The organism is Aureibaculum sp. 2308TA14-22, assembly GCF_040538665.1.
Taxonomy (GTDB): Bacteria; Bacteroidota; Bacteroidia; order Flavobacteriales; family Flavobacteriaceae; genus Aureibaculum.
The window spans coordinates 832,501-947,843 of record NZ_JBEWXT010000001.1; the positions used below are offsets into that span (position 1 = coordinate 832,501).

Consider the following 115,343-nt stretch of genomic DNA (forward strand, 5'->3'; position numbering starts at 1 on the left):
GTGGCATAAAGGTTTCCTGGAGAAATATTAACATTAAAGAATTATAAATATACTTTTCTCTTTTAAGGATTAAAATTGGATTTTATACTTTTCAAGTATCTTAGTTGAGTTTAATTTGGTTATTTCTTTTTTCATACTGTAGGGTGTTGTTTTAAACTCTTCTTTGAAACGTTTTGTAAAATATTTTGCATCTTTAAAACCTACGGTAAAAGCAGCTTCAGAGATGTTGTATCCTTTTTTTACAATTAATACAGCTGCTTTTTTAAGCCTTAACGATCTAACAAACTCAACTAATGATTTTCCTGTTATATCTTGGCATTTTCTGTAGATTACAGAGTAACTCATGTTTAGACAATCAGAAAGATCTTCTAATTTAAAATCTGAATTCTCTAATTGAATATCCAACTGTTTAACTAAATCTTCCATAAAAATATCATCTTTGGATTTAGAATTGTTTTCCTTAGGTTTACTTATAAGATCTGTTTTATATCTAGCTACTACTTTTTCTTGATTTTTAATTGTATTTTCAATTTTCAACTGAAGTTCATGAAAATTAAATGGTTTTCTTAAGTATTCAACTGCACCGGTTTTAAGCCCTAAGAGCTTAAATTTGCTAGAGTTCTTAGCTGTTAGTAAAATTATGGGAATATGACCCGTAGATTTTTTTTTCTGAAGCACTTTACACATTTCTATACCATCCATAACTGGCATCATAATATCACTTATTATTAAATCAGGTTTATTTTTTTTGGCCAGTACAATTCCTTGTTTCCCATTTTCTGCAAATAGCAAGTTATATGTTGTTTCTAAAACATCTTTTAAAAACATTTGCATTTCAATATTATCCTCTACGATTAAAAGTGTATGTAATCTATTTTTATTTACATCTGTATTTAAATTTAAATCCAATTCTTTTGTGTATTCACTGGCTAGCTTTATTGGTTCTTTTTTAGATTCGACCGTAACTTTTTCATTTTCAGAAAATTTATTTTCATTTTTACTTAATAAAACAGAAAAACAAGTTCCTTTTTCGGGTGAAGATTCTACATCAATTTTTCCGTGGTGTAGTGATACCATTTCTTTTGTTAGGGCAAGTCCAATACCTAGACCTCTTTTATGTTTGCCTAGCTCAGATCGATAAAAAATCTTAAAGATGTCTTCGAGTTCTTGTTTAGGTATTCCTGGTCCGGAATCTGAAACACAAATTTTAACTGTGTCTGTGTTCTTATTGTCAATTTTTATAGCAATAGAGCCTTCTCTGGGAGTAAATTTAAAAGCATTTGAAAGTAGATTATATATTACATGTTCAATTTTATCTACATCATACCATAAAGTAATTTCTTCATTTGGAAAATCTTTAATTAAATCTATATTTTTAAAACTTGCTTGTTCAGAAAAAGATAGAACTATATCACTTAAGTGGTTTTTCAAATTGTTTTTAGATGCATAAATTCTCAATTTTCCCAATTCTTTATTTCTTACCGTCATCAACTCATTTGCAACTCTAGACAATCTGTTGGTATTGTTTTTTAGAATTGACAATCGCTTTCTTAATAAGCTATTACCATTGGCTTTTGCCCTAGATAGCATATCATCAATAGGGCCTAAAATTAGGGTTAACGGTGTTTGAATTTCATGCGACATTTTTGCGAAAAAATTCATTTTTAAAGCATACAATTCTTTTTCTTTATAATTTTGCCATTCTTCTTTTGCTAGTTTATTTTTTAGTTTTACCCATTTATAAATACCAAATAGCAGTGAAGATAAAAGGATTAAATAAAACACATATGCCCAAGGGTGCAACCACCATTGGGGTTTAATATTAATATCTATAGATTTTGTGGCAATGTTCCATTCTCCTTTTTTTGAGCCTGACCTGACTTCAAAAGTGTAATTGCCCGACGGGATATTCGTATAAGTTGCAATGCGTTCTTTTCTTGGGGTAATCCAATCTTTATCAAAGCCCTTTAATCTATAAGCATAGTAATAATTTGAGTTTAACAAATTATCAATAGCCGAAAATTGAAATGAAAATGAAGATTGGTTGGCATTCAACTTTAAAGTGTTAATATTCTCAATTTTGTCATTCAATTGATTTGGAATAATTAGACTAGCTGGTTTATTCAAAATTTCAATTGAATTAATAAATAACTTGGCTACCGATTCTTTTTTAACTAAATCCTTTGGAAGAAAGGAATTTACACCATCGTTTCCTCCAAAATAAAACATACCATTATTGTCTTTATGAGATGCCCTAAAGTTGTTTTGGAGTAGCCCATCAGTTTGATAATAAGATTTTATGTTGTCATTTTTTACATTGTAATGATGTACACCATTAATACTTCCCAACCAAATATTATAAGGATTGTCAATCAGCAATGTAGTAAATTGGATATCCTTTAAATTGTCATTATTTTGAAAAGGCACATAACTGTCTTTATTAATATCATATTTTATTAAAAATCCAGATGTACTTAAAATCCATAAGTTTCCATTATAATCTGGTTTTATAATTCTTAAATTGTTATTTGTATTAATTGTGTTGTTTTTTGGGAAATAGTCATAATTAAGAAAAAAAGATTGACTAAAATCTTCTTTATTTTCACTCAGTTTAAATAACCCTCTACCAAATCCAATCCAAATATTACCAAACTCATCTTCACAGATATTGTTAGAGATTTCGCCAAAAAGGCCTTTGTCATTATTATTAAATGTATGTAACAGGTTGCCGTTTTCAGAAAAAGCATTAATGGCGACACCAGATGTTGCCCAAATTCTATTTTTTGAATCTTTAAAAAGTTCTCGGATATCTGGAGAATGGTTTCCAAAAGTATCATGAGTTTTTATTTTAGAAAAAGTTTCTTTTTTAGTGTCAAAAACCCAAAGCCCATTTTGATAGGTGGCAATCCAAATATTCCCATTTACACTTTCAACTAATTTTTGAATGTACCTGCCCTTAAAAAAATACTTATCTTTTTCTGTATTGCTGTAATGTACTTTTTCATTTGAAGGTAATACTCTATTCAACCCTTTGCCATCTGTTCCAATCCATAAAGATCCGTCAGATGACTTTAAGATTGTTAAAATACGATTGGGCTGACTATTTTTTGATCCGCTATAAAATTTTATGTTATTATCATTATTTGGTAATATATTTATTTGTCCATTCTTTGTAACTATCCATTTATTAGAATGTTTATCTTCGGTAATATAAGTAATGGTATTACTGCTAATTGAGAATTTGTTGGTTTCATCATGTTTAAAAATAGTGATTTTGTCATTTGAAGGATTTATTTTGTACAGCCCATCTCCATCTGTACCAGCCCAAATAATTCCATCTTTACTGCAAAATAAAGAAATAAACATACTGAATTTTGAATCTTGAATTTTGAAATGGTCATATTGCTTAAACGACCCCTCTTTTATATTATATTTAAATAACCCCTGTAATTCTGTAGCAATCCATAAATTTTCTTCTCTATCCGTAGTTATTCGAATACTCCCTATATGATTATCAACAGGTAGTTTAAACTCTTTTAATTTTTTTGAATGTGTATCGAAATAATACAATTTGTCTTTAGAGGTACTTGTCCAAACTTTATCAGTTGTATATGCAATACTTTTTATAACTTGATTAACCTTTTTTATGCTCGGAAGTTTGGTTATGCTATCCATTCCCGTAGTTTCGTTATAAGAATACAGGACACCGTTATCAGAACCAAACCACATATTTTGTTTAATATTTTTTATCGTGGAAATTGTTGTATTTCTATTGATTGAGTTTAAACTGTCTTTATATTTGGTATTTAGGCCACTGTTATTAATTTTTTTAAAAGACCCATTTAAGGAAGAAAGCCAGAAATTCCCATTTATATCTTTAGAAAACTGAAGGCCCAAATTTGTTCCAGAATTCTCACCAAATATTTCGTTAAATGAAGTAAAAGAAAAATCGTAACCGTCATATTTATACAAACCATCTCTTGTAGAAATCCATACATAGCCTAAGTCATCTTCCATAATTTTTGAATTACCTGCAAAAGTTTTTGATAGTCGAATAAAGTTTGATTGTTCTTGAGCAGTTGTATAATTATGCCCAAAAACTATAATTAATAGAATTATTAATTTTAAAAAAAACTTCAATTGCATAAAGCGTTAATTTCAACTATAGGTTTTCTCAAATTTACAAGTTTTAGGTAAGATAAAAAATAATATTTGCTCATAATACATTTTATATTTATAGGTTAATCTGTTGTAAATGAGTATTAACATTGCTTAAAGCATACTAAATTGAATAATATACCACCTACATTAGCAAAAAAAACCTACCCTAATTACTGAGTTATGTTATTAGTTTTATACATTGATTTATTAACTCAAATTCATTATTTATGAAAAAACTAATTTTTAAAGTATTTCTAGTTTTGTTTTTTGGATTTTCGTATATTACGTATGCCCAAGACATAACAATAACTGGAACTGTACTTGATGAAACAAATGCACCCTTGCCTGGTGCCAGTATTTTGGTAAAAGGTACAACTAATGGTGTAACAACAGATTTTGATGGCAAATATAGCATTGTAGCAAATCCAACCGCTACATTGGTATTTAGTTTTGTAGGCTACAAATCTGTTGAAAGAGCGATTGATAACCGAACCGTTATTAATTTGGTAATGGAGGAAGATGCCTCCCAACTTGATGAAGTTGTGGTGGTAGGTTTTGGTACTCAGAAAAAGGCCAATGTTACTGGAGCAACCGGTTTTGTGGAAATGGAAGATATTTTGGCAAATAGACCTGTAACCAATGCCATGCAGGCCATTCAAGGTACAATTCCAGGTCTCCAGATTTTAACGAATTCAGGTCAACCAGGCTCATCCGGTTTAGATATTAATATTAGAGGGATTACTTCTATAAATGGAGGTTCTCCTTTAATTTTAATGAACAATGTTCCTGTATCTATTGAAGATATCAATCCACAAGATGTAGCATCAATAACAGTGCTAAAAGATGCATCAGCAACATCAATTTATGGTGCAAGAGCTGCATTTGGTGTTGTATTGATAACAACTAAAAGCACAGCAAGAGACCAACCCGTAAAGTTCAATTACTCTTCTACTTTTAGTTTTATGGAGCCGGAAGATATTCCAGACAAGGCATCTACTTACGACTTTGTAAATGCGTTGAACGATTGGGGAACAAACCCATTTTGGACAGGACAAGATATCCCTACATGGGTAGGTTTTTTAGAGGAATATAAAACGAATCCGTCTACATACCCAGAGGGGTATGCCGAATTTAATGGATTAAGATACCCACTTGCTGATACAGATCTAATTGGCGAATGGATTAATGATCCAGGATTTACACAAATACATAATTTTAGTTTTAGTGGTGGTGGCTCTAAAACAAGCTACAGAATATCTGCTGGTTATAGTGATGAAGACGGTATCATCATTACAAGAAATGATAGTTACAAAAAGTATAATGTAAATGCTTCTTTAACTACGGACCTTACTTCTAAACTCACTTCAACTACAAATATTATTTACAGAAATAGTATAAGAAGAACACCGTTGGGAAGTTATAGCAATTCAATAAGTTTTAACCCTTACACACCAGCTGGTGGTAATTTTGTATTAGATGATGGTACAGAAGTGCCTTATGATACTCCGGCCAATAGGGAACGAATTAAAGTGGCACCAAAAATACTAAATGATAATATCCGCTTTTTTCAAAAATTGGATTATAATTTAGTTGAAGGCTTACATTTAATTGGTGAGTATACATTTGAAAAATTAAATTTAACTAGAACTACTAGTGATAATCAAATATTGACAGCAAATCCGGAAAGATTTGTATTGAATGCCGTGGACCCAGTTAATACCTTTTTTAGAAAAGAAAATACACAGACCAACTATAATGCATTTAATATTTATGGTAAGTATGAAATTAGTTTAAATGATCAACACAATTTTAGCTTACTTGCTGGTATGAATAGTGAGGAAAATAGCTTCGAATCTTTTGATGCTAAAAGAAACAACCTTATTAATGTTGATTTGCCTTCCTTGTCTGGTGCAACTGGAAATCAAACTACAGATGATTCTTACGGAGAATGGGCAGTATTGGGTTATTTTGGAAGGTTAAATTATAATTTCAATGAAAAATATTTCTTGGAATTAAGTGGTCGTTATGATGGATCCTCAAGATTTCCAAAAGATGATCGATTTGGTTTCTTTCCGTCATTTTCTGCAGGATGGCATTTAGGTAAGGAGTCTTTTATGGAATCTGTTGACTTTTTAACAAGTCTTAAATTAAGAGGCTCATGGGGTGAAATTGGTAACCAACAAACAAACTCTTTATACCCAGCAATACCAGGTCTCGGAATTACAGATTATAGCGATAGAAGTGCTTTTAACTGGTTAAATGAAGAGACAGGAACCCGTTATTCTACTTTAAGATTGCCTAATTTAGTAAGTTCATCTTTTACATGGGAAACCGTGCAAACATTAAACTTAGGTTTTGATGCATCCTTTTTTAACAACAGGTTAAGTACTTCTTTTGACTGGTTTAAAAGAAAAACTTTAGATATGTTGGCTCCTGGTGCTGAGCTTCCAGCTGTATTAGGTGCTAATGCTCCATTAGAGAATGTGGCCGATTTAGAATCTAAAGGTTGGGAACTGGGTATTTCATGGAAAGATAAAATCAATGAGTTTACTTATAATCTTGGTTTTTCACTTTCAGATAATCAAGCTGAAATTACCAAATTTGATAATCCGGCTGGATTACTGAGCCAGTATTATGTTGGTAGGGAATTTGGTGAAATTTGGGGTTATACAACAGATGGTTATTACACGGAAGATGATTTTGTAGAAGGAACTTTAAATGCAGACTTAACTGGAGGAACCCTAAAAGATGGTATACCAAGATGGGAAGGCCGTAATCAAAATCCTGGTGATATAAAGTTTGTTGATCGAAATGGCGATGGAATTATTAATGATGGTAATAATACATTGGACGATCCAGGTGATAGAACCATAATAGGTAATTCAACAAGAAGGTATCAATATGGTGTTTTTGGAAATTTTGATTATAAGAACTTTGATTTTTCATTTTTATTGAATGGAGTGGGTAAAAGAGATTTATATTTGAACAACCGAGTGCGTTTTCCATATCCTGATGAATTTTCTGTAGTCTATCAATCACAATTAGATTATTGGACACCAGAAAATAGAGATGCTTTTTTTCCAAGGAACTACCCTCTTGGTGGAGTTAATTATGGAGTTAGTAGAAGTACTCAAACTAAATACATGCTAAACGGAGCTTATTTAAGGATGAAAAACATAACATTGGGTTATACCATACCTCAAAAAATACTAGATAAAATTAAGGTGGACAAACTACGTATTTATGTAGCTGGTGAAAACCTTTTCGGTATTAATGATTACCCAGATGGGATTAATACGGAATTACGAGTTGTTGGTAGTGGAGGAATTTATCCCTACCTAAGAAGTTATTCTGTAGGTTTAAACTTAACTTTTTAATTGTATAAAGATGAAAAAAATAAATTTTATAATAATTGCCTCTTTATTACTACTAATAAGTGGTTGTAATGAAGATTTTCTTGACAAACTACCAAAAGATCAGTTAACGGTAGAAACGACATTTACTACTAATTCTAATTTTGAAACCTATGCATGGTCAATGTATGCAGAAGCCTTACCCGGGTATTATGATTTATCACCTATTAATAGGGAAAGAGGAAGTGATTTGATGGTAAATAATTCAGGTACAGTTGGAGAAGCTTTGTTATGGCAACGTAAAACTGTTCCCTCTTCTTCTAATACTTGGTCAAGTGCATTTGTAAATATTAGACGTGCAAATTTAATGTTAGATAACATTGAAAATAGCCAGTTAACTGATGCTGAAAAAGATCATTGGAGAGGCGTTGGGCTATTTTTTAGAGCTTATGAATATGTTGAATTAATAGCTAATTATGGCGAAGTACCATGGGTTAACAAGGCTTTAACCGAAGCAGATGAAGATATATTATTTGGCCCAAAAATGGCTAGAGATGAATTGGCACAAAATGTGTTAAACGACTTAAAAGAGGCTGAGGCAAAAATAAGCCCTAATGGTAGCGGATCTAATACAATTAATACTGACGTAGTTAGGGCTTTAATTTCAAGGTTTGGGCTATATGAAGGTACATGGAGAAAATACCATGGTTTGGGCGGTGAAGCTACTTATTTACAGGCAAGTGCGGATGCAAGTGCTCAATTGATTGCTGATCATCCCAATTTACACCCTAGTTATGACGAAGTATTTAATAGTGAAACGTTAAAAGGTGTACAAGGTATTTTATTATATAAAGCCTATGAATTTGGTATTCTAAATGGTAGATGGTCACATTACAACAGAAGCTCCATTGGGCATGAAGATTTAACTAAAAAAGCCGTTGACCAGTATTTGTGCTTGGATGGGGAAACCATTTTTACCAGCCCACTTTTTGATGGAGAACAAGATGCTTATGACGAGTTTAGAAACAGAGACCATAGACTGTATTTTAATACACCACCACCTTTTAGAGTAGATACTGGAGGTAAAAACCAATTAACTTGGGAATATGATTCAGATCCAAAGCATAGGGAATACATAGATTTGATGGAAACCCTCAGTGACGATCAACATAAAACGTTACCTACGATTAATTGGAGGGGACTTGTGGTAAGAACTTCGCCACATTTTAGAAAGTTTAACGAGGGTCATGGGTTTAATGTGACCTACTCAGGTTATGCCTTTTATAAATTTTCGAATAAGATTAGTAGGTTGCAGAATAGAGATTCGCATGATGCACCAATTTTTAGAATGGGAGAAGTATTTTTGAACTACGCCGAAGCAATGTTTGAACTGGGTCAGTTTACCCAAGAAATTGCCGATCAGACCATTAACAAATTGAGAGCTCGTGGTGCGGTAGCTCCTTTAGATATTGGTGCTGTGCCTGATGACCCAACACGGGATGCTGATGTTGATGTTGTGTTATGGGAAATTAGAAGAGAACGCGGTGTCGAGTTTTTAGCTGAAGGTTTAGGAAGGGTTTTTGATATAAAGCGTTGGAAAAAATTAGTTGAATATGGTGATGATGAAAAATTAGGCAGATGGGTAAATAATGCAGATTATAATAATAAACTACCAGTTCAAGGTGGTGGTGCACAGGGTTACGTATCGCCTTTTGGTGTTCCGCCAGGTGTGCCAGAATATTATTACTTAGAACCGATACCTTCAGATCAGATTGTGTTAAACCCACAATTGATTCAAAATACAGGTTGGGAATAATAGAACGAATTATTTGAGTTAGTTTTATTAAGGGTGTCTTAATATATTAAGACACCCTTATTTAATAGAAAATAAGGTATTTTTACAATTGACTTTTTGCTTATTAACATTGTTAAATATTATATAGTTCATTAAACAATGAAAATTTTCATTTCTTTTTTGATTTTGGTTTGCCTAGGGAGTGTTAACGCTCAAAATAGAAATCAAAATGATAGACCAAATTTTATTCTTATTGTAGCCGATGATTTGGGATATGGAGATCTTGGTATTACTGGGAGCAAACAAATAAAAACACCAAATATTGATAGGCTGGCAAAAACAGGAATGTTTTTTACAGAGGGTTATGTTTCTTCAGCTGTTTGTAGTCCTTCAAGAGCAGGGCTTTTAACGGGTATAAATCAAGTGGAGTTTGGATATGATAATAATCTTGGTGGAAATCAACCTGGATTCGACCCTAATTTTTTAGGCCTTCCAATAGAACAAAAAACAATTGCGAACCATTTGAAACCTCTGGGATATGTAAATGGTTTAATTGGCAAATGGCATTTAGGATATGAAGATCAGTTCCACCCGTTGAAAAGGGGATTTGATGAATTTTGGGGATATAGAGGTGGTGGTCATGATTATTTTAAGGCAAATGATTCTAAAAGAGGATATAAAGCAGCAATAGAATGCAATTATAAAACGCCACAAAAAATAACTTACATTACCGATGATAAAGGAGATGAATGTGTAGATTTTATAAAAAGGAATCATGATAAACCGTTCTTTTTATATGCTTCGTTTAATGCTCCGCATACGCCAATGCAGGCTACAAAAGAAGATTTAGAACTGTATTCAAATATAAAAGACAAAAAGCGAAGAACCTATGCGGCTATGGTACATCGGCTTGATGTGAATATTGGGAAAATTATTGTCACCTTAAAAGAACAACAGTTGAGTAAAAATACATTGATCGTTTTTATAAGTGATAACGGTGGACCAGTATTTACGAATGGATCTATTAATGCACCGTTTAATGGAAAAAAGGGAATTTTACTTGAAGGTGGAATACATGTTCCATTTATTATGAACTGGCAAGGAAAGATTGCAGCCGGTAATAATTATAGTAATGCGGTTTCATCTCTGGACTTAGCACCTACTTTTGTAGAATTGGCAGGAGGAAAAATTAATGAAGAAATAAATTTTAGTGGCGTAAATTTAATGCCATTTGTTTTGGGAGAAAATATTGACATACCACATAAAGACTTAAAATGGCGGTTTACTATAAGTGCCGCCATAAGAGAAGGAGACTGGAAATTAATTAGACTTCCAGACAGATTACCCTCATTGTATCATCTTCCCACGGATGTTTCTGAGCAAAATAATGTTTCGTTGAAAAATTTAGATATTACTAAGCGGTTATTAAAAAAATTAGGGATTTGGGACGTCAAATTACCACATCCTGTATTTTTAGAAGGAGCTGTATGGAAAAAAAGACAACTGAAACATTACGACGATGAATATTTTTTACACCAACCTGAATAATAAAACAATAAACTAACAATGAAGAAATTAGTTGTACTATTGGCATTTTTACTGTTTTTTAGCTGTAATAAGAACAAGGATGAAAAGAAAGAAGAAACCGTAAAACCAAACATTGTCCTTATAAATATTGATGACCTTGGTTGGAAAGACCTTAGTTTTATGGGTAATGATTATTTTGAAACACCTAATTTGGACGCATTGTCAAAAGAAGGTATGGTATTTACCAACGGTTATGCTTCTGCAGCAAATTGTGCACCAAGTAGAGCTAATTTAATGACAGGTCAATGGCCACAACGTCACGGAATTTATACCGTAGGCAACTCGGATAGAGGGAAATCTAAATTTAGAAAATTAATTCCCACTAAAAATACAACTACGCTTGTCGATAGTTTTTTAACGCTGCCAGAGGTGTTAAAAAACAACGGATATGCCACTGCTCATGCAGGTAAATGGCATTTGACAGATAATCCATTAGACAATAGTTTTGATATAAATATCGGCGGTAGCCATGCTGGACACCCTTCGGGTTATTATCCACCCTTTAAAAATATTGATTTAGAAGCTGAGGATGGGAAAAGACTAACCGATTTAATTATGGATAAAACCATTGATTTTGTAAAATCCTCAAGCGAACCTTTTTTTCTTAACTATTCCCCATATGCAGTACATACGCCAATACAACCTGTAAAAGAGTTGGTGGGCAAATACAAAACGAAAACATCTAAGCAAGGTCATAATAATGCCAATTATGCTACCATGATAGAAAACATGGATGACAATATTGGCCGTTTGATAACAACGTTAAAGGAAAGTGGAAAATTTAAAAACACATTTATTGTTTTTACGTCTGATAATGGTGGATTATTTGCTGTGAGCAAACAGCATCCATTACGATCTGGTAAAGGAAGTTATTATGAAGGTGGAATTAGGGTTCCCTTCTTTTTTGTTTGGCCCGACAATATCAAAAATAACCAGCAATCAGAAGAGTCAATTACCAATCTTGATTTATTCCCTACGATTTTAGAGGTTGCGGACATAGCAACACCAAAAGACAAAATTTTAGATGGTCAAAATCTGCTTCCGGTTTTATTACAAAATGAAAGAACTCTAGATAGGTCTATTTACTGGCATTTTCCAGTTTATTTGCAGGCAGTTGCGAAAGTGAACGAAAACAGAGATGCTAAATTTAGAACCCGTCCAGGTTCTGTTATTCGAAACGGAGACTGGAAATTACACCATTATTTTGAAGATAATGGAATAGAATTATATAACCTGAAGAATGATTTAGGTGAAAGAAACAATCTAGTAGAAAAAGAACCGGAAAAAGTAGAAGAATTATTAAATTTATTAAACACTTGGAGGAAAGAAACTAATGCACCTATTCCAACAGAATTGAATTTAAAATATGAAAGCGAGACACGATGAAAAGAGTACTTATTTTGACATTTTTTTTAGCTTTTCTCCATTCTTGTTCTGATGATGATGTTTCTTCTGTAGAAATAGATGAACCGGATATTTGGTCAGTAAACAAGCCCAATCAATATGCCTTAAATGTTGTTATTTTTAAACCTACGGATGGAACTGCTGAGAAGGAAATGATTGACAAAGTATCAACAATGATGCTTTATATTCAAAAATGGTTTGAAAAACAAATGGATATGCAGGGATATGGAAGAAAAACTTTTGGACTTATGACTAATCAGCATGGTAAAGTCAAAATAACAGTCGTGTCGGGGTCTGAGTCCAGTGTGTATTATAAAAATAACAATAGGGATGTAAATAAAGAGGTTAAAAAATATTTTGAAAATCATCCGAATGAAAGACTTAGCAATCATATTTTTGTTTTGGGAAAAGATGATAGTGGTGTACCATTCTATGGCTTAGGGAAAAATGCTTTTGCAACCTCAAAGGATTTTTCATTGACTTCCACAGGAAAATTTCTAGACGATTTGGAATTGATGTTATGCGATAAATTAGGTGGAATTATGCATGAATTAGGACATGGATTAAATTTACCGCATTGTGCACATAAAGCCTCTGATTTACCAAATATATCATTAATGTCTTTTGGTAATCATACTTATCAGAATAAAGGGAAATCAGATTTGGTATTTTTAACGGCATCAGATTGTGCAATTTTAAATGCCAGCGAAACATTTAATACCAAGGAGAAACAGTATTACCAAGAAGGTCCTTCACCAAAGCTTGTATCCTATACCGTTGTAAAAGACAACACTATACAAGCTACAATTGTTGAAGGGCTATTAACATCTTCAGTAAAATCAAACCATTTATATGTAGGGCATAACGGTTACCCTATTGAAGGCGGTTATGACGATATTACTTTCACTACTGACTTGACACCTACTTCTAATACCAATGAATATTCTTTTAGGTTAGAAATGCCATATTCCGATATATTTAACGGTTACAAAGCAAAAGATTTACTCCAAATGACTTTGGTGGTGATTACTGATGATGGTATTAGAAAAACATTAGACAAATACGATTATACAATAAGGACAAATACTCTTGAACCTAATGATGATATACTTAGGGATTATACACCTTTTGTTTTTTCAGATAGGTCCAATTGGACGGTAACCACCAATAGTAGTAGTGCAGGTACATCTGCTTCATTACTCTTGGATGGAAATATAGAAACCTATTGGCATTCTATATGGCCTTATGCTATAACCGAAAAAGGATCTCATGTTGTAACAGTTAATATGAATAAAACGGATAGTATAAAAGGTGTCTATTTTAAATCAGATAGGCAAGGGAAGCAATATCGACCAAAAGAAATTATCATAGATACAAGTAATGATGGCACTACTTGGAGAAAAAGAAAAGACGTTTCAATTTCATCAATAGGAAATGCCCGAGAATTAGAGGTCTATTTTGATTCACCTGTAAATACAAAATATATTAGGATGACAGTAGATGAAGTTTATGCTTCATCAGGCAATGAAGAAAATTTACTGTTTAATGAAATAGATATTGTTCAATAACCATTAAATATATATAAACCAATGAAGACTATAATTAAAATCTGTGTTTTATCAATTAGCGTATTGTTCTTTTCGTGCAAAGAAAAACCCGAAGCAAAGAAAGAAGATGTAAAAAAGAATTATCCCAATATTATTTATATTTTGGCAGATGATTTGGGTTATGGAGAGTTGGGAGCTTATGGTCAAGAAAAAATAGAAACTCCAAATATTGACGGTTTAGCCAAAAGCGGAATGTTATTTACCCAGCACTATTCTAGTGCCCCAGTCTGTGCTCCGGCAAGGTATATGCTGTTAACTGGAAAGCATTCAGGTCGTGCTTACATACGTGGTAATGATGAGTGGCGAGAACGTGGCAAAGTATGGGATTATAAAGAAATGATTAAAGATTCTACATTAGAAGGTCAAAGACCTATCCCTAGTAACACATCATTGTTTCCTAAAAAGTTAAAGGAAATTGGATATACCACAGGCATTGTAGGCAAATGGGGACTGGGAGCTCCACATACTGACGCCATACCAACCAAAATGGGCTTCGACTATTTTTACGGTTATAACTGCCAACGTCAGGCTCATACTTATTATCCGGTACATTTATATGAAAATGAAAATCGTGTGTATTTAAATAACGATACTATTGCCCCGAATACTAAATTGGCTAAAGGTGCCAACCCCAATGATCCAGAAAGTTATGCTAATTACAATTTAAACGATTACGCACCGGATTTGATGTTTGATAAGATTACTAAGTTTGTAGATGAAAATAAAGAGAAACCGTTTTTCCTCTATTGGGCAAGTCCCATACCGCATAACCCAATACAAGCACCGCAACGTTGGGTAGATTATTACAAGGAAAAATTTGGAAAAGAAGAACCTTATTTAGGCAATAGAGGTTATTTTCCGCATCCAAATCCAAGAGCGGGCTATGCTGCTCAGATTTCATACCTAGATGAGAACGTGGGCAAATTAATTGACCAATTAAAGGCTGAGGGAATTTATGATAATACCCTAATTATATTTACGTCTGACAATGGTGTTACGTTTTCTGGTGGTACGGACGGTCCATATTTTAACAGTTCGGGGCAATTTGGTGAAGAATACGGTAGAGGAAAAGGATTTGTTTACGAAGGAGGTATAAGAGTGCCTATGATTGCCAGTTGGAAAGGTCACATAAAAGAGGGAACTCAAACGAATTTAATTTCTGCTCATTATGACGTAATGGCAACAGTTGCAGAGCTTACAGGGCAAAAGAGGCCTGAAGATACAGATGGTATTAGCTTTTTACCCACCCTCTTAGGAGAAAATGATAAACAGAAAAAACATGAATTTTTATTCTGGGAATTTCCTGAATACGGCGGTCAAGTAGCGATCAGAATGGGAGATTGGAAAGTAATCCGCCAAAATTTAAAGAACAAGAAAAAAGAACCCACATTAGAATTGTATAATTTAAAAGAAGACCCTCAGGAACTAAACAATATTGCAGAAAAACATCCAGAAATATTGGAAAAAGCGGCAAAAATATTTTCTGAAGAGCATGAAGATAGCGAGATCGAAAGGTTTAGGATACCTTTGATAGAGAACGGTCTTGTTGCGGAAGAAGAATAGTGAATCTTTGGAATTTAATTGTTGTTTATGTCCGCAAAATTAGGAAAGATTAAATCTATGGAATGGCTATTGAGAATAGCCGTTAGTATGACATTTTTAGGACATGGCATTTTTGCTATACAAAGCAACCCTAGCTGGATAAAGTATTTAGAGTTTGTTGGGTTTTCGATAGAAACCGCTGAAAAAGTGATTGTAATAATTGGAGTGTTGGATGTGCTAGTAGCGATAACAATACTTATAAAACCTTATAAATATGTGGTTTTATGGGCTTTTTTATGGACATTTTCTACTGCGTTGATAAGACCATTGGCTGGTGAATCAATATGGCAATTTGTAGAAAGAGCGTCAAATTGGTCAGTGCCACTTGCATTGTTTTGTTTAATACATATTAAGTTTAAAAAATAATTATAATGAATAGATTTTTTCTTCAATACCTTCTTTTAGTGTTGATAATTTTTGTAGCTAGTTGTAGAAAGGACTCAACTGAAGATATTGTTTTTAAAAGCAATTTCAACTCTTCAGAAGCGAGAACTTTTATAGGTCCTGAATATTGGTCTAATCCATTGCAAGATTGGCAAATAGAAAACGGAGAGCTCATATGTTTGGTAAGTAAGCCTAATAGAAATGTACATGTTTTGACTAAAAAAATAGATACCGTAGCTGGTAATTTAAAAATGAGTGTTCAGCTAAAGGCTTTGAATTTAAAAGATGAAGACAACAAGAATTGGATAGGGTTTAGCATAGGGTCTAAGGGAGAGTTTAATGATTATCGAGATAATGCCATTTTTGGTAAGGGGTTAAATTTAGGAGTAACTACCAATGGTAATTTATTTATTGATAAAATTAAAGACAATCAGGTTAAAAAAGACATTCAAAATATTTTAAGCAATGGTGCCAGATTGAATGTTAATTTGGTTTTTGAAAAAGACACATATATATTACAGCTTTCACTTTACAAAAGTGATTCAGATGACGCTATCTCTCAAATTGAATTAATAGGCGTTGATTCCAATAAACTAAATGGGAATTTAGTTTTAGTCAGTGATTATAAAGGCAAGCGTAAAGCTGATGAAACCAATAAAGCAAGTGTATCTTTTAAAAATTGGAAAATTTTAGGTTCGAAAGTTAAAACAAATAACGAATATAAGTTTGGACCCATTTTATTCTCACAATATACTTTGTCTAAAAACACGTTAAAGCTTACTGTCCAAATGGCACCAGTTATTATTAAAGAGGAAAAAGTTAAACTTCAAATAAAAAAAGCTGTTAATTGGAAAACCATAAGAGAATCAGCAATTGATAATGATGCTAGAACCTCCACATTTAAAATTGAAAATTGGGATACTACTATTGATAAACAATATAGGTTAGTGTATGACCTGGATAGAGGGGAGGAACCTAAAGAAACATTTTATTGGGAAGGTATTATCCGTAAAGACCCGATTGAAAAGGATGAAATTGTAATTGCGGGCTTTACAGGAAATGACCAACAAGGTTTTCCAAATACTGATATTTTTGAGCAAGTTAAATATCATGATCCTGATGTTTTGTTTTTTTCTGGAGATCAAATTTATGAGCCTAATGGTGGTTTTGGTGTACAACGCTCGCCAATTGATAAAGCCATGTTGGATTATCTACGTAAGTGGTACATGTATGGTTGGGCGTATAGAGATTTGTTAAAGGACAGGCCTACCGTTGCAATTACCGATGACCATGATGTATATCATGGGAATATTTGGGGAGCTGGGGGTATAGCCACACCAACTGATTATGGGCAGGGAGCAAAAGCTCAGGATGCTGGTGGTTACAAAATGCCACCTGAATGGGTAAATATGGTGCAAAGAACACAGACTAGTCATTTGCCAGATCCTTTTGACCCTACACCAGTTGCTCAAAATATAGGTACTTATTACACAGATATGGTATATGGAGATATTAGCTTTGCCATTTTAGAGGATAGAAAATTCAAATCGGCACCTAAAGGTTTACTGCCAAAAGCAGAAATTCAAAACGGTTGGGCACAGAACAAGTCATTTAACATGAAAAAAGATGGAGATGTTTCCGGGGCAAAGTTATTAGGTGATAGACAATTATTGTTTTTAGATAAATGGTCAACAGATTGGAGCTATCGAGCTGAAATGAAAGTATTGCTATCACAAACCATTTTTGCAAATGTAGCTACCTTACCCAAAGAAGCCATGTCCGGTGCAATTATTCCAACATTGAGGATTATGAAAGAGGGAGATTATCCCCCAGATGATAGGCCAGTATCAGATTTAGATTCTAATGGTTGGCCACAAACGGGTCGGAATAAAGCAGTGGAAACTGTTAGGAAAGGATTTGCATTTCATTTGGCCGGAGATCAACATTTAGGAAGCACTATTCAATATGGTGTGGATAATTGGAGCGATAGTGGTTTTGCATTTTGTGTACCTTCTATCACCAATCATTGGCCCAGAAGATGGTATCCCGCAGAAGGTGGTAAGAACCGTAAACCTGATATGCCAAAATATACAGGACAGATAGAAGATGGTTTTGGTAATAAAATGACGGTTTATGCAGTTTCTAACCCATTATTTACAGGCCTAAAGCCTGAAAGAATTTATGATAGGGCAGCGGGATACGGTATTGTCAGATTAAATAAAAAAGAACGGAAAATAACCTTGGAATGTTGGCCAAGGCAAGCTAAGCCTCAAAATGGTGAAGTAGAGCAATATCCAGGTTGGCCCATTTCCATAACTCAAGAACAAAATTTTGGTAAGAAAGCTGTAGCATTTTTGCCCGAAATTAAAATCAATGGGTTAAAAAATCCTGTAGTTAAAATCATCAATGAATCGAATAACAAGACTGTCTATTCTTTAAGAATAAAGGGCAGTTCTTATACCCCTAAAATATTTGATAAATCAACAAAATATACTATTAAAATTGGTGAGCCTGATACCAATAGTTGGCAGACTAAAATGAATGTTTCTCCAGGTAATAATCCAATAAATTTTAATTTTAATAAATAATATTACATTATGAATTCAAGAAGAAATTTTATAAAAAAGACCGCAATAGTAGGAGCGGGAATTTCCGTGATGCCTAATATAACTTATGGTTTTAGCGGTAAAAGAGAAAAACTAAAAGTAGGTTTAATTGGGGTTGGTCTCAGAGGCACCAACCATCTTAATAATTTATTACAGCGTGATGATGTTTTGATTACAGCTATTTGCGATATTGACCCAGCAAGAATAAAAATTGCCGAAAAACGCATTAAAAAGCATAAACATCCAAAGGCACAGGTTTTTGGCAAAAATGATTATGATTATAGAAATTTATTGGAGTTAAAAGAATTGGATGCGGTAATAATTGCTACACCTTGGCTTTGGCACACACGTATGGCTGTTGATGCTATGAAAGCAGGGAAATATACGGGTCTGGAAGTTTCTGCTGCCAATACGCTAGAAGAATGTTGGGATTTGGTAAATACGCATGAACAAACCGGCTCGCATTTAATGATTTTAGAAAATGTGAATTATCGCAGAGATGTGTTGGCAGTACTGAATATGGTAAAACAAAATGTGTTTGGAGAAATGATACATTTTAGGTGCGGTTATCAGCACGATTTACGTTTTGTAACATTAAATGACGGAAAAACAGCCTATGGGAAAGGTGTGGAGTTTGGAGAAAAAGGTATTTCTGAATCTAAATGGCGTACACAACATTCGGTATTAAGAAATGCAGATGTATATCCTACACATGGTGTTGGTCCGATTGCGGCAATGTGCGATGTTAATAGAGGTAACCGATTTGTTTCAATGACCTCGCACGCCACAAAAAGCCGAGGGATGCACAACTATATTGTGGAGCATGGAGGTAAAGACCATCCCAATGCAAAGGTGAACTTTAAAATGGGAGATGTAATTACATCAACCATAGAGACTGCCAATGGAGAAACTATTATTGTAACACACGATGTACACTTACCAAGACCGTATTCGTTAGGTTTTAGAGTACAAGGTACTAAAGGGCTTTGGGAAAAAGACGGTGATAGAATTTACATAGAAGGTCAATCTAAAAAACCACATGCTTGGGACAATTCTAAAGAATGGTTAAAAAAATATGACCATCCTTTATGGAAAAAATATGGAGAACATGCTTTGGGTGCTGGGCATGGAGGTATGGACTTTTTTGTAATTAATTCGTTTGTAAAATCCGCTTTGGAGAATATCGCTCCTCCTATGGATGCTTATGATGCTGCGGCATGGAGTGCTATTACACCACTTTCTGAGTTATCTATCGAAAATAATGGAGAACCACAAGATTTTCCGGATTTTACTAGAGGTAATTGGATTAAAAGACAACCTTATAATTGGATGAAAGATACGTATTAATTTGTATTTTAGTATTTTATTAAATACAAACATAAATGCATAAAAATAAACCCATGCTAGTAATTTTAGCGGCTGGTATAGGTAGTCGTTACGGAGGATTAAAACAACTGGATACATTCTCGCCAGAAGGCGATACAATATTAGATTTTTCAATTTATGATGCTTTACGAGCAGGTTTTGGAAAATTTGTATTCATTATCCGCAAGAATATTGAGACAGAATTTAAGAAAACATTTGATGAAAAATTAAATGGTAAAGCTGAAGTTGAATATGTATTTCAAGAAATTGAAAATGTACCCGAAGCCTATCAAAATATAGGTAGAAAAAAACCTTGGGGAACGGCTCATGCCTTACAAATGGCAAAAGGTGCTGTTACAGAAAATTTTGCCGTTATTAATGCCGATGATTTTTATGGAAAAGAGGCATTTGAAGTTATGGCCGAGTATTTGACCAAAACGGATAAAAATTCTTATGAGTTCAGTATGATGGGTTACTTATTAAAAAATACAGTTTCTGATTACGGCTTTGTGTCTAGAGGCGAGTGTCAAGTTAATACAGATGGTTATCTAACTTCGGTTGTAGAGCGTACACATATCGAAAAAATTGACGGTAGCTTGAAGCGAAAGAACGATTCTGAAAAATTTATTCCTATTGATGAAAATACTGTAGTTTCTATGAATTTTTGGGGATTTACTCCTAAGTATTTTGAATTTGGAGATGCCCTTTTTAATGAATTTCTAGAAGAAAATAAAACCAATCTAAAAGCAGAATTTTTTATTCCGCTTGTGGTTAACCATATTATAGAATCTAAAAAAGCAAAGGTGAGAGTTTTAAAGTCTGATGCTGAATGGTTTGGTGTAACCTATAAAGAAGATAAAGAATTAGTGCAAAAAGCGATTGCTAAATTAAAGGCTGCTACAGTATACCCAATTCAATTATTTTAAAATGGAACATAGAGAATTAATCTCGATATTTGACCAGTTTGAACATGGAGCCAAATTTGAATCTTATTCAGAATTGAACTCAGGACACATCAATGATACTTACCTTGTAAAAACAACTCAAAAACCGTATTACGTGTTGCAGCGTATTAACCATATTGTTTTTAAAGATGTTCCTGGGCTTATTTCTAACAAAGTAAATGTCAGTAGGCATATTTCCAATAAACTAACACATGTTTCTGATGCGGAAATCGAGCGTAGTGTACTGTCATTTGTAAATGCAAAAGATGGCAAATTTTATCATATTGATGAAGATGGAAATTATTGGAACATGATGGTTTTTATTGACGAGAGTCAAACTTTTGAAACAGTAAAAGAAAAAGAAATAGCTTATGAAGGCGGAAAATTATTCGGTAATTTTTTAAACTTGGCGAGTGATTTTGATGCTGCAAAATTAACAGAAGTCATTCCTAACTTCCATAATATGTTGTTCCGGTTTAGACAATTTGAAGATGCTTTAAAAGTAGCTTCTTCAGAGCGATTGGAGAAGGCTAAAAGTTTATTAAAAAGAGTTGAAGAGTTAAAAGAGGAAATGCTCATTTTGCAGCATCTAAAAGACAAAGGTAAAATTAAATTAAGAGTTACACATAACGATACTAAAATATCAAATGCTTTGTTTGATATGGATAATAAAGGGCTCTGTGTAATTGATACGGATACGGTAATGCCCGGCATAATTCACTATGATTTTGGTGATGCGATAAGAACAATTTGTAACACGGCTGCGGAAGATGAAAAAAAATTAGAATTGGTAAATTTTAATTTGGAATATTATAACGCTTATGCTAAAGGCTTTTTAGAAGAAATTGGGTCTTCACTCACGGCTTTAGAAAAGAAGTATTTACCATTAGGGGCAAAAACCATGATTTTTATTATGGCTTTACGTTTTCTAACCGATTATTTGAATAACGACATTTATTACAAAACAGAGTACCCTGAGCATAATCTAAATCGTTCGAAAAATCAATTTAAACTGATTGAAAGTTTTGAAAAATACTTTGAACCTGAAAAGGTATAATTAAGATTTTAACGGATTTTTTTGCTATAGAAAACAAACGGTCAATTTCCTTATTCTGCCCTGTTACAAACAATAAAAAGAATAATGGTAAATTGGTTAGGTGAATTAGTAATAGCCCGAATGCATTAGAAATTTTTTTCATGATTTTGTTGTTTGGTTATATAACAATTATCTACCCAGCTTTCCTACCTGGATTTTAAAAATTTCGTTGAAAAAGTTTAACTTTATCCAATTCTTTAAAACTAAATCTTTTCCAATGAAAAAATTACTAATTCTTTTTATCACATTTTCTTTAATTTGTACTGCTTCTGTTGCCCAGAAATCCCCAAAAGTAAATCTTAAAAAACTAGATCAATATTATGCAAAAATGGTAAAAGACTGGGATGTGCCAAGTGCTGTTATCGGAATTGTAAAAGACGGCAAACTGGTTTTTACCGGAAGTTATGGAGTCAAGAAAATAGGTAAATCAGATACCCCTGATGCCAATACCAACTATGCTATTGCTTCCAATTCCAAAGCGTTTACAAGTGCAATTTTAGGAATGTTAGTAGAAGAAGGTAAACTCAGTTGGAACGATAAAGTAAAAGACCACCTGCCTTATTTTGCCGTTTACGACCCGTGGGTTAGTGCCAATGTGACCATTAGAGATTTGTTAAGTCATCGTGTGGGTTTAGGTACTTTTAGTGGAGATGTAATTTGGTACAAGTCTGATTTAAGTGCTGAGGAAATTGTAGAAAGAGTAAAGTTTGTGCCCAAAGCTTTTGATTTTAGAGCCGGTTATGGCTATTCTAATGTAATGTACATCACCGCTGGAGAGGTAATCCGGAAAATTACGGGCAAATCTTGGGCAGAAAATGTTAAAGAACGAATCTTTAATCCATTAGGTATGGATAAAACAGTTACTAACCCAAATAAATTAGAAAGTGTTGGTGATTTTGCAACTCCACACGGGAGGGAGGACGATATAAATATTCCCATTGATTGGGTAAATTGGGAAGAAATTGGTGCTTTGGGAGGCATAATTTCCAATGTAAATGATCTTTCTAAATGGATGATTTTAAACTTAAATCACGGTGTTAATGGTACAGACACGTTATTCTCAAAAAATACCAGAAATATGGTATGGAGACCTCACAATAATCATTACATAGACCATACCAAAAAGAACGATTTTAACCGTCATTTTAATGGTTATGGGTTAGGTTGGGGCCTGAGCGATTACCATGGCAATTTACGGGTAGGGCATACTGGCGGTTACGATGGAATGATTACGGCAATAACGTTGATTCCCGATAAGAACCTTGGTGTCGTAGTGTTAACCAATGGTATGAAAAGCCCGATTATGGCAGCAACCTATTATGGCTTGGATCAATTTTTGGGCGTTGAAATCGTTGATTGGTCTGCCAAGATGTTAGAGGCCCGAAATAAAAATCAAAAAGAAGATACACGTATAAGTGATAGAAAAGCGAAACGAAAAACGAATACCGTACCGTCTTTGGAACTCAATGGCTATACGGGCACTTATAAAAGCGATATTTACGGCAACATCACCATTTCCAAAAAAGGAGATGAGCTACAAATGGATTTTGAACATTCGCCCGATCTTTCCGCTACCTTGACCCATTGGCATTTTGATGTTTTTGAAATCAACTGGAACCAAAAGCACGCTTGGTTTAATTTTGGAACTGTAAAATTTAATCTGGATAACAATTTAAAAGTTTTGAGAATTGATTTTGATGTACCCAATGATGATATTTTCTTTGAAGAGCTGAAACCATATAAGGTAAAATGAAAGGTTTCAACAGAAAAACACATTGGGAAACCATTTATCGGACCAAAAACTTGGATGAAGTAAGTTGGTACCAACCAAACCCTGAAACTTCGTTGTCGTTTTTCAAAAAATACAACATCCCTAAAAATGCCAATATAATTGACATTGGCGGCGGCGATAGTTTTTTGGTGGACTATTTGCTGCAGTTGGGCTATGAACATATTACGGTATTGGATATTTCGGAAAAAGCCATTAACAAAGCCAAAAAGAGATTGGGCGAAAAGGCAAAAGCGGTGAAATGGATCGTTACCGATATTATTCATTTTAAACCGACCAAAAAATACGATGTTTGGCACGACAGAGCCGCATTTCATTTTTTAACAAGCGAAAATGATATTAGCCATTACACAACAATTGCCAATAAAAATATAATAAAAAATGGTTTGCTGATTCTTGGAACATTTTCCGAAAAAGGACCTAAAAAATGTAGCGGAATTGAAATCAAACAGTATTCAGAACAAGAATTGTCAAATCAATTCAAAACGTCTTTTAAAAATCTAGAATGTTTTACCTCAAACCATCAAACACCGTTTGACACTACCCAGAATTTTGTTTTTTGTGTGTTTGAAAAAATAGCATAAAAAAGTCCCACCGAAGCGGGACTAAAGATTTTCATCTACGGCATATAGCCTTATTGTGATAAGATTAAAGATTAGAAATTTTAATCTGTTTCAAATATATAAAAACTCTTGTAAATTTCAATTAATTCTTCTAAATTTATTGCTTTAACCCAAGTTTTATTAAAAGCTAAACACAATGTCAAAAATTTTAGGATTAGATTTAGGTACCAACAGTATTGGTTGGGCTATTGTTGAAAAAGAAAAGAGTGAAAAAGATTACACTCTAATTGATAAAGGCGTAAGAATATTTACCGAAGGTGTAAATATTGAAGCAAAAACAAGTAGTGAAAGTTCTAAAGCAGCACAGCGAACAGATTATAGAAGTGGCAGAAAATTAAAATATAGAAGAAAACTAAGAAAGCTTGAGTTGTTAAAAATTTTATCTGATAATAATTTGTGCCCAAATGTATCAGACGAAGAATTAAAACTTTGGAGGTATAAGAAAATATATCCTAAAAATAACGAATTTAGATTGTGGTTAAGCACAGATAATCAAGATGATAAAATTGAACGAAAAAAACAAATCAAAAACCCTTATGTATTTCGTTTTAAAGCTGCAACTCAAAAGCTTGATTTAAGTAAGGCAAGTGATAGACATGAATTAGGCAGGGCCTTTTATCATATAGCCCAAAGACGAGGTTTTTTAAGCAATAGGTTAGATACTTCAGATAATTCTATTGTCGAGGAAAAAAACAGTGAAATTGAAGAGATTATTCAGCAATCCAATACTTCGGAAGAACTATTAAAAACGTATGATATTTTTTTGGAAACTTATGATAAAACAGAAGCCAACAGTAAAGCTTTGTTTACTTTAGGTAGAGCATTTAAATCTATTTTAAAAGAAAACTCAAATAAAGAATTCGACACTGTAAAAGAGAAATTACTAGAACGCTTAAATCGTAAAGAATTTTTAGGCAAAGTTAAAAGTGCTATTAGTGATTTGTCTGCAAAAATAGAAGGGGCAAATTGTAACACATTAGGAGAATATTTTTATGGTTTACATAAGGAGGGAAAAAGAATCAGAAATAATTATACGCATCGTGAAGAACATTATTTGCATGAATTTCATGCTATTTGCGATCAACAAAATTTACCAATTGCACTAAAGGCAGCTATTGAAAACGCTATCTTTTACCAAAGACCACTAAAGTCTCAAAAAGGATTAGTTGCAAAATGTCCATTGGAAAATGATAAGGCTTGTGTACCTATTTCGCATCCAGATTTTGAACTGTTTAGAATGTACGGTTTTATTAATTCAATAAAAATAAAGTCGGCGGAAGAAGACAAATTAAGATTTTTGAATACCGACGAAAAGCTAATTATAGAACCTCTTTTTTATAGAAAATCTAAACCAAATTTTGATTTCGACGAGATAACAAAAAAGTTAACACCAAAATATGTAACATCTGGTTATTATAAAGACAAAAACGCAAAAGAGTTTGATGTGTTATTCAACTTCGGAAATTATACAAATGTGAGTGGTTGTCCAACAATTTCAAATCTGATGTCTGTTTTCGGAAACGATTGGAAAATCTATTTAATTCAGAATTTTAACAAAAAGAATAAGGACAATTCTAGTAAAACAGAACATCAAATAATTGATGCTATTTGGCATGTGCTTTTCAGATTCGATAAAACCGAAAAATTGAAACAATTTGTTATCGATTATTTAGGATGTGATGAAAAAGTGGCTACAAAATTTTCGAAAATAAAACTGAAACAAGATTATGGCTCGCTAAGTTTGAAAGCTATTCGTAACATTTTACCATATTTAGAAAAAGGCTTGCTGTATTCGCATGCAGTGTTTTTAGCAAATATGAAAACAGTTTTACCACAAGATGTTTGGAAAAATGAAGATGATAGAAAAGTTATAAATAATGAAGTGTTTTCAATAATAGAGAATTATAATGCCTATAGAAGCACAGTTGACATAGTAAATGGAGTAATAGCTAATAAAAATAAAAAAGAAACTTGGAACAATAAGAACGGTTTTGTTATTGAAGCTTATAGAAAAGACATTGATAAAAATGTTAAAGACTATTATGGTTTACAACGTTGGGATTCCTTTTCAGAAGAAGAAAAAGTAACTATTTTAAAAGATAGTTTTGAACTCTTCTCTACTCAAATGGAATTAAATTCAGGTCGAGGTCAATTCTTAAAAAAAGAAACATTAGATGAACGTGTAAAAGAATTTTTAAGAGACAACTTTAATATTAGTGAAGATAGTTTGAAAAAACTCTACCACCCATCTGCCATAGAAGTTTATAAAAAAGCAAAACGCAGCGATACAGATGGTAAACTATATTTAGGAAGTCCGCTTATATCTTCTATTAAAAACCCGATGGCAATGCGTACACTTCATCAATTGCGTAAAGTGATTAACCAATTAATAAAGGATGATGCCATTGACGAAAACACGATTGTGCGTATTGAAATGGCAAGAGAGCTAAAAAGTGCCAACGAAAGAGTGGCTATAAAACAATGGCAAAACGACCTTCAAAATAATAAAAAGGAATATATAGAAGCCATAAAAAAACTCTATAAAGAAGATTGCGGATTGGACATTGAACCGTCTCAAGATGAGGTTTTAAAATACCAACTTTGGCTTGAGCAAAATAGAATTTGCCTTTACACAGGTAAAACAATAAGTATTTGCGATTTTATTGGCTCAAATCCAAAATTCGATATAGAACACACCATTCCAAGAAGTAAAAGTTTAGATAATTCGCAAACTAATAAAACGCTGTGTTGTTCAATATATAATAGAGATGTTAAAAAAGATAAAATACCAACAGAATGTAAAAACCATGAAGACATCATGCCAAGAATTAACCATTGGTATGCACAATATAAAAATTTAGAAAATCAAATTATAAGTATTACTAAAAAAGTAAGAGCAGCAACCACAAAAGAGAATCGAGACAGTTACATCCAAAAAAGAACAAAACTTCGTTTTGAATATAACGACTTAAAGCATAAGTATAAAACTTTTACAATGACTGAAATCCCTAGAGGATTTAAGAATAGTCAGTCTGTAGATATTGGTATTATTAGCAAATACGGAAATTTGTTTTTAAAATCATTGTTTACAAAAGTATATCCTGTAAAGGGGAAAACAACGTCTAATTTAAGAGATATTTGGGGATTAGATAAAAAAGAACGGATTAACCATGCACATCATGCAAAAGATGCTGTAGTTGTGGCGTGCTGCTCTAAAGATATTAACGATGCATTAGCAGAATATTATCATAATTACGAAGATTATAAGTTTTACGGAAAGCCAAAGCCATCATTTAAACATCGAATACCATGGAAGGGTTTTAACTACGATGTTAAAAATTTTGATGATAATACATTAATAAGTCATCATACACCAGATGTATTACCTATACAAAGTAAAAAAGCCATTCGTAAACGTGGCATTATTCAAAGAAACAAAAAAGGAAAAATTAAATACCAACAAGGCGATACTGTTAGAGGTGCTTTACATAAGGAAAGTTTTTATGGTGCAATAAAAAGAGAAGAAACTAATAAAAAAGGGGAAACAGAAGACGTTATTAAGTACGTATTACGAAAACCTTTGGATAGTTTTTCGGATACAGACTTAAAAAACATTGTTGACGACAGAATAAGAGAAATTGTTACTAATGGTCGAAAACAAGAAAAAACAATAAAGAAAGAAATTGAAAGATTAAAAAAGCAAATTAATAAAGTAGATGACACTGAAGAAGAGATAATAAGAGATCAAATAAAAGTACTATCAAGTAAGATTGAGAATGGACTTTATGTATTACCAAACAAAAACGGCAATCCAATACCAATAAAAAAGATTCGATACTTTACAAAAGATGTAAAAGTGCCATTAGAAATAAAAAGGCATCGTGATATATCAAGACATGAACACAAGCAATATTTTTTTGCTAAAAACGACAGTAATTATTGCATGGCAATTTATGAAGGGATTGATGCAAATGGAAAAGTAAAACGATCCAATCTATTAATTAATAATTTAGATGCTGGCAGTTATTTTAAAAGAAGTAATGAAAACAATGAAATATATCCAATTGCACCAGAAAAAGATGAAAATAATAATCCTTTAAAGTATGTTTTAACAAAAGGAAAAATGGTTTTAGGTTATGACAAGTCCCCTGATGAATTGTACGAAATGGATGAGACGCAATTGCTCGAACGTTTATTTCAAATTACGCAAATGGATGTTGAAAAATCTGCTGAAATAAAATTATTGCATCATTCTGAAGCAAGAGAAAAGAAGGTATTAACGAAATTTATGGGTTTAAAAAGTGGAATGAAAGGTGGAAAAAACATAGGCGAGTATAAAAAATATCCTTGGATAAAAATTGGTGTTAATAGTTTTGATTGTCTTGTAGAAGGTTATGATTTTTACATATCACCTACTGGAAAGATAAAGTTTTTAGATTTGTAGGAATTAAGTAAGTTCATTGACATAAAGTATTCTAGTTATTAAACGACTAAAACCACAACGCGAGGAACGAGCGTTGTGGTTTGATTAAAGATTAGAATTCACGATATTTTTAATCCTGATACTGATGGCGTAGGTATTGTTGTGGTTTGATTAAAGATTAGAATTCACGATATTCTTTCAATTGAACATACCCAGTCAATTAGAGTTGTGGTTTGATTAAAGATTAGAATTCACGATATTATCTTTTATTGTTTATATAAACAGACCTTCGTTGTGGTTTGATTAAAGATTAGAATTCACGATATTCAACACGCACATTTTATAAATGGATAGATGTTGTGGTTTGATTAAAGATTAGAATTCACGATATTCAGGCTTACAATGTTTATAATGCACTCCCTGTTGTGGTTTGATTAAAGATTAGAATTCACGATATTAAAAAAAGAGCAGAACAAATAAAGCAAGCTGTTGTGGTTTGATTAAAGATTAGAATTCACGATATTTTGTCCACAGTACAAAAGGAGAAAGATTCCGTTGTGGTTTGATTAAAGATTAGAATTCACGATATTGGCTGTGCCGTTAGCCTCTGATATTGATGTGTTTAGTAAGAATATCGTTTAAAAAAAATGCTTCTTTTTTGTAGTGATAAGACAAGATTGGGGCATTTTTTTGTTTTAAATGTGGTTTACAAACACCGCATATAAATTTTAAAGCGGTGTGTTTGTGAATCTCCCTTTGATCGATTTGATTAAAGATTAGAATTCACGATATTAGCTGTGCCGTTAGTGGTTGATATTTAAGGTTTTATTGAAGAATATCGTTTAAAAAAATGCTTCTTTTTTGCAGTGATAAGGCAAGATTGGGGCATTTTTGTTTTTAAAACAATTCCAACTGCATGGGCGGAGGGTCTTTGGGGGCTTCGGCTCTGCCCCAAAAATTCATGATATTTCCGTATTGTTTATCGGTAATCCGTAAAATACTCACTTTGCCCAAAGGGGGCAATAATTGTTTTATCCGTTTTTCGTGCACATCGGTACTTTCGCTACTGGCACAATGTCGCATATAAACGGAAAACTGCATCATGGTAAATCCGTCCTTGAGCAGGTTTTTTCTAAATTGCTGTGCGTTCCGCCTGTCTTTTTTGGTATCGGTCGGTAAATCAAAAAATACAAATAGCCACATAATTCTATATCCGTTTAATTCCATAACTTAGGATAAATAATTTTTTTCGCCTTTCCTGAAAAGCATTGTTGTAACGAACTTGTGGTAGTGGATAACCCTACCATTAATGGGCTTTTTTTATCCTTAAAATAAACTGTTTGGGTCAATATATTTAAAAGCTCGGCCTTTATTGGCGTTATCAACGCTTCTTCATCATAGTTTTCCATAATTTCAATTACTTTGGCATCTACTAAGGGGCGAAATGGTTCCATAATATCATCTGCCAAACAAAAAGCATTGTATTTATTGCGGTGATTTATACCCAAAGTGTTTAACAGTCCACTACCCGATAAAGCTCTGGCAACGGCTGCTCTTAAAATAATATAGCCGTAGTTTAAAAACAGATTGGGGTAAACACCATAGCGTTCTCTTTTAAAATCGAAGTCAAAAATATGTTTCCAGTAATAGGCTGCGGCCGCTCCTTCACGATTATCACTATCACCGCTTAAAACCTTTGAGGCATAATATTCTAAAGGGTTTGAATTTCTGTCCTGTGCATTTAAAAGTTGAGCCTGATTTTTTATTTTAGCCCTAATTACTTGTTTCCACAATTGTTTTTTTAATGGTTCGGTCGCATTTACCTGATTTTTAAAATGTTCCTGCTGAATATAGTGGCCGTCCAAATTCAAGAGCATGCTTTTGGGCATGTGTTTTTCATCACAAAAAATAACACTTACATTATTTGCCGTGAGTTTGGATAGTGCCGGAACGGAAATATAGGTTTCTTGATTTTCGATAACAACATACCCAATATCTTCAATGGGTACGGTTGTTTCTTTTTCGGAATTTTTGATGACGAGCTGTTCGTATTTTGTGGTAAGCGAACATTTGTTGCCAAAGAATAAGGTTCGTTTTAGCATGATTGGGTTGTTTGAACCTTAAATATAAAGGATTTCTGTGATTTTATAAAAATCTATTGGGCATACCTATAATTTAAACCCAACAAACCTTAAACTTAAAAACCTGAAATCTGTAACTTTTTCTCGTACTTTGCACCTCTAACCTCGTACCTTCTTAAGCCGTTAATAAATCCCCTTGTCCCTTCGTTGCTAAATTTGTTTTTCCCATTAAATAAAGATCAACTTCTCTAGCAGCCTCTCTACCTTCTGAAATTGCCCAAACAATTAAGGATTGTCCACGACGCATATCTCCAGCGGCAAAGATGTTGGGTACATTGGTTTGGTATTTTGGTGCTTTGTAGTTGCTTCTGGCATCCGTTTCTAAGCCCAATTTTTCGCTTAAGGTAGCTTCTGGACCTGTAAAGCCAAGTGCAAGCAGAGCCAAATCGCAGGGCCAAGTTTTTTCAGTACCCTCAATTTCAATTAGTTCAGGTCGTTGACCAGGCACCATTTTCCACTCAACATTTATAGTTTTTAATGCGGTAAGTTTTCCTTTTTTGTCTCTTATAAACTCTTTCGTGTTGATAAGCCAATTGCGTTCCACACCTTCTTCATGCGAAGAAGAAGTTTTCAATTGCAATGGCCAAAAAGGCCAAGGTGTTGTTGGTGAACGATGCCCTGGTGGTTTGGGCATAATTTCAAAATTTACAACAGACTTCGCTCCTTGGCGATTGGAAGTCCCGACACAATCAGAACCCGTATCTCCACCACCAATTACGATTACGTTTTTATCGGTAGCCTTTACTTGGTTTTTTATTTTTTGACCAAATAATACCTTGGTCTGTTGCGTTAAAAAATCCATAGCCTGAACTACCCCATTCGCATCTATTCCAGGTGTTGGTAAACTTCGTCTTACGGTTGCACCACCGCATAAAACTACGGCATCAAATGCTTTTAAATCTTCCACACTATAATTTATACCAACATTTACATTGGTTTTAAAAGTAATACCTTCTGCTTCAAGAATTGCCAGACGGCGGTCTATAATTCCTTTTTCCATTTTAAAATTCGGTATGCCGTAACGCAACAACCCGCCAATGGCATCATCGCGTTCAAAAACAGTTACGGTATGTCCTGCTCTATTGAGTTGTTGAGCGGCTGCTAATCCCGCTGGGCCCGAACCTACAACGGCTATAGTTTTACCCGTTCTGGTTTTTGGCGGTTGTGGTTTTATCCATCCTTCTTTAAAAGCACGTTCTACAATATTTTTTTCAATATTCTCAATGGAAACAGGATCTTCAATAATACCTAATACACAGGCTTGTTCACAAGGTGCTGGGCATAATCGTCCTGTGAATTCAGGAAAGTTATTGGTAGCATGTAATATCCATGATGCTTTTTTCCATTCGCCTTGATGTACCATATGGTTAAAATCGGGAATTAGATTACCCAACGGACAGCCACTATGGCAAAACGGAATACCACAATCCATACAACGTGAACCTTGTTTTTTGGAATCAGATTCACTTAACGGAACTGTAAATTCTTTATAATGTGTTATACGCTCTTTTACGGGTGTGTATTTTTCATCTTGTCTTTCAAACTCTTTAAATCCTGTTATTTTTCCCATGACATTATGCTATTGTTAATTCTTCTACTAATTGCTCTTCTGTTTCCAAGCGTTTTAAGGCACGCTTGTATTCAGTTGGCATTACTTTTACAAAATTAGTTAGGCTGGTTTCCCAATTTGCAAGTAACTCTTGACCTTTTTTACTATCGGTATATAGTACGTGTTTTTCTATCAATACTTTTAAATTAGAAGCATCTTCTGCTAAAATTTCTTCAAATTCAATAGTTTCTGTATTGCATAACCCATTAACAAATTTGTTTTCAGGATCATAAACATATGCAATACCACCACTCATGCCTGCGGCAAAATTCCGTCCGGTTTTACCCAGTACAATTACTTTTCCACCGGTCATATATTCACAACAATGATCCCCAACTCCTTCTACAACGGAAGTTGCACCAGAATTACGAACGGCAAAACGTTCCCCTGCAATTCCGTTAATATACGCTTCGCCTTGTACGGCTCCGAACAAGCAAACATTACCTACAATGATATTTTCTTCAGCTATAAAATCTGCTTTTGTAGGTTTCTTTACAATTAATTTTGCTCCAGAAAGTCCTTTTCCTAAATAATCATTTGTATTTCCTTCAAGGGTAAATGTTAAACCATATGCTCCAAATGCCCCAAAGCTTTGTCCGGCAGATCCAGTAAAATTGATATTTAATGTATCTTCTGGTAAACCTAAATGTCCATATATTTTTGAAATTTCATTGCTCACAATAGCCCCAACTGTACGGTTAATATTGTTGATGGGGTAACGCAAGGTCATTTTTTCTTTTCTGTACAATGCTCTATGAGAGTCTTTTAAAATTTCAAAATCCAATACGTTATCCAAATTGTGAACTTGTTGTTCAGTGTTTTTAACGGTCATTTGGCTATATTCAGCAGGTCTGTGTAAAATGCTAGATAAATCTAATCCTTTGGCTTTGTAATGTTTTATGGCCTTATTGGCATTTATTTTATGTGTTTGACCTACCATTTCTGCTAAGGTTCTAAAACCTAATTGAGCCATAATCCCTCTTAATTCTTCTGCGATGTAGTAGAAGAAATTGATGACATGCTCAGGTGTGCCTCTAAAGTTTTTTCGGAGCTCTTTATCTTGTGTGGCTATACCAACTGGGCACGTATTTAAATGACATTTACGCATCATAATACAACCCGAAGCTACTAATGGTGCAGTCGCAAATCCGAATTCTTCAGCACCCAATAAAGCAGCAATGGCAACATCTCGTCCTGTTTTTAACTGACCATCACATTCTACTACAATCCGGCTTCGTAATTTATTCATTACCAAAGTCTGTTGAGCTTCTGCAAGACCAAGTTCCCAAGGTAAACCAGCATGTTTCAAAGAGGTAAGTGGTGATGCTCCAGTACCACCGTCATAACCAGCTATAAGTACTACATCAGCTTTAGCTTTTGCGACACCTGCAGCAATTGTGCCTACACCAACTTCCGAAACCAATTTTACATTTATTCTCGCTTCACGATTGGCATTTTTTAAATCGAATATGAGCTGGGCTAAATCTTCGATGGAATAAATATCGTGATGTGGTGGTGGAGAAATCAAACCTACAAAAGGGGTTGAGTTACGTGCGGCAGCAATCCAAGGCAATACTTTTTCGCCAGGTAATTGACCACCTTCCCCAGGTTTTGCACCTTGAGCCATTTTAATTTGAATCTCCTTAGCATTGGTCAAATAATGGGAAGTTACGCCGAAACGACCTGACGCTACTTGTTTAATAGCAGAGTTACGGCTATCGCCATTGGCATCTTTTTGAAAACGTTTCCTATCTTCACCACCTTCTCCCGAATTCGATTTTCCGCCAATACGATTCATTGCAATGGCTAAGTTTTCATGAGCTTCACGCGATATTGACCCGTAAGACATGGCTCCAGTTTTAAAGCGTTTTACAATTTCTGTCCACGGTTCAACTTCATCAATAGGAATGGGATTTAAATTATCAAACTCAAACAATCCTCGAATTGTCATTAAATTTTCTGACTGTTCATTGATTGCTTTGGCATACACATCATAACTCGCTTGGTCACTCAATCGAACTGCTTGCTGTAATTTTGAAACTGTAGTTGGGTTGAACAAGTGGCGTTCTCCTTTACGTCTCCATCGATATTCACCACCTATATTTAACCCTAATTTTTTATCAATTTTATTGTCAGGATAGGCATTTTTATAACGTTGATTAATTTCTTTTTCAATTTCATACAAGCCAATTCCTTCAATCCGAGAAGCGGTATACGGAAAATATTTTTCTACAAATTGAGAGTTAAAACCTACAATTTCAAAAATTTGAGAACCTCTATACGATTGTAGTGTAGAGATACCTATTTTGTTCATTACTTTTAAAATCCCTTTGCCGATAGCTGCATTAAAATTATCGACTGCTTTCTGTTCATCCATGCCTGTAATAAAACCTTCTTTTACTTGCATTCTGATAATTTCGTTGACCATATATGGATTTATGGCACTTGCACCATAACCAAATAACGTAGCAAAATGATGAGGTTCACGAGGTTCTGCCGATTCTATAATGATATCAAAATAAGAACGTTTACGCAATCTGTTTAATTGATGATTAACATAAGAACACGCCAATAAAGCTGGTATGGGTGCAAACTCTTGATTTACGCCTCTATCTGATAAAATGATGATATTAGTTTTTCTGGTAATTGCTTTTTCAACCTGTTTAATGATGTCTTCTAAAGCGTCTTCAAGTCCATTAAGCCCCTGTGCTTTTGGATATAAAATTTGAATGGTTTCTGCCTTAAAACTCTCAATAGAAATAGATCTTATTTTTTCAAGATCCGCATTAGAAATTACAGGGTTTTGAATGTTTAATTTTCTACATTGTCTTTCTGTAATGCTGAAAATATTTCTGTCCTTACCCAGATTCAAGCTAATATCTGTAACAATTTTCTCACGAATACCGTCCAACGGTGGATTGGTAACTTGTGCAAATAATTGTTTAAAGTAATTTGAAATCAATTGAGGTCTGTCAGATAAAACTGCTAAAGGTGTATCAATACCCATTGAACCCAATGCTTCTTTACCAACAATTGCCATTGGTGTGATTACTTCTTGTATGTCTTCAAATGTATAGTTGAATAATCGCTGCCTTGTTTTGATGTCGATAGTTTCAATTGGGCAAGTTTCGTTATTATAGGGTATATCTTTTAAATGTAATCTCGTTTTATCTAACCATTCTTTGTATGGTCTCTCCGAAACAATTTTGCTTTTTATTTCCTCATCCTTAATGATGCGTCCCTCGTTCATATCAACCAAAAACATCTTTCCTGGTTCTAAACGACCATGACTTTCTACATCTTCTGGAGCAATATCTACTACACCAATTTCTGAAGACATGATTAGTTTGCCACTTTTAGTAACGGTATATCTTGAAGGTCTTAATCCGTTTCTGTCTAATAAAGCACCCACGTAATCACCATCAGTAAAAGGTACTGATGCGGGTCCATCCCAAGGCTCCATAATACATCCATTGTATTCGTAAAAAGCTTTACGTTCTTTAGGCATGGTCTGATGTTTTTCCCATGCTTCGGGAATCATCATCATCATAATTTCGGGCAACGAACGGCCTGAATGCGTTAATAACTCTACAACCATATCCATAGAGGCAGAATCTGATTTCCCAGGAAGTACGATAGGAAACAATTTATCGATTTGAGACCCAAATACATCACTTTTCATAATCTCTTCACGGATTCGCATTCTACTTACATTTCCACGCAATGTGTTTATTTCTCCATTCTGACACATATACCTGAAAGGTTGAGCCAGTTCCCATGTAGGCATGGTATTGGTAGAAAAGCGTTGGTGTACCAGAGCTAAACGTGTCACTAAATCTTTTTCTTGTAAATCGGTATAGTACTGACCGATATCTTCGGGCATAATAATACCTTTATATATTAAAGTGGTATTTGATAAACTTGGTAAATAAAAATAATCGCTTTGCGACATTTTTGATTTCCGTATGGCATGCTCGGTAATTTTACGTGCCATATATAATTTAGCTTTAAACGTTGTCTCGTCAATATCCTTAGTTTTACCAATAAAAATTTGCTCGATATTAGGTTCAGAAGCTAAAGCTATTTCTCCTAACTGTGTAGCATCTACAGGAACATTTCTCCAACCTAAAATGCTAAGACCTTGAGCTAAAATTTCTGTTTCAAAAGAATCTTTACAAAATTTATATTGATTTCTGTTTTTTGGAAGAAAAACCATCCCAACAGCATATTCTCTTACCTTGGGAATCTCAAAGTTACATACCCTTTGAAAATATTCATGTGGTATGTCAATTAATAAACCTGCACCATCTCCCGTCTTACCATCTGCACTTACACCACCACGATGCTCTAATTTTACAAGGATTTCCAGAGCATCATGAATAATTTGATTTGTTTTTTCTCCTTTAAGGTTGCAAATAAATCCTGCTCCACAGTTTTCATGTTCAAATTCTGGTAAGTATAGTCCTTGTTTTCTCATCTTCATTAAATTATATCTACAAAAATAAAGAAAATGATATAAAAATCACAGTAAGATAAGGGTTTAGATGTAAATAATGCAGTTCTAATAAAAATTAGCTGATTTAAATTTAAATATGATAATGGTTAGTGTTCTAAAATTGTGATATTGATAATTTGGATGTGGGTAATACACGGCTAAATAGTCATTTAACCGTGTAAATTTCAGAAACTGACTGACTTAAATTTTTATCTTCTATTAATGTTCATTTAATCTAAAATCAGGATAGGCATCCATGCCGTGCTCGTGAACATCTAAACCTTCCAGTTCTTCGCGTTGAGAAACTCGAATACCTACCGTTTTCTTTAACGTAAATAAGATAATAAAAGATGTAATAATACAGAAGACAGCATAAACTAAAATACCGAGTAATTGACTAAAGAATTGAGACCATCCTGCTAAGGCTCCAAAAATGCCAACTGCCAATGTACCCCAAATACCGCAGATTAAATGTACAGCAATAGCACCAACTGGGTCGTCTAATTTTAATTTATCAATTAAAGCAACACCAAATACAATAAATGTTCCGGCAACACTTCCTATAACGATAGCATTTGTAGGGCTCATTACATCCGCACCAGCTGTAATTGCTACCAGCCCACCTAAAATACCATTTAAAAACATGGTTAAATCATAGTTTTTGTAGAGTAATGTTGAAGTTAAGAATGCTAAAACACCTCCTGAAGCTGCGGCCAATGAAGTGGTTACCAAAGTTAAAGAAGTAAGACCTGGGTCAGCTGAAAGTACGGATCCGCCGTTAAAGCCAAACCAACCTAACCATAATATTAATACTCCAGCTGTCGCTAACGGGACGTTATGTCCGGGGATGGCTTGTGGTTTCCCGTTTTTAAATTTGCCAATTCGCGAGCCTAATAACCATACAGCTACTAAAGCTGCCCATCCACCGATAGAGTGAACCAATGTTGATCCTGCAAAATCGTAAAATGGTGTGTTAAGGGTTTGTAAAAATCCACCACCCCATTTCCATGAACCAGCAATAGGATAAACGATACCCACATAAAATATTACAAATACCATAAATGGACCAATTTTAATACGCTCGGCAACTGCACCAGAAACTATGGTGGCTGCTGTTGCGGCAAACATTCCTTGAAAAAGAAAGTCTGTCCAGTAGGTATAACCTCCATCACCGTATAAAGAACCGTCCACATTAGTAAATGAATTCTGCATATCTCCTAGTCCAATTCCAAAATTTGGCCATGCTATGAAGCCATTAAACTCACTTGGGTACATTAAATTAAAACCTACCAAGCAATACAATAGTAGCCCAACGGTAATAATAAATATATTTTTAAATAAGATGTTCAATGTATTTTTTTGTCTTGTCATACCTATTTCCAGTAGTGAAAATCCTAAATGCATAAAAAATACGAGTGCTGTACAGATCATCATCCATACGTTGTTTATTGTTAATAATTCCATAGGTTTTTATTATTTTGATATTTTCTTTAAAGTTTCACCACCTTTTTCTCCAGTTCTAATACGATAGCATTCGGTTATGTCCGATACGAAAATTTTACCATCGCCAACTTCTCCCGTTGCTGCCGATTTGAGTATGGCATTGATGGTGATTTTTTCAAAGTCGTCATTGACCACTATTGATAAGTATCTACGTTGAATATCAGTTGTGCTATAGCTAACACCCCTATACACATGGGCTTCTTTTTCATTTCCCAATCCAGTAACATCCCAATAGGAGAAAAAGTTTACATCTACATTATGTAATGCTTCTTTTACATCGATAAATTTTGATTTTCTGATAATTGCTTCTATTTTTTTCATATTTTTAGATTTAAAGTGAGCATCCAAACGTCAAGTATATATTTTCTTGTTCAGGATTGAATGTTAATGCCGCATTTATGGGCAAGTTGAAATTGTCCGTAATTTTTATTTCTTTGGTAGCACTTAGTCCGAGATTGATGAATCCAGAACCGTCCGTTAGGTAATAACTGTTATAATCGCCAAAAACTGCTCCAGCAAATATGCTGTACGCAGTGTTAGCCACTTTTTTTGAATAAGTTGCTTCTATATATGTGGAATATGCTTTTTTTTCGGACTCATTTTCATCATATTTAATAGCTCCTGCAAAGTTTGTTGCCAGTATTATACCTATGGGGATTTTTTCAGTTCCGTTAAAAGAAATAAGTGCTTCGTAAACGTGTCCGGTATTGTTACCGTGTTCGAAATAATTATTATAAGCACCTTCTTTTGGGAAGAAATAATCGGTAATAGTAAGCGATAGAGCTTCGATAGGAGTATACGACACATATAAATCGGCTTCTTGAAATTCATTAAAACCTCTAGTTGAGTACGCTCCCCAAGCTCCTAATATAAATTTACCCGCTGTAAACTCAACGGACGGTTGAATGCTAGGGCTGTTTCCACCTAATTGTAGACCTCTCCATATATACCTAGATTGTAAACCGACCCCAATATCAATTTTACTGGGCTTTACTAAAGATGCTTCTTTTTGTGCAAACAAAATTAAGCCTGATAGAAATAAAAAAATAAACAGTATTTTTTTACCATAAGTAATGTTTTTTAATTTGCTGTAATTTTCCATAGTAGTTTTATTAATTTGAATTATTAATGATGTCTTACAGTAGTCAAATGTAAAAATTAATTTTACATAATGATAGGGTGTAATTTTAAAAATTACATTTTTTTAAACTATATTGATAAAAAAACAGGGGGTATAATTTTAAAATAATAATTTTTATTACATTTTTAATGTAAAAAATAGGGGGTATAAAAATAATTCTAAAAAAATTGATAATATGATAAAAATGACATTTTTGGAAAAAAAAGACCTCCTCTAACCTCTCCGAGGAAGGGGAAATAGCTCTCAATAGTAATTTTTGGATAAAAACTGCAAGAAATACAGACGATACTAAGTTCAACTATTTGTAATTTTGAAATATGCAATTTCAACAAACCTATATAGTTACTATTCAGTTTTTAGGCTTTCGTTTTCATGGCTGGCAAAAACAAACCAATGTCAAAACCGTTCATGAAATGGTGGACAAAACACTGTCCTTTGTTTTTAGTCACAAAAATTATAAGACCCTAGGTGTAGGAAGAACAGATTCAAAAGTTTCAGCAAATAGCTATGTTTTTCAACTTTTTGTGGATGAGGAGATTGATGAAATTTCTTTTTTGGCGGATTTAAACTCAAATTTTCCGTCAGATATTAAAGGACTATCAATTGAAAAAACCTCAAATGATTTTAATATCATTCAACATCCGAAAATCAAGGAGTATTTGTATTTCTTTTCTTTTGGTAAAAAGAATCATCCATTTGCCGCTCCTTTTATTGTGGGCATAGAGGAAGACCTAAATATTGAACTAATGAAGCAAGGGGCACAGCTATTTGAAGGTGAAAATTATTTCCATAAGTATTGTACAGAACCTTCAACCAATACTACTTTTAAACGAATTATTGACTGCTGTGAAATAGTTGAGAATGCTGTTTATACCGCTAATTTTTTTCCCGAAAAGAGCTATTATTTGCGTGTAAAGGGGAGCGGGTTTTTACGCTATCAAATCAGATTGATGATGGGCGTGTTGTTTCAACTGGGGAAAAGGGAAATTGATTTGGAATTTATAAAGCAATCACTTTTAGAAAACAATGACTGTAAACCACTACCTACTATTGCACCGAGTTCAGGGTTGCAGTTGTATGAGGTATTAATAAAACATAAGGAATTCTTATAAATTCAATGCTTGATTATTATTTTATCTACTATCAACTTTATGACAAGGGTAGAGTCAGGAGATATATTATCAGGATAAAACTTTCTTTTTACCAAATGATGCGGAGCAATCAATAAACGGATTTCTCCAGATTGCATTCCGCGTAACCCCTCATCAATCCCTTTTGTAACTCGGTTAGCACCGATTTTAACTTTTATAGGATTCTCGGAATTTTCATTTGAGTATAGCTCAGTTCCATCTTGATAACTGGTAGTTTCGTACAACAATACCTCATCACCGATTTTAGCTTTGAGGCCCTTACCTTCTTTCAGAATTTTATACTGTAGCCCAGATGCAGTTTTTATATACTCGTTTTTAAGATTTGTTGTTTCTACTGTCTGCTTTTCTTTACAACTATTAATCCCAATAAATATGAGTATTACTAGTAGAATAAATCTTGTTTTTTTTATATTATATTAATTGTTAAGCGAAGTCTATCAAAGTTATATAATTTGAGAGACTTTTTAAAGAAGTATATTTATCTTGTATGAATAGTTAATTATTATATTATACTTTTGTAAGGCTATATTCTTTTTTCGACTACAAGATAAAATAAATATAAAATTCATGAAAAACTTTGCAATAGTACTTACTTTATTATTTTCAATTCACACATTTTCTCAAATTGATAATGAGCACTTAGAAGTGGGTGATGACGCTCCTTTAATTGCGGGAGTTGACCAGTTTGATAATGAAATTAGTTCTGCAGATATATTAAAAGACAATAAAATTATACTTGTTTTTTACAGAGGTAATTGGTGTCCCTATTGTAAAAAGCATTTAAAAACATTAGAAGAAAACTTAGATGCCTTAACTGAAAAGGGGTATGCCGTTGTTGTAGTAACTCCTGAAAAAGTAGAGAAGACAAAAGAAACAGCGAAAAACCTAGGCAGTACGTTTTCTATTTTACATGATGTTGATAACACCATAATGGAGAATTATAAAGTGGCATTTGAAGTCAATGAAAAAAGCGTACCCAAGTATTTTAGTGCTACACAAAAAAGATTAGCGGAATACAATGTCGAAAACAACAATGTATTGCCAGTACCTGCAACTTATATTATAGATAAAGAAGGTAAAATTGAATTTGTACATTATGACCCTAACTATTCTAAAAGATTTGATATTACTGAATTGTTGGAATAATTAGTTTTTTGTTTTTTTCTTTAACTTGTTATAAACACGTTTCATAACTTCTATTTTACCTTCGTCCTCTGCTACTGCAGAAGTTGTAAACATCATCACTCCTGTAGATTTTCCAGCCAAACCGGCCATTAAGGCGGTTTCAAAATCTTCATTGGAAATAACACTTGGACTATTATGTGCCTGAATGATAGGCCATATTTTGGGATAAGAATTTTTTCCAATAGTTAATTTATTACTAAACCATTCTATATTTTCTTTTACCCAATCGGGCTCTCTTCCCATTTTTGCGTGATAGACCATAGGAGAAAACACATCGACGGTTTCTTTTAATAAATCATAATCGAGACCTAATATCCGACGTCTTGCACCATCAAATTCTTCATCATCCCATGGGCAGTGGTATAATCCCAGTAGTACCTCTGGTTTAATTTCCTTTATAATACTTTTTACTTCATATGTCCAATCATAAATTACTTTGCATCGCCAGTTACGCCATTTTTCATCATGGTTGTTAAGTATCCATTCTGACTTCTTTGATATGATTTCGTCTGGTATTTCTAGACCTGAATATTTTGCAAATGCTCTAAGGCAACCATCACAAAAACAGGTTTCGGGCAATATGGGGTTAGAATCTTCAAATTGAGCATGCCAATGCACGTAATCCATGAAAATACCATCAAGGTCAAACTTTAATAAATCTCGCAATTGCTTAAAACGGTATTCACGGAAACCTGGTTCTGTAGGACAAACTCCCATAAACCAAGTTGCAGCTTCTACTTTTTCGCCTTTTTCATTTATTGCCCAGGCTTCAGGGTGTGTTTCTACATAATTTTTGCCGTTTAATGTGGCATACTCAGCAAATACCTTCATTCCCTCGGACGTAGCTCTATCAACCATCTCTTTATCAACTGATCCACCATGAACAAAAACGGCATTAATTCCAAGGTCATTAAGATTATATCCCTTATCCCATAATGGTTTGGGATGTCCATAAACGCCTCTAGTTTCAACTGTTTTATCATGTTTTGGTTCGCAGGATATTACTAATAATGAGGAGAGTGTAGTAAATAGTAAAATATATTGGAAAAGGAATCTTTTTGTTGAACTCATATTAATTTATGTTTAAGAACCAATTGTAAATATAATAAGAATTATATCACAATTGGAATAACTAATCTCTGAGTTCTAAAAGTACAACATTCTCCACATGGTGGGTCTGTGGAAACATATCTACGGCTTGTGTTTTAACTAATTGATACTTTTCATTGAGCAAGGCTAAATCTCTAGCCTGCGTAGCGGAATTACAACTTACATATACAATTTTTTGAGCTTTTATTTTTAAGAGTTGTGCTACCACGTTTTTGTGCATACCGTCCCGAGGCGGATCGGTAATTATTACATCGGGTTTACCGTTTTTGGAAATAAAGGCATCAGTAAATACTTTTGCCATATCACCTACAAAAAAATCAGTATTGGTTATGTTATTGTTTTTGGCATTTTCTTTGGCATCAGCAATGGCTTCGGGTATACTTTCAATACCCACCACTTTTTTAGCTTGTTTTGAAACAAATTGAGCTATAGTGCCTGTACCTGTATAAAGATCATAAACAACTTCGTTGCCAGATAAGTTGGCAAAATCTCTTGTTATTTTATAGAGTTTGTAAGCCTGTTCAGAATTAGTTTGATAAAAGGATTTGGAATTAATTTTAAATTTTAAGCCCTCCATTTCTTCAAAAATATGGTCGCGACCTTTAAAACAGACTATTTCTTGGTCGTAAATGGTATCGTTTGCCTTTTGATTGATCACATACTGCAGCGAAGTGATCTCGGGGAATTTTTCCGCCACAAAGTTTAGTAGCAATTCCCGTTTTTCTTTGTCGTCATCATAAAACTGAATGACCAGCATAATTTCTCCAGTAGAAGAAATACGTATCATTAGGGTACGTAAAAGACCGATCTGTTCACGTGGATTGAAAAAAGACAAGTTGTTTTCTATGGCAAACGCTTTAACAGAATTTCTAATGGAATTAGAAGGGTCTTCTTGTAAATGACATTTTTCAATATCCAAAATTTTGTCCCACATACCAGCAATATGAAACCCCAATGCGTTTTTATTATCAATTTCTACGTCCGAATTAATTTCTTCCAAAGTGAGCCAACGGTTGCTGGAAAAAGAAAATTCCATCTTGTTTCTATAAAAATAGTGCTTTTTCGCTCCGAAAATAGGAGTGATTTCTGACAGTTCTAAATGACCAATGCGTTTAAGGTTATTGGCAACCTCTTTTTCTTTGTAAAACAACTGATCTTCATATTTCATATGCTGCCATTTGCAGCCACCACAATGCTCAAAATGTTGACAAACTGGTTCGGTACGTTTATCCGAATATGTCCTAAAATGAATAGCTTTGCCTTCGTAATAAGCTTTACGTTTCTTAAAAGTTTGGATATCAACCACATCGCCAGGAATGGCATTAGAAATGAAGATAATCTTGCCGTCAGGTGCTTTGGCAACCGATTTACCTCTAGCTCCAGCATCTAGAACTTCAATATTTTCAAAAACTTTGTGCTTATTTTTTCTTGCCATTTGGCAAAGGTAAGGGTTTGGTTAGGAATAAATTTTAAAAATAAATATGAAAACAGAACTATTCAACATTCATTTCATCAACATGCATCATATAGGTAGCAATGGTATTTAACATTTCATCAGATAATCCTTTAACAAAACCGTTTATATTATCTTGCATAATAGCAACTTGGGTGGAAGTGGTATCTACAATTGGTTCAGCTTCACCCTTTAAAAAGGCAACTATATCTCCATTCTTTTCCTTATAAACCCGCATTATTTCTTTTACTGAAGGGCCTATCTTTGTTTTGTTTACTGCGTGGCAGGTAACGCAGGTTTTTTCCGAGAAAAGCCTATTACCTAGAAAAATTTGTGAATCTCTACTTAACTCTCCTCGTTTGGGAACTTCTTTTTCTTTGCTATCAGTTGATTTTTTATCTGAAGCACAACTGCAAATCAATAAAAAACCAACAAAAATTAAAGATAAACGCATATTTGTGATTAAAAAATTACACTATAAATTTACGATAATAAAAATTAATTATTAAAAAAAAGAGGCTTAATTTTCCTAATTATTAATTGAATTAAATAAAAATAGAGACTTATAATTAGTTGATTTATTTGAGTTATTTTTAAAATCTATACTTTTAAATTGAACCTTTCTTAAAACGGGTCGTCTTAAAGGTAGAAATCAAGAATGAACAAACCTGAAAAAATATTTGACGGACTTTTAGTTCTGCAATTCAAAGCAGGAGATAAAAAAGCATTTGCTTTATTGGTAAAGAGATGGCATTCTAAATTATATAATCAGGCATTTTGGTATGTAAAAGATGCCGATTTGGCCAAAGATATTGTTCAAGAAAGTTGGAGTGTGATTTTAAAAAAAATACACACATTAAAAAACCCAAATAATTTTGGGAGTTGGGCTTTAAAACTAGTAATAAGAAAATCGCTTGATAATTTGAGAAAAAATAGAAAAGAAGAATTCAATTTATATCAATATCAAGAAAATAAACACTCAGCTAATGAGACAAATGAATATAGTAAAAGCAATAATTATAATACTACTTCTGATAGTCATGCTACTTCCAAAATGGTTATAAACTGTATTAAAGAGTTGCCAGAACAACAGCAAATTGTAGTACGCCTTTTTTACATTCAAGAGTATACTTTACATGAAATAGCAGATATATTATCATTACCCAAAGGAACTGTAAAATCAAGATTGTTTTACGCTCGAGAAAAATTAAAATTAAAAATAAAAAATAGAAATCATGAAAAATAATAAAGAAGAAATAGACCAAATTATCAAAGAATCTTTGACAAGTGAAGAAGCTCAATTTTATGATGAGTTAGATGAACAAAACCTGCTACAAATGTTTGGAGGTTTATTTAAAACAAAAAATAGTTGGCTAATTATTATCATGAATATTGTTAATATAATTGTATTCGGTTTATTTATTTACTGTTTAATTCAATTTTTAAATACAGATGACACAAACGAACTTATAAAATGGACTTCTGCTGGATGTTTATGTTGGTCAACAATAGCAATGATAAAAATATTTGCTTGGATGCAAATGGACAAAAATGCATTGTTAAGAGAAATGAAGAGACTTGAATTGCAAATAGCCGCATCAGCAAATAAATCTAAATAAACAAAAAAAAGCATCCGTCTAAACGGATGCTTTAAACTTTTGAAAAAATAGATCTTTTATTTTGCAGCATCACGCATATATGCAGAAAGTGCTTGTAATTCTTCAGGTTTCATATCTTTTACAAAACTGTCAAGATTTCCCTTCATAATAGCTACTTGACCTGGGTCAGTATCTACAATTGGGTCAGCATTACCTTTTAAAAATTGAACAATATTACCTTTTTTTTCATCATAAATTTCTATAATGTTTTTTACTGAAGGACCGGCAGTTTTACTATCAATGGCGTGACAAGCAACGCATGTTTTTTCAGTAAACAATTTTTTACCCATGGCTATTTGAGCGTCTTTATCAGAAGCTGCATCGGTAGAAGTTGTTTCTTTCACTTCCTCTTTTACAGTTTCAACATCCTTTTTAACTTCTTCTTTCTTTTTGTCACCACAACTTGCAACTATCATTGATAGAGCAATAAATAATATTGATAATTTCTTCATAATTTTAGTTTTTAAATTCAAGTGTAAATTTAGTTAAATAATAACTTCTTAACCTTAAAATTCAATAGATATTGCTATACCTTTTATAATTTAGATATATTCTAAATAATTTAGATATAGAATTTTTTGGTTATTAAAATTAATCGTAAAAATTGATTAGATTTGACATCATAAAACACAGCAGATGTTAGAAAGATTAAATATTGTAAAACAACGTTTTGATGAGGTCTCTGATTTAATTATCCAACCAGATATTATCACAGACCAAAAGAGGTATGTAAAACTTAATAAAGAATATAAAGACCTTAAAACGATTGTTGACAAAGGTGAAGAATATAAAACCATATTGAGCAGAGTAGAAGAAGCAAAGGAAATTATCGATGATGGTTCTGATGCTGAAATGACCGAAATGGCAGAAATACAATTAAGTGAAGCTTCAGAGAAATTAGAGAAGTTAGAAGCGGATATAAAACTTATGCTAATACCTAAAGACCCTGAAGATGCTAAAGATGTAATGGTTGAAATTAGAGCAGGTACTGGTGGAGATGAAGCTAGTATTTTTGCAGGAGATTTATACAGAATGTATACTAAATTCTGTTCTGATAAAGGCTGGAAAACTGAGTTAGTTGATGTTAGTGAAGGTACATCAGGTGGATTTAAAGAAGTTATTTTTAGTATTTCTGGTGAAGATGTATATGGTGATATGAAATTTGAAGCAGGTGTGCACCGTGTACAACGCGTACCACAAACTGAAACTCAAGGTAGAGTTCACACTTCTGCTGCAACGGTAATGGTGTTGCCAGAAGCTGAAGAGTTTGATGTGGAACTCGATATGAAAGATGTAAAAATTATAAGAACTACATCTACAGGGCCAGGCGGGCAAAGTGTAAATACTACGTATTCGGCAATTCAATTGAAACACATTCCTACAGGTATTGAGGCCAAGTGTCAAGATCAAAAATCGCAACATAAAAATTTAGAAAAAGCGATAAAAGTTTTACGCTCTAGACTATACGAAGCGGAATTAGCCAAGAAACAGGCCGAAGATTCTGCTAGACGTAAAAGTATGGTTTCCAGTGGAGATAGATCTGCAAAAATCAGAACTTATAATTATCCGCAAGGTCGTGTTACCGAACATAGAATAGGGTTAACCTTGTATGATCTTAGCAATATTATTAATGGTGATATTCATAAAATTATAGAAGAGTTGAAACTTGCCGAAAACGCTGAAAAGCTGAAAGAATCGGGCGAAGTACTTTAAATTTAAGGTTTTGTTGGCTTTGGTTAATTATTGTGTTTGTTTAAATACTAACGCATATAAATTATTCGTTTAATTTGAATACATTACCATAAGATTAAAACCCGATTTACTAATTTTACACTACAATTGTTAAAAGCAATGAATTTTAAAGGTTTAAAAAAGAAAACAGCCAATCAATATTATCAAAAACAATTAAAAAGATTACAAAGTACAAACGATAATGTTCCAAATAAGATTAATAAAATTGGCGTGTTGGCCGATTCGCGATTATTTGGGGGCTATGATATTTCTAGAAACTTGAGCCAAAAATTAAAAATGCCTCATAAAAGTTTAGAAATTATCATTTTTGAAAACCTTAAAGACGATTTTGTTACACAGCATTACAATACATTTTCAGAAAAAGATTTGGGTATGTATGGTAAGCCAAAAGCACCAAACGTAGTTGATTTTGTAAATGAGGATTACGATATGTTAATTAATTACTGTAACCACACTAGTGTTTACACAAACATATTGACAATGCGTTCTAGGGCAAAATTTAAAGTAAGTTTTGCTAATGAAGAATTACAAAATTTGTATGATTTTACCATAGCTGTCGAGGGTAATAAAATTGATGTTTTTAACGATGAATTGGCAAAGTATTTACAGATTTTTAATTTAATAGAATGACGGAATTTTATGGTACAGGCGTAGCCTTGGTAACTCCTTTTAAAGCAGATAAATCTGTTGATTTTGATGCATTAAAAAGACTGATTAATTTTCAGATTGATAACGGCATTGATTACTTAGTAGTTTTGGGGACTACTGGAGAGCCTGCAACCTTATCAAAAGAAGAAAAGCAAAAAGTAATCAGCACGGTTGTAGAGGTTAATAACGGAAAATTGCCTTTGGTTATAGGAATTGGTGGCAATAATACGCAATCTGTGATAAATGAAATTCAACAATCGGATTTGTCAGCCTTTGATGCCATTCTTTCTGTTTCTCCATATTACAATAAACCCACACAAGAAGGCATTTATCAGCATTTTAAAGCGATTGCGACAATAAGTCCTAAACCATTAATATTATACAACGTACCAAGTAGAACAGGAGCAAATATGACTCCGGAAACAGTTTTAAGATTGGCTTCAGACTTTTCCAATATTATTGGTGTAAAGGAGGCAGCCGGTAGTATGGATCAGGCGTTTCGATTGTTGCAAAATAAACCTGAAGACTTTTTGGTTATCTCTGGTGATGATATGGTAGCGTTACCAATGACCTTAACAGGAGGGGCTGGCGTTATATCTGTAATCGGACAGGGTATTCCCAGTGATTTTTCTAAGATGATAAAATTGGCTTTAGAAGGAAAAACCAAAGAGGCTTCAGGTTTACATTTTAAACTAATGGATAGTATTGATTATATTTTTGAAGAAGGAAACCCTGCAGGTATCAAAGCTCTGTTAAAAAAACGTTCAATTTGCGAACCTTTTGTAAGGCTACCACTAGTTGAAGCAAGTTATGAATTACAAGAAAAAATTAGTACCTTTATCAACGAATATTAATTAACTAAAAGAGATAAATAATGTTGATAAAAGAAGTTGAAAAAGCATTAAATGAACAGATAACCGTTGAAGCGGAATCCTCTCAGATCTATTTAGCAATGGCATCTTGGGCCGAGGTAAAAGGACTGGAAGGTGTTGCTGAATTTATGTACGCCCAATCTGATGAAGAAAGAATGCACATGCTTAAGTTGGTTAAATATATAAATGAAAGGGGTGGTCACGCTAAAATTTCTCAATTAAAAGCACCACCATCTTCATTCGGATCGTTTAAAGAAATGTTTGAAACTTTATTTAAGCACGAAGTTCACGTTTCCAAAAGTATTAATGATTTGGTACACATTTGCTTAGAAGTAAAAGACTATGCTACTCATAACTTTTTGCAATGGTATGTAGCCGAACAAATTGAAGAGGAAGCGGTAGCTAGAACAATTCTTGATAAAATTAACCTTATTGGTAATGACAAAGGAGGGTTGTATCTATTTGATAACGATATAAAACAACTCACCGTACAATCTTCAGTTCAAATAGAACCTTAGTACTAGGTACTTTGTACTATTAACATATTTTTAGTAATCGTAAACTTAACATTTAGCTAACAAATTTTACATTTGTTTTTTATTATTAATGGCTACATCTTAAGCTATTAAAAAATAGTTTTTATTAATTAGTTTTAAATAAGTACTTTTGCAAAATGTTTAGAATAAAACAACTTGGTTTATTAGTAGTAATTGGCTTGACCTTTACAGCGTGTAGCGAATACCAAAAGGTGTTGAATAAAGGCACAACTCAAGATCAATATAAAATGGCTACTCAGTTATTTGAAGAGGGCAAATACAATAAATCCATTAACTTATTTGAAAAGGTAATTCCTAAATATGGTGCCAAACCACAAATGGAACGTATACAGTTTATGGTTGGTGAAGCAAATTACAAAACTAAAAGTTACGAATTGGCTTCTTATTATTTTGAACGATTTATCGGTAATTATCCTTCGAGTTCAAAAATTGAAGAAGCTACATTTTTAGCAGCACATAGTTATTACTTATCTTCTCCAAAAGCAAGTAGAGATCAAGCAAATACCCATAAAGCGTTAACAGCCCTTCAAAATTTTATTGATAAATTTCCGCAATCGGATAAACTTGAAGAAGCTAATAAATATTATGATGAGTTAGCTACTAGGTTAGAAAAGAAACAATTTAATATTGCTAAACAATACTATATAACACAAAAGTACCAAGCTGCTATTATGGCGTTCGATATTTTTATTGAAGATAATTTTGGTACTGAATTCAAGGAGGAAGCATTGGCATATAAGTTTTTGTCAGCTTATGAATTAGCAACAAATAGTGTTATAACAAAAAAAGAAGAGCGTATTGAAAACGCAATAGCTTCTTATAATAGATTGGAAAAGAGTTTTCCTGAATCTAAACGATTAAAAGATTTTTCTTCTAAATCAGAAGATTTAAATAAAGAATTAGAAAAAACAAAAGAATTATACGCTAAATATACAGACAATGGATTATAAAAATTCTGAAGCACCTATTACTACTGTAACTTATGATAGGTCTAAAATTGAAGAACCAACTCATAATATTTATGAGTCTATTTCAATTATGGCGAAAAGAGCAAACCAGATTAATGAAGACCTTAAAAAGGAATTGATTGATAAATTAGAGGAGTTTGCTACACATAATGATAGCTTAGAAGAAGTTTTTGAAAATAAAGAACAAATTGAAGTTTCTCGGTTTTATGAAAAACTACCTAAACCTACTGCAATTGCAGTTGAAGAATGGTTAGATGGCGATATTTATTATAGAAATCCTGAAGAAGAAACTGAACCTAAGGAATAATGTCGGTTTTAAGCGGTAAAAAAATACTGTTGGGGGTAACCGCAGGAATTGCTGCTTACAAAACCACCTATTTGGTTAGACTTTTTATAAAAGCAGGAGCTCATGTTAAGATAATTATGACTCCTGCTTCTAAAGATTTTGTTACTCCGCTTACACTTTCTACACTTTCTAAAAATCCGGTTTATTCTACTTTTTACGATAAAGAAGAGGAAAACGAACTGTGGAACAACCATGTTGAATTAGCCCTTTGGGCAGATTATTTTATAATTGCCCCTGCAACTGCAAATACCTTGTCAAAAATGACAAATGGTAGTTGCGATAATTTGTTATTGGCGACTTATTTATCGGCTAAATGTAAAGTCTATTTTGCTCCAGCAATGGATCTAGACATGTACAAACACTCATCCACCAAAGAAAACTTACAAAAATTAGAGAGTTTTGGTAATGTTATGATTCCCGTTGAAAGTGGCGAGTTGGCAAGTGGCTTAGAAGGTGAAGGTAGGATGGCGGAGCCAGAAAACATCCTTGCGTTTATTGAAAAAGATATACTTTCAGGTTTGCCGTTACACAATAAAAAAGTAGTGATAACAGCTGGTCCTACACATGAAGCTATTGATCCTGTACGATTTATTGGTAACCATTCCTCTGGTAAAATGGGTTTTGAACTGGCTAAGGAAGCTGCAAATTTGGGAGCTGAGGTTATTTTAATTTCTGGACCGTCCAATGAAACCGTAAATCATTCGTTAATACAGAGAATAGATGTTACAAATGCTGAGGAAATGTATAATGCAGTGCATCAATATTATGCATCTTGCGATATAGCAATTTTATCTGCTGCTGTAGCTGATTTTAAACCTAGTAAATTGGCATCGGATAAAATTAAGAAAAAAGATGCTGAATTAAGCCTAAAGTTAGTGCCGACAAAAGATATTTTAGCTTCTTTGGGAAAAGCAAAAGAAAATCAATTTTTGGTTGGTTTTGCCTTAGAGACTTCTAATGAGTTGGAAAATGCAAAAGGGAAGTTAAAACGAAAAAATTTAGATTTAATAGTGTTGAATTCTCTAAACGACGAAGGAGCGGGTTTTAAAAAAGCGACAAATAAAATAACTATTATTGATACTAATGATAACTGTCAAAAGTTTGACACGAAGTCGAAAACAGAAGTGGCTAAAGATATTTTTAATGAAATACTCAAAAAATATAATGCGTAGTTTATTGTTTATTTTAGTTTTATGTTCGTTTTTAAAAATTAACGGGCAAGAATTGAATGCCTTAGTAATTGTAAATTCTGAGCAAATACAAAACAGTAATAAGCAATTGTATGATAATCTTCAGGCTTCAATTTCAGAGTATCTTAATAATACAAAATGGACCGATAAAAGTTATAAACCGCAAGAGCGGGTAAGTTGTGCCATTACGTTGACAATTTTAGAACAGCCATCTTCAAATGAATTTAAGGGTAATATTTCTATTGTAGCTTCAAGACCTGTTTACAACTCTACATATCAAACCCCAATTTTTAATTATAGGGACAATAATTTAACGTTTAATTACACCGAATTTCAAAACTTGATATACAACGAAAATAGTTTTGAATCTAATTTGGTTTCAATTCTTACTTTTTATGTGTATACCGTTTTAGGTATTGATGCGGATACATTTGAACTTAATGGTGGTGAAGAGTATCATAAAAAAGCTGAAAAAGTGGTTAATTTAGCTCAACAAGGTGGTTTTTCTGGTTGGAACAGAATTGATGGTAATAATACTAGATATCAGTTGAATGAAAATTTATTATCGCCTACTTATAAAGCCTACAGAACGGCTATGTACAATTATCATTTAAATGGATTAGATATGATGAACGATGATAAAAAGAAAGCCAAAACCAATATTAGCGATGCCGTTCTCACTTTAAATACCATTTACAATACGCGGCCAAATGCATTTTTATTGCGTGTTTTTATGGATACTAAATCTGATGAAATTGCTGATATATTTTCAGGTGGCCCACGTATAAATGCGGTTAAACTTAAAGAGACTTTACTTAAAATTTATCCCACATATAGTGATAAATGGGATAAGATTAAAATTTAATGTTATTTAAAAAGGGAAAAATTTAATAACTTTACAGCATACCCTTTTATAAATAAGTAATTTGAATTTTAAATCAGCTTCAAAAAAACTTCTATGTTGTTGTCTAATACTAGTTCTAAGTAGTTGTGGCAATAACCAAAAGAAAGATGAGCCTACGGTACAAGCTTCCAAACAGCCAAATGTTGTATTTATTGCAGTTGATGATCTGCGACCTGAACTAGGTAGTTATGGGAACGCTGTTGTTAAATCGCCCAATATTGATAAACTGGCTTCAGAGGGTATGGTTTTTACAAATCATTATGTACAAGTACCCACCTGTGGAGCTTCTAGGTTTAGTCTTTTAACAGGTCTTAGGCCTAAAAAGAAAAGTCATTTGTCAAACAATGTATTTGTAGCCGAAATTGCAAATAAGCAAGAATCTGAACTGCCAGAATCTTTTGTGCACCAATTAAAAAGAAATGGATATTATACTGTTGGTATTGGTAAAATAAGCCATTCTGTTGATGGTTTGGTTTATGGTTATGAGGAAACTCCATCAACAAAGAAAGAAATGCCATACAGTTGGGACGAATTTCTTTTTGACAGTGGGATATGGAAAACAGGGTGGAACGCCTTTTTTGGATATGCTGATGGAGAAAACCGACAGAGTTTAAAGAAGCAAGTTAAGCCCTATGAAGCGGGTAAAGTTGATGATGACGGTTACCCCGATGGATTGACAGCGAACTTAGCGATTGCTAAATTAAAAGAATTAAAAAACAAAGAACAACCTTTTTTTCTGGGTGTAGGTTTTTTTAAGCCTCATCTGCCGTTTAACGCTCCAAAAAAGTACTGGGATTTATACGACAGGGAAGAAATACCATTGTCAACAAATCCGTATATACCTAAAGGTGTTGATTTGGAAAGCCTACAAAACAGTGGCGAATTTAAAAGTTATCAGTTATCTGATGAAAAACCCAGTTTGAATAATCAATTGAGTGATGATTATGCAAAAAAAATAAACCATGCCTATTATGCGGCAGTAAGCTATGTAGATGCACAAATTGGAAAGGTGCTCAATCAAATAAAAAGCCTTAACCTTGATCAAAACACTATCATTATTCTTTGGGGCGACCATGGGTGGCATTTGGGAGATCATTTAGTTTGGGGAAAACACACCTTGTTCGAAAGAGCATTAAAAAGTCCGTTGATTATAAAAGTACCCAATAGAAAAAGTGGAAAAACCCTCACAATTAAAGAAACGGTTGATATTTATCCTACAATTTTAGAATTATGTAATATCAATTTGCCACATAATGTGGATGGTGAAAGTTTTGCAACTATTTTTGAGAAAGACAAGGACATGAATAAAGATGATGTAGCCTATAGTTATTTTAAAAATGGTATTTCTATGCGAACCCAACAATATCGTTTGACCAAATACTATAGAAAACAAAAACCCGTAGTTGAACTTTACGATCATGAAAATGATTCATTAGAAACAAAAAATATAGCCAAAGAAAATCCCAAAGTTGTGCAAGAATTATTGCCTTTGCTAGAACAAGGAAACACTGGTTTGTATAAATAGACACATGAAACATATTATTTTTATAGTAACAGTACTGTTTTACATTTATTTACCTGCTCAAGAATTAATTAGGTTCGAAGTGGAAAGCGGAGCATATAATCGTACAGATTGTCCAGTTGCTGTTACTTCATTACCTAAAGAAGTCCTTACTATAGCTGATAATTTGCAATTGATTGAACTTTCCAATGATAGAATAGTGTTGGATATGCAAATAAATAAAGAAACAGGGGAGCTGTGGTTTATTTTGAACGGGTTTACTCCTAAAAATACAGTACGTCAATTTGCTCTTATAAAAAGAAGGAAAAAGTTATCTGCTCAGCAAATCAATTTACAGACTATTAATGGAGGGTTGCAATTATCCTATAAAAAACAACCAATTTTAAATTACCAATATAAAATGGTTTATCCTCCTAAAGGTATAGACTCCCTATATAAAAAATCAGGATTTATTCACCCCTTATGGACACCAGAAGGAGAAGTGCTGACCAGGATTCACCCACCAGATCATTATCATCATTATGGAATTTGGGGGCCATGGACTAAAACTAAAATTGATAATCGTCATGTAGATTTTTGGAATTTAGGTGAAGGACAGGGTACCGTATTGTTTAAAGATTTTTTAAATAAAACTCAAGGTGATATTTATACGAGCTTTACCGCATTACAAGAGCATATTGATTTTGGTGCTACTGATAAAAATAGTGTAGCCATTAATGAAAACCTTGAAATACGAGCTTGGAATTTAGGCGATAACAAACCTTGGTTAATTGACTACACTACCAAAATCAATAGCCCATTAAAAAATGGAATTCTTTTAGATGCGTATCGTTACGGTGGAGGAATAGGATTTAGAGCTACAGAGTTGTGGAACAAAGACAATACTAGAGTACTCACTTCTGAAAAAAAAGACCGTAGTAATGCTGATGGAACTTCGGCTAGCTGGGCAATTATTGAAGGTGCAACCAACAAAAAATCAGGCAAAGGTGGAATCCTTTTTATGAGTCATAAAGAAAACAAACATTTTCCCGAACCTATGCGAGTGTGGCCTATAGATGCTAATGAAGGAAGGGGTGACATGTTTTTTGAATTTTGTCCTATTCGTCATAAAGATTGGAAGCTTGAAAGTCAAAAAACATACAGTTTAAAATACAGAATGCTTATATTTGATGGTACTTTAAGTGTTGAGCAGGCTGAAATAGCATGGCACGGCTTTGTCAATCCACCAAAAATTAATATAATTTCTAAGAAATAGAAAAATTTAATCATGAAAAAAATAGTACTCCTAGTTTTATGTGTTTTTGCCATAATAAATATGTATGCACAAGATGAAAAGCATGTATTGATTTATACCAAAAACGGAAAAGGTTTTGTCCATAAAAATATTCCCAATAGCATCAAAGCATTAAAAGAAATTTGTAAGGCTGAAAATATTAAAGCTGAAGCAAGTGAAGACCCTACTCTTTTTACAGATGAAAATTTAAAAAAATACGATGCCATTATTTTCTCCAATGCAAATAATGAAGTATTTGATACTGATGCACAAAAAGAAGCTTTTCAAAAATACATTAAGAATGGCGGTGGTTATGTTGGTATTCACTCTTCAAATGCGGTTGAAAGAGATTGGCCTTGGTATTGGGCTTTGGTTGGAGGTAAATTTGTGCGACATGCTCCTCACCAAGAGTTTGACGTAGCAATAATTGATGAAGACCATCCTTCGACTGAGTTTTTGCCCGAGGTATGGAAAGTAGATGATGAATGCTATTATTCCAATAATTTAAATCCGAATATAAATGTGTTGCTCGCGGCTGATTTAAGAACGGTTGAGGATAAGCATAAAGTAGAATACCCAAATGACATTTTTGGTGATTATTTTCCACTGTGTTGGACAAATAAATTTGAAGGTGCTAGGCAGTGGTACACTGCACTGGGACATGACGCAGAAACCTATGACGACCCAACTTTTAGAAAACACCTTAGAGGTGGAATACTTTGGGTATTAAAAATTGAAGAATAGAAAAAGTAAAAATAATACGAAAAATACAGAACCATAAAAAAACACAATGCAAAGAAGAAATTTTATAAAAAAAACATCAGTAGCCGGAGCGGCAACATTTTTAGCACCAACCATTTTACCTTCAGGTATACTTGGAAAGACCACGGCAAACAAAAAAATTAATATTGGTCAGATAGGCTGTGGACGAATAGCTAGAGATCATGATATGCCTGGTGTAATGCAATATGATAACGCTCGTTTAATTGCTGTTTGTGATGTCGATAGTAATCGTATGAAGGATGCAAAAGAATTAGTTGAAAACTATTACCGCAAAAAAACGGGTAGTAATAAAGCTGTGGATGTTAAGATGTACGGTGACTATAAGGATATGTTGAAAAACAAGGACATTGATGCTGTTGTAATTAGTACGCCAGACCATTGGCATTCGCAACCCGCTATTGAAGCTGCGTTAGCTGGAAAAGATGTTTATTTGCAAAAACCCACCTCATTAACCCTAGAAGAAGGAAGGTTATTAAGTGATATAATTCAAAAGAAAGGATCTATTTTGCAAGTAGGTACGCAACAACGTTCTATGCCTCAATTCAGAATTGCAGCTGAATTAGTAAGAAATGGTAGAATTGGAAAACTGCATACGGTAAAGGTAGGATTGCCTGGAGATCCTTCAGGACCTGAAGCACCTAAAATGCCAGTACCCTCAAATTTGAATTATGACATGTGGTTAGGGCAAACCCCCTTAATGGATTATACGGAAATTGGTGTGCATCCACAACAAGGATATGGCAGGCCGGGTTGGCTAAGAATAGAGCAATTTGGTGCAGGAATGATTACAGGTTGGGGGCAGCATCATTACGATTCTGCAGCTTGGGGTATGGATACCGAATTAACCGGACCAATTTCTATTGAAGCTATAGCTGAATTCCCAAAATCAGGATTGTGGAGCGTTCATGGCGATTTTATGGCAAAAGCAGAATATAAAAACGGAATAACCATGTACACCAGTGGCGGTTATACTAACGGTATTAAATATATAGGTACTGATGGCTGGGTATTTGTATCGCGTGGTGCTTATACGGCATCTGCATCTGATCCCGTTGCAAAAGAAAAAAGTTCAAAAGCGTTATCAGCTAGCGATCCAAAAATATTGGAATCCGTTATTGGCTCTAATGAAATTCATCTATATAAAAGCGATGAACAACATGGCAATTGGTTAGAGTGTATTGAAAGTAGAAAAGCTCCAATCTCACCAGTAGAAATTGGACATAGAGCCTGCTCGGTTTGCTTAATAACGCATATTGCTATGAAATTAGGAAGAAAATTAAATTGGAATCCAGATACCGAGAGATTCCTTAATGATGACGAAGCGAATAAGATGTTATCACGTCCGCAACGTAAACCTTATGGTGTAAACAATATAAAAGGTATTTAAAAATGAAGTTTGATAAGTATCTGCTAATACTATTTTTTTTAGTTTTTCTTTCTTGTAAGAATGATAAACAACATATGGATAAACACTCAAATAATGAAGTTTTAGAAAAAGAAAGAGAAGTGACCTTAATTACGTTGAATCCGGGTCACTTTCACGCCGCTTTGGTTCAAAAGTCTATGTATAGTGGAGTTAATGATACCGTATATGTTTATGGGCCTGAAGGAAGTGATATAGATAATCATTTAAAACTAATTGATGGGTTTAATGATCGTGAAAAGAATCCTACAAATTGGACAGAAGAGGTTTACCGTGGTAGTGATTTTCTAAAAAAGATGATTGAAGAAAGAAAGGGAAATGTGATGGTTGTTTCGGGTAAAAACAATAAGAAAATAGATTATATTAATGCTGCCATTGATGCTGATATCCATGTCTATGCAGATAAACCTTTAGTAATAAATCCTGAAGGGTTTTTGGAATTAGAAGAGGCTTTTAAAAGGGCTCAATCTAAAGAGTTATTGATTTACGATGTAATGACGGAACGGTTTGAAATTACTACAATTTTGCAAAGAGAACTTTCTATGATTTCTGAAGTTTTTGGAACATTAATAGATGGTACGCCTGAAAATCCTGCCATTACAAAAGAAAGTGTACATCATTTTTCAAAAAATGTTGCTGGTAAGCCGTTGATTAGACCCGCTTGGTTTTTTGATACTGAACAACGTGGACAAGGCTTGACTGATGTTTCTACTCATTTAGTTGATCTAATTCAGTGGGAAGCTTTTCCAAATCAAACCCTAAAGAAATCCGATATTGAAATATTGAATGTGAAACATTGGGCTACAACGTTGAGCATAGAAATGTTTAAAAAAGTTACGGGAGCAAACGATTATCCAGAATATTTAACTAAAGATGTTGAAGGGGATAAACTTAAAATTTATTGCAATGGCTCTATACTTTATAAAATAAAAGGAAAAGTTGCCAAAACGTCTGTAATTTGGGATTTTGAAGCTCCTAAAGGAGCTGGTGATACACATTATAGTATAATGAGAGGTACAACTTCCGATTTAATTATTAAACAGGGAACTGAAGAAAATTATAAGCCGCAGCTCTATGTTAAGCGAAACGAAAATACGGACAAAGCCGACTTTGAAAACCAATTAAAAAAGGCTATTGGCGTTACTTTGGGCAAAAAATATTCTGGATTGGAATTAAAACCTATCGATGATTTTACGTACGCGGTGAATGTACCCGATAAATACAAAATCGGGCATGAAGCACATTTTGAACAGGTAACCAAAAACTTTTTAAAATATTTAAAATCAGGCACTATGCCTAAATGGGAAGTGCCCAATATGATTGTAAAATACTACACAACGACCGAGGCTTTAAAACGAGTTGAAAGTGAAAAAAAAGTAGATTGATTCAATAATTAAATCTTTGAAAAAGAGAAATCATTTCGGAATAATACTCAATAATAAAGTCAATAAAAAAGGCTTTGTAAAAAAGATTTTATCTGGCGATGCTCCCAATCAGTTAGCATTTTTTAATAAACAAAGAGGAATATTGTTTTCTGATTTGGCAATTGCCGATTTTATTGAAAAAGAACATAAACATCATACTATTGAAATAACACAATCAGAAAATAGACAATTAAAAACATTTTCTTCAGGCGAACGGCGTAAAGCCTATTTGGAGTATTGCTTAAATCAAGATCCTGATTATATTATTTTTGATAACCCTTTTGACCACTTAGACCATCAATCGCGAATAGATTTGTCAAATAGGCTATTAGAATTGTCCAAAACTATTTCAATAATTCAATTGACTAATCGTAAAGAAAGTTTCTTGCCATTTATAAATAACAAGTGGCTCATTGAAGACAATTCCTTTCAGTTATCCGAAATTAACGAAGTCGCACAGGTAATACAGAATACTTTTAAATCTGACGTTCCAAGTTCGTTATTGTCTTTTAATGAGCAATGTAAAAGCATCGTAAAATTTGATAAAGTTTCGGTCAGTTATGACGAAAAGCCCATCATTAGAGACATTACTTGGGAAGTTAAGAAAGGGGAGTTTTGGCAATTAATTGGCCCAAATGGTTCTGGAAAAAGTACTATTTTATCATTAATTACCGGCGATAATCCGAAAGCTTACGGTCAAAACATTACTATTTTTGACAAAAAGAAAGGTAGTGGAGAGAGTATTTGGGATTTAAAAAAGAAGATAGGTCATTTTTCTACCAATTTAACGGAGTTATTTAAAAGAAACCATACTGTTAATCAAATGATTTTATCTGGATTCTATGATTCTATTGGATTATACAGAGAACCATCGGATTTACAGCAACAAAAAGTAGCACAATGGCTTGAGGTTATTAAAATGAGTCATTTAAAAAACACGTACTTTAATAGTTTAACATTAGGGCAACAACGCTTAATTCTAATTGTTAGAGCCTTGGTAAAACAACCTCCGTTATTAATATTAGATGAGCCTGTAGAAGGTCTAGACCAAGAGAATGCAAAGTTGGTAACGCAATTAATAAATACCTTAATTAATAGTACTAAAATAACCGTACTTTATGTTTCTCATACTGTTGAAAAATCATTGTTTCCAACTAATATTTACGAACTAATTCCATCTAAAAATGGTTCAATCGGGCAATTAAAATTTTAGTTATTCAATAAAAAAGACTTAATTTTGGTCAAGATTTCAAGCATTTGACCTAAAGAGTAATTAATTAGAGTACATTAGTATTAAAACAGATTAACATCACTTATGTTAGCATCATTATCCATTAAAAATTATGCCTTAATTGATTATTTGGAAGTAGATTTTCAAAAAGGCTTCTCAATTATTACTGGAGAAACGGGTGCTGGAAAATCAATCCTTTTAGGAGCATTGGGGCTTATTCTGGGTAAACGAGCAGACTTATCAAGCCTAAAAAACGAAGAGGAAAAATGTATAATTGAAGGTGAATTTTTTATTGATAAATTCAATTTAAAATCTTTTTTTGAGGGACACGATTTAGACTTTGAACCACAAACTATCATTAGACGTGAAATTTTACCGAGTGGAAAATCACGTGCCTTTATTAATGATACACCAACAACACTTTCTGTATTAACCGATCTTAGCGATAAATTGATTGATGTACATTCGCAGCATCAAACATTGCAATTGGCAAATAATGCTTTTCAGTTTTTGGTAATTGATGCTTTGGCGGATAATTCAAAGACCTTAATTTCTTACAAGAAAGGTTTGGTGCTTTATAAAAAACTAAATAAAGAACTAGAAGAAATAGTAAACCGTCAAACGGAAGCTCAAAGTCAACACGATTATAATTCTTTTCTGCTGAATGAATTAATTGATGCTGATTTTAAAGTAGATGAGCAGGAGTTTTTAGAAGAAACGTTAGAAAAACTGAATAATGTTGAAGAAATTAAATTACTCTTAACAGAAGCTAAGCAGTTGGTTGATATTGAAGAGGTTGGCCTAAGTGATAGCTTACAAAAATATGCTGGTATTTTTCAAAAATTGAGGAAGTACAGCAAAGTATATGAAAATTTATCAGAACGGGTTGCAAGTTTAAAAATTGACTTTGAAGATATTTCAAACGAATTGGAGAACAGTAACGATGGTATAGATTACAGTCCTCAGGAAATTGAAAAATATAATGATCGACTTCAGTTGCTGTACAATTTGCAAAAAAAGCACCAAGTAAATACCATTCAAGATTTATTAGAGAAAAAACAAATTTTAGAAGTAAAAGTAAGTGCCGTTGAAAATGCAGATGAAATTGTAAAGTTAAAACAAAGTGAAATTTTAGAAGTAGAAAAACAGTTAAATTCAAGTTCGGAAATTTTACATAGCAACAGAAAGAAAGCAATTCCAGAATTAATTAAACAATTGGAGGCGTTACTGAATAAATTAGAAATGCCTAATACTTCTTTTAGAATTAACCTTAAAAAAAGCGAAACCTTTTTTGGTAATGGTAAAGATGAACTGGAATTTTTAATTTCCACAAATAAAGGGAGTAGTTTTGAAACCTTGAAGAAAATTGCTTCTGGTGGTGAAATGTCCAGAATTATGTTAGCGGTAAAATCCATTTTATGTAATTATTCCAGTTTACCCACTATAATTTTTGATGAGATAGATACTGGTGTTTCGGGCGAAGTTTCAAATAGAATAGCTACTGTTATGTCAGCAATGAGTAAAGAGATGCAAGTTATTGCCATTACACATTTGCCTCAAATTGCAGCAAAAGGAAAATATCATTTTAAAGTGTATAAAACGGATAAGGATAAAAAAACTTCTACTAACATAAAACAGTTATCTGAAGCGGAAAGAATTCAGGAATTGGCAGAGATGCTGAGCGGAAAAGATATTGCAGAGACTGCCGTTGTACATGCAAAACAATTACTAGATCAATAATGCATAGTATTGATTTAAAATATTCATTAATTTTGTAAAACCTTAAAAAATCTAAATATGTATAACTTATTAAAAGGAAAACGAGGAATTATTTTTGGTGCTTTAGATGAAAATTCCATAGCTTGGAAAACTGCTGAAAGAGCTCACGAAGAAGGTGCAAAATTTGTCTTGACCAACGCCCCAATCGCTATGCGAATGGGCGAAATTAATAAGTTAGCTGAAAAAACAGGTTCTGAAATTATACCAGCTGATGCCACTTCATTAGAAGATTTAGAAAATTTAGTTACAAAATCTACCGAAATTTTAGGCGGAAAACTAGATTTTGTATTGCATTCTATTGGAATGTCTGTAAATGTCAGAAAAAAAATACATTACACAGAATCAAATTACGATTTTACTACCAAAGGTTGGGATGTTTCAGCAGTTTCATTCCACAAAGTAATGAACATTTTATATAAACAAGATGCAATGAACGAATGGGGTTCTATTGTTGCATTAACGTATATGGCGGCACAACGTGTTTTTCCCGATTATAATGATATGGCAGACAACAAAGCCTATTTAGAATCCATTGCCAGAAGTTTTGGTTACTTTTTTGGAACTGACAAAAAAGTAAGGGTTAATACTATTTCACAATCACCTACTCCAACTACCGCAGGGCAGGGTGTTAAAGGCTTTGATGGTTTTATTGCATATGCCGAAAAAATGTCACCATTAGGTAATGCTTCTGCCCAAGATTGTGCAGATTATACCATTTCTTTATTTTCTGATTTGACAAAGAAAGTAACATTGCAAAATTTGTTTCATGATGGAGGTTTTTCTAATATGGGTGTTAGTCAGTCAGTTATGGATTATTTTATGAAGGAATAATCGTTTGATAAACCCTTTATTAGTTGCTTTTTTACAATTATCATTTTTATTGCATTTTTTTATAATTTTTTAAGAAAATATGCGTTATCAGGTATTATCAACCTATCAAAAAATGAAATGATGAAAGGAAAAACTACATACGGATTAATAATCGCGTTTTTCTTAGTGTTTACAGGATTATCGCAAGTGAATGCAAGCGAATTTGCTCCACCTGCTAATGACGATTGTGCCAATGCTATAACTTTAACAGTAAATACAGATTATTTATGTGGAACTGTTACTGCAGGAACATTGGTAGATGCTACTGCATCTTCTTTGGCATCTGATGGTGCCACAGGTAGTTGTCCTAGTGTTGCTACAAAAGCTAATGATGATGTATGGTTTAAGTTTGTTGCTACAGACGCATCACATAAAGTTCAACTATCGAATATAGCTGGTAGTACTTCTGACTTATATATGAATGTTTTTAACGGAGGAGTATCCGGTAATTGTCCAACCACGGCTTCTGATACGCCAATTTATTGTAGTGATCCAGAAAGTGTTGATTTAAGCAGTCTTACAGCTGGTAATACCTATTTTATTAGAGTTTACAGTAATTCAACTGCCAGTGGTGCTACTACAACTTTTGATGTTTGTGTAGGTACAATGCCATCTGCACCAACTAATGACGATTGTGCTAATGCTGATGTAATCAGTAGTTTACCACACAATGCAAATTACGACGCCACTTCTGCAACAAATAATGCTGGTTTTATCTCAGCTACCGGCTGCGTAGATATGAACGACGGTGTTTGGTTTAAAATGATAGGTGATGGAGGTAATATTACAGTAACGGCAGCTCCTAGTTCTTGGGATTTAGGAATAACTGTTTACACAGGGTCTTGTGGTACTTTTACTTGTGTTGATGATAGTAATATTGGTACGATAGACGTTATTGAAAGTGTAACTTTCGCCTCAACGAATGGTACAACTTATTATATTAATATAGCATATCCAAGTGGAACAGTAGATAATTCTGAAGGAACTTTTGATCTTGCTATAACATCTTCGACCTTATCAATTGATAAAATTTTGGATAAAGGATTTACCTATTACCCAAACCCGGTTGATAAAGTATTAAAAATGAGAGCTAATGAGAATATTCAACAAGTTAGTTTATATTCTATTTTAGGAAAAGAAATTATGCGAGTAAATCAGAATGATGTACAAGCTGATTTAAATTTAAATAATTTACCTGCAGGAACTTATTTTGTAAAAGCTTATGTTGGAGGTAGTAGCGGAACATTTAAAATCCTTAAAAAATAATTACATTTAAATTATATTCTAAAAGCTCTCAATTTGAGGGCTTTTTTTATACCTATAATTTACAATTGCATTTCTTACCTTTGAGCTTTAAAAAATGATTAATTGAATCTTAACTTTTCTATAATAATTCCAGTTTATAATCGTCCAGATGAACTTGACGAACTATTGTCGAGCATTGCTTCACAACATTTTAAAGAAGATTTTGAGGTATTAGTTATAGAAGATGGTTCTAATTTAACTGCTAAACATATTGTTGATAGTTTTAAGGATGCATTTGATATTAACTATTTAACCAAAGACAATTCAGGCCCAGGCTTAAGCAGGAATTTTGGTATGCAACATGCCAACGGCAATTATTTTATCATTTTAGATTCAGACTGTATTTTACCAGAAAACTATCTAGCAATTGTTTCAGATAGACTTTCTAATAGTTTTACAGATGCTTATGGAGGTGCGGATGCAGCACATACATCTTTTACCAAAATTCAAAAAGCAATAAATTATGCCATGACTTCTGTTTTAACCACAGGAGGACTTAGAGGAAATAAAAACTTAAAAAAATTCCAACCCCGAAGTTTTAATATGGGATTGTCTAAAAGAGCTTTTGAAAAAACAGGAGGTTTTAACGCTATGCGTTTCGGTGAGGACATCAACCTTACTTTTAGGTTGTGGGAAAACAATTTTGAAACTCAATTCATTGAAGAAGCCTATGTTTACCATAAGAGAAGAGTTAGCTGGAAAAGTTTTTTTAAACAAACTTTTAATTTTGGTGCTGCAAGACCTATCTTAAATAAATTGCACCCAAACACAGCCAAAATAACGTATTGGTTTCCAAGTGTTTTTGTAATTGGCTTTATTCTATCAACAATTGGTCTACTTTTTAATTTTAAATGGTTTATTTCTTTATTCTCAATTTATTTAATACTTATTTTATTAGACTCCTTTATTAAAAGCAAGAATATAGTCGTTGCGTTTTTAAGTATTTGGGCAACATTGGTAATGTTTTTTGGTTATGGTTTAGGTTTTTTACGTTCTAAGGTTAAATTATTAGTGGGTAAATCACCAAAACAAGCTTTCCCAGAGATGTTTAGATAATAGTTAAAAGCATAACTAAATAATGAATTTGGTTTATGTTTTTTGTACTTTTAACCACTAACTACAAACAGAAAAATAGAACCACTCAAAGATGCAATACGCAAAAAACATATTAGAGACTATTGGTAATACACCACTGGTAAAATTGAATACTATAACTCAGGAAGTTGATGCTTTGGTATTGGCCAAAGTGGAAACTTTTAATCCGGGAAATTCAGTAAAAGACAGGATGGCGGTTAAAATGATTGATGATGCCGAAGTAGATGGAAGGTTAAAACCTGGAGGAACAATAATTGAAGGTACATCTGGTAATACTGGTATGGGCTTAGCGTTGGCTGCTATTGTTAGAGGTTACAAATTAATCTGTGTAATAAGCGATAAGCAATCCAAAGAAAAAATGGATATTTTACGTGCCGTAGATGCAGAAGTTATCGTTTGTCCTACCAATGTAGAGCCTGAAGATCCTCGTTCTTATTATTCCGTATCTAAAAGATTAGCTACCGAAACCCCAAATTCTTGGTATGTAAACCAATACGATAACCCTTCAAATAGTTTGGCTCATTACGAGCAAACCGGACCAGAAATTTGGGAGCAAACGGATGGTAAAATAACACATTTTGTGGTTGGTGTAGGTACAGGAGGAACCATTTCTGGAGTTGGTAAATTCCTTAAAGAGAAAAACTCTAATATAAAAATTTGGGGAGTAGATACGTACGGATCAGTTTTTAAAAAATATCACGAAACAGGTGTTTTTGATGAGAATGAGATTTATCCTTACATAACTGAAGGTATCGGTGAAGACATTCTACCAGAAAATGTAAATTTTGATATCATCGATGGTTTTACAAAAGTTACGGATAAAGATGCTGCCGTTTTTACTAGAAAATTAGCAAAAGAAGAGGGCATTTTTTGTGGTAATTCTGCAGGTTCCGCAATAAAGGGATTACTTCAATTTAAAGAGCATTTTAAACCTGAAGATGTTGTTGTGGTATTGTTTCACGATCATGGTAGTCGTTATGTGGGGAAAATGTTTAATGATGATTGGATGCGAGAACGCGGCTTTTTAGATGAAGAAATTACCACGGCAATAGATTTAATTAAGGACAGATTGAGCAGTCAGCTCATTACTGCAAAAACTGAAGAGCTGGTCTCTCATGCTATAGAAAGAATGCGTAAGCATGATATTTCTCAAATCCCTGTTGAAGACCAAAATGGATTTGTAGGCTCAATAGATGAGAGCGATCTGTTCAAACTCTATTTTGAAGATAAAAATATAGCGGACAAACCTATAAAAGCCGTAATGCGAAAAGCGTTTCCTATTGTAAAAAAAGACGCACCAATTGATAAAATTTCTAATCTAATAAACAAGGATAATAAAGCTGTTCTAGTTGATTTAGATAATGGAAGCTATCAAATTATTACCAAATATGATGTAATTTCAGCCATACATTAACTCAAAATATAGTACCATGAAAACAAACCTTATCAAAATTCTATGTATCAACTTTTTGCTACTGACAAGTTTTAGTTTTGCTCAGAAACTATCCAAAAACGAAAAGAAGCTTTTAAAAACAATAGAAACAAATAACACTGATGCGATTACTTTTCTAAAAAAAGTAGTGAACATTAATAGTGGTACAATGAACCATGATGGAGTAAAAAAAGTAGGTATGGTCTTCAAAGAAGCCTATGAAAACATTGGGTTCAATACAAGTTGGATAGACATGTCTGAAGTTAACCGTTCTGGGCATTTATTTGCGGAATCTTCTCCTAAAAAGGTAAAAGGCAAAAAGTTATTGTTAATAGGACATCTAGATACTGTTTTTGAAGAAGATAGCGAGTTTCAAGAATTTACGATGGTAAATGACAGTATAGCCCATGCACCGGGAGGCAATGATATGAAAGGTGGTGATGTGATTATGTTATATGCCCTAAAAGCCTTGGCAGATAATGGATTGTTAAAGAATGCTCAAATAATAGCAGCTTATACAGGTGACGAAGAGAGTAGTGGAAAACCTATAAGTATCAGTAGAAAAGATTTAGTTGAAGCTGCTAAACGAAGCGATATTGCCTTGGGTTTTGAAACGTCAACTGGTTTTAACAATGCCACAGTAGCTAGAAGAGGTTCTTCTGGTTGGAAGGTTGAGGTTTCTGGTAAGCGTGCACATTCCTCAGGTGTTTTTAACGAGCGGGTAGGTGCAGGTGCTATTTTTGAAATTTCAAGGATTTTAAATGAATTTTATACCAAAGTAAAGGGAGAACAGTACCTAACTTTTAATCCAGGTGTGATTTTGGGTGGCACAACACTCAACTTAGATGAAGCACTGAGCAAAGGCTCGGCTTTTGGGAAAAGTAATGTTGTGGCTCAAATGGCCTATGTTAGTGGAGGGCTACGTTTTATCTCTGAAGAACAAAAGGAGAACGCAAGGGAAAAAATGCGAGAAATTGTTGCCAACAACTTACCACATACTTCTGCTAAAATTAGTTTTACGGATAGCTATCCCGCTATGGGACCAACAGAGGGTAACCATAAATTATTACAAGTTTTAGATCAGGTAAGTAAAGATTTGAACCAAGGTGGAGTAGAAGCCTATGATCCGGGTAGAAGAGGAGCGGCGGATGTTTCTTTTGTTGCAGAATATGTAGATTGCCTTGACGGATTGGGTACGATGGGTAATGGTGCACACACTCCGAATGAGACGGTAAACCTAAACACTATTGAAGATTTGACCAAAAGGACGGCAATTCTTATTTATAGGTTGATTAACCAGAAATAATCAATGTTTAAAGAAGATTTTTTACACTATATATGGAAATATAAATTATTTTCAACAGAAAAATTACTGACTACCCAAAAAGAACGTGTTGTAATACTAAATAGTGGAGAACATAACTTTAATTCAGGCTCTGATTTTTTTAATGCTAAACTAGAAATAGATAATCAACTTTGGGCGGGTAATGTAGAGATTCACATAAAATCTTCTGATTGGTATGTACATGGTCATGAAAAAGACAGTAATTACGACAATACCATTTTACATGTAGTTTGGCAGCACGATATTAATGTATATAGAAAAGACAATAGTGTAATCCCAACTTTAGTTCTAGAAAGCTATATCCAAAAAGATATATTAAACAACTATCTACAATTATTCTCGTCTCAACGTAAATGGATTAATTGTGAAAATGATATAAATAACATTAATGAATTTCAATTTTCTAATTGGCTAGAAAGACTATATATTGAAAGGTTAGAAGAAAAATCTAAGTTAATTAAAAGGTTGCTTTTAGATTCTAAAAACGATTGGGAAGCCGTATTATTTAAAATGTTAGCTAAAAACTTTGGGCTTAAAGTAAACGGGGATGCCTTTTTTAACCTTGCCAATCAGTTGGAGTATAGTGTTATTAGAAAACAATCGCATAGCTTAATCGCTTTGGAAGCCTTGTTGTTCGGACAAAGTAATTTATTAGATGAAGATATTCAGGATTCTTATTATATTGATTTGCAGACAGAATATAATTTCTTAAAATCCAAATATCAATTAACTAACAATGAGAATATAGCTGTTCAATTTTTTAGGTTAAGACCTAACAATTTTCCGACAATTCGTATTGCTCAATTGGCAGCTTTATTTAGTCAGAAGCAAAACCTATTTTCTAAAATTATAGCGGTTTCTAACGTAAAAGAGTATTATGAAATTTTTGATATTTCAGTCTCTAGTTTTTGGAAAACACATTATTCATTCACATCTCAGTCAAAAAAGAGTCAAAAAAAACTCACTAAACCTTTTATTGATTTATTATTAATAAATACAATCATTCCATTGAAATTCATGTATTTAAAATCTATTGATAAATTAAATGAAACAGAGATAATAGACATCGTTACGGAGTTAAAACCCGAAAAAAACAGTATTATTGATAAATTTAATCAATTAGGTGTAACATCTAAATCTTCATTAGAAACACAAGCATTGCTGCAGCTAAAGAATAATTATTGTGAAAAACAAAAATGCTTGGAATGTGTTGTAGGTAAAAGCTTAATCAGTAAAAATTGCAATTAAAAAAGTATTGAAACCCCTATATTCAGGGATTGTATTTTCACGGGAAAGTGTCATTTTGGACTTTCACTTCTAGCATAGATTTGTAGTATCAAAAAACCTACAACTATGAAAAATATAATAATCACAGAAAGTGTGAAAATTAATTTGTTAAATTTGCAAATTGGTTTTCATATGAAAAAGACAATAAATTCTCTCCTAATTTTTGTTTTTGCTCTATTTATGTCGTGTGCAGAAAAGAGTCAAAAACCGATTATTGAAATACCAAAGACAGACTACAGGGCCGAGTTTAACCAATTTTTTGCCTCTAATCGCAATTCTATACTATCCGATAAGATAAATGAAATTCAAATAGATAGCCTACATTGGTTAGAAACCTTGTATAAGAACATTAACTATTCAACATTATGGGTGTCCGATTCCATTACACTAAACACTAACGGTACCAAATTATTAGAAACGTTGTCAGATGCCAATGCTTATGGATTGGATACAAGATTATACCCAATAAATGAGTTAAGAGCTATTCACAAGAAAATTGAACAAACCGAAAATAAAAAAAGTAGATACGCTTTGCTTAGCCACTTGGAAGCATTGTTGTCTTATGAGTATATGCGGTTTGGTAGGCATTTAAATTATGGTGTTTTAGATTCTTTAAATAAAGTGTCTATTTTGCCCCGCAAAAAATTTAATATCAATTTACCCAAGTATGTACAGATAGCTTACGAAAAAGATAGCCTAATAGAGAAGTTGATAGAGTTTCAACCTAAACATAAGGAGTACAGAAACTTACAGAAAGGGTTAGTAAAATTTTTACAGAATTCAAGCCTTTCTACTGAAAGTATTAAAGTAGAAAATTTTAGAATGGATTCGGTAAAAGCAGTTTCTCAAGCTAAAAAAGCTCTAATTTTACACAACTACTTAACAGAAGAACATAAAGATTCCCTTTTTGCCAGTGCCTTGGAAAAGTTTCAACTAGATCATGGCTTAAAAGCCGATGGTCTGGTAGGTACAAATACCGCTAATGCTTTATCGGTAAGTCCTTACGAATACTATCAGCAAATTAAAGCAAGTTTAGAAAGATGGAGGTGGAAAGACAATTGGCCTTCAGATTATTTATTTGTAAATATACCATCCTATCGATTAAAAGTGGTCAACGATTATAAAGTTGCCAAAGAATATAATGTGGTGGTGGGAAGCGTTAAAAATCAAACTCCTGAAATAATAGATTCTTTGCAATATATAATAGCTTACCCTTATTGGAATGTGCCAAAAAAGATTTCGCTACGAGAAATTTTGGTAAAGGCTAAAAAGGATTCTACCTATTTAATTAGGAATAATTATGAGGTAATAGGTAAGGATAAAGAAAAAATTGATCCTACGTCTGTAGATTGGAACGAAGTGAACAGAAGTAATTTCAATTATAAGTTCAGACAACAAGGAGGTAGCATAAACGCTTTGGGCTTTGTTAAGTTTATTTTCCCCAATAAAGATGCTATTTATTTACACGATACCCCTACTAAATCACATTTTAATAGAGAACTAAGAGCCTATAGCCATGGTTGTATAAGAGTGCAAAACGCCTTAGATTTAGCAGATTATTTGCTGGAAAAAGACAAGAATAGGTTTACAATGGATACGGTTAATGCTTACATAAAAAAGCGGAAAGAAAAGTGGATGCCAATGAAGAAGAATTTACCGGTATTCTTGTATTATGTTTCCGTTGAAGCTGATAGCATTGGTAAAATTACTTTTTACAAAGATATTTATAAAGAGGATAAAAAACTGATTAGAAGTTTAGCTATAAACAGTAACTAACAAAAACGGTCTGGAATAATTCCAGACCGTTTTTGTTAGTTGTATTTTCCTCAGTTTTATTTATTCGAAGCCAAAAGATTATCAGTAGCTATAAACTTTGATTTAGATAAATACTTTTCTTGCGGATAATAAATAAATAAACAACTACCTTCTTTTATTTTAGAAATAATTGTTGAGTAATCTTTTTCTGGTAACGATGGGCAACCCCAGCTTCTACCTAATCTTCCATTTGATTTAATAAAATCAGGATTTGCGTAGTCAGCAGCATGTATAACTACTGCACGTTCTCTGGCTTTGCTGTTAGAATACTCTAATCCGTCCAAACGCAAAGAAAGACCATGTTTGCCATGGTATGTTTCAGCGGTTTTATAAAAACCAATACTTGTTTGATGGCTGTTTACCTTATTTGAGAATTTTTTGGCGAATTCTAAACCTGATTTTTCTCCGTGAGCTACAACACTTTTGTGTTCAATAGTTTGGGTTTCCATATTTATGATATAAAACCGCTCTGTATTGGCAGAAACACTCATGTCAATTATGGTTAAATACTTTGAATTATTTAATTCACCTTTGTTTTGTAATTGCACATAACCTTTTAACCCATGTTTAAAAGCATCAAAATCTAAGTCGTTATCATTGATTCTTTGGTAAATTTCTTCAGAATATGACGAAAAAGTACGCTCGGTGTTTGAAGGCTTTTTTTCTGATTCGTTAAAGGTCGATGTTGGTGTTTTTCCTGCGTAGATTGGAAAAATTAAGATAAAACTGATAGTTAAAGTAAGTATTTTTTTATACATATAAATTAGTTTCTTTGGTAATTAAACATTCTAAGTGGTATTTTTCCTACCTACAATGCTAATTTTTTTCAAATCTTTTTTAATAATAATTGGGTTGAAAAAAATCAATTAAAAAAAACTTAATTCACAGCAACAAAAAATAATAACAATTTTATGTCAATTTTATTGCATTTAAAAAAAGAAAAAATAGATAATCTATTTTTTCTTAGTGGTTTTGTCGGCGTATTTTTGCTTGTTCAATTCGTCTTGTAACTCTCTTCTTAATTTTTGTTCACGTTCTATAGAGCGTTGTCTGTGCCCTTCATATTCTTCTTCAATTTCGGCTTTGGCCTTTTTTGCCTCAACAGTAATACTATTACTACGTTTAAATTTACCTATAAAAAACAATAGTAAACCAGTTAAAGCTGCAATTATAGACCATAATATGGTATTATAACCCGCTTTGCTCATCGGAAGTCCAAGAAGTTTTATACTATCTTTTTCTTCGGTAACTGCTGTTAAATTTCCCTTAGTTGCTTCTAGTTTAACATTTAAAGAATCTATGTTGGCTTTTTGACTACTTACTACATTTTGACTTTCTAAATAAATTTTTCTAGCTTGTTTTAGAGAATCCGCAACATTGTCTCTAAACTTAAATAAATTATTAAGCTTTATAGATCTGTAAACTTGCCCAGTTCTGGGATCTGTCCATTTAGCTGATTTTTTATATAAATAATCGAACTGACTTTCAATAGTTCCACTATTTAAGGAACCTTTTTCTTCCTCTTTTTGGGCAAAAACAGTAGCTGTTACCGCGACGCAAAGGAGAAATGTGATTAGAATTTTGGCGAATTTCATTTATTTTAATTTAGAGTTGTATAATTCAGCGTTCAAAAGTAAATAATTACTTCTAAACATGAAAGTTAAAGCATAAAAAAAGTAGAGACTGTTAATATAATTTATTGTATTTCGATGGATTAACCTCATTCATAATATTGTAAAGACCTTCAAAAATATCTTCAATTGAAGGTTTTGAAAAGTAGTCGCCGTCGGTGCCATAGGCAGGCCTATGACTTTTGGCCGTAATAGTTAAAGGTTTGCTATCTAAAAATTGATAAGCATTTTGTTTGTTTATAATCTGATCTAAAAGATATGCAGAAGCCGCACCAGGCACATCTTCATCAATAACAACTAATCTGTTTGTTTTTTCTATACTTTTAACAACTTGGTTGTCAATATCAAATGGTAATAATGTCTGGGCATCGATAATTTCTATATCAATTTCTGCTTTAAGCAACTCTTTTGAGGCTTCCTCTACTAATTTTAACGTAGATCCATAAGAGACCACAGTAATATCTACACCTTCTTTTATGATCTCTACCACACCTATCGGCGTAGTAAATTCACCTAAATTGGACGGTAAATCTTCCTTTAGCCTGTAGCCATTTAAATTTTCAACAATTAAAGCGGGTTCATCACTTTTTAGGAGTGTATTATAAAAACCTGCAGCTTTGGTCATATTTCTTGGTGTTAAAATATAAACACCTCTTAAAAGGTGGATAACCGCTCCCATGTGCGAACCAGAATGCCAAATTCCCTCCAACCGATGTCCTCTTGTTCTTATAATTAACGGAGCTTTTTGTCTGCCAAAAGTTCTGTAACGAAGTGTTGCCAAATCATCACTTAAAATTTGTAATCCGTATAGTAAATAATCGAGGTATTGAATTTCTGCAATAGGTCTTAACCCTCTCATAGCCATTCCAATGCCTTGCCCCATAATACTTGCTTCTCTAATACCTGTATCAGCTACTCTTAATTCACCATATTTTTGCTGTAAACCCTCTAAGCCTTGATTTACATCACCAATTTTACCTGCATCTTCTCCAAAAATAAGCAGAGATTCATGTTGTGATAAAAGAGCATCAAAATTATCTCTTAAAATAATTCTGGCATCAACAATTTCAGCTTCTTCAGGATAAGTTGGTTTAACTTCTTTTACCGAAGTGGCCGCATTTTCGTTTTCACTGTAAAGATGTGCACTGTAATTTTGATGTTGTTCTTTATCAAAATTTTTAATCCATTTAATTAATAAATCTTTTTCTTTGCTATTTTCATTCCGAACATACACCAAGCACCTTCTTGCAGTTGATAGCACATCCTTTTTTAATGGATCTTTTATGGCTTCTAAATCGTTTTTTAGCTTTAATATAAATGGTTTGTTATTGCTCTTTTGTGCTAAATTAACGAGTAACGATACAACTTCTTTTTGTGCATGAACTATATCTTGTAAGTAAGTATTCCAAGCTAACCTTTTAGCAGCACTAACCTCTCTTTTAGCATCTTTTGCTATAGTTATGAGTTCTTCTTCATTTTCAAAAACTTCAATAATCCATTCTTTCATTTTAGCATTACAGTCATGAGCTGTTTCCCACTCCAAACGCTCAGTGGTTTTGTATCTTTCGTGCGAACCTGAAGTTGAATGTCCTTGAGGCTGCGTTAGCTCTTTTACATGAATTAAAACAGGAACATGGTTTTTTCTGGCAATGGTTGAAGCTTCATTATAAACATCTATCAGCTTTGAGTAATCCCATCCGTTGACGGTGAAAATTTCATAACCATCTACATCATCGGTACGCTGAAAACCTTCTAATACTTCTGAAATACTTTCTTTTGTAGTATGATGCTTGGCGTGAACAGAAATGCCGTATTCATCATCCCAAATACTAATAACCATTGGTACTTGCAAAACTCCAGCAGCATTAAAAGTTTCAAAAAAATGCCCTTCAGAAGTACTGGCATTTCCTATTGTGCCCCAAGCTATTTCGTTACCGTTATTAGAAAAAGTAGTATGTTTTTTCAGCTTAGGAATCTCTCTGTACATTTTAGAGGCTTGAGCCAAGCCTAACAAACGAGGCATTTGCCCAGCAGTAGGGGAAATATCTGCACTAATGTTTTTTTGTTGCATTTGGTTTTTCCAAGTGCCGTCTTCGTTAAGGGTATGTGTAGTAAAATGCCCGCCCATTTGTCTTCCAGCGGAATAAGGTTCAGCAACTATATCGGTATGGGCATATAATCCCGCAAAAAACTGTTCAGGGGTTAATTCGCCAATAGCCATCATAAAGGTTTGGTCACGGTAATAGCCAGAACGCCAATCACCATTTTTAAACGCTTTTGCCATTGCCAGTTGAGGCACTTCTTTTCCATCACCAAAAATTCCGAATTTTGCTTTACCCGTTAAGACTTCTCTTCTTCCTAAAAGACTACACTCCCTACTAATAACAGCAATTTTATAGTCTTCAAGAATTTCTTTTTTAAATTCTTCAAACGATAATTTATGCTCTGATGTTATTGTTTTTTCTGACATATATTGCTTTTACGGAAGTTCTGCAAAAGTACGATTTTTAGAAAAGAAAATCAAAAAAATTGACAGTTCATTTTTGGCTGAGTCAAATACTATTCACGGAAAATTGAAAAGGAAACTGGGAGGTAAATATTGCCTAATTTGGTGCATATAAATAAGAATTAACTTATTAAAGCCTCCTCAAGGGCATTACCAAACAAGTCCTCCAAACTAATTCCAGCTTCTTGGGCTTGCATGGGTAATAAACTCTCGGAGGTTAACCCAGGTACTGTATTTATTTCTATAAAATGAGGTTCATCTCCAATAAAAATATATTCGGCTCTGGAAAAGCCCTTCATGTTTAATATTTTATAAACTTGGGCAGCAACTGCATTCAGATTTTGTAGTTTCTTTTCAGAAATTCTGGCAGGTGTAATTTCTTTGCTTTTCCCTAAATATTTGGCTTCGTAATCAAAAAAGTCATTTTCAGAAACAATTTCAGTAGGCGGCAGTACTTTTACTTTTCCTTCGTATTCAATAACACCAATAGAAACCTCAGTACCGTCCAAAAACGATTCAATAAGTATTTCGGTATCTTCTTTAAAAGCTGTTTCTAAAGCAGCAGCTAACTGTTCTTTTTTAGAAACTTTAGAAATTCCGAAACTAGAACCCGCATTATTAGGTTTTACAAAACAGGGCAAACCTACTTTTTCAAATATGGCATCTTCATCAATAGTATCACCTTGGTTCAAATAAACGGAAGTAGCTGTTTTAACACCATATGCTTTTACTACACTTAGTGTATCACGCTTGTTAAAGGTCAGTGCCATTTGGTAGAACGGTGCTGAGGTATGTTTAATACCTAACAACTGAAAATAAGCAAGAATTACCCCATTTTCGCCGGGATTGCCGTGTATTGCATTAAAAACACAATCAAAAGTAATTGTTGTACCGTTTATTTCTGTAGAAAAATCATGTTTGTTAATTGGGTATTCATTTGCATTATCATCTAAAACTACCCATTTTTCTTTTAGAATATGTACACGGTAAGGCTTATATTTTTCCCGGTTCAGATGGCTAAAAACAACGTTACCGCTTTTTAAAGAAATATTGACCTCGGAGGAATAGCCTCCCATGATTATTGCTATATTTTTCATTGTAGAAATGAGTTCTGATCATTCAAAAACAAAAGTATCAAAAAAACAGATAGCTTTTTTCTTTTTTACGTAAGTTTGTAACAGTTAAAATTATACGCATGAAATTAGCCTTAACTGAAAGTTGTTGCGACCAAAATGTTAATTGGCTAATTCCGTCTGACCTTTGAAAATCAATAAAAATTAACAGATGAAAATCATTCAGTATTTAAAAAGTAAAATTTTTATCAGAACCATTATTTTAATGGGCATTATTGTAATTGCCGTGGTTTTTGGTTTAAAAGCTTTATTGGCCTATACTACAAATCACGATCAGAAAATATTGGTGCCTGATTTGAAAAAAATGTCTTTGGCTGATACTGAAACTACATTAACGAATTTAAGTTTGAATTTTGTTGTTATTGATTCTGCAAGTTTTAATCCTGAATATCCACCAAAATCGGTAATAGATCAAGACCCTGAGGCGGGCGATCATGTTAAGGAAAATAGAAAAATATACTTGACCTTAAATCCGTCTAGTTATAAAAAAATTCCGATACCTGATGTGTTGAATAAAACTAAAAGACAGGTAGAGACCCATTTAAAATCTATCGGGTTTAAAATAGGGAAATACCAATACGTACCTGACTTGGGTAGAGATGTTGTCCGAAAAATGAAACATGAGGGTAAGGAATTGGAAATGGGCGACTTAGTGCCTAAAAATTCTGTAATTGACTTGGTATTAGGTGATGGAACTGGTGGACAGGATCAGTAATGTATGAATAACGACAATCACGAAATAGATAACGATCAAGACGATTTATACGAGCATTACAACTTTACTGCTGCTGAGGGTCAAGAACCGTTGCGAGTAGACAAGTTTTTAATGAACTTTATTGAAAACGCTACTCGTAATAAAATTCAACAAGCTATAAAAGCGGGCAATGTATTGGTAAATGATGCTGTGGTAAAAGCCAACCACAAGGTAAAACCATTTGATGTGGTACGTGTTGTATTGGCACATCCGCCGCATGAAAATTTATTGGTTGCCGAAGATATTCCTTTAGACATTATTTACGAAGACAATGAGGTACTGGTGGTGAACAAACCAGCGGGAATGGTAGTACATCCAGGTCATGGTAACTATAATGGTACGTTGGTTAACGGATTGATACATCATGTAGAAAACCTGCCCACAAACTCCAATGAACGCCCAGGGCTAGTACACCGTATTGACAAAGATACTAGTGGGTTGTTGGTGGTTGCCAAAACCGAATTTGCCATGTCTCATTTGGCAAATCAGTTTTATGACCGTACCACGGAGCGGTTGTATTATGCCTTAGTTTGGGGCAATGTAGCAGAAGACGAAGGTACTATTGAAGGCCATATAGGTAGAAGCTTAAAAAACAGATTGCAAATGAGTGTTTTCCCTGATGGGGAACATGGTAAACCTGCCGTTACACATTATAAGGTGTTAGAACGTTTTAGTTATGTTACCTTGGTACAATGTAAATTAGAAACGGGCAGAACCCACCAAATTAGAGCCCATTTTAAACATATTGGCCATACCCTGTTTAGTGACGAACGTTATGGCGGTAATGCAGTTTTAAAAGGCACAACTTTTACCAAATACAAGCAATTTGTAGATAATTGTTTTAAACTATTACCCAGACAAGCCTTGCATGCCAAAACCTTGGGGTTTATACACCCTATTACCAAAAAGAAACTACAATTTAATTCTGAATTGCCTTTAGATATGCAACAGGCTATTGAAAAATGGCGGAGTTATACGGTGCATCAGAAAGAATAATTTCTATCCCTCCGCCCTTTGTTCAAGAGAGGAACCAGTTCCCAACAAAGTAATAAGTAAAAATTATAATCTTTTATCTAAAATTTAAATGTTACTCAGTTCCCCTCTTGTGTAAAGAGGGGGATGAATTCTGCTTTTTTGCAGAAGAAAGGGGAGATAGTTTTATTGAGATTTATAATTATTTCTAATTTCTTGCAAAACTGAAGGCAAGTAGTCAAAAACGAATTTATTTTCAAAACGAATTACGGTGTAACCTAAATCATTCAGATAGTTAGTTCTTTTTAAATCATACTCTTGAGCGGCAGTATTATTATGTACTTCACCATCCAACTCAATAATTAATTTTTCTGAAGCACAGTAAAAATCAACTATATAATTTCCAATGCTATGTTGTCTAGAAAACTTTTTACCATCAAGTTGTTTTGCCTTTAAATACTTCCATAAAAAAACTTCTGCTGGTGTTAGATTTGACCTAAGTTTCTTTCTTAAGTTTAATAATTTCTTATTGTTATGGCCGTTTTTGTTATTCATTCAAAACAAATATATAAAACTATCCCTCCGTCCAGACTTATCGTCAGGACACCTCCCTTTTCACAAGGGAGGAACCAGTTCAGAATAAAATTACTAGTAAAATTATAACTTTTTTCTCTAAATTATAAATGTTATCTGGTTCCCCTCTTGTGTAAAGAGGGGGATGAATTCTGCTTTTGCAGAAGAAAGGGGAGATAGGTTACTATCTTTTTGTCTATGTTAAGGATGCTACAGATTACTTTAGACCAATTCCCCTTAGCAGAAGTAAATATTAATTATTTTTTAACCAATTATCAAAATCAACCAATTTATTTTCATTCTCATTTAACCATTTTTTGGAGTTTTCATTACCAATTTGAGTAATATAAGTACAATAGGTTTTCAAATGTTCGCTTTTGGCTAAACTATAAAAGAAAGGGGTATAGAAAGTTGACCAAATGTCTTTATTTTGTTCCTTTTTCAGCTCACCTAGAATTTTAAAAAATGATTCAGTATTCTTAACAAACATTTCATCTTCAGTCTTTCCTTCGTTTTCCTCTGAGTATTTAGAAGCCTCTAGTAAACCAATCATTAATTCAGCAGCTCCAAACCTATCGTCTTTATTGGGAGAAAGTAAAATGTTAACAGAGTTTGACTTATTTTTATCCTTTGATACATTTCCTCCAAAGTTTTTTTGAAGTATTTGATAGCCTTCATTCGATCTTTTAGAATTTGGTTCTAAAAAAAGAAAGTAATGTGAAGCCAAGACGGATTGAACAGCATTACCTTTTTGATTATGAATGTTGGCTAACATTAAATGACTACTGGCATGATTTGGGTTAATTTCAATGGCTTTAATCGCATTTTCTTCTGCATCGTCTAACTTATTTATTTTAAAATAGTTTAGTGCGAGATTGTAATGTAATAAATAATGAGGTTCAGTTGTTTTTATGGCTTTTTTAAAAAGTTTAATAGATTCTTTTGTTTTACCTAACATGTCTAAAGCTGAACCTTTGGTCATATAGGCTTGATTCATATATTCAGCTTTTTGCTTAAGTACCACATCTGCATGTTTGATGGCTTTTTTATAATCTGCTTTTGAAAAATAGCTTAGAGCAATTTCGTAATTTACTAGTGTAGATTTAGGGTTTATTTCCAACGCTTTTTTATAGGTGTCAATAGCTTTGTCATATTCACCTTTATCGTGTTGTTGTATGCCTTCTTTTACAAAATCTTCTATAGTTGATTGTGCAAAACTTGGAATGGATATTAAAAGTAAGAGTAAAATTGTTATTATTGGTTTCATTTTTTCTGTTTTATAATGGGTAATGGTTAGATAAGTTTAGTTGATTTCGATAAGCTAGGTTATAAGGAGCATCAAAAAGAGTAAATACGTTAGAACTAGCAATTAATTCTACACGTTGTTGCCAATAGTGTTTACTTTTTTATAATTTTTTTTGTTCCCGAAATTCCTTTGTCATCTGTCACTTTGCAAAAGTAAAGTCCCTTATGCAATTCAGAAGTGTCAATTTTAATTAATCCATTTGAATCCGAATATGAAGATATTAACTGTCCGATATTATTAAAAATTTCTAGTTGAACAATAATAGAATTGGTTCTTATATGCAGATTTTTTGAGGTTGGAATAGGGTATAAAGATAAATTAGTCAAGAAATATTCATTTGAATGAAGAGTTCTACAATTTTCTGTAAAATTAACTGAAGGCCCAAAGTTCGACAAAAACTCGACGTTATTTATATCATCAACACATACCGTTGATAAATTTGGCAGCAAAATAAATGGAGTTGCAGTAGGATCAGAATTGTCAAAATTATGATTATTACCATTTTTGAAATTGATGGATGTTAAATTTTCATTAAATCCACATTCAATACGTATCAATGACATATTATTGCTTAAATCAAGAGTGGAAAAGTTATTTGAGGCACAATATAGCTCAATTAAAGATACATTGTTACTTACATCAAGATGTGAAATAGTATAGTTATAACCACATTGTAAATATGTTAAAGAAGTGTTATTACTTACATCAAGATTTGAAAGATTATTTGAAGAACAATCTAAATATTCTAATGAAACATTATTTCTAAAATCGATGTTAGAAATCTCATTTCTTTCTAATCCAAGGGATTTTAACAATATATTCTTGCTTAGGTCTAGGTTAGAAAGTTTGTTCCTACTACATGATAATGATAGTAAAGAGGTATTATTGCTCACATCTAGATTTGAAAGTTTATTATCTGCACATACTAAATTTGTTAAGGAGATATTATTATTTAGGTTGAGATCAATGAGGTCGTTATCCGAACAATTTAAATGGGTCAAAGATATATTGTTACTAAGATCAAAAGTTGAAAGCTTATTTCCACGGCAATCTAATCGGATTAGTGCAGTAAAAGATGATATACCAACTAAGGACTCAATATCCCTATAAGTAATATATAAAGAAGATATGTTTTGAGCTTCACTTAATTGTATTTCATTATCATTATTAATATCTATTGCAACCCAATTATCTGATAGGTCCTTTGCAATTAGATTTGTTTTAGTGGCTGATAACAATGTATTCTTGAACTTTTGATCTGGAATATTCACTGTTTGTCCATGAACAAACATTATATTAAATAACATGAAAATTTTTAATAATTTTTTCATTCTTAATTATTGGCAACGCCCAGCATAAGAAAAGTAGGGCTGTTAAAATTCTCTGACCTTCGATCTGGCTCAAGCCAAAGCTTTTGTATTTTGTGATTATTTTTTCTTTTTAATTGCCAAATCTAAAGATTTGGCGACCTCGTAAATATAGCCAAAACCCTTATCTTAAGCACTATCCGCCCTATTTTTTTTATACCTTGTTAGGCTCTGTTGCTCTTGTTCCATTCCAATTGGCATCTTTTTTCGCAACATTTGGTTTCCCGCGTCAATATTCAATTCCCCCGTTTAAAATTCCCCCGGACAGATTGTAAAAAACTTTTAAATTTTAATTAATTCCGCACAGCAATTGTCTTTTTTATTTTTTTAAAGATTGTCCACGCGAATTGGAACGTCTCCGCTTAAGGAATTCTCTAATTACCAGTGTTTTTTGCAATCTTTTTTCGCGTTTTAAATTACTTTCGCCCAATAGTGCCTAACAATTGTATAAATGCCTAACAATTGTACATAGTTGTAATTATTTTTATAATTGAAATTAAGAAGCTAAAACGAAGAATACTACAAATAGGTTGGAGTAGGGGTTTCTATTTAGCGACTACCCACCAAATATAAGAAGAAATATTTTAAAATGAAATTAAATAGGGGTGGATAGTTAAATAACCTAATTACAATTAATAAATGATTCTTGTTTCAGGAAAAACATTAACCCATGCAAACCAAAAAACCTCATGTGCAGGTATCCGTAAGAGGCGTTGTTTTTCCGGGCCTACCAAAGCCTCTTCTTTTACTAGCCATACTTCGCCATTAATATCTTTTAATTTCCCATTCTTATAGGTTTTGAATTGCTGGTTATCAATGGCATAGGCACGGCTGGCTCCGTTACTTTCGGTGATGATTAACAACCGTTGATCTTCAATCTTATCGTGATGAATTCTTTTACGTTTTAAATAATCTACAGCAATGGCTAAGGGTTGTGCTGCAAAGTTTTTGGGGCGAGGTATAAAAACCCTAGCTTTATTGGGTAAACGCCTGTCCAATCTTTGTACTGGAAACATCAGGTTGTCATCCGCAAAATAGTCCTTGTAAGCTTCACCTTCAGCATAATTTCTGGCATGCCCAGTTTCAATAGAGAGCACTTGCGTAGTTGGATGCCGCTTTCGCCATGCTCCCCAAGTCGTGGTTTCTACAGGTAGCGTAGATAGCTCAATATTCTGTTCAACCAAAGGACCCACTACAGGGGTACCCATAATAGTATTCCATAACGATTGCGTAGCCTGGTCATACATTAATTTATTAGAGCGATAGAGAAATCCACTGGTTCCTAATTTATGCTTTACGCCGTTATATTCAGTATCATAGATAATAACGGTACCGCAAAGTGTACAATACACAACTGCAATAGATTGGTCTCCTATATCGTCCGTAAGAAATTCGTGCCATGCCAAAATACGTTTTGGATACGCACGAGCTTCTCCATGAATTACAAGGCCAAAAACAACGTCAGTATCTGAAAGATATGTGGCCTCATTGGCAGCCATCATGGTAGGTGATTTTAACGTTGGGATACCGTCCTTGCTAACACCACCCCAAACAATTTCGTCCAATCGAATTATGGTTTGGTTCTCTCTTCCAGTAAAGTATTTATAAAAAGCAGAATCAACAGCACTATACAAATATCCTTTAAAGTCAGCATAGTAATTTCCATATTTGGGCGAACGTTTCCACAACCATTGGATACCATTAAAATAATCAGCTTTAAGTTCAGGCTCATGTTTGTTCAATACGGCTTTAATTTCTTGTTGTTGCCAATCATCTTTGCTTAACCTCAATATATCAAGTAGCGGAGCTATATAGCCTTGAGACCAATTTTGTTGTAAAAAACGTAACGCTGCTGTCTTTTTTTGCTGATCGTAACCAATAAGATTCTTAAAAATTTGTAGAGTGTCCACTAACTTTGGTGCTGATTGCTTGGTGTTACTATCTAAAAAGCTATTGTAATCAATAGGTAAGGTGGAAGCCAGACGCTGATTTGCCCAGTAGCCGTATTCTCTTACTGCCGCTTTATTAATGATATTTCCACGTTTATCAAATAACAAATAGGGTTCTATTTTATACAGTCTAGAAACTTGGTTTTGCACCTTTTTTCCTAGAGATTGGGTTCTGCTAGACCCCAATTTTCGCTGTTCTGCAAGTGAGACGTTAACTTGTACTTCATTTTCAGAAGACATGGTTAACCCGAGGTGTTTGATGGTTAAAAATTCAGGAAAGTGCAGTTGATAATTCCCAGTGAGACTATCGGGTTGAATAAGCGTACTTAATTCTGTTGGATTAAGAATGGTCTTAAACGTTCCTGCTTCATACTCTTCAAAAGTAAGCTCGTAGCCCAATTCTTTTAGTGCCGCTTTATTGGGACTCTTTAAAAGACTTCGTAAAAAGTGCGGTAAGCTGTGAGTATAGATATTTTCTCTTCTCTTACTATAACGCGTATCATCAGGTTTTGCTTTGTTAATGTATTGACCGTTGCCTTTGTAATAGGTAGAACCATCTGTTTTGATGGATAACTCCTCAAGCCAGAAACGAATAGTATAGCCTAAGTAGTCGTTTTCTATTTCTAAGAGATCGGTTGCATTTACCGTTAAGATTTCATTCTTTTCTTCGAATTGCAAAACTTCTGGATTTAAAATTTTACAACTAGCGGCAGCTTTGCCTTCTCCCAATAGGGTTTTTCTAAATCTTCTAAAATTTTTCTTCCATTTTCTACTCTTTTTAGCCGTAAGGAGAACTTCATTCAAATTTACAGTTTTACCAAACATTTCGAGCGTATCACGATTCACTAGACTTTGATATTGCTCTGGGCTAATGGATAGTGTTTTGTATAATACATGCCTTATAACGAGTAATTGCGTTTCCTGTTTGGAAACGTTAAGTTTACAGTAGCCATTTTTATCGCTTATAGTACCTAGGCTGGAGTTGTTTATAAAAATATGGGCGTCTACTATTGGTTTTTTAGTGACTTCATCAATCAAACGGAATTTCAACTCGAGGTTCTGAGCGTTGACCAATTGTAGGCAACTCAGTCCAATCCAGAAGCAAAAAAATATCCGTCTCATTTTAAATATAAACATTAACTCCTAAAAATAGACGGTAAAATGAGCCTCTAATTACACCTAAAATTTTGGTTGATTTCACCTCTATTAAACTCCATCATGATGATTTAAGAAGTTAGTATTTAAAAGAAAAGCTTCACTTTGCAAAGTGAAGCTTTAAAAAATGTCTTTTATCGCTATGTATGTTATAAATTATCCCCTTATTTTATTTTTAAATTTTTCAAATTTATTGCCCTCCTTTTTTGGCCAGTTATTATTAGAAGTATCTACATCTGCAGTCTCTAAATCAGGATCTATTGCAATATTTATAATTTCTTTATTAGAATAAACTGCTTTGGTAACTTCTTTATCATTATATCTCCAAATTTGAGCGGGATACGTTTTCCTTTCTTTTGAACCGTCTGCGTAGGTATATTCAACAATAATTGGCATTACTAAGCCTCCGGGCTTATCAAATGTAATTTCGTAGAAATACTTAGAATTGGCTCTTTTAGGAGACTTAAATTTTAATGTTTTTGTAGTATCTTGAACAAAATTAACGATATCTCCTTTTCTTTCTTCAGCATAGAATTTTTTTACATTTTTAATTCCTATATCAGTAACGTCAGTTGTATAGAACCAACCTCTCCAAAACCAATCTAAGTCAATAGCAGAAGCATCTTCCATTGTTCTAAAGAAATCTGCAGGTGTTGGGTGTTTAAACATCCAACGTTGAGAATACGTTCTAAAAGCATGATCAAATAATTCTCTACCCATAATGGTTTCACGTAAAATCCACAATGCAGTTGCAGGTTTTCCGTATGCATTGTTACCAAAACTATATACATTATCTCCTTTTGACATAATAGGAGCTATATAAGCTTGATCTCCATCCATATAATCAACAATATTTTTTGGTAACCCTCTTCGTAAAGGATATCCTTCTTCATAATCCATCATTGCCAACATTTGAACAAATGAATTTAAACCTTCATCCATCCAAGTCCATTGACGCTCATCAGAATTTACAATCATCGGAAAAAAGTTGTGTCCAACTTCGTGAATAGTCACTCCAATCATTCTATATTTTGTTCTATCGGAGTAGGTCCCATCCGGATTAGGTCTACCAGGATTGAAACATATTTGAGGATATTCCATTCCCATTTGTCCATCCACTCCAATAGCTTTGTGGTAAGGATAATCAAATGTATGTCTAGAGTAGGTTTTTAATGTTTGAGCCACAGCTCTTGTAGAGTGATCGCCATATAATGGATTGGCTTCTCTGGTATAGTATGAATACGCCATAACCGTTTTGCCATTAATATCAACAGCCATACCATCCCAAATAAACTTTCTAGAGGTAGCAAAAGCATAATCTCTAACATTTTCTGCAAAAAACTTCCATGTCTTTGTTTTCTTAGAAAAGCCTTTTTCAAGTTTTATGGCTTCGTCTTGAGAGTGAATTATAACAGGATTATCAAAGGTTTTTTTTGCTTCAGCTAACTTTTTGAGTTGTTTTTTTGTTAAGACTTCTTTTTCATTCAACAATACTCCAGTTGCTCCAAGCATATGGTCAGCAGGAGTGGTAATGTTTACCGTATAATCTCCAAACTCTAAAGCAAATTCACTTCTTCCCCAAAATTGATCGTTTTGCCAACCCTCTACATTATCATACACACATAATCTCGGAAAGAATTGTGCAATAACATAACTGTTATTGCCATCCTCAGGGAAATGCTCAAAACCAGATCTACCACCATCGGTTATATGATTGTTTATATTGTACCACCAAGAAACCTTAAACTTAAATGTTTCTCCAGATGCTAAAGGTTTCGGTAAGTTTATACGCATCATGGTTTGATTGATGGTGTGTGACAAACTACTGTCGTCTATATTTGTAACACTTGTTATGTTAAACCCACCATCAAAAGGATCATTCAAATAGGCTTTGTCAAACCTAGCTTTTGTTGTACCTTTTGGAATTGCACTTGGTTGAATATCTGGCGTTTTAGAATCTGCAGCACGCATATTTTGATCTAATTGTAACCATAAATAGGTTAATTCATCTGCTGAGTTATTGTGGTAAGTTATTGTTTCACTTCCGGTAATTTTTTGATTTTTATCATCTAATATAATATCGATAACATAATCTACTTTTTGCTGTGTGTAATTTACACCAGGAGCACCGGAGGCGGTTCGTTGGCTATTAGGCGTTGCTAGAACATCTTTAAGCTGTCTAAATTTATTTTGATTTGTATGTCCTTCCTGTGTTTTTCTAGGAGTGTTTTGTGCAAAAACAGCAGTTGATATAAACAACACAGATAGTACAAAAGTGGTTAATTTTTTCATGTTTTAATTGTTAGTTTTTTAAAGAGGGTTAAATTAAGAAGAAATGTGTTTAGAATGAAATTAAATAGGAAGTGTTATTTAAAAGGTTTTTATTAATGCTATAAACACAACTTCTTATTCAATTATAGCTGCATTAATAAATTCCTGTAATTGTTGGCGTAAGCCTAACTGCCTGTAAGGCGAAAGTTGAATCATCATTACATACACCAAGTTATGTTTTGCATCTATTTTAAAGTAAGTGCCTGCGGCTCCACCCCAACCATATACTTTTTCTAAGACATTGGGGTTTTCTCCACGAATGGCAAAGCCCAAACCGAAACTTGCTTCCCCATTTGGCAATCTAAGCCCTTCTGATTGATGTTTTCTTGTTTCATCTAAATGGTCAGCAGTCATTAATGCGATGGTTTCTGGTTTTAAAATGCTGACGTTATTTAAACTTCCATCGTTTAGAAGCATTTGACAAAATTTTAAATAATCAAAGGTGGTGGAGACTAAACCGCCACCACCATTAAAAAGGGTAACTTCATTAATATATCTATTGTCATCATGGGGTTCTGACACATAGAGTCCGCCGTTGGCATTCCATCTGTAACCTGTTGCAAAACGATGGACTTTACTTCTAGGCAATTGAAAATGGGTATCGTTCATTTGTAGAGGTTCAAAAATGGAATCTTTTAGGTACTGTTTTAGTGTTTTGCCAGAAAGCACTTCAATTAAATAGCCGCAGATATTAGTAGACAGCCCATATTGCCAGTTGGTACCGGGCTCAAATTGCAGCGGGATTGTGCTCAGTTTTTTTACAAATTCTTTATTGTTTTTTGAGGTATACAAATTGGCTTGAGTATAGTATTGGTTTAGTGTTGTATTACGACCATTTCCGTAATTATAACCTGAGGTATGCCTTAACAGATCTATAATCCGTATTGGATTTTTGGCTGGAACTAAGGTAGTACCGTTTAGAACATTTAATTTTTTAAATTCAGGTATGTATTTGTAAAGGGGATCGTCCAATTTGAATTTTCCTTGTTCGTACAATTGCATTAACGCAACAGATACAATGGGTTTGGTCATTGAAAAAATTCTAAAGATGCTATTTTCATTTACAGGTGTTTCTTTTTCAATATTCAAATACCCATAACTGTCAAAATAAATGAGTTTTCCGTTACGTAGTATTCCAGTTTGGATACCAGCTAATTGTTTTTCATCCACTAACTTATGAAAATAGATTTCCATTTTTTGGAGTGAATCTTTAGATATATTTGCCTTATCTGGGTTTGATAAATCAGTCAATTGAAATTGAGCAAAAGTATTGTAATTACCTATTAATGATATAATTAATAAGCTATAAATTGTTTTTAATGTTTTCATGGGTTTAATTTACTTTTAATTAAAAAAGTAATGCTGTGCAAAATTAAATTTTTGTTTTCCTTTTTTACAATTATGTAATAATAAAAAGAATAGAGAGCAAAAAAAAGACGGGCACAAAAGCTACTTATTTTTAAATAATTAACATTCTCATCGGATAATCCAAATTTCGACACATTGCATAAATCAAAACCAAATAAATAGTTAAATACTTTCAAAGAAAATTTTTCATATTTATTTAGCAATTTTTACTTTTTTTTCTTTTTTTGAATGATATGTCAGGATAAACGAGAAAGTAAAAATAAAGATAACTAAAATAATTTGATATAATTTTAAGCTGATATGTAAGCTGTCAAAACTTGATTTATTTAAAGAATTAACTAACAAAATTGTACTAAAAAAAATAGTTATTCTTAAGATGATTATGGCTATAATTAATAAGGATAAACTCTTAAAAATCCTCACATTTAAGTTTTCATTTTTGTATAATAGATATATAAACCTTATTGGTAAAATTGTTATAAGAGTTAGTACTCCTATTGAAACAGAATTTAAGTTGGCATCGTTTGTTCCCAGTTCTTTGGCTAGATATATTGACACAGTGAGGAATAATTCTGTTATGGAAAGAAATGCTATAAACAATAAAATACCATTTATATAAGGTTTAATTTTATTCAATATATATGTTTTTCGGTTTACTTTGCTAAATTCTTGGGTTAACATATCTGTATTTCCCATTCTTTTTTTGGCAATTAAAAAGGCTTCCTCTTCGACTAAACCGATTTTTTGTAATTGTTCTATCTCCTCTAAGATGTGACTTTCTAATTCATTGGTATTGTCAATTGTTATATTAGGATTTTGAGACAAGTTAGCTTTCCAACTGTTTATGCTATTCTTTAAATTAAATTTGGTTCTATTTTCCATAGTTTTAATATTATTTGGTTGATTGCTGTCCAATTTTCTTTTTCTGATGCCAGTTCTTTTTTTCCTTTATCACATAGTTTATAGTATTTTCTTTTTCTTCCCGAGTCGCCAATTTTCCAATACGATTGAATAAATTCTTTTTTTTCTAGTTTGTGTAAAACAGGGTATAAAGTACCATCTCCATAGGCTATTTTGCCATTAGAAATATCCTTTACTTTTTTAATAATTTCATAACCGTACGATTCGTTTTTTGATAGGATGGATAGAATAATTGGAATAGAAGAAGCTCCAATTAATTCTTTAGATAGTTTTTCCATAGTTGTTTCTTTGAGAATACAAACATACATAGAAGTTCTATGTATATCAAATATTTTTGATTTTTTTTCTAAATGACGAAATCTCAAGTTTTCATTTTACTTAGTAGTGCAGGATGCTAAGACGAGTTCTTTTTATTTGTTGTCATTAATTTCCATCCTCATTTTTAACAAATCGGGTTGAAGTCCAATTTTTTTGTACGCATTTATAGCACTACTATTGTTAGCATAAACATCTAGCTGAATTTCAGAAATACCTTGAGTCGCTGCCCATGTTATTAATTCATGAGTCAGCTTTCCGTTAATACCTTTTCCTCTATGGTTTGGGGAAACATACATAAACCCCAAATACGCAAATTGATCTGGTTTTTTATAGGATGCAGAATTTTTAATCAATGCATAGCCAGAACCCACAAGTTCATTATTAATTACGGCAACTAGTAGTTGAGCATCATTACTTATGATAAAATCTTCTATATGATAGTAACTTATAGGATCATCTTTTAAATTAGGAGCAAAAGGGCGTTCATATTTAATAAGTTCTTGCTCAAATTGTTTTAAAGTAGTTAGGTCATTTAATGTTGCCTTCCGTATTTGTAAATGCTGTGTATTCAAAGGTATTTTTTAAAGAAAGTTAATAGTTATAAAAGTAATGAAAATATTCAATTTTAGTATTTATTATTTGAATCGCATTGTGTTTGTTTAATCAAATAAGCTTTGTATTTTTACAACTCACGAAACTGTATGAAATGAAAATAGTTATATCTCCAGCAAAGTCATTAGATTTTGAATCTAAAGTGCCTACAAAAAAATATACAGAACCTATTTTTTCTGCCGAAGCTGAAAAACTCAGTACCGTCTTAAAAAAGAAAAGTGCTAAGCAATTATCTAAATTGATGAATATTTCTGATAATTTAGGACAATTGAATTATGAACGGAATCAACAATGGTGTTTGCCTTTTACACCAGAGAATTCTAAGCAGGCTATTTATGCGTTTAATGGTGATGTGTTTAGAGGGTTGGATGTTGCAACAATACCGACAGAAAAATTAGATCAATTACAGGATAAGCTACGGATTATTTCGGGTCAATATGGCTTGTTAAAACCATTAGATTTGATGCAACCTTACCGCCTAGAAATGGGTACACGATTAAAAATAGGTAGAAAGAATAATTTGTATCAGTATTGGGACAACACGATAACTGAAGCCCTAAATGACGAATTGAAAGAAAACGAACCCGTAATCAATTTGGCAAGTACAGAGTACTTTAAAGCGATAAAACCAAAGGTGTTAAAATCACCTATTATTACTCCAGTTTTTAAGGACTTAAAAAACGGTCAATATAAAACTATTATGACTTATGCCAAACTGGCTAGAGGCTATATGGTACGTTATATCATTGATAATGATATCAATACTGTTGAAGAATTAAAAGGTTTTGACACCGAAGGTTATGCTTTTGATGCCAATATGTCTTCTGAAAATGAGTTGGTGTTTACCAGATAGGTATATCAAATAAATTTTGCTAACTTTTAATTCTCCTCCTTTTTCAAGGAGGAGTGGATTTATGTGTGCGGTAGCAAAGCATAAAGACGAGGTGGTTAAACTCTAATTTTTAAAATTACTAGCGATAACTTCTAATACCAGTTCTAAACTTTCGAAAACCATTTTATTCTCGAACCTAGTAATTTTTAATCCTAACTCTTCTAATAAATGTGTTCTTTGTTCATCATAATTTTGTTGGGCAAAATCTAAATGTACCGCTCCATCTAACTCAATAACAAGATTCTCAGAGGCACAGTAAAAATCTACAATGTAATTACCTATACTATGTTGCCTTCTAAATTTTCTCCCTTTTAATTGCTTCCTTTGAAGTGACTTCCACAATACAGCTTCTGCTGATGTCGATTTATTCCGAAGTGCTTTTCTGCGTTCTTCAAGATATTTACGATTATGTAGCTTACTCATTTATTAATTTTTTAACCCCTCCGCCCATTAACTTGCTATTAAATTTAAAACTATCAGCTGGGCACCTCCCCTTGAAAAAAGGGGAGGAATCTTTTATTTAATTACCTCACAAAAACCTGCCCCTCACCAATAGTATTATTTCTGCTCACGGGAAAAACAACAAATGTGGTTCTTTTTTTAATTTTTTTGTAAATATTAAAATGCGTTTCTCCTGTTAAAGCAATAATTTTTGAAGGATTATTAATGTCCATTGCTTCGTCACGATTAAATTTATAGACTAGAAATTTCACAGCTTCTTTAGCTTCGTTTTCGGGCATTACTTTCCATGATAATCTATAATTACGTCTTTTTATTTTAATAATTTCTATATCAGATACAGGTTCAGGAATAAAATTTTCAGCATGATTAGTTGGTGGAGGTAGCGTAGGGTATGGGTAGTAGTTCTTTTTCAAGATTTCATTAATACCAAATGCATTTTTATTAAAACTTTTGGCACTAAAATAAGTAGTGCCTTTTATATTTTTATAGGTTTTGTTGAGGTCTAATTGCTTTTCAATTTCCGTTTTATTTTGTTGTTGCCAAGCTTCGTCTTGTTTATCACCATTTAATCTGTACATGGCCTGCCCTATGTATAAATTGGTATCAAAATTGTTTTTTGACCACCAGTCCACTATTTTTTTATAATCCGCTCTGTCAAAACCAATATGCCAATAAGCTTGAGGCAAAATATAATCGAGCCATCCATTTTTTAGCCATAACAATACATCGGCATATAAGTCATCATAATTTGTTTGCCCAGCATCGGTATCAGAACCTGTCGGATCATCTGCTTTGTTACGCCAAACCCCAAAAGGACTAATGCCAAATTGTACCCAAGGTTTTATAGATTTTATGGTAGTATGCAGCTCTTTGATGATTGTGTTTACATTATCCCTACGCCAATCATCCAATTGATCTGGGTAAAATTTACCGCCATATTTTTTAAAAGCATCCGCATCAGGAAACACTTCGTTTTCTATTTTATAGGGATAAAAATAATCATCAAAATGAATGGCATCCACATCATAATTTTGTACAATATCCGCCACTACTTTATTGGTATAAGTCCTAACTTCAGGTACTCCAGGATTAAAATAAGTAGTATTGCCATAATTTAAAAACCATTCAGGTTTCTCTTTAATAAGAGCCAAGGGAGTTGTAGTGGTTTTTTCATAATTTATTAAAACACGATAGGGATTTAACCATGCATGAAATTCCATTCCCCGTTTATGAGTCTCGGCAATTGCCATAGCCAACGGATCGTAGTACGGTTTTGGCGGACTGTTAACACTATCCGTTAAATAGGCCGACCAAGGTTCGTACTTGGAATTGTAAAAAGCATCTGCCGTAGGTCGGATTTGAAAAATAACGGCATTAAAATTCATGCCCTTGAATTTATCTAATAATTTTATGAGTTCGGCTTTTTGAGTTGCTGGACTAAGGTTTTTCTTACTGGGCCAATCAATATTATTGACTGTAGCTATCCAAACCCCTCTAAATTCGTGATTGATATGTTGAGAAAACACAAATTGAATTGAAAATAAAATAACAATTATTATGTAAACTATTTTTCTAATCATTTTTTTAATTTAACAGTCAGACAAGGCCACATTTACTGCCAATCCACCTGTTGAGGTTTCTTTATAATTGGTATTCATATCCTTTGCTGTTTCCCACATGGTATTAACGACTTTATCTAAAGGTACTTTTGCATTTTTCGGGTCGGTTTCTAAAGCCAATTCCGCGGCATGAATCGCTTTTATGGCCCCCATTGAATTGCGTTCAATACAAGGTACTTGTACCAATCCAGCAATGGGGTCACAAGTCAATCCCAAATGATGCTCCATAGCAATTTCGGCAGCTATCAATACCTGTTCTGGTGAGCCGCCCAAAATCTCTGTCAACGCTCCTGCGGCCATAGCTGCGGAAACACCTATTTCTGCTTGGCAGCCGCCCATTGCAGCTGAAATGGTCGCTCCTTTTTTAAAAATACTGCCAATTTCTCCAGCAACCAACAAGAATTTTTTGATATGCTCAAAATCGGCATCGTGGTTTTCTATGACCAAATAATACATCAATACTGCTGGGATTACCCCAGCACTTCCGTTGGTTGGAGCGGTAACTACACGACCTAATGAGGCGTTAACCTCATTTACGCTCAAAGCAAAGCAACTTACCCATTTTAGTATTTGACGGAATTTAACTTCCGTTTTTCGAATAGCTTCCAACCATTCCTGTGGATTGTTATATAAAGAAACACCTATTAAGTTTTTGTGCGTATCAAAAGCACGTCGTCTCACATTGAGTCCGCCAGGCAAATTACCCTCCGTATGACAGCCAATGTACATACATTCAAGCATGGTGTTCCAGATACGATTGAATTCATGATCGATTTTTTCAGGAGTTCTAATGGATTTTTCATTTTCTAAAACAACTTCTGATATGGTTAAGTCAAGATCTTTACAATAGGCCAGTAATTCCGCTCCCAACTTTATAGGGTAAGGAAACGTATTTAAAAATATTTCTTTGTTCTTTTTTGCGTTTTTTCGTTCTTTTTTTACCACAAAACCACCACCAATAGAGTAGAGGGTAGAACTACTTTTCTTATTATCAATTATAGCGGTAAACTTCATTCCATTGGCATGAAAAGGTAAAAATTTTCTATTAAAAACAATGTCGGTCTCGGTATTAAAAGGAATTTGCTTTTCATTATTAAAAGCCAGAGTCTTATTGTTTTTAATAGCGGCGATGATGGTTTCAATACTTTCGGTGGGTATGGTTTCCGGATCGGCACCGCTTAAACCGAGCAATAAGGCATAATCCGTTGCATGTCCTTTTCCCGTTAAGGACAAAGAACCGTATAAATCAACTGCAATTTTTTCGACTTTTTCGAATTTATCAGACGTTTTCAATTCTTTTATCCATCGCTCTGCGGCACGCCAGGGGCCCAAGGTATGAGAACTCGAAGGGCCTACACCAATTTTTAGCATATCAAAAACCGAAACACACTCCATTATTTTATTGTTAGAATATTAACAATCAAAAATAGATAAAACATAATGATTATTTAGGAGTAAAGATTAAAAAATTGATAGTTATAAATGTCTCAAAATTAGTAGAAATCTGCCACTCTGTCATTATTATATAAAAAATGCTGTCAAAACCCAATAAAATTAGCGTTGGCATAAAGATTGACTATTTAGAAACAGTAATCAAAAATTATAGTCAAAAATTAAATACATATAAATTATGAGTAAAATTATAGGAATAGATTTAGGAACAACCAACTCATGTGTTTCTGTTATGGAAGGTAACGAGCCGGTAGTAATTCCTAATGCAGAAGGTAAAAGAACAACACCTTCTATTGTAGCATTTGTTGAAGGTGGCGAACGCAAAATTGGCGACCCTGCTAAAAGACAAGCAGTAACTAATCCTACAAAAACGGTATATTCTATTAAGCGTTTTATGGGTAATAAATATTCTGAATCTAAAAAAGAAGCAGAACGTGTACCTTATAAAGTGGTTAAAGGAGATAACGATACCCCAAGAGTTGATATTGATGGTAGAATGTACACGCCTCAAGAAATATCTGCTATGGTATTGCAAAAAATGAAAAAAACAGCCGAAGACTATTTAGGTCATGAGGTTAAAGAAGCAGTAGTAACTGTACCTGCTTATTTTAATGATGCTCAACGGCAAGCTACTAAAGAAGCTGGTGAGATTGCAGGTTTAAAAGTAAGCCGAATTATAAATGAGCCTACTGCTGCGGCATTAGCTTATGGTTTGGATAAATCTGGAGAAGATAAAAAAATTGCTGTTTATGATTTAGGTGGTGGTACTTTTGATATCTCTATCCTAGAAATTGGTGATGGTGTTTTTGAAGTGCTATCTACAAATGGAGACACACATTTAGGTGGTGATGATTTTGACCAAGTTATAATCGACTGGTTGGCAGAAGAGTTTAAGAAAGATGAAAATATGGATCTTAGAAAAGATCCCATGGCATTACAACGTTTAAAAGAAGCTGCTGAAAAAGCGAAAATAGAATTATCATCAAGTACACAAACGGAGATCAATTTACCTTATGTTACTGCAACTGCTAGTGGCCCTAAACACTTGGTAAGAACATTGACTAGAGCAGCTTTTGAAAAGTTAGCAGATGATTTGGTAAAGCGTTCTATGACTCCTGTGGCAAAAGCCTTAAAAGATGCTGATTTATCTACCAAAGATATTGATGAAGTAATTTTAGTAGGTGGTTCTACTCGTATTCCTAGAATTCAAGAAGAAGTAAAAAAATTCTTTGGAAAAGATCCTCATAAAGGAGTAAACCCAGATGAAGTAGTTGCTGTAGGTGCGGCTATACAAGGTGGTGTTTTGACAGGCGATGTTAAAGATGTATTGTTGTTGGATGTTACTCCATTGTCTTTAGGTATTGAAACTATGGGTAATGTAATGACTAAATTAATTGAGGCTAATACGACTATCCCTACTAAAAAATCACAAGTATTTTCAACTGCTGCTGATAATCAACCTTCGGTAGAAATTCATGTGTTACAAGGTGAACGTGCAATGGCGGGAGATAACAAAACAATTGGCCGTTTTCATCTAGATGGAATTCCACCTGCACCAAGAGGCGTACCTCAAATTGAAGTAACTTTTGATATTGATGCTAATGGTATAATCAATGTATCTGCTAAAGATAAAGGTACAGGTAAAGAGCATAACATCCGTATTGAAGCATCTTCAGGATTATCAGAAGAAGAAATCAAAAAGATGAAAGCTGATGCCGAGGCCAATGCCGATGCGGATAAACAAGCAAAAGAAACTGCTGAAAAAATCAACGGTGCTGATGCTATGATTTTCCAAACGGAAAAACAATTAAAAGAGTTTGGAGATAAATTATCTGCTGATAAAAAAGAACCAATAGAGTCTGCGTTGGAGGAATTGAAAAAAGCACATGAATCTAAAGATTTGGCACAAATAGATGCTGCCATGGAAACGATAAATGAAGCTTGGAAAGTAGCCTCTGAAGAAATGTACAAAGCACAACAAGAAGCTGGCGGTGCTACTGCTGATGCAGGAGATGCTACTGGAACCGAAGGTTCGGCCACGGAAGGAGATGATGTGCAAGATGTAGATTTTGAAGAAGTAAAAGAAGATTAATTTAATAGTAATTAATTATAACAAAAATCCCGTTTCAAGCATTGAAACGGGATTTTTTTGTTTTGATCCGATTAGTATCGGAAACTATATATAAGTATTTAGCTGGGTTAATTTCTTTTGTTGAGTAATATAACTTTAAAAGTTTTAGTTTATTATATCTAACGATAAAATAATTGTGTAAAATAATAAGTACCTTCAGAATTTTGTATTGCTGCAATACCAGTATGGGTAAAATTACCTTCAATGTTTTCCTTATGGCCAGAACTATTTAACCAAGCAGTTACTACTTTTTGAGCAGTATTATAACCATAAGCAACATTTTCTCCTGTACCTTTTGCATTTTCATTTCTTTTCAGATTTTCAGTTCGTGCTTTAAAATTATCATGACTGATTTTATCTTGTGCAATCATATATTTGCTATGGTCAATAGCCAAATTGTCGGCAGTAGTATTTCTTGATAATTTTTCAAGCCCTTTACTTTCTCTATGAGCATTTACCAATGTTAAAATTTCATCGGTAATACTAGTTTCTACAATTATTTCATCACTTTCATCTTCAGAGCATCCCGTTATTGAGAAAATCATCAAAATAACTAAACCGTATTTTAAAAAATTTGTTTTCATGGGTTTAAGTTCTTAAAGTTAGCTTGATATATAACTCAAAAATATAAAATTTAGTATATGGTTTTTTATTAGATAGCAGTAATTACAGGGCGTCCTATATATAAAGAGAACATCTTATTGAGCAAAATAATTTGTAATTTAAACGCAAAAAAGTTACTATTTTAACTCAGACTCCTCTGTCAAAATCCATTACCTTTGCCAGCATTAAAATTAAAAATTACTTGAACCTTAAAGCGTACACATCAGAATTTAGATATAATTTGAAATTGGCATACCCAGTTATGTTGGGTATGATAGGCCATACATTGGTTAGTTTTATCGATAATATTATGGTGGGTCAGCTAGGTACTGCTGAGTTGGCAGCAGTATCTTTGGGTAATAGTTTCGTTTTTATCGCTATGAGTTTAGGCATAGGGTTTTCAACCGCTATAACACCATTAGTTGCAGAAGCTGACGGTGAAAAAAATATCGAAAAAGGCAAACAGGCCTTTAACCATGGATTGATTTTGTGTACCATTTTGGGAGTTGCTTTATTTTTAATGATTCTGGCAATAAAGCCATTGATGTATCATATGGATCAGCCAGCAGAAGTGGTTGACTTAGCCATGCCCTATTTGAATTTGGTTGCGTTTTCTTTGGTTCCTCTAATAATGTTTCAAGGATTTAAACAATTTGCAGATGGTTTGTCACAAACCAAATATGCTATGTATGCTACTATTTTGGCAAATGTTATAAACGTTGTGCTAAATTATGTGTTGATTTTTGGAAAATTTGGGTTCCCAGAAATGGGCATTATCGGTGCGGCCATTGGTACATTAGTTTCAAGAGTGGTTATGTTGGCTTATATATGGTTACTGTTAAAATCTAAAGAAAAGTTTAAACCTTATTTTGAACGGTTTAGTTTTAGTAATGTCAAAAAGACAATTTTAAGAAAAATTATAAATCTTGGCTTTCCATCGGCTTTACAAATGTTTTTTGAAGTTGCCATATTTACTGCAGCCATATGGTTAAGCGGAGTATTGGGGAAAAATCCTCAGGCGGCAAATCAAATTGCATTAAACTTATCGTCAATGACATTTATGGTAGCAATGGGGTTAAGCGTTACTGCTATGATTAGGGTCGGTAACCAAAAAGGATTAAAAAGCTTTAAGGAATTACGACGTATTGCATTTTCTATTTTCTTATTGACTTTCTTTTTAGATATTATTTTCGCATTGATATTTATGATATTCAATCAAGAGTTACCCAAAATATATGTTGATGAACATGATATGTTGAATCAAATTGATAACCTTGAAGTAATAAGCATTGCAGCCAAATTATTATTAGTATCAGCAGTTTTTCAAATATCTGATGGATTGCAAGTTGTAGTTTTAGGTGCTTTGAGGGGTTTGCAAGATGTGAAAATACCAACGGTAATTACTTTTATTGCTTATTGGTTAATTGGTTTTCCTATTTCTTACTTTTTAGGAAAAGAAGATATGTACGGCAGCGTTGGTATTTGGCTAGGGTTGTTAGCAGGCTTAACCGCGTCCGGAATATTATTGTATATTCGATTTAATTATTTGACCAAAAAATTAATTCATCAAACAATTTAGTAAATGGGCATTGTTTTTAAACAATCTTTTACCAACACTCTTATTTTATTTTTAGGATTTGCCATAGGAGGAACAAATGTCCTGTTTTTATACACGCACTTTCTACATGAAGATTATTATGGTTTAAACACCTTTTTACTCTCAACAGCAAATATTCTAATGCCATTGTTGGTGTTGGGCATGCAGCACACTATTGTTAAATTTTTTACATCCTACAAAACAAAATATGAGCAAGATCAATTTTTAACCACTTCATTAGTGTTGCCATTATTGGTTATTGTTCCGTTAGCTTTTATAGGTGCTTTATTTTATGAGAATATTGCTGGTTGGTTATCAAAAGAGAACGCCATAATTAAACCGTACACTTACCTTATTTTTTTGACAGCTGTTTTTATGGGATACTTTGAAGTATTTTATGCGTTCAGCAAAGTACAATACCAATCTGTTTTTGGAAATTTTTTAAGAGAAATCTTTTCTCGTATATGTACTACATTTTTATTAATAGCCGTTTATATGCAGTGGATAACCGATGTGGAGTTTATTTATGCTATAGTCATAGTATATGCCATTAGAATGCTGATTATGCTGTTTTCTGCATTTAGACTATACACACCGGAGTTTGTTTTTAAATTTCCCCAAAACGCTAAAGAGATTTTATCCTACTCTTTCTATATTATTTTGGCAGGATCGGCAAGTGGTATTTTATTAGATATTGATAAATTTATGATTCCACAGCTCGAACAAATTGCTGAGGTTGCCTATTATGCTGTAGGTATTTATATAGCTTCAGTTATTGCCATTCCGTCTAGGGCAATGCAACAAATTATCAATCCACTTACGGCTAAGGAACTCAATGATAACAATTTAATGGAAGTCGCAAGTCTATATAGAAAAAGCTCAATAACACTACTCGTGGCTGGTGGATTACTCTTTTTACTAATCAATTTGAACATACAAGACTTATATGCATTCATTAATAAACCAGAATATGCAGTAGGAGGAATGATCGTTTTAATGATTTCAATTTCGGAGCTCTATAAGCTAGCATTGGGCACCAATGGGGCAATCTTGACCAATTCTAATCACTATAAAGTATTTTTCTATTTCTCTATAGCCATGGCCTTAAGTGTCATCTTTTTAAATAGATGGTTAATTCAGGTAATGGGTATTAATGGTGCAGCCTTGGCAACCTTAATAGTGGTTTTGGCTTTCAGTACTTTTAAGATTATTTATATTCAATTAAAATTGGATATGCAGCCTTTTACGAAAAAAACGGTACTTGTTTTAGCTATAATTTCAATATTGTTTTTTGTGTTTTACTTTCTAATATTACCCTTTCATCCCTTGGTAAATATGATTGTGAAATCTATTTTATTAAGTATTGTGTATACCGTTTTAATTTACAAATTAAACATTTCTGAAGATATTAATAGTCTAATTAATAAATACATTAGAAGGTAAATGACATTTATATCACACTTTTTATTGGGCTTTATTTCTGCATTTGTAGGTTTGCTGGCACCGGGTATGCTAAACATGACTGCAGTTAGAACTACCATAGAACAAGGAAAAAAAGCTGGATTAATATTTTCAATAGGAGCGGCTATTGTTGTATTTATTCAAGTCTCCATTGCTTTGGTTTTTGCCAGCTATCTAAGTCAAAACCCTAATGTATTGGATAATTTGAGGATTGCTGCTATAATCGTATTTTTTGTTTTAGCAGTGTTTTTCTTTATACAGACCAAAAGAAATTCAAAAATCAAAGGAAAAACAAAAAAAGGGAATTTATTTTTTATCGGGGTTTTAATGTCGTCGATTAACATGTTGGCCATTCCTTTTTATTTTGGCTTAGCTACTTATTTTTCGGCCCACGGACAGTTGATTATAGAAAAACCTTACATTTTATTGTTTGTAATTGGATCAGTCTTGGGTTCATTTTTGCTGTTTTTTGTTTATGTAACTTTTGCGGGTATAATTTCCAAAAAAGCTAAGTTTATTGCCATGAACATTAATTATATTTTAAGTGGGCTGTTTTTGGTTTTAGGATTTATCGCTCTTTTAAGAAGTTAGATTGGAAAAAATAGCATTCAATTTTCAAATAAAGGCATTACCAATAAAATCCGTAAATTAATTATTATATTTGCGACTAAAGGTCAAAATTTTAATATGATTGATGCTATAGAAAATAATTTAAAAAGAGGGGTTCGACTTTTAAATGCAATAAACGACACTCAATATAGCAACACGTCTGTTCAGCCTTATCATTCAAGTATAGGTATTCATATGCGTCATATATTAGACGTATTTGATTGTATTTTTTGTGGACTAGAAACGAAACAAATTAATCTTTCTGAAAGAAAACGTAACGAATTGGCCGAGCAAAAAACCGTTATGGGTTTGGCATATTTTGATGAAATTATCAACAAACTGGAACGATTGAACACTACTGATTTGGATCAGGTAGTTGAGGTTTCAGACGATTTAGGATTGGGCATGGTAACTACTAAATATACCTTAGCCTCTATTTTGGTACAAGCCCACAGTCATGCCATACATCATTTTGCCAGTATTGGTTATATTATTTCACAATTAGGCATTGAATTACCCGATGTTGATTTTGGATATAACCCAACTACACCAAAAACAGCTGAAAACTTCAAATAGTTGTTTTATTAAGTCTGGTAATTTTTTTTGAATATTTTCTTAGAAAAGACAGTTCTTTTAAAGAAGGTTGGAGCGGAGGATATGAAACATTAAAATCATCGTGGTTCTTTCTCGCAATTGTATTCATTATTTGCCAATGATTAAAAATACTTTTTAAGGATGCAAAATAATTACCTTTGTCAGAATCGTAAATGTGTGTTGGTTCTGAAATGATTCCATTAAGCTCAAGTACTTTAAAATTTTCTCCTTTTTTTAATTTTTCCAGTGATTCATATTTTATATCAAAGCGGCCGTAATAAAAACCTGATATATTTTCTGTTAATTTATCTAAAAAATGTACCAGCTCAGTATCTATTAAATGATTTCCATTTATAAACTGAGTACCTTTTGAATGGTTTCCTATAACAGTTAGTTTTATAACTTCACCTTTTTTTGGAATGTTAAAGAATTTTTCTTGATGTAATTTCTCGAATATTTTATAGTATAAAAATGCACGTTTATCTTCTAAAATTAATTTTGACAAATTGTCAACTCCATTTCCTTTAACGGTTATAAATTTTTTTAAGGTTACTGATGTAATTTTCCCTTTAGTTTCTTCTGGAATTTTATAATAAAATAATCCTATTTCTTTTTCGTAACCCACATATTCTTGTAAAATAATAGCAATGGTATTCTTTTTAAGATAATTTTCTAAATCAGTTTGATTATTAATTTTTTTAACTAAATAGCCTCGAAAACCAATGTCGGGTTTTGCTATTAGCGGAAACAGAATATCGGCTTTTAACAATAATTTTAAAACAGAATTAAACTCAGTTTCTGGCAGAATTAAAATTGATTTTGGACTGTATGCCTTGGGTAACAATTGTAATGTTTTTGATTTTGACTCAGTACCTATACCTGAATATTTAATTGCAGGATTAACTATTAATGGAAGAGTTAAATTTTTAGCTCTTATGGCTTTATATAAGAAATATGGTAATAACGGAGCGTAAAATAAAAAAGTTGGCCAATGTTCAGAATGGAAAAGTTTTGTAAAGAAAATCTTAGCTTTTATCATTTTCACTTTTCCTATCAAATAAAAATCTAGAAATTTTAATAAGCCCAAAAGCAGTTGTTAAAATTGCGGCAAGACCTAAAACAATTCCTAAAACCAACAATAAATAAGTGTCGTCTTTTTTTACTGCTTTAAAACCAATGGTAATGAGTATAGGAGCAAAAAATAATAAGGGTAGGGCAATGCCTAAATATTTAAGTGCACCAAATAATGTAGGTTTATTAGTACTCACGAGTATAATTATTTATGGCATTTCTAACATTGCCATGTTTTTTTATAAGCTCTTCAGCCAACGCTCTGTCAATATCAAGTTCTTTCATTAGCATTTTATGACCTCTGTCCACTAGCTTGTTATTAGAAAGCTGCATGTCAACCATTTTATTGCCCTTAACTTTACCTAATTGTATCATGGTTGTTGTGGTAATCATATTAAGGATAAGTTTTTGAGCTGTACCCGCTTTCATACGTGAGCTTCCGGTAACAAATTCAGGCCCAACCACCACCACTATTGGATATGCTGCTGTCAAAGCTAATGGGCTATCTTCGTTGCATGTAATACAGCCTGTAATAATATTGTTTTTGTTACATTCTTCAAGTGCAGCAATAACATAAGGAGTTGTCCCTGAAGCCGCAATACCTACCACAACATCTTTATCAGAAATTTGATGTTCTTGTAAATCTTTCCAACCCTGAGTAGTAGAGTCTTCGGCATGTTCTACAGATTTCCTTATAGCAAAGTCTCCTCCAGCTATTAAACCTACTACCAATGTAGATGGAACACCAAATGTTGGCGGACATTCAGAAGCATCTAAAATACCCAAACGACCACTTGTTCCTGCTCCAATATAAAATAAACGTCCTCCTTTTTTTAGTTTTAAAACAATTTGCTCAACCAATTTTTCTATTTGAGGTAATACTCTTTCAACAGCATTGGGTACGGTTTTGTCTTCGGTATTTATATTGGTAAGTAATTCATTAATACTCATCTTTTCCAGATGATTATAATTGGAGTCTTGTTCAGTAGTTTTGGTAAAATTCATATACTATTATGGTTGGTACGTTTTTCCAAAAGTACATATTTTTTTACTATTGTAAATTCAAAAATTACTGAATAACATAAGTAGTCTCATCAACTTCAGATAATCTAAAATAACCAAGGGGAAAGTTTTCTTTATTTGTAGTGTTTACACAATTACCTCTAACTGTAGCTGGTTGCGTTTCAAATGGACCACCACCTTCTTCACTTGTCTGCTGCAATAAAATAAACATAAATTCATAAAAGTGGCTAGAAGTACCGTAAGTTCTAATTTTTATTTCAGTACCAATTTCTAAATCTTCACTAGAATAGTAAGCAAAAACCTCATTTCCGTTTACAAATTCATCTTTAAAAACCTCTAGTGTGGGTAGGGTAGGTATATCATCTGAAAACTCAAGAAGATAGTAATTATCTTCATCAATAGGGTCTTGGGTGTAGGCCTTAATTTCATAGTCTTCAGCCAAAAATCCACCACCTTTGCTTTGCTCTACACGTATAATAGGACTTACCGATTTTAAAGTTTCAGTAGCCGTATAGGTTTCATTGTTGTAAATAACGGTAAGCTGATAAGTTTCATCAATAACAGGGTTAAAATTGTTGTTAATGTAAATTCCGGTATTACCGTCTTCATTAAAAAGAAACACAACATTTTGAGAATTGGTAACTTTGACCTGTGCTCCATTGGCGGGGGGCACCTCATCATTAAAATAGGGTGCAGAAAGCGTCAGTTTAATAGCTTGATTGTTGCCCGTGGTACCCTTTAACCAATTAATTGATGCATCAATAATCAGTTTAGGTTCTGATTGTGGCAAATCCACAACTATAACATCTTCACAAGAGATAAAACCAATCAATGCAATTAAAAGAACTATTTTTTTCATGTGTTTAAATTTTTTCAATGTAACCAATACTCATTATGGACTAAAATTTAAAATTATATGATATAGACGGTACAATACCAAAAATAGATAATCTTGTAGCTTCGTTTACACCAGTTTCGTTATTAGTACCAAAACTTACTGAGGCTGCATTCCTTCTATTATAAACATTATAAACACCAAAAACCCATTCACTTTGCCAACCTTTATTTTTATTAGGTTTTGGCGTATAATTGGCCGAAATATCTAGGCGATGATAATTTGGTAATCTAAATTCGTTTCTACCAGTATAACTTGGAATAGTAATACCATTATACAAATATTGTGCATTGGGATAGGTGGTGGGTTGCCCCGTTTGAAATAGAAAATTGGAATTAAATGTCCATTTTTTGTTCAGTTCGTAACTTGCTGTTAAAGAAATATCATGGGTTTTATCATATCCCGTTTTATACCATTTTCCGTTATTTATGCCTAACTCTGAAGTCGTTCTTCCTGGAGTTTGTTGCTCAGATTTTGATAATGTATAAGCCAACCAACCTTTTAATCTACCTTCGTTTTTTCGTAATAAAAGTTCTAATCCGTATGCTCTTGCTTTACCGTTTAGAATAACTTGCTCAATAGCATTATTAGCAATTAAATCAGCACCATCTATATAATCAATTCGGTTTTTAATGTCTTTATAAAAACTTTCTACTTCAATGGAGTATTTATCGTCATTAAAACTCTTAAAATAACCAATAGCATACTGATTCAATAATTGAGGTTTGATGTATTTGCCACTAGGCGTCCAAACATCTAAGGGCGTTGGCGAACTGGTATTTGATAACAGATGCAAATATTGACTCATTCTATTGTAACTGGCTTTAACAGATGACACATCGTTTAATTGATATGCCAGAGAAAATCTGGGTTCTAAATTGCCGAAAGATTTTATGGTTTTACTTCTTTTAAACGATTCGGTTCCAATAGGTAAGGCTTTTTCATAAATTTGAAGTTCTTCATTAAATGTTATCGCTTCATCATTTGTATAAGTGTTCAGTTCGTCTTGTCCCAATCTTAAAAAGGAGCTGTATCTTAAACCATAAGACAATGCTAACTTAGGTGTTACTTGATGTTCGGCATCAAGGTACAGAGCATTTTCAAATGCATATTTATCAATTAATTTAAACTCGTTAATCCCCGAAGTAGGAGTAGAAGGTTCTATTTTACCAGGATTAAATTTGTAATAAATACTATTTAGACCATACTCTAATTTGAATTTATCATTCAGATAATGTTTAAAATCATATTTAACATTTAAGTTTTGTATACCCGAATTCCAATTGAATTCGACCAAATTCAATTTTAATCCATAATAATAATCTGAATAAATCAGAGAAACATTAGAAAATAACTTGTCAGAAAATAAATGATTCCACCTAAAATTAACAACGGTGTTTCCATAAGTATTTTCAAAACTGTCCGAGATACTGAACACATCCCTACCAAAATACCCAGATAAGTAAATATTATTGTTTGGATTGATTTTATAGCTTAATTTAGTGTTCAAATCGTAAAAATAGGCCACATTGTCAAGATCAAACAGAGGTAAAAATAAATGGGCATAAGAAGTTCTTCCGCCCAATAAAAAAGAGCCTTTATTTTTTTTAAGCGGACCTTCTAGCAACAATCTACTAGATACAATTCCGATACCTCCGTTGGCATGAAATTTTTTGCTGTTTCCTTCCTTCTGGTAAATGTCCAATACCGAAGAAACTCTACCGCCATAACGGGCAGGGATACCACCTTTATAGAGCTTTAAATCTTTAATAGCATCAGGATTAAAAACAGAAAAGAAACCAAATAAATGTGACGAATTGTAAATTGTAGCTTCATCTAATAAAATTAAATTTTGATCTACTGCACCGCCACGCACATTAAAACCCGAAGAACCTTCTCCGGCATTGGTAACTCCTGGTAGCAAAGTAATTGACTTGATAACATCTACTTCGCCCAATACAACAGGAATTTGTTTTATGGTTGCGGAAGTCAATGCATTTACACTCATCTGAGGTTTTCTGATATTTAATTTCTCTACATTCTCTTTAATAATAACCTCATCTAACGTTTCAGAAGTTTCTTCTAAACTAAAATTTTTAGAGATATCTTTATCCAAAGTTATCGTTGTTCTAATATCTTTAAAGCCTACATAGCTTATTAAAACAGCGTAAGTTCCTTCGGGTATGGTTATCGAGTAAAAACCATATTCATTAGTAACAGTACCAGTTTGTAATTCAGAAAATATAATATTAACACCTATAAGTGTTTCGTTACTAGACGCTTCTGATATTGTACCACTTAACGTGAATTTTTCTTGTGCGGAAAGAATAGCTACTTGAAAAAATAATAGAAGTGCAATTAATTTAAGTTTGTTCAAATTTTCTTATTTTCAGGCAAAAATATTAAAAATAGCTACGTTGAAGTAGCTTTTAACTTTTATTTAATACATAGGCAATTCCAATAAATAGAATAAACTCAATAAGTATTAATCTGGTTTTAAAGTTGGTTTAAAATTTTATTGAAATTTTCATCTGGCCGCATAGCATTAGCAACTAATGAATCATTCGGATTATAATAGCCATCAATATCAACTGTTGTACCTTGAATTTCATTAAGGTTATTTACAATTTCACTTTCACTCGCTTTTAAAGAATTGGCAATCGTTTTAAAACGTTCTTGCAATTCAATATCTTGGGTTTGAGCGGCTAAAGCCTCTGCCCAATACAACGTTAAATAAAATTGGCTACCTCTATTGTCTAACTCACCAGCTTTTCGAGATGGTGATTTGCTGGTTTCCAATAGTTTATCGGTAGCGTCGTCCAATGTTTCCGCTAAAACTTGTGCTTTTGAATTGTCGTGTACGTTTCCATAATGTTCTAATGAAACAGCTAAAGCTAAAAATTCGCCTAAAGAATCCCATCGTAAATGGTTTTCTTTTAAAAATTGTTGTACGTGCTTTGGAGCAGAACCACCAGCACCAGTTTCGAACAAACCACCACCGTTCATTAATGGCACAATAGATAGCATTTTTGCACTGGTTCCTACTTCTAAAATAGGAAAGAGATCTGTTAAGTAATCTCTTAAAACATTACCACTAACTGAAATAGTGTCTTTACCATCTTTCAGTCGTTTTAGCGTAAATAAAGTAGCCTCAACTGGAGATAGGATTTTAATTTCTAAGCCTGTGGTGTCATGGTCGGGCAAGTATGTATTTACTTTTTTGATTAGTTCAGCATCATGGGCTCTATTTTTATCTAACCAAAATACAGTTGGTGTTTGCGTAGCTGTTGCTCTGTCCACTGCTAATTTAATCCAGTTTTGGATTGGAGCATCTTTGGTTTGGCACATCCGCCAAATATCGCCTTGCTCAACATTATGCTCTAATAAAATTGTTCCATTATCATTAATAACTTGAACTTTTCCTGCACTTTCAATTTCAAATGTTTTATCGTGCGATCCATATTCTTCCGCTTTTTTAGCCATCAATCCAACATTTGGTACAGTGCCCATGGTAGTAGGGTCAAAAGCACCATTCTCTTTGCAAAAATCTATGGTAGCTTGGTAAATACCAGCATAAGAACTGTCTGGTATAACCGCTTTTGTATCTTGTTGATTGCCTTCTGCATTCCACATTTGACCTGAAGTTCTAATCATTGCGGGCATTGAGGCATCAATAATAACATCACTAGGTACGTGCAGATTGGTTATGCCTTTGTCAGAATTTACCATTGCCAAAGCGGGGCCGTTTTTAAAAGCTTCGTCAATGTCAGCTTCAACGGCTTTGCGTTTAGCTTCTGGTAGTTCGTTCAATTGCGATACCAAATTTCCAAACCCGTTATTAACATCAACACCTATTTCTTCTAGAGTTGTACCATGTTTATCAAAGATATCCTTAAAAAATACACGTACGGCATGGCCGAAAATGATAGGATCGGAAACTTTCATCATTGTTGCTTTCATATGTAAAGAAAATAAGATGCCTTTTTCCTTAGCATCAGCAACCTGTTCAGATAAAAATTGTAATAAGGCTTTCTTGTTCATTACGGTAGCATCGATAATTTCACCTTTTATGAGGTCTAAATTATCTTTTAAAATGCTTGTATTTCCGTTAATATCTGTATGTTGAATTCTTACCGATGTAGCCTCGGATAATGTAACTGATTTTTCGTTATGTGCAAAATCACCCTGAGACATGGTGGCCACGTGCGTTTTTGAATCTGACGACCAGGCTCCCATACTATGAGGGTTTCTTTTAGCATAATTTTTAACCGCTTTTGGAGCACGACGATCTGAATTTCCTTCGCGTAAAACAGGGTTTACAGCACTTCCTTTAATCTTATCATAACGGGCTTTAATACTTTTTTCATCACTATTTTCGGGTTCGTCTGGATAGTGGGGTAAGGCAAAGCCTTTAGCCTGTAACTCGTTAATTGCCGCTTTTAATTGAGGCACAGAAGCACTAATATTTGGTAGTTTTATAATGTTTGCTTCAGGTTTATTTACTAAAACTCCCAATTCAGCCAAAGCATCAGGTACTTTTTGATCATCAGTTAAAAAATCAGGGAAAGTGGCTAATATCCTAGCAGCTAAAGAAATGTCTTTAGTTTCGATAGTTATGTTTGCCGGCTTTGTAAATGCTTTTACAATAGGCAAGAACGAAGCCGTTGCCAAAGCTGGTGCTTCATCTGTTTTTGTATATATTATAGGTGCTGATTTTGACATAAAATTGGTTGTTTATTAACAAATAAATTTAGCGAGAGCAAATCTACTAATAAAAGTGTGAACTTCTATGCGATAAAGCAATTTGTTAAGCTTTTTTAAAGGTAAGATAAAATACAAAAAGCACCTTAATAAAAAGGTGCTTTTAAGTTATCGTTCTTCTATAATATTAGTGATGGTGTGCTAAACACTATGCTAAAATAAAATGTAAGAACAATTTTTTTGAATCTAAAACTCATAGTACTCTTTCAAAATAAAAACAAAAAGGGGTAATTTATATTTTGAATTTAGATTCAAGGCGTTAAAAATACATTTATTCGCCTTATAATGTGTAAATTAGAAAATAGATTTTGTTAACTCGATACTAACATAGGTTATTAACAATTGTTAATAAAGTAGAATTTTGACTTTTCTTTGAATGATGTACTATAAATTATTTAATTCGTTGTAAATTTATAAATACAGGTAGATTTGTAAACATCACCTGAGTTTACTATTGATTGCATGATTGTTTAAGAAGATTTTTTGAATAAACATTTAGTTTGTGTTTCTTCTCCGTTCCATTTCAAATTCCTCACTTCGCTTTATTTGTTCTTCAAGATTCCATTCAAAATCAAATCTATTTTTAAGAAATTTAGCAATTGGTTCTAATCCAATTTTTGCTCTCCTTTTATCTACATTTTTAGGATCGAGCACAGGCCATACATTAAAACTTTTAGTTTCCGGATAGTATTTCATCTGCCCTCCATAAATTTGTAAATCTCCTCTTTCTGTTGCAATTCGATCCTCAGCTCTAACCAAAAAATGAGGTTCTAACTTTTTATCTTTTACGGCCGCTCTCATCATTGGTAGATAGTGTATTCGAATCTCATTATCTGAATGTTGAATAACATTGCTTATGGTTAAATTGCCTTGTAAGCCAGCCATTTCTTTAGATGGCCATCCATATTTGTCCAGAATTTCCTTTATTTTCCTTTCATTAACAATATGATTCCGCTTATAAATTGCCTGCTGTTCCTTAACCAATTCTGATTCAGCACCATATATCTTCATAAGTGAATCTCTTAATGTAATTGGTCGTTGTTCTGACTTCCAGATAGTATCAAGGACTGCAATCAAGTTTACTTCATTCTTAACGTTTGTAAGTTTTTCTTTTAATCTGTTCTTGTTCGAGCAACTCATTGCTATTAGAAAGCTAAACAATATAATGTGTTTCATTATTTAATAAGGTTTTATGCTTTTTATTTTTCAACGACTACCATTCGGTAATCAGTTTTTGATTTATGTCCGCTTTCTTTATCTTCAAAAATATACTTGAATTTTTTGTCAATTAATCTGTTCAGTTTATTTTCAAAGTCAATCGTTTTATTTAAAATCTCAATTTTTTTCCCTGTATCCTGAATACAAAAAACTACTAAACAGCCTTTCTTAATTTTAGATAGTATTTTTTTGATAAAATCAGTTTCTTTTTTTTTGTCATTTTTTGTAAAATGAAACATACTGTCAAGCAGAATAAAATCATAATTCGCAAAATTGTCAAATTTAAAAATGTCGGTTACTCTTCCAGTTAAGTTTAAATTTTCAGTTTTAGAAATTTCATTCATTTGTTCAATTCCAACTTTTGAATTATCAATTCCAGTAACTTTAAATCCAAGTCGAGCCAATGGAATCGAATCTCTCCCTTGTCCGCAACCCAAGTCTAATACTTTCCCTTTCTTATGCTGTGAAGCAAAAAACTCAATCAGTTCTGGATAGGGTTCTCCGAACAGATTCTCAGTTTGATAATATTTGTCGTAGGTTACTGTCATTTCTATTTTTAGGCATTAAGTACAACGGTTGGTATATGAAGCGTAGCAACCGAATGGAAGCTATGATTTCATATACATTGTTGGCGGTAGTTTTACTTTACAAGGCTGCTATTCAATACTATCTTCCTTATCTTATTTTCGAAATAATAAACTATATTACCTGTAATGACATCGGGGCTTCCTGCAATAGCATCAGGATCTCGACAGTAAATGTTTTCCCATATAATGACATCCACATCTTTTTCGGGAACGTAAAATTTAATACATACAAAACCAAACCCTCTGCCACCATGCCCAATATGAGGGGTTGGATGTTGATCATGAACTCTAAGACCATAAGCATAGCCAATGGTGTCATTATCAAAAGCTGCATGAGGCCCTCTGTTGCTTGGGGTAGTCATCATTTTTTGATAATCTGCATTTAGAATTAGTCCCTTATAAAGTTTCGTATCCCAAGTATTCAAGTCTCGAGCTGTCGAAATGATACCACCCGCAGGAATAAAATCTTTCCACGATTCTTTGGTTTCACCCATATTATCAAACTCTATCAAGCTCAGTTCCCCACCTTTAAGGTTATATTCTTTGACCAAATCACCGTTGTGCTTGTCAATTTCATAACAATAGGTATTGTTCATTCCCAGTTCTATGAATAAATCATTTGCCGCTTGAATATATGTTTTACCAGATACCTTCTCAATAATCCTACCTAATAAACCGTAACCAGGGTTGCTATATCGATAGCCATTTCCTGGTTCAAATATCAAAGGTCGTTCGATTCCAACTATCCCTGAAGACATATTCAGCAAATGATGAACTGTTACCGTGTCCGCCCAACTATGTGAGAGATTAGGCAGATAAGCACGAATTGGGGTCTGCAAATCTATCTTTCCATTTTCTACTTCTTTCAATATCAAAACGGCAGTTACTTGTTTGCTATTCGACATTATTCTAAATTTATCTTCGATTGAAATCGGAGTTTTGTTTTCAAAATCAGAATAACCATATTCCTTTAGATATTTTGTTTCTCCATTTTTGGTAATGAGAATAACACCGTTGAAAAAACGAGGACTTGTCGTTTTTATCAAACTATCTATTCTTATAGAATAGTCTTCAGCAATTTCTTTTACTCGCTTGCTTCTGTTTTCTCGGTTGTTGCAGCTAAAGATGAATAAAGCAATCATGAGAAATGAGGCTTTGATTATGTATTTCATAGAATTCGAAGTTTTTATTATTTAATTACCGCCCAACATATATGTAACCGCATTTTGGTTATATCTTTTATAGTTGCAATATAGTTAATAATAAAAAGAGGCAGTACTAATAGGGTAAGTTTTGTCTATAAAAAACTAAAGCCATAAGAGAAATTGCTTTCCATTATGGCTATTAGCTGAAACAGTTAACTCAAGTTTGTAAAACTAATGCTTTACATAGACTACTTATTTAAAAACAGTACACTCAGTTAATCTATTTCTTTAAAATACCGTTGCAATCAGTAAAATGTTACAGCCTAAACTGCATCATTATGTTTGCTTTTGCATTTTAAAATGTTTTTAATAATGTTGTCAGTTCCAATTATTCATGCTAAACACTTGGTATTGATTTCGAACTGGTTTTTAAATCAGTTCACCATTATTAAAAACAAAAGAACGTTCTTTTAGGATTTTTACCCACAGCACTTCATAAAACGATGGTTTAGATTTTACTCCTTATATCAACTTTACCGAAATACCTTAATGTCGATAAAAATTCTACAACAAATATAACAAGGTTATGGTTAAAAGTAGCCTAATTGTAGATTGAAGTTATTAAAAATAAATAAACAGCGTTTATTAACATTTGTTAATAGAAAAGCCCTATACCTGAAAAGGTATAGGGCTTTATATTTTTTATGACTAATTTTTTAGTGCTGTGTTTCTTTAATTCTGGCTTTTTTACCAGTAAGATTTCTAAAATAGAAAATTCTAGCTCTTCTAACTGCACCTTTCTTATTAACCTCTATTTTTTGGATAGCGGGTAAGTTTACCGGAAAAATACGTTCAACACCTATGGTGCCTGACATTTTTCTTATGGTAAACGTTTCAGATGAACCTGAACCTCTTCGTTGAATAACTACACCTTTAAAAAACTGTATTCTTGTTTTATTACCTTCTTTAATTTCGTAATAAACGGTTATGGTATCACCAGCAGCAAACTGAGGGATTTCATTTTTTGCTACAAATTCATTCTGTACAAACTTTACTAAATCTTCCATTTTTATATTTTTTAGAAAATTTCAAAGACCAACATTCACGGTTTTCGTCAGAGGTTGATTTTGAGTGTGCAAATGTAATGAATTATTTTGTAAGAAAGGTAGGTAATATTGAAATTATTTTTTACTCTTTTTTAATAAATCCGGACGAATATTTTTTGTTCTTTCCATTGCTTTTTCTGTACGCCATTCTTCAATTTTAGGAAAATTACCTGACAATAATACGTCTGGCACTTTCTTGTCTTTATATTCAGAAGGTCTTGTATATACAGGTGGTGCCAACAACCCGTCTTGAAAAGAATCACTTAACGCTGAGGTTTCGTCGCCTAAAACTCCCGGAATCAACCGTATAATGCTATCGCATAAAACTGCTGCGGCCAATTCGCCGCCGCTCAATACATAATCGCCAATTGAGATTTCTTTTGTAATCAGTAAATCGCGTACTCTGTGGTCAATACCTTTGTAATGTCCACACAAAACAATTATGTTTTCATTCAGAGAAAGTGTATTTGCCGTTTGCTGGTCAAGTGTTTTTGCGTCAGGTGTCATGTAGATAATCTCATCATAATTTCGCTCAGATTTTAGCTTAGAGATGCATTTATCTATTGGTTCTATCATCATTACCATACCCGATTCTCCTCCGTAGGGAGCATCATCGATTTTACCGTATTTATTTATGGCGTAATCTCTTAAATTATGAAAATGAACAGTTACCAACTTTTTATCAATGGCTCTTTTGATAATAGAATGCTCAAAAGGGCTTTTTATTAAGTCTGGTAAAACGGTAATAATATCTATTCGCATTATTTTTAGTGTTGGATATTCAATTCATTTGACTAATATATTTCATGTTAATTGCTGAATCAATTAGTAAAGTTCTTTATAATATTGTGTTGCCATACGTTTACTGCCAAATTCAGGGAGTACATTGTCTATACTTTGAAACACAATATCTTGCCATTTTTTAGGTGTACTATAATATAGAGGTAGTACTTTGTTCTCTAAAATATCATAAAGGCTATCACTATCTATTTTGTCCTGATCCCAAGCGGGTAGGTTGTGATCTACTTCAGGAAACACAAAACAATTCTTCTCATTTTTAACAAATTCTGGTATCCAGCCATCATTGGTAGATACATTTACAGACCCGTTCATTGCTGCTGTCATGCCACTAGTACCGGATGCTTCCCGTGTAATTCTAGGTGTATTTAGCCAAATATCCGATCCGTATTTCAACTTTCTCGACAATTCTATTTC

91 protein-coding genes and 1 CRISPR repeat array (2 of these 92 only partly in view) are annotated in these 115,343 nt (G+C 33.2%); of the genes, 49 read left to right on the forward strand and 42 right to left on the reverse strand.

The window, feature by feature from the left end; all coding sequences use genetic code 11:
• On the forward strand, nucleotides 1–47 hold the 3' portion of the coding sequence (locus U5A88_RS03765) for a 3-keto-disaccharide hydrolase (protein ID WP_354203893.1). The gene continues 559 nt to the left of window position 1, outside the view; 47 of the gene's 606 nt are visible here — the last part of the coding sequence; its start codon lies beyond the left edge, outside the window; the stop codon is at nucleotides 45–47.
• A gap of 22 nt (nucleotides 48–69) precedes the next feature.
• On the opposite strand, the gene U5A88_RS03770 is transcribed toward U5A88_RS03765, so the two are convergent.
• Complete coding sequence (locus U5A88_RS03770; RefSeq protein ID WP_354203894.1) at nucleotides 70–4,146, reverse strand: ATP-binding protein; 4,077 nt, start codon at nucleotides 4,144–4,146, stop codon at nucleotides 70–72.
• Between the two features lie 242 nt (nucleotides 4,147–4,388).
• On the opposite strand from U5A88_RS03770, the gene U5A88_RS03775 reads away from it, so the two are divergent.
• The 14 genes from U5A88_RS03775 (at nucleotide 4,389) to cas9 (ending at nucleotide 28,760) form a co-directional block, all read left to right on the forward strand.
• Nucleotides 4,389–7,538: a SusC/RagA family TonB-linked outer membrane protein gene (locus U5A88_RS03775; protein ID WP_354203896.1), complete on the forward strand. Its 3,150-nt coding sequence runs from the start codon at nucleotides 4,389–4,391 to the stop codon at nucleotides 7,536–7,538.
• Between the two features lie 10 nt (nucleotides 7,539–7,548).
• Entirely contained in the window at nucleotides 7,549–9,330 is a 1,782-nt protein-coding gene (locus U5A88_RS03780) for a RagB/SusD family nutrient uptake outer membrane protein (protein WP_354203898.1), read from the forward strand.
• Nucleotides 9,331–9,468: 138 nt separating this feature from the next.
• Nucleotides 9,469–10,857, forward strand: coding sequence for a sulfatase-like hydrolase/transferase (locus tag U5A88_RS03785; protein ID WP_354203900.1), 1,389 nt, complete (start codon nucleotides 9,469–9,471; stop codon nucleotides 10,855–10,857).
• An 18-nt stretch (nucleotides 10,858–10,875) separates the two neighbouring features.
• The gene (locus tag U5A88_RS03790) at nucleotides 10,876–12,282 is read left to right on the forward strand and encodes a sulfatase (RefSeq protein WP_354203902.1); all 1,407 of its coding nucleotides are present in this window, start codon (nucleotides 10,876–10,878) and stop codon (nucleotides 12,280–12,282) included.
• On the forward strand, nucleotides 12,279–13,868 hold the full coding sequence (locus U5A88_RS03795) for a discoidin domain-containing protein (protein ID WP_354203904.1): 1,590 nt from the start codon (nucleotides 12,279–12,281) through the stop codon (nucleotides 13,866–13,868). Before U5A88_RS03790 ends, U5A88_RS03795 begins: the two co-directional genes overlap by 4 nt.
• Before the next feature lie 21 nt (nucleotides 13,869–13,889).
• Nucleotides 13,890–15,470 (forward strand): arylsulfatase, encoded by a 1,581-nt coding sequence (locus U5A88_RS03800; protein ID WP_354203906.1) that lies wholly within the window; start codon nucleotides 13,890–13,892, stop codon nucleotides 15,468–15,470.
• 27 nt (nucleotides 15,471–15,497) lie between these two features.
• A complete protein-coding gene (locus tag U5A88_RS03805; protein ID WP_354203907.1) occupies nucleotides 15,498–15,875 on the forward strand; it encodes a hypothetical protein in 378 nt (125 codons plus the stop codon).
• A gap of 5 nt (nucleotides 15,876–15,880) precedes the next feature.
• Nucleotides 15,881–18,481: an alkaline phosphatase D family protein gene (locus U5A88_RS03810; RefSeq protein WP_354203908.1), complete on the forward strand. Its 2,601-nt coding sequence runs from the start codon at nucleotides 15,881–15,883 to the stop codon at nucleotides 18,479–18,481.
• Between the two features lie 9 nt (nucleotides 18,482–18,490).
• On the forward strand, nucleotides 18,491–19,846 hold the full coding sequence (locus tag U5A88_RS03815) for a Gfo/Idh/MocA family protein (protein ID WP_354203910.1): 1,356 nt from the start codon (nucleotides 18,491–18,493) through the stop codon (nucleotides 19,844–19,846).
• A 35-nt stretch (nucleotides 19,847–19,881) separates the two neighbouring features.
• Nucleotides 19,882–20,790 carry a sugar phosphate nucleotidyltransferase gene (locus U5A88_RS03820; protein WP_354203911.1) on the forward strand — a complete coding sequence of 303 codons (909 nt, stop codon included), beginning with the start codon at nucleotides 19,882–19,884 and terminating at the stop codon, nucleotides 20,788–20,790.
• Nucleotide 20,791: 1 nt separating this feature from the next.
• The gene (locus U5A88_RS03825) at nucleotides 20,792–21,865 is read left to right on the forward strand and encodes a phosphotransferase enzyme family protein (RefSeq protein ID WP_354203913.1); all 1,074 of its coding nucleotides are present in this window, start codon (nucleotides 20,792–20,794) and stop codon (nucleotides 21,863–21,865) included.
• 256 nt (nucleotides 21,866–22,121) lie between these two features.
• Nucleotides 22,122–23,657, forward strand: a complete 1,536-nt coding sequence (locus U5A88_RS03830; protein WP_354203915.1) for a serine hydrolase — start codon at nucleotides 22,122–22,124, stop codon at nucleotides 23,655–23,657.
• Nucleotides 23,654–24,277, forward strand: a complete 624-nt coding sequence (locus U5A88_RS03835; RefSeq protein WP_354203917.1) for a class I SAM-dependent methyltransferase — start codon at nucleotides 23,654–23,656, stop codon at nucleotides 24,275–24,277. The genes U5A88_RS03830 and U5A88_RS03835 overlap by 4 nt, the downstream gene beginning before the upstream one ends.
• 175 nt (nucleotides 24,278–24,452) lie before the next feature.
• Nucleotides 24,453–28,760, forward strand: coding sequence for a type II CRISPR RNA-guided endonuclease Cas9 (gene cas9, locus U5A88_RS03840; RefSeq protein WP_354203919.1), 4,308 nt, complete (start codon nucleotides 24,453–24,455; stop codon nucleotides 28,758–28,760).
• Between the two features lie 72 nt (nucleotides 28,761–28,832).
• Nucleotides 28,833–29,329: direct repeats of the CRISPR family, unit length 36 nt; unit sequence GTTGTGGTTTGATTAAAGATTAGAATTCACGATATT.
• A gap of 307 nt (nucleotides 29,330–29,636) precedes the next feature.
• Here cas9 and cas2 read toward each other — a convergent pair.
• From cas2 to U5A88_RS03875, 7 genes are all read right to left on the reverse strand, one after another.
• Complete coding sequence (gene cas2, locus U5A88_RS03845) at nucleotides 29,637–29,966, reverse strand: CRISPR-associated endonuclease Cas2 (RefSeq protein ID WP_354203921.1); 330 nt, start codon at nucleotides 29,964–29,966, stop codon at nucleotides 29,637–29,639.
• Entirely contained in the window at nucleotides 29,957–30,841 is an 885-nt protein-coding gene (gene cas1, locus U5A88_RS03850) for a type II CRISPR-associated endonuclease Cas1 (RefSeq protein WP_354203923.1), read from the reverse strand. The genes cas2 and cas1 overlap by 10 nt, the downstream gene beginning before the upstream one ends.
• A gap of 154 nt (nucleotides 30,842–30,995) precedes the next feature.
• The gene (locus tag U5A88_RS03855; RefSeq protein WP_354203924.1) at nucleotides 30,996–32,450 is read right to left on the reverse strand and encodes a glutamate synthase subunit beta; all 1,455 of its coding nucleotides are present in this window, start codon (nucleotides 32,448–32,450) and stop codon (nucleotides 30,996–30,998) included.
• Between the two features lie 4 nt (nucleotides 32,451–32,454).
• Nucleotides 32,455–36,966 carry a glutamate synthase large subunit gene (gene gltB / locus U5A88_RS03860; RefSeq protein ID WP_354208126.1) on the reverse strand — a complete coding sequence of 1,504 codons (4,512 nt, stop codon included), beginning with the start codon at nucleotides 36,964–36,966 and terminating at the stop codon, nucleotides 32,455–32,457.
• A 237-nt stretch (nucleotides 36,967–37,203) separates the two neighbouring features.
• A complete protein-coding gene (locus U5A88_RS03865; protein ID WP_354203926.1) occupies nucleotides 37,204–38,448 on the reverse strand; it encodes an ammonium transporter in 1,245 nt (414 codons plus the stop codon).
• A gap of 9 nt (nucleotides 38,449–38,457) precedes the next feature.
• Nucleotides 38,458–38,808: a P-II family nitrogen regulator gene (locus tag U5A88_RS03870; protein WP_354203928.1), complete on the reverse strand. Its 351-nt coding sequence runs from the start codon at nucleotides 38,806–38,808 to the stop codon at nucleotides 38,458–38,460.
• Nucleotides 38,809–38,818: 10 nt separating this feature from the next.
• Entirely contained in the window at nucleotides 38,819–39,589 is a 771-nt protein-coding gene (locus U5A88_RS03875) for a TorF family putative porin (RefSeq protein ID WP_354203930.1), read from the reverse strand.
• Nucleotides 39,590–39,945: 356 nt separating this feature from the next.
• On the opposite strand from U5A88_RS03875, the gene U5A88_RS03880 reads away from it, so the two are divergent.
• Entirely contained in the window at nucleotides 39,946–40,740 is a 795-nt protein-coding gene (locus U5A88_RS03880; RefSeq protein ID WP_354203932.1) for a tRNA pseudouridine synthase A, read from the forward strand.
• 2 nt (nucleotides 40,741–40,742) lie between these two features.
• Here the strand turns inward: U5A88_RS03880 and U5A88_RS03885 are convergent, their stop codons facing one another.
• A complete protein-coding gene (locus U5A88_RS03885) occupies nucleotides 40,743–41,189 on the reverse strand; it encodes an FKBP-type peptidyl-prolyl cis-trans isomerase (protein ID WP_354208128.1) in 447 nt (148 codons plus the stop codon).
• Nucleotides 41,190–41,346: 157 nt separating this feature from the next.
• On the opposite strand from U5A88_RS03885, the gene U5A88_RS03890 reads away from it, so the two are divergent.
• Nucleotides 41,347–41,925, forward strand: a complete 579-nt coding sequence (locus tag U5A88_RS03890) for a peroxiredoxin-like family protein (protein ID WP_354203934.1) — start codon at nucleotides 41,347–41,349, stop codon at nucleotides 41,923–41,925.
• On the opposite strand, the gene U5A88_RS03895 is transcribed toward U5A88_RS03890, so the two are convergent.
• The 3 genes from U5A88_RS03895 to U5A88_RS03905 form a co-directional block, all read right to left on the reverse strand.
• A complete protein-coding gene (locus U5A88_RS03895; RefSeq protein WP_354203935.1) occupies nucleotides 41,926–43,035 on the reverse strand; it encodes a family 10 glycosylhydrolase in 1,110 nt (369 codons plus the stop codon). It lies immediately after the preceding gene.
• Between the two features lie 61 nt (nucleotides 43,036–43,096).
• Nucleotides 43,097–44,509: a 23S rRNA (uracil(1939)-C(5))-methyltransferase RlmD gene (rlmD, locus tag U5A88_RS03900; protein WP_354203937.1), complete on the reverse strand. Its 1,413-nt coding sequence runs from the start codon at nucleotides 44,507–44,509 to the stop codon at nucleotides 43,097–43,099.
• Nucleotides 44,510–44,567: 58 nt separating this feature from the next.
• Nucleotides 44,568–44,981, reverse strand: coding sequence for a c-type cytochrome (locus tag U5A88_RS03905; protein ID WP_354203938.1), 414 nt, complete (start codon nucleotides 44,979–44,981; stop codon nucleotides 44,568–44,570).
• A 204-nt stretch (nucleotides 44,982–45,185) separates the two neighbouring features.
• On the opposite strand from U5A88_RS03905, the gene U5A88_RS03910 reads away from it, so the two are divergent.
• Both U5A88_RS03910 and U5A88_RS03915 read left to right on the forward strand, forming a co-directional pair.
• Nucleotides 45,186–45,773 carry an RNA polymerase sigma factor gene (locus tag U5A88_RS03910; protein WP_354203940.1) on the forward strand — a complete coding sequence of 196 codons (588 nt, stop codon included), beginning with the start codon at nucleotides 45,186–45,188 and terminating at the stop codon, nucleotides 45,771–45,773.
• Nucleotides 45,763–46,146 (forward strand): DUF6768 family protein, encoded by a 384-nt coding sequence (locus U5A88_RS03915; RefSeq protein ID WP_354203942.1) that lies wholly within the window; start codon nucleotides 45,763–45,765, stop codon nucleotides 46,144–46,146. Before U5A88_RS03910 ends, U5A88_RS03915 begins: the two co-directional genes overlap by 11 nt.
• Before the next feature lie 56 nt (nucleotides 46,147–46,202).
• Here the strand turns inward: U5A88_RS03915 and U5A88_RS03920 are convergent, their stop codons facing one another.
• A complete protein-coding gene (locus U5A88_RS03920; protein ID WP_354203944.1) occupies nucleotides 46,203–46,637 on the reverse strand; it encodes a c-type cytochrome in 435 nt (144 codons plus the stop codon).
• A gap of 184 nt (nucleotides 46,638–46,821) precedes the next feature.
• On the opposite strand from U5A88_RS03920, the gene prfA reads away from it, so the two are divergent.
• From prfA to U5A88_RS04030, 22 genes are all read left to right on the forward strand, one after another.
• Nucleotides 46,822–47,898, forward strand: coding sequence for a peptide chain release factor 1 (prfA, locus tag U5A88_RS03925; RefSeq protein WP_354203946.1), 1,077 nt, complete (start codon nucleotides 46,822–46,824; stop codon nucleotides 47,896–47,898).
• Nucleotides 47,899–48,036: 138 nt separating this feature from the next.
• Nucleotides 48,037–48,567 (forward strand): DUF6913 domain-containing protein, encoded by a 531-nt coding sequence (locus U5A88_RS03930; protein ID WP_354203948.1) that lies wholly within the window; start codon nucleotides 48,037–48,039, stop codon nucleotides 48,565–48,567.
• The gene (dapA, locus tag U5A88_RS03935) at nucleotides 48,564–49,439 is read left to right on the forward strand and encodes a 4-hydroxy-tetrahydrodipicolinate synthase (RefSeq protein ID WP_354203950.1); all 876 of its coding nucleotides are present in this window, start codon (nucleotides 48,564–48,566) and stop codon (nucleotides 49,437–49,439) included. Before U5A88_RS03930 ends, dapA begins: the two co-directional genes overlap by 4 nt.
• Before the next feature lie 20 nt (nucleotides 49,440–49,459).
• Nucleotides 49,460–49,975 carry a ferritin gene (locus tag U5A88_RS03940; protein WP_354203951.1) on the forward strand — a complete coding sequence of 172 codons (516 nt, stop codon included), beginning with the start codon at nucleotides 49,460–49,462 and terminating at the stop codon, nucleotides 49,973–49,975.
• A 155-nt stretch (nucleotides 49,976–50,130) separates the two neighbouring features.
• On the forward strand, nucleotides 50,131–50,964 hold the full coding sequence (locus U5A88_RS03945) for an outer membrane protein assembly factor BamD (RefSeq protein ID WP_354203953.1): 834 nt from the start codon (nucleotides 50,131–50,133) through the stop codon (nucleotides 50,962–50,964).
• A complete protein-coding gene (locus U5A88_RS03950; RefSeq protein WP_354203955.1) occupies nucleotides 50,954–51,289 on the forward strand; it encodes a DNA-directed RNA polymerase subunit omega in 336 nt (111 codons plus the stop codon). The genes U5A88_RS03945 and U5A88_RS03950 overlap by 11 nt, the downstream gene beginning before the upstream one ends.
• Nucleotides 51,289–52,500: a bifunctional phosphopantothenoylcysteine decarboxylase/phosphopantothenate--cysteine ligase CoaBC gene (coaBC, locus tag U5A88_RS03955; RefSeq protein WP_354203957.1), complete on the forward strand. Its 1,212-nt coding sequence runs from the start codon at nucleotides 51,289–51,291 to the stop codon at nucleotides 52,498–52,500. The genes U5A88_RS03950 and coaBC overlap by 1 nt, the downstream gene beginning before the upstream one ends.
• Complete coding sequence (porD, locus tag U5A88_RS03960) at nucleotides 52,472–53,383, forward strand: type IX secretion system protein PorD (protein ID WP_354203958.1); 912 nt, start codon at nucleotides 52,472–52,474, stop codon at nucleotides 53,381–53,383. The genes coaBC and porD overlap by 29 nt, the downstream gene beginning before the upstream one ends.
• A 61-nt stretch (nucleotides 53,384–53,444) precedes the next feature.
• A complete protein-coding gene (locus tag U5A88_RS03965) occupies nucleotides 53,445–54,947 on the forward strand; it encodes a sulfatase (RefSeq protein WP_354203959.1) in 1,503 nt (500 codons plus the stop codon).
• A gap of 4 nt (nucleotides 54,948–54,951) precedes the next feature.
• A complete protein-coding gene (locus tag U5A88_RS03970; RefSeq protein ID WP_354203961.1) occupies nucleotides 54,952–56,199 on the forward strand; it encodes a DUF6807 domain-containing protein in 1,248 nt (415 codons plus the stop codon).
• Between the two features lie 12 nt (nucleotides 56,200–56,211).
• Nucleotides 56,212–56,961, forward strand: coding sequence for a ThuA domain-containing protein (locus U5A88_RS03975; protein WP_354203963.1), 750 nt, complete (start codon nucleotides 56,212–56,214; stop codon nucleotides 56,959–56,961).
• A gap of 46 nt (nucleotides 56,962–57,007) precedes the next feature.
• Nucleotides 57,008–58,387, forward strand: coding sequence for a Gfo/Idh/MocA family protein (locus U5A88_RS03980; protein WP_354203965.1), 1,380 nt, complete (start codon nucleotides 57,008–57,010; stop codon nucleotides 58,385–58,387).
• Between the two features lie 74 nt (nucleotides 58,388–58,461).
• The gene (locus tag U5A88_RS03985) at nucleotides 58,462–59,808 is read left to right on the forward strand and encodes a putative oxidoreductase C-terminal domain-containing protein (protein WP_354203967.1); all 1,347 of its coding nucleotides are present in this window, start codon (nucleotides 58,462–58,464) and stop codon (nucleotides 59,806–59,808) included.
• Nucleotides 59,809–59,824: 16 nt separating this feature from the next.
• Entirely contained in the window at nucleotides 59,825–61,060 is a 1,236-nt protein-coding gene (locus U5A88_RS03990) for an ATP-binding cassette domain-containing protein (protein WP_354203969.1), read from the forward strand.
• A 102-nt stretch (nucleotides 61,061–61,162) separates the two neighbouring features.
• Nucleotides 61,163–62,818: a DNA repair protein RecN gene (gene recN, locus U5A88_RS03995; protein WP_354203970.1), complete on the forward strand. Its 1,656-nt coding sequence runs from the start codon at nucleotides 61,163–61,165 to the stop codon at nucleotides 62,816–62,818.
• Between the two features lie 57 nt (nucleotides 62,819–62,875).
• Nucleotides 62,876–63,688 (forward strand): enoyl-ACP reductase FabI, encoded by an 813-nt coding sequence (locus U5A88_RS04000; RefSeq protein ID WP_354203972.1) that lies wholly within the window; start codon nucleotides 62,876–62,878, stop codon nucleotides 63,686–63,688.
• Nucleotides 63,689–63,805: 117 nt separating this feature from the next.
• Entirely contained in the window at nucleotides 63,806–64,993 is a 1,188-nt protein-coding gene (locus U5A88_RS04005; protein ID WP_354203974.1) for a T9SS type A sorting domain-containing protein, read from the forward strand.
• Nucleotides 64,994–65,095: 102 nt separating this feature from the next.
• Nucleotides 65,096–66,088 (forward strand): glycosyltransferase, encoded by a 993-nt coding sequence (locus U5A88_RS04010; protein WP_354203976.1) that lies wholly within the window; start codon nucleotides 65,096–65,098, stop codon nucleotides 66,086–66,088.
• A 91-nt stretch (nucleotides 66,089–66,179) separates the two neighbouring features.
• Nucleotides 66,180–67,541 carry a pyridoxal-phosphate dependent enzyme gene (locus U5A88_RS04015; protein WP_354203978.1) on the forward strand — a complete coding sequence of 454 codons (1,362 nt, stop codon included), beginning with the start codon at nucleotides 66,180–66,182 and terminating at the stop codon, nucleotides 67,539–67,541.
• Between the two features lie 16 nt (nucleotides 67,542–67,557).
• Nucleotides 67,558–68,865 (forward strand): M20/M25/M40 family metallo-hydrolase, encoded by a 1,308-nt coding sequence (locus U5A88_RS04020; RefSeq protein ID WP_354203979.1) that lies wholly within the window; start codon nucleotides 67,558–67,560, stop codon nucleotides 68,863–68,865.
• Between the two features lie 3 nt (nucleotides 68,866–68,868).
• Nucleotides 68,869–70,152 (forward strand): DUF2851 family protein, encoded by a 1,284-nt coding sequence (locus tag U5A88_RS04025; protein WP_354203981.1) that lies wholly within the window; start codon nucleotides 68,869–68,871, stop codon nucleotides 70,150–70,152.
• Between the two features lie 171 nt (nucleotides 70,153–70,323).
• Nucleotides 70,324–71,967, forward strand: coding sequence for a L,D-transpeptidase family protein (locus U5A88_RS04030; RefSeq protein WP_354203982.1), 1,644 nt, complete (start codon nucleotides 70,324–70,326; stop codon nucleotides 71,965–71,967).
• Nucleotides 71,968–72,023: 56 nt separating this feature from the next.
• Here the strand turns inward: U5A88_RS04030 and U5A88_RS04035 are convergent, their stop codons facing one another.
• The 4 genes from U5A88_RS04035 to U5A88_RS04050 form a co-directional block, all read right to left on the reverse strand.
• Entirely contained in the window at nucleotides 72,024–72,764 is a 741-nt protein-coding gene (locus U5A88_RS04035; protein ID WP_354203984.1) for a murein L,D-transpeptidase catalytic domain family protein, read from the reverse strand.
• A gap of 195 nt (nucleotides 72,765–72,959) precedes the next feature.
• Nucleotides 72,960–73,601, reverse strand: a complete 642-nt coding sequence (locus U5A88_RS04040; RefSeq protein WP_354203986.1) for a tRNA (guanine-N1)-methyltransferase — start codon at nucleotides 73,599–73,601, stop codon at nucleotides 72,960–72,962.
• A 91-nt stretch (nucleotides 73,602–73,692) separates the two neighbouring features.
• A complete protein-coding gene (locus tag U5A88_RS04045) occupies nucleotides 73,693–76,107 on the reverse strand; it encodes an alpha-ketoacid dehydrogenase subunit alpha/beta (protein ID WP_354203987.1) in 2,415 nt (804 codons plus the stop codon).
• Between the two features lie 158 nt (nucleotides 76,108–76,265).
• Nucleotides 76,266–77,240: a D-alanine--D-alanine ligase gene (locus U5A88_RS04050; protein WP_354203989.1), complete on the reverse strand. Its 975-nt coding sequence runs from the start codon at nucleotides 77,238–77,240 to the stop codon at nucleotides 76,266–76,268.
• 187 nt (nucleotides 77,241–77,427) lie between these two features.
• Here U5A88_RS04050 and U5A88_RS04055 point away from each other — a divergent pair, with 187 nt between their 5' ends.
• On the forward strand, nucleotides 77,428–77,991 hold the full coding sequence (locus U5A88_RS04055; RefSeq protein ID WP_354203991.1) for a PASTA domain-containing protein: 564 nt from the start codon (nucleotides 77,428–77,430) through the stop codon (nucleotides 77,989–77,991).
• Nucleotides 77,992–77,994: 3 nt separating this feature from the next.
• Nucleotides 77,995–79,026 (forward strand): RluA family pseudouridine synthase, encoded by a 1,032-nt coding sequence (locus U5A88_RS04060; protein WP_354203993.1) that lies wholly within the window; start codon nucleotides 77,995–77,997, stop codon nucleotides 79,024–79,026.
• Nucleotides 79,027–79,188: 162 nt separating this feature from the next.
• Here the strand turns inward: U5A88_RS04060 and U5A88_RS04065 are convergent, their stop codons facing one another.
• From U5A88_RS04065 to U5A88_RS04105, 9 genes are all read right to left on the reverse strand, one after another.
• Nucleotides 79,189–79,557 (reverse strand): endonuclease domain-containing protein, encoded by a 369-nt coding sequence (locus U5A88_RS04065; RefSeq protein WP_354203995.1) that lies wholly within the window; start codon nucleotides 79,555–79,557, stop codon nucleotides 79,189–79,191.
• A gap of 271 nt (nucleotides 79,558–79,828) precedes the next feature.
• Nucleotides 79,829–80,842 carry a tetratricopeptide repeat protein gene (locus tag U5A88_RS04070; RefSeq protein ID WP_354203997.1) on the reverse strand — a complete coding sequence of 338 codons (1,014 nt, stop codon included), beginning with the start codon at nucleotides 80,840–80,842 and terminating at the stop codon, nucleotides 79,829–79,831.
• Nucleotides 80,843–80,973: 131 nt separating this feature from the next.
• Nucleotides 80,974–82,212 carry a T9SS type A sorting domain-containing protein gene (locus U5A88_RS04075; RefSeq protein ID WP_354203999.1) on the reverse strand — a complete coding sequence of 413 codons (1,239 nt, stop codon included), beginning with the start codon at nucleotides 82,210–82,212 and terminating at the stop codon, nucleotides 80,974–80,976.
• A gap of 668 nt (nucleotides 82,213–82,880) precedes the next feature.
• Nucleotides 82,881–85,247, reverse strand: a complete 2,367-nt coding sequence (locus U5A88_RS04080) for a DUF3179 domain-containing (seleno)protein (protein ID WP_354204000.1) — start codon at nucleotides 85,245–85,247, stop codon at nucleotides 82,881–82,883.
• A 261-nt stretch (nucleotides 85,248–85,508) separates the two neighbouring features.
• A complete protein-coding gene (locus U5A88_RS04085; protein ID WP_354204002.1) occupies nucleotides 85,509–87,644 on the reverse strand; it encodes a M1 family metallopeptidase in 2,136 nt (711 codons plus the stop codon).
• Between the two features lie 114 nt (nucleotides 87,645–87,758).
• Entirely contained in the window at nucleotides 87,759–89,012 is a 1,254-nt protein-coding gene (locus U5A88_RS04090; RefSeq protein WP_354204004.1) for a serine hydrolase domain-containing protein, read from the reverse strand.
• A gap of 231 nt (nucleotides 89,013–89,243) precedes the next feature.
• Complete coding sequence (locus U5A88_RS04095; protein WP_354204006.1) at nucleotides 89,244–89,876, reverse strand: permease prefix domain 1-containing protein; 633 nt, start codon at nucleotides 89,874–89,876, stop codon at nucleotides 89,244–89,246.
• 29 nt (nucleotides 89,877–89,905) lie between these two features.
• Nucleotides 89,906–90,250 carry a PadR family transcriptional regulator gene (locus U5A88_RS04100; protein WP_354204007.1) on the reverse strand — a complete coding sequence of 115 codons (345 nt, stop codon included), beginning with the start codon at nucleotides 90,248–90,250 and terminating at the stop codon, nucleotides 89,906–89,908.
• A 132-nt stretch (nucleotides 90,251–90,382) separates the two neighbouring features.
• On the reverse strand, nucleotides 90,383–90,862 hold the full coding sequence (locus U5A88_RS04105) for a GNAT family N-acetyltransferase (RefSeq protein WP_354204009.1): 480 nt from the start codon (nucleotides 90,860–90,862) through the stop codon (nucleotides 90,383–90,385).
• Between the two features lie 134 nt (nucleotides 90,863–90,996).
• Between U5A88_RS04105 and yaaA the strand changes: the two genes are divergently transcribed.
• Nucleotides 90,997–91,755, forward strand: a complete 759-nt coding sequence (gene yaaA / locus U5A88_RS04110; protein ID WP_354204010.1) for a peroxide stress protein YaaA — start codon at nucleotides 90,997–90,999, stop codon at nucleotides 91,753–91,755.
• A 102-nt stretch (nucleotides 91,756–91,857) separates the two neighbouring features.
• Here yaaA and U5A88_RS04115 read toward each other — a convergent pair whose 3' ends face one another.
• The 3 genes from U5A88_RS04115 to U5A88_RS04125 form a co-directional block, all read right to left on the reverse strand.
• Nucleotides 91,858–92,217, reverse strand: coding sequence for an endonuclease domain-containing protein (locus U5A88_RS04115; protein ID WP_354204012.1), 360 nt, complete (start codon nucleotides 92,215–92,217; stop codon nucleotides 91,858–91,860).
• 101 nt (nucleotides 92,218–92,318) lie between these two features.
• Nucleotides 92,319–93,836, reverse strand: coding sequence for a glycoside hydrolase family 10 protein (locus U5A88_RS04120; protein WP_354204014.1), 1,518 nt, complete (start codon nucleotides 93,834–93,836; stop codon nucleotides 92,319–92,321).
• 9 nt (nucleotides 93,837–93,845) lie between these two features.
• Nucleotides 93,846–95,270 (reverse strand): L-serine ammonia-lyase, encoded by a 1,425-nt coding sequence (locus U5A88_RS04125; RefSeq protein ID WP_354204016.1) that lies wholly within the window; start codon nucleotides 95,268–95,270, stop codon nucleotides 93,846–93,848.
• 235 nt (nucleotides 95,271–95,505) lie between these two features.
• Here U5A88_RS04125 and dnaK point away from each other — a divergent pair, with 235 nt between their 5' ends.
• The gene (gene dnaK / locus U5A88_RS04130; protein ID WP_354204018.1) at nucleotides 95,506–97,419 is read left to right on the forward strand and encodes a molecular chaperone DnaK; all 1,914 of its coding nucleotides are present in this window, start codon (nucleotides 95,506–95,508) and stop codon (nucleotides 97,417–97,419) included.
• 158 nt (nucleotides 97,420–97,577) lie between these two features.
• On the opposite strand, the gene U5A88_RS04135 is transcribed toward dnaK, so the two are convergent.
• Nucleotides 97,578–98,042 carry a CAP domain-containing protein gene (locus U5A88_RS04135; RefSeq protein WP_354204020.1) on the reverse strand — a complete coding sequence of 155 codons (465 nt, stop codon included), beginning with the start codon at nucleotides 98,040–98,042 and terminating at the stop codon, nucleotides 97,578–97,580.
• A gap of 221 nt (nucleotides 98,043–98,263) precedes the next feature.
• Here U5A88_RS04135 and U5A88_RS04140 point away from each other — a divergent pair, with 221 nt between their 5' ends.
• The 4 genes from U5A88_RS04140 to U5A88_RS04155 all read left to right on the forward strand — a co-directional run bounded on the left by U5A88_RS04140 (nucleotide 98,264) and on the right by U5A88_RS04155 (nucleotide 102,304).
• Nucleotides 98,264–99,640: an MATE family efflux transporter gene (locus U5A88_RS04140; protein ID WP_354204022.1), complete on the forward strand. Its 1,377-nt coding sequence runs from the start codon at nucleotides 98,264–98,266 to the stop codon at nucleotides 99,638–99,640.
• Nucleotides 99,641–99,643: 3 nt separating this feature from the next.
• Nucleotides 99,644–101,101 (forward strand): oligosaccharide flippase family protein, encoded by a 1,458-nt coding sequence (locus U5A88_RS04145; RefSeq protein WP_354204024.1) that lies wholly within the window; start codon nucleotides 99,644–99,646, stop codon nucleotides 101,099–101,101.
• On the forward strand, nucleotides 101,102–101,710 hold the full coding sequence (locus U5A88_RS04150; protein WP_354204026.1) for a LysE family translocator: 609 nt from the start codon (nucleotides 101,102–101,104) through the stop codon (nucleotides 101,708–101,710).
• A 96-nt stretch (nucleotides 101,711–101,806) separates the two neighbouring features.
• Nucleotides 101,807–102,304, forward strand: a complete 498-nt coding sequence (locus U5A88_RS04155) for a DinB family protein (protein ID WP_354204028.1) — start codon at nucleotides 101,807–101,809, stop codon at nucleotides 102,302–102,304.
• Here U5A88_RS04155 and U5A88_RS04160 read toward each other — a convergent pair.
• The 12 genes from U5A88_RS04160 to glgP form a co-directional block, all read right to left on the reverse strand.
• Entirely contained in the window at nucleotides 102,297–103,361 is a 1,065-nt protein-coding gene (locus U5A88_RS04160; RefSeq protein WP_354204030.1) for an ATP-grasp domain-containing protein, read from the reverse strand. The genes U5A88_RS04155 and U5A88_RS04160 overlap by 8 nt on opposite strands.
• Complete coding sequence (locus U5A88_RS04165; RefSeq protein ID WP_354204032.1) at nucleotides 103,348–103,590, reverse strand: DUF6095 family protein; 243 nt, start codon at nucleotides 103,588–103,590, stop codon at nucleotides 103,348–103,350. Before U5A88_RS04165 ends, U5A88_RS04160 begins: the two co-directional genes overlap by 14 nt.
• Nucleotides 103,580–104,398 carry an N-acetylmuramic acid 6-phosphate etherase gene (murQ, locus tag U5A88_RS04170; protein ID WP_354204034.1) on the reverse strand — a complete coding sequence of 273 codons (819 nt, stop codon included), beginning with the start codon at nucleotides 104,396–104,398 and terminating at the stop codon, nucleotides 103,580–103,582. Before murQ ends, U5A88_RS04165 begins: the two co-directional genes overlap by 11 nt.
• Before the next feature lie 64 nt (nucleotides 104,399–104,462).
• On the reverse strand, nucleotides 104,463–105,275 hold the full coding sequence (locus U5A88_RS04175) for a DUF4249 domain-containing protein (RefSeq protein ID WP_354204036.1): 813 nt from the start codon (nucleotides 105,273–105,275) through the stop codon (nucleotides 104,463–104,465).
• Nucleotides 105,276–105,315: 40 nt separating this feature from the next.
• Complete coding sequence (locus U5A88_RS04180) at nucleotides 105,316–107,688, reverse strand: TonB-dependent receptor (protein WP_354204037.1); 2,373 nt, start codon at nucleotides 107,686–107,688, stop codon at nucleotides 105,316–105,318.
• 119 nt (nucleotides 107,689–107,807) lie between these two features.
• The gene (locus U5A88_RS04185; protein ID WP_354204039.1) at nucleotides 107,808–110,033 is read right to left on the reverse strand and encodes an NADP-dependent isocitrate dehydrogenase; all 2,226 of its coding nucleotides are present in this window, start codon (nucleotides 110,031–110,033) and stop codon (nucleotides 107,808–107,810) included.
• Nucleotides 110,034–110,567: 534 nt separating this feature from the next.
• Nucleotides 110,568–111,248, reverse strand: coding sequence for a DUF6624 domain-containing protein (locus U5A88_RS04190; RefSeq protein ID WP_354204041.1), 681 nt, complete (start codon nucleotides 111,246–111,248; stop codon nucleotides 110,568–110,570).
• 23 nt (nucleotides 111,249–111,271) lie between these two features.
• On the reverse strand, nucleotides 111,272–111,838 hold the full coding sequence (locus tag U5A88_RS04195) for a class I SAM-dependent methyltransferase (protein ID WP_354204043.1): 567 nt from the start codon (nucleotides 111,836–111,838) through the stop codon (nucleotides 111,272–111,274).
• Between the two features lie 92 nt (nucleotides 111,839–111,930).
• Entirely contained in the window at nucleotides 111,931–113,049 is a 1,119-nt protein-coding gene (locus U5A88_RS04200; RefSeq protein ID WP_354204044.1) for a serine hydrolase domain-containing protein, read from the reverse strand.
• A 689-nt stretch (nucleotides 113,050–113,738) separates the two neighbouring features.
• Nucleotides 113,739–114,089: a 50S ribosomal protein L19 gene (rplS, locus tag U5A88_RS04205; protein ID WP_354204046.1), complete on the reverse strand. Its 351-nt coding sequence runs from the start codon at nucleotides 114,087–114,089 to the stop codon at nucleotides 113,739–113,741.
• A 114-nt stretch (nucleotides 114,090–114,203) separates the two neighbouring features.
• On the reverse strand, nucleotides 114,204–114,890 hold the full coding sequence (trmD, locus tag U5A88_RS04210) for a tRNA (guanosine(37)-N1)-methyltransferase TrmD (protein ID WP_354204047.1): 687 nt from the start codon (nucleotides 114,888–114,890) through the stop codon (nucleotides 114,204–114,206).
• A 63-nt stretch (nucleotides 114,891–114,953) separates the two neighbouring features.
• Nucleotides 114,954–115,343, reverse strand: the 3' end of a protein-coding gene (gene glgP, locus U5A88_RS04215) for an alpha-glucan family phosphorylase (protein ID WP_354204049.1). The gene runs 1,251 nt beyond the window's last position; only the last 390 of its 1,641 coding nucleotides appear in the window; its start codon lies beyond the right edge, outside the window; the stop codon is at nucleotides 114,954–114,956.

What these genes read in the sequence shown, in the direction of transcription:
- dnaK (WP_354204018.1), top strand. Translation starts at nt 95,506, where the DNA reads ATGAGTAAAATTATAGGAATAGATTTAGGAACAACCAACTCATGTGTT.
- cas9 (WP_354203919.1), top strand. Translation starts at nt 24,453, where the DNA reads ATGTCAAAAATTTTAGGATTAGATTTAGGTACCAACAGTATTGGTTGG.
- U5A88_RS03950 (WP_354203955.1), top strand. Translation starts at nt 50,954, where the DNA reads ATGGATTATAAAAATTCTGAAGCACCTATTACTACTGTAACTTATGAT.
- U5A88_RS04190 (WP_354204041.1), bottom strand. Translation starts at nt 111,248, where the DNA reads ATGAAACACATTATATTGTTTAGCTTTCTAATAGCAATGAGTTGCTCG.
- U5A88_RS04175 (WP_354204036.1), bottom strand. Translation starts at nt 105,275, where the DNA reads ATGAAAAAAATAGTTCTTTTAATTGCATTGATTGGTTTTATCTCTTGT.
- U5A88_RS04145 (WP_354204024.1), top strand. Translation starts at nt 99,644, where the DNA reads ATGGGCATTGTTTTTAAACAATCTTTTACCAACACTCTTATTTTATTT.
- U5A88_RS04185 (WP_354204039.1), bottom strand. Translation starts at nt 110,033, where the DNA reads ATGTCAAAATCAGCACCTATAATATATACAAAAACAGATGAAGCACCA.
- U5A88_RS03825 (WP_354203913.1), top strand. Translation starts at nt 20,792, where the DNA reads ATGGAACATAGAGAATTAATCTCGATATTTGACCAGTTTGAACATGGA.
- U5A88_RS03985 (WP_354203967.1), top strand. Translation starts at nt 58,462, where the DNA reads ATGGATAAACACTCAAATAATGAAGTTTTAGAAAAAGAAAGAGAAGTG.
- yaaA (WP_354204010.1), top strand. Translation starts at nt 90,997, where the DNA reads ATGAAAATAGTTATATCTCCAGCAAAGTCATTAGATTTTGAATCTAAA.
- U5A88_RS04160 (WP_354204030.1), bottom strand. Translation starts at nt 103,361, where the DNA reads ATGATAAAAGCTAAGATTTTCTTTACAAAACTTTTCCATTCTGAACAT.
- U5A88_RS03820 (WP_354203911.1), top strand. Translation starts at nt 19,882, where the DNA reads ATGCATAAAAATAAACCCATGCTAGTAATTTTAGCGGCTGGTATAGGT.
- recN (WP_354203970.1), top strand. Translation starts at nt 61,163, where the DNA reads ATGTTAGCATCATTATCCATTAAAAATTATGCCTTAATTGATTATTTG.
- prfA (WP_354203946.1), top strand. Translation starts at nt 46,822, where the DNA reads ATGTTAGAAAGATTAAATATTGTAAAACAACGTTTTGATGAGGTCTCT.
- U5A88_RS03830 (WP_354203915.1), top strand. Translation starts at nt 22,122, where the DNA reads ATGAAAAAATTACTAATTCTTTTTATCACATTTTCTTTAATTTGTACT.
- U5A88_RS03970 (WP_354203961.1), top strand. Translation starts at nt 54,952, where the DNA reads ATGAAACATATTATTTTTATAGTAACAGTACTGTTTTACATTTATTTA.
- U5A88_RS03835 (WP_354203917.1), top strand. Translation starts at nt 23,654, where the DNA reads ATGAAAGGTTTCAACAGAAAAACACATTGGGAAACCATTTATCGGACC.
- U5A88_RS04155 (WP_354204028.1), top strand. Translation starts at nt 101,807, where the DNA reads ATGATTGATGCTATAGAAAATAATTTAAAAAGAGGGGTTCGACTTTTA.
- U5A88_RS04070 (WP_354203997.1), bottom strand. Translation starts at nt 80,842, where the DNA reads ATGAAACCAATAATAACAATTTTACTCTTACTTTTAATATCCATTCCA.
- U5A88_RS04125 (WP_354204016.1), bottom strand. Translation starts at nt 95,270, where the DNA reads ATGGAGTGTGTTTCGGTTTTTGATATGCTAAAAATTGGTGTAGGCCCT.
- U5A88_RS04115 (WP_354204012.1), bottom strand. Translation starts at nt 92,217, where the DNA reads ATGAGTAAGCTACATAATCGTAAATATCTTGAAGAACGCAGAAAAGCA.
- U5A88_RS04090 (WP_354204004.1), bottom strand. Translation starts at nt 89,012, where the DNA reads ATGAAAACATTAAAAACAATTTATAGCTTATTAATTATATCATTAATA.
- gltB (WP_354208126.1), bottom strand. Translation starts at nt 36,966, where the DNA reads ATGAGAAAACAAGGACTATACTTACCAGAATTTGAACATGAAAACTGT.
- cas1 (WP_354203923.1), bottom strand. Translation starts at nt 30,841, where the DNA reads ATGCTAAAACGAACCTTATTCTTTGGCAACAAATGTTCGCTTACCACA.
- coaBC (WP_354203957.1), top strand. Translation starts at nt 51,289, where the DNA reads ATGTCGGTTTTAAGCGGTAAAAAAATACTGTTGGGGGTAACCGCAGGA.
- U5A88_RS03930 (WP_354203948.1), top strand. Translation starts at nt 48,037, where the DNA reads ATGAATTTTAAAGGTTTAAAAAAGAAAACAGCCAATCAATATTATCAA.
- U5A88_RS03855 (WP_354203924.1), bottom strand. Translation starts at nt 32,450, where the DNA reads ATGGGAAAAATAACAGGATTTAAAGAGTTTGAAAGACAAGATGAAAAA.
- U5A88_RS03800 (WP_354203906.1), top strand. Translation starts at nt 13,890, where the DNA reads ATGAAGACTATAATTAAAATCTGTGTTTTATCAATTAGCGTATTGTTC.
- U5A88_RS04045 (WP_354203987.1), bottom strand. Translation starts at nt 76,107, where the DNA reads ATGTCAGAAAAAACAATAACATCAGAGCATAAATTATCGTTTGAAGAA.
- U5A88_RS04085 (WP_354204002.1), bottom strand. Translation starts at nt 87,644, where the DNA reads ATGAAAAAATTAACCACTTTTGTACTATCTGTGTTGTTTATATCAACT.
- U5A88_RS04050 (WP_354203989.1), bottom strand. Translation starts at nt 77,240, where the DNA reads ATGAAAAATATAGCAATAATCATGGGAGGCTATTCCTCCGAGGTCAAT.
- U5A88_RS03770 (WP_354203894.1), bottom strand. Translation starts at nt 4,146, where the DNA reads ATGCAATTGAAGTTTTTTTTAAAATTAATAATTCTATTAATTATAGTT.
- porD (WP_354203958.1), top strand. Translation starts at nt 52,472, where the DNA reads ATGAAATACTCAAAAAATATAATGCGTAGTTTATTGTTTATTTTAGTT.
- cas2 (WP_354203921.1), bottom strand. Translation starts at nt 29,966, where the DNA reads ATGGAATTAAACGGATATAGAATTATGTGGCTATTTGTATTTTTTGAT.
- U5A88_RS03920 (WP_354203944.1), bottom strand. Translation starts at nt 46,637, where the DNA reads ATGAAGAAATTATCAATATTATTTATTGCTCTATCAATGATAGTTGCA.
- U5A88_RS03870 (WP_354203928.1), bottom strand. Translation starts at nt 38,808, where the DNA reads ATGAAAAAAATAGAAGCAATTATCAGAAAATCAAAATTTATCGATGTA.
- U5A88_RS03790 (WP_354203902.1), top strand. Translation starts at nt 10,876, where the DNA reads ATGAAGAAATTAGTTGTACTATTGGCATTTTTACTGTTTTTTAGCTGT.
- U5A88_RS03980 (WP_354203965.1), top strand. Translation starts at nt 57,008, where the DNA reads ATGCAAAGAAGAAATTTTATAAAAAAAACATCAGTAGCCGGAGCGGCA.
- trmD (WP_354204047.1), bottom strand. Translation starts at nt 114,890, where the DNA reads ATGCGAATAGATATTATTACCGTTTTACCAGACTTAATAAAAAGCCCT.
- U5A88_RS04195 (WP_354204043.1), bottom strand. Translation starts at nt 111,838, where the DNA reads ATGACAGTAACCTACGACAAATATTATCAAACTGAGAATCTGTTCGGA.
- murQ (WP_354204034.1), bottom strand. Translation starts at nt 104,398, where the DNA reads ATGAATTTTACCAAAACTACTGAACAAGACTCCAATTATAATCATCTG.
- U5A88_RS04055 (WP_354203991.1), top strand. Translation starts at nt 77,428, where the DNA reads ATGAAAATCATTCAGTATTTAAAAAGTAAAATTTTTATCAGAACCATT.
- U5A88_RS04135 (WP_354204020.1), bottom strand. Translation starts at nt 98,042, where the DNA reads ATGAAAACAAATTTTTTAAAATACGGTTTAGTTATTTTGATGATTTTC.
- rplS (WP_354204046.1), bottom strand. Translation starts at nt 114,089, where the DNA reads ATGGAAGATTTAGTAAAGTTTGTACAGAATGAATTTGTAGCAAAAAAT.
- U5A88_RS04075 (WP_354203999.1), bottom strand. Translation starts at nt 82,212, where the DNA reads ATGAAAAAATTATTAAAAATTTTCATGTTATTTAATATAATGTTTGTT.
- U5A88_RS04015 (WP_354203978.1), top strand. Translation starts at nt 66,180, where the DNA reads ATGCAATACGCAAAAAACATATTAGAGACTATTGGTAATACACCACTG.
- U5A88_RS03905 (WP_354203938.1), bottom strand. Translation starts at nt 44,981, where the DNA reads ATGCGTTTATCTTTAATTTTTGTTGGTTTTTTATTGATTTGCAGTTGT.
- U5A88_RS03865 (WP_354203926.1), bottom strand. Translation starts at nt 38,448, where the DNA reads ATGGAATTATTAACAATAAACAACGTATGGATGATGATCTGTACAGCA.
- U5A88_RS03890 (WP_354203934.1), top strand. Translation starts at nt 41,347, where the DNA reads ATGAAAAACTTTGCAATAGTACTTACTTTATTATTTTCAATTCACACA.
- U5A88_RS04025 (WP_354203981.1), top strand. Translation starts at nt 68,869, where the DNA reads ATGTTTAAAGAAGATTTTTTACACTATATATGGAAATATAAATTATTT.
- U5A88_RS04150 (WP_354204026.1), top strand. Translation starts at nt 101,102, where the DNA reads ATGACATTTATATCACACTTTTTATTGGGCTTTATTTCTGCATTTGTA.
- U5A88_RS03775 (WP_354203896.1), top strand. Translation starts at nt 4,389, where the DNA reads ATGAAAAAACTAATTTTTAAAGTATTTCTAGTTTTGTTTTTTGGATTT.
- U5A88_RS03910 (WP_354203940.1), top strand. Translation starts at nt 45,186, where the DNA reads ATGAACAAACCTGAAAAAATATTTGACGGACTTTTAGTTCTGCAATTC.
- U5A88_RS04020 (WP_354203979.1), top strand. Translation starts at nt 67,558, where the DNA reads ATGAAAACAAACCTTATCAAAATTCTATGTATCAACTTTTTGCTACTG.
- U5A88_RS03805 (WP_354203907.1), top strand. Translation starts at nt 15,498, where the DNA reads ATGTCCGCAAAATTAGGAAAGATTAAATCTATGGAATGGCTATTGAGA.
- U5A88_RS04035 (WP_354203984.1), bottom strand. Translation starts at nt 72,764, where the DNA reads ATGTATAAAAAAATACTTACTTTAACTATCAGTTTTATCTTAATTTTT.
- U5A88_RS03880 (WP_354203932.1), top strand. Translation starts at nt 39,946, where the DNA reads ATGCAATTTCAACAAACCTATATAGTTACTATTCAGTTTTTAGGCTTT.
- U5A88_RS03915 (WP_354203942.1), top strand. Translation starts at nt 45,763, where the DNA reads ATGAAAAATAATAAAGAAGAAATAGACCAAATTATCAAAGAATCTTTG.
- U5A88_RS03810 (WP_354203908.1), top strand. Translation starts at nt 15,881, where the DNA reads ATGAATAGATTTTTTCTTCAATACCTTCTTTTAGTGTTGATAATTTTT.
- U5A88_RS04040 (WP_354203986.1), bottom strand. Translation starts at nt 73,601, where the DNA reads ATGAAATTCGCCAAAATTCTAATCACATTTCTCCTTTGCGTCGCGGTA.
- U5A88_RS03895 (WP_354203935.1), bottom strand. Translation starts at nt 43,035, where the DNA reads ATGAGTTCAACAAAAAGATTCCTTTTCCAATATATTTTACTATTTACT.
- U5A88_RS04120 (WP_354204014.1), bottom strand. Translation starts at nt 93,836, where the DNA reads ATGATTAGAAAAATAGTTTACATAATAATTGTTATTTTATTTTCAATT.
- U5A88_RS03815 (WP_354203910.1), top strand. Translation starts at nt 18,491, where the DNA reads ATGAATTCAAGAAGAAATTTTATAAAAAAGACCGCAATAGTAGGAGCG.
- U5A88_RS03780 (WP_354203898.1), top strand. Translation starts at nt 7,549, where the DNA reads ATGAAAAAAATAAATTTTATAATAATTGCCTCTTTATTACTACTAATA.
- U5A88_RS04065 (WP_354203995.1), bottom strand. Translation starts at nt 79,557, where the DNA reads ATGAATAACAAAAACGGCCATAACAATAAGAAATTATTAAACTTAAGA.
- U5A88_RS04030 (WP_354203982.1), top strand. Translation starts at nt 70,324, where the DNA reads ATGAAAAAGACAATAAATTCTCTCCTAATTTTTGTTTTTGCTCTATTT.
- dapA (WP_354203950.1), top strand. Translation starts at nt 48,564, where the DNA reads ATGACGGAATTTTATGGTACAGGCGTAGCCTTGGTAACTCCTTTTAAA.
- U5A88_RS03795 (WP_354203904.1), top strand. Translation starts at nt 12,279, where the DNA reads ATGAAAAGAGTACTTATTTTGACATTTTTTTTAGCTTTTCTCCATTCT.
- U5A88_RS03945 (WP_354203953.1), top strand. Translation starts at nt 50,131, where the DNA reads ATGTTTAGAATAAAACAACTTGGTTTATTAGTAGTAATTGGCTTGACC.
- U5A88_RS04060 (WP_354203993.1), top strand. Translation starts at nt 77,995, where the DNA reads ATGAATAACGACAATCACGAAATAGATAACGATCAAGACGATTTATAC.
- U5A88_RS04005 (WP_354203974.1), top strand. Translation starts at nt 63,806, where the DNA reads ATGATGAAAGGAAAAACTACATACGGATTAATAATCGCGTTTTTCTTA.
- U5A88_RS03875 (WP_354203930.1), bottom strand. Translation starts at nt 39,589, where the DNA reads ATGGAAAATTACAGCAAATTAAAAAACATTACTTATGGTAAAAAAATA.
- rlmD (WP_354203937.1), bottom strand. Translation starts at nt 44,509, where the DNA reads ATGGCAAGAAAAAATAAGCACAAAGTTTTTGAAAATATTGAAGTTCTA.
- U5A88_RS04000 (WP_354203972.1), top strand. Translation starts at nt 62,876, where the DNA reads ATGTATAACTTATTAAAAGGAAAACGAGGAATTATTTTTGGTGCTTTA.
- U5A88_RS04100 (WP_354204007.1), bottom strand. Translation starts at nt 90,250, where the DNA reads ATGGAAAAACTATCTAAAGAATTAATTGGAGCTTCTTCTATTCCAATT.
- U5A88_RS03785 (WP_354203900.1), top strand. Translation starts at nt 9,469, where the DNA reads ATGAAAATTTTCATTTCTTTTTTGATTTTGGTTTGCCTAGGGAGTGTT.
- U5A88_RS03940 (WP_354203951.1), top strand. Translation starts at nt 49,460, where the DNA reads ATGTTGATAAAAGAAGTTGAAAAAGCATTAAATGAACAGATAACCGTT.
- U5A88_RS03975 (WP_354203963.1), top strand. Translation starts at nt 56,212, where the DNA reads ATGAAAAAAATAGTACTCCTAGTTTTATGTGTTTTTGCCATAATAAAT.
- U5A88_RS04200 (WP_354204044.1), bottom strand. Translation starts at nt 113,049, where the DNA reads ATGAAATACATAATCAAAGCCTCATTTCTCATGATTGCTTTATTCATC.